The organism is Pusillimonas sp. ANT_WB101 (assembly GCF_008369125.1).
In the GTDB taxonomy this organism is placed as follows: Bacteria; Pseudomonadota; Gammaproteobacteria; order Burkholderiales; family Burkholderiaceae_B; genus Allopusillimonas.
On sequence record NZ_VOAY01000003.1, the window covers coordinates 173,014 to 288,356 of the forward strand.

The window sequence follows — 115,343 nt, forward strand, 5'->3', positions numbered from 1 at the left end:
TCCGCTATCCAGCCTCGCCGCTAAATGCGAGGCTGAACACGACAAATAGAGCGATTCTTGGTTTTACACAGGAGTTTGCTGCCGATCAGCCTACAAAAACAGCTTGTAGGCCGGGTTATCGGTTTCGTTCCAGTAGATGTAGCCCAGGCCATCAAGAAATGCCCGAAACTCTTTTTTGTCTTCGGGCGGAACCTGTATACCCACCAGAATACGACCGTAGTCGTCGCCCTGGTTGCGGTAATGGAACAGGCTGATGTTCCAGTTGGGGCTCATGTTGGAAAGAAACCTTGTGAGTGCGCCGGGACGCTCAGGAAACTCAAAACGAAACAACATTTCATGCTTGGCCAGCACCGAACGCCCCCCCACCATGTAGCGCAGGTGGGTTTTGGCCATTTCATTGCCTGTCAGGTCAAGCGTAGGAAAGCCTTTTTTCTGAAAATTGGCAGCCAGCTTATGCTGCTCGGCCTCTGAGCGTATTTGCAGGCCTACAAAAACATGTGCCTGCTCGGCTTCGGAAATGCGGTAATTAAACTCGGTAACACTGCGATCACCCACTGCCTCGCACAAGCGCAAAAAGCTGCCGCGCTGCTCAGGTATGGAGAGCGCAAACAAGGCTTCGCGCGCCTCGCCAACGTCGGCCCGCTCTGCCACAAAGCGCAGGCGGTCGAAATTCATGTTGGCACCACAGGTAATGGCAACCAGCGTTTTGCCTTTCCATTTGTGGAGCGCAGCGTAACGTTTGGCCCCGGCGAGCGCCAGCGCTCCGGCGGGCTCAAGTACGCTACGGGTATCCTGGAACACGTCTTTGATTGCGGCACAGATGGCGTCGGTATCGACCTGTACGTAGTCATCGACGTACTCGCGGGCAAGCTTGAAGGTTTCAAGCCCCACCTGCTTTACCGCCGTACCGTCTGAAAAAAGCCCAACGTCGGTAAGCGTAATACGCCTGCCGGCCTTAATGCTGCGGATCATGGCGTCTGAGTCAAAGGTTTGCACACCAATAATTTTAATGTCTGGTCGCAGTTGCTTTACATACGCCGCCACGCCGCTTATAAGGCCACCGCCGCCAATGGCAACAAAAATGGCATCAATGGGCCCTGGGTGCTGGCGCAGGATTTCCATGCCGACCGTGCCCTGCCCGGCAATGACATCAGGGTCATCAAAGGGGTGCACAAAGGTGAGTTTTTCTTTCTTTTCGATCTCTTTGGCATGCGCGGCTGAATCAGTAAAGCTGTCCCCAAACAACACTACTTCGCCACCCAGCGCACGCACAGCATCAATTTTGACCGAAGGCGTGGTAACAGGCATGACGATAACTGCCCTGCACCCCAGGCGTTTGGCTGACAGCGCAACCCCTTGAGCATGGTTGCCGGCCGATGCGGCGATAACACCACGCTTGAGGTCGGCGGCGGACAGGTTGGCCATTTTGTTATAGGCCCCGCGAAGTTTAAAGCTGAAAACGGGCTGGGTATCTTCGCGTTTCAGCAACACGGTGTTCTGGATACGGGCAGAAACCTGGCTGGCCAGATCGAGCGGAGACTCGACCGCAACGTCGTAAACCTTGGAGGTAAGTATGCGCTTTAGGTAGTCGGTAGACATGTATGAGGGGCGATGAGAACGGCGCGGAGCAAAAGCGCTCAAGAAAAAGCTCAAGTCAGACAGAATACCATTACACTAGCGCGCTATGGAAGCTTGGCTGCATGCATCAATTACCTGGCTATTGGCAACGTTCGCGTTGCCAAGTGTAGGCCTGAGCGCCATATTCTTCGTCAGCCTGATATCTGCCACGCTATTGCCGCTGGGCTCCGAGCCAGCCGTATTCGGCTACGTGAAGATTGCGCCTGATATGTTCTGGCCGGCCGTACTGGTGGCCACAGCCGGCAACACGATTGGCGGCGCGATCAGTTACGCCATGGGGCTGGGTGCCGACAAAGCCTATGAACGCTGGCGAGAAAAACACCCTTATCAGCCGCGCACCAAGGCCGGTGGGCGGTGGCATGATTACATTGGTTATTGGCTAAAACGCATGGGCCCGCCTGCACTGCTTTTCTCGTGGCTGCCTGTGGTGGGCGACCCTCTGTGCGCGGTGGCAGGCTGGTTGCGCATGCCCTTCTGGCGCAGCATGGTGTATATCGCCATCGGTAAATTTTTGCGTTATCTGGTCATGACTGCCGGGCTACTGTGGATCTTCCCGCAACAGATTTAAACCACGTTTTAGCAATGGCCAAACCTCCTGTCATCCACGGCACCAGCTATCGATGCTTAGCAACCTTGCCCGCAAGGCCACGCCTACAGCCAGATCGCAGACATTCCAATAGATTAAAAACGCAGTTCCCCGTACACTGCCTCTTTAAGGGTTCTCTTTTTTTCTCCGCTCATGAACGCCCCCCTAGCCAGCCACCTGTTAGCCGCTGACGTCTCCCAGACCGCAGCCCGCCTTCGCGAAATCCCCTACAACTATACGTCTTACTCAGATCGCGAGGTTGTTCATCGCCTGCTGGGCGAAGAATCCTGGCAACTGATTTGCCAGTTGCGCGGCGAGCGCCGCACTGGGCGCTCCGCCCTTATGCTCTTCGAGGTGCTGGGCAATATCTGGGTGGTCAGGCGCAACCCGTACTTGTTCGACGACTTGCTCAACAACCCCAAGCGGCTGCATTTGCTGGTTGAAGTGCTTGAAAACCGACTCAACGCCATTGACCAGCGTCGCAATGCCGAGGTTGCCGATCGCGACAGCAAGGTGGCACGCCTGCTGCACGCAGCACGCACCGCCGTGGCAGATTTCGAAGCCTTGTTCGAGCAAACACGTCAGCGGCGCAAACTGGCGGTGCGTGTGCTTTCGCGCATTACCCACAAAGACAACATAAAGTTTGATGGCCTGTCGCGCGTGTCACACGTTACTGATGCCACTGACTGGCGGGTCGAATACCCTTTTGTGGTGCTTACCCCCGATCACGAAAATGAAATGGCCGCACTGGTACGGGCCTGTATTGAGTTGGGGCTGACCATTATCCCGCGTGGGGGTGGCACCGGCTACACAGGCGGCGCCATTCCACTTACACCGCTTTCTGCGGTCATCAATACCGAAAAACTTGATGCCATCGGGCCGGTCGAGGCCACCACGCTGCCTGGGGTGGCGCAGCCTGTGCGCACTGTGTTGACCGGCGCAGGTGTGGTTACGCGTCGTGTCGCCGAAGCCGCCGAAGCGGCCGGTCATGTATTCGCCGTTGACCCCACCTCGGCCGACGCCTCCTGTGTGGGCGGCAACGTATCCATGAACGCGGGGGGCAAAAAAGCAGTGCTATGGGGCACGGCCCTCGACAACCTGGCCTGGTGGCGCATGGTTGACCCACAGGGCAACTGGCTTGAGGTTACCCGCCTCGACCACAATCTGGGCAAAATCCACGATGTCGACCAAGCCCGCTTCGAGCTCAAATGGTTTGATGGCGCTGCCACACCAGGTGCCGTGCTGCTGCGCCAAGAAGAGCTTAACGTCGAAGGCTCGCGCTTTCGCAAAGTAGGCTTGGGCAAAGACGTCACAGACAAATTTCTTGCGGGCCTGCCTGGGGTTCAGAAAGAAGGCTGCGACGGCCTGATCACCTCGGCGCGCTGGATTCTGCATCGCATGCCTGCCCATACGCGTACCGTCTGTATGGAGTTTTTCGGGCAGGCACGCAATGCCGTGCCATCTATTGTCGAAGTCAAAAACTACCTTGATGGCCCGGGCCGTGAACGCGGTGCCATTCTGGCCGGGCTGGAGCACCTCGACGAACGCTATCTGCGCGCCGTGGGTTATGCCACCAAAAGCAAGCGCGGCGGCTTGCCCAAAATGGTGCTTATCGGTGATATCGTGGGTGACGACGCAGACGCTGTTGCACTGGCGGCCAGTGAAGTGGTTCGTATCGCCAACTCACGCCATGGCGAGGGTTTTGTAGCGGTAAGCCCCGAGGCGCGTAAAAAATTCTGGCTTGACCGCGCACGCACGGCAGCCATCGCACGCCACACCAACGCCTTCAAAATTAACGAAGACGTCGTTATTCCGCTGGCCCGCATGGGCGAGTACACCGACGCCATTGAGCGCATCAACATCGAACTGTCCACCCGCAACAAACTGCGGTTACTCGATGAGCTGAACACGTTTCTGCAGGGTGAACTGCCTGTCGGCAAGATCACGGTCGACGACGGCGCTGACCAGGCCCACGAAGAAGCCCTTGCCGACCGAACTCGTGACGCACACGCGGCGCTGACGCAGGTGGGCCAGCGCTGGCACTGGTTACTTAACAATCTTGACCTGCCACTGGCTGACGCCCTCGATACGCTGGGTGCACTTGGCCTAACCGACACACTGCCCGCGCTGCAAGAACGCCTGTCAGGCCAGCCTGACGCCACGGTCTTCGATATTGTTCAGGATCACACCATACGGGTTTCCTGGAAAACCGAAGTGCGCGCCGAAATGGAGCGCTGCTTTGCCGGCGCCGATCACGCAGCCATTCTGGCCGAGATCCAGGCCATTCATGACCGGGTGCTAAGAAGCCGCGTTTTTATTGCCCTGCATATGCATGCCGGCGATGGCAACGTACACACCAATATCCCCGTCAACTCTGACGACTACGAGATGCTGCGCGAAGCCAATGAGGCGGTTGCCCGCATTATGCAAATCGCACGCAGTCTTGATGGCGTCATCTCGGGCGAACACGGCATAGGCCTGACCAAATATGAGTACCTGACGCAAGAAGAACTCGCCCCCTTTCAAGGCTACAAGCAGCGCATTGACCCCAATGGCCACTTTAATGCCGGCAAACTGCTGCCAGGCGCAGACTTGCGCCATGCCTGGACACCAAGCTTCAATTTGCTGGGCCACGAATCACTGATCATGCAGCGCAGTGAGATCGGTTCAATTTCGAACGCCATCAAAGACTGCCTGCGTTGCGGCAAGTGCAAGCCTGTGTGTGCAACCCACGTACCTCGTGCCAACCTGCTTTACTCGCCCCGCAACAAAATACTGGCAACCTCCTTGCTGATTGAAGGCTTTCTGTATGAAGAACAGACACGTCGCGGCATTAGCTTAAAGCACTGGGAAGAATTTGAAGACGTGGCCGACCACTGCACGGTTTGCCACAAATGCTACAACCCCTGTCCGGTCGACATTGACTTTGGCGACGTCTCGATGGAGATGCGTGCACTGCTGCGTCGAATGAATAAAAAATCATTCAACCCCGGTACCACCGCTGCCATGTTCTTCCTGAACGCCAAAGACCCACGTGTTATCAACGCCACGCGCAAAGGCATGATAGACATAGGTTACAAGGCACAGCGGATCGCTCACGACTTGCTTGCCCGCCCTGCGCGCAAACAGGCTGATCACCCGCCCGCCACCGTGGGCAAGGCGCCCATACGCGAACAGGTTATCCATTTCATCAACAAAAAAATGCCGGGTGGCCTGCCCAAACAGACCGCACGCAAACTGCTGGACATCGAAGATGCCAGCTACATACCGATTATCCGTAACCCCGCGCGCACTTCTCCCGATACCGAGGCCGTGTTTTATTTTCCTGGCTGCGGCTCTGAACGTTTATTTTCACAAGTGGGCCTGGCCACGCAGGCCATGCTCTGGCATGCCGGCGTACAAACTGTGCTGCCGCCCGGCTATCTGTGCTGTGGCTACCCGCAGCGCGGCAACGGCATGACCGACAAAGCCGAGAAGATTATTACCGACAATCGCGTGCTGTTTTCACGCATGGCCACGTCACTGAACTACCTTGACATCAAAACCATTGTCGTAAGTTGTGGTACCTGCTACGACCAGCTGGCCGGTTACGAGTTTGAAAAAATCTTTCCGGGCTGCAGATTGATCGATATCCATGAATATCTGCTCGAAAAAGGCATACAACTGCATGACGTGAAAGGCGTACGCTACATGTACCATGACCCCTGTCACTCGCCCATGAAATTGCAGGACCCCATGAAAACCGTCAAGAGCCTGGTGGGCGAAGGGGCGATCAAGACCGACCGCTGCTGCGGTGAGTCAGGCACGCTGGCGGTATCAAGGCCAGACATTTCAACGCAGGTACGCTTTCGCAAAGAAGAAGAGCTGGCCAAAAATACGGCCACGCTGCGCGAAGACGGTTATAGCGGCGAAATCAAGATGTTGACATCCTGTCCTTCGTGCCTGCAGGGTTTGTCGCGTTATGAGCAAGATACCGGCATGGACGCCGATTACATCGTGGTCGAAATGGCGCGTCACATACTGGGCGCCGACTGGTTGCCCAATTACGTGCGTGATGCCAACGAGGGCGGCATAGAGCGCGTACTGATCTAACAGCAAACGGCCAGCGGCAGGCGCATGGTGCGCCCTCGGGCAAAAAAAAAACGGTGCTGCCCATCGCGACAGCACCGGTCGGAGAAAGTTGTCGCGCATGCGCGGACGACAATCTATTGCGCCGCTTGTGGGCGACGCTGTTGGCACGACACGCAGTCAAGCCGCGTGTGCGCCCTGTTCTTCTTATTCGTCTTGGGTCGTGCAGTCGGCGCTGTCTGCCGCATCAAACTGACATACCGTATACAACGGAAGGCCTGTTTCTTTCAAGGCTTTGGATCCGCCAAGATAAGGCAGGTCGATAATGGCTGCAGCCTCAATAACATTGGCGCCGAGACGTTGCAACAGTTTGGACGCCGCCACCATGGTGCCGCCCGTCGCAATCAAATCGTCAATAAGCAGCACACGTTGCCCTGGCCGCACTGCATCAGTATGCATTTCGACCGACGCATTTCCGTACTCGAGCGTATATTCTTCAGCAACGGTACGAAACGGCAGCTTGCCTTTTTTGCGAACAGGTACAAAGCCCAAATTTAGCTCGTAAGCCAGCACCGACCCCAGGATGAAACCCCTGGCGTCCACGCCCGCCACCAGATCAAGACGGTGCCGCATGTAACGGTACACAAACAGATCGACCAGTACGCGAAAGGAACGCGGATCCTGGAGCACGGGAGTAATATCTCGGAACATGACGCCGGGCTTCGGCCAGTCGGGTACGCTACGTATGGTTTTGCGTACGTAGTCTGCAGGATCAGTATGCATTTGCTTTGCCAGAAACAGAAAAAAGCCGGAAGCCCACACTATACGCTTCCGGCATTACACGCAGTTTACCAAGTTACCAGCTACTGCGAGCATGTTTCTGCCAGCCATCTGAAGGCCACAGCCAGCATCACTCTAAATGATACGCGCACGGTATGAAAGTATTGTTTAAAATCGGTGGATGGAACCAAACCCCACGCCCGCCAAAGGCGATATTCTCGCCTCGGCCCACCGCAGTTTCGCCATTGAAATCCAGGCACTTCAAGCCCTGGATACACGCCTCAATGGCACATTTGAAGAAGCCGTCGACATGATACTGGCGTGTCAGGGGCGGGTGGTCGTCACAGGCATAGGCAAGTCTGGCCATATTGGTCGAAAAATCGCCTCCACGCTGGCCTCCACCGGAACACCGGCTTTTTTCATGCATGGCGCCGAGGCCATTCACGGCGACCTCGGCATGCTGACACGGCAAGACATCGTTTTGGCGCTTTCCTACTCAGGCGAAGCGCGTGAACTCATCACTGTGCTTACCATCACCAAACGCATGGGGGCTCGCCTTATCGCCATAACGGGTCACCCCGACTCCGAACTGGCCCGCAACGCTAACCTGCACCTTGACGCCCATGTGGCGCAAGAGGCGTGTCCACTCAACCTGGCCCCTACGGCCAGTACAACAGCCGCACTGGTTCTGGGCGATGCGCTGGCAGTGGCCTGTCTGGAAGCGCGCGGCTTCAGTCGTGAAGATTTCGCCCGCTCCCACCCTGGCGGCGCGTTGGGTCGCCGTTTGCTCACGTTTGTACGCGACGTTATGCGCAAAGGCGATGCGCTGCCCATTGTGCACGCACATACGGCCATCCCCAACGCGCTCGAAGAAATGTCGGCCAAAGGCATGGGCATGACCATCGTCGTAGACGCAGAAAGAAAACCGGTTGGTATATTCACCGACGGTGACTTGCGCCGCCTCATCGTCAGACAAGGTGACATCCGCGCGCTGACGGTTGCCGACGGCATGACGGCCCATCCCAAAACCATTCCGCCGGGTTCTCTTGCCGTCGAAGCTGCCACGCTCATGGATGCCGGGCAACTCAGCCAAATGCTCGTGGTCGATGAAGCCGGGCTATTATTGGGTGCTTTACATATGCATGACCTGCTCGCGGCCAAGGTACTTTAATGACTCTCTCTCATATTTCTCATCCCGTCGAAGCCCTGATTCTCGCCAAAGTGGCTCCTGCCGTCGTCGCCCGTGCCCGCCAGATCAAACTCATGGCGTTTGACGTAGATGGCGTTCTCACTGACGGTAGCCTCTGGTACGGTGAGCACGGCGAGCAGATAAAACGCTTCAATGCCCTGGACGGTCATGGCCTGCGGCTGCTACGTGAAAGCGGCATTACCGTTGCCCTCATCACGGGCCGCGAGGGCCCTATTGTTGACCGGCGCGCAGCCGAACTGGGTATCCCGCTGGTGCAACAGGGCGTGCGCGACAAGGCACAGGCCCTGACAGAGCTTGCACAAAGCCATGGCTGCACACTGGCCGAAACCGGGTATATGGGCGACGACATCATTGATCTGGCCGCCATGCAGCGGGCCGGGTTCGCCGCTAGCGTGCCCAATGCTCCCGCCTATATAACGCAAACAGCACACTGGGTATCGTCACTGCAAGGGGGGGCTGGTGCAGCACGCGAATGCTGCGACCTTATCCTGGCAGCACAAGGCAAGCTTGGCGTCTTTTTTACACCCAATGCGATGTCCATGAGCGGAGCCATCCAATAGCTCATGAAAGAACGCGCCCCAGCCCTGGTTGCCCTTTTTCTGCTTCTTGTCCTGGTGGCGGGTACGTGGTGGGCCGCTGACTACGCACAACGCGCCATCGCCTTCGAACCGCCACGACGGGTTACCCACGAGCCTGACGCCTGGGCCACCAATTTTTTCATGGTGCGTACCGACGAACACGGTGTGGCCATAAATCGGCTCGAAGGCGACGAGATGCACCACTTCCCTGATGATGACTCGTACGAAATTACGCATGTTCGCGCCATAGGGCAACAGCCGGGCTCACCCATTACGGTCGGCACTTCAGACACCGCCGTCATGGATGACAATGCCAACGATAAGGCAACACGCATTATCATGAAAGGCCATGCCCATATACACAGAATGCCAGATGCCGATAACCCGCCACTTGACGTTACCAGCGATCAGTTGACACTGCTTCCTGACCAGGACGTAGTCTATACAAACCTTCCGGCACTGGTTGTTCATGGCAAATCCACCATGAACGGTACCGGTATGCGCTACGATAACAAGACCCGCCAGCTTCAGGTGTTTTCTTCCACTGATGTAAAGATATCAGGCGAAGAGTCACAACCGAAGTCGTCCTCCTCCAAAGCCAATGGCACAAAATAACCATGACAATATTGCGCTCATCCACTTATTTGGCCCGCCTTGCCGGCCTCGTGCTGGCCTGCATGACGGGGCTGGCATGGGCCCAGAGCAGCACTGCCCCCGCAGTTGCCCAGCCGTCCGCCACGGCGGCGCAACCCTCCCCCGGCAAAGCCCCCGCAGCTAGCCAGTCCAATGGCAAGGTGCCCTCTGCCGCCCCGGCCGCCGCGTCGAAAGACGACGCGCAAGATCCAGACACTATTATTCTTTCCGACACACTTACCTACGATGACGTCAAGAAGCAAAGCGTCTTTACCGGCAACGTCATCATGACGCGAGGTCTCATGACCCTCACGGCCGATAAGCTGGTGCTCAACGAAGACGCCGATGGCAATCAGTTTGGCACGGCCACGGTTGCGCCAGGCAAGCTGGTCAAGATCCGCCAGGAAAACCCCGAAAAATTTGAAGTTTTAGAAGCACTCGGCCTGCGCGGCGAATACGATGGAAAAAAAGAACAAATCGAAATGATTGGTCAGGCTGTCGTAACGCGCTATGTCTGTGGCAAACCCTTTGACAACGTCAAGGGCGAACGCGTTATTTATCATCAAAAAACCGGCACCTACGAGGCATTCGGAGGGCCACAATCGGCCGCCCACGGAGGTCGTGTACGCTCAGTGGCTCAGCCAAAGACAAAAACCGACGCAGCCGTTGCTGAGTGCCAGAAAAAATCCGCCTCCACCCAATAAACGCCTGACACCTGTTGCCTATGTTTCATTCAAATGCGCCGAAATCCGGCGCCCTTCGCCCACTTAGCGCCACGCCGGGCAGTCTGCGTGCGACGGGCCTGGGCAAAACCTACGGCAAGCGCACCGTCGTACACGATGTATCACTATCGGTTGACAGCGGCGAAGTCGTAGGCCTGCTTGGCCCCAACGGGGCCGGCAAAACGACCAGCTTTTACATGATTGTGGGCATTGTGCCCACCGATACCGGTCGTATCGAGATCGACGGCACCGACATCACCAGCATGCCCATGCACAAACGTGCACGGCTAGGGCTTTCGTACCTGCCGCAAGATGCGTCGGTATTTCGCCGCCTTACCGTCGAAGAAAACATTCGTGCCGTGCTCGAGCTTCAGGTCGACGAATACGGCCACTCGCTCAGTTCTGCCAAGATCGGCGAAAACCTTGAGCTGCTGCTTGATGAGCTGCAAATCGGGCATATACGACGTAACACAGCCATTTCGCTGTCGGGCGGGGAACGTCGTCGGGTAGAGATCTCACGCGCGCTGGCAACCAACCCGCGCTTTATCTTGCTGGACGAACCCTTTGCGGGGGTAGACCCCATTGCGGTCATTGAGATCCAACGCATTGTGCACTTTCTGAAGGGCCGCAATATCGGCGTGCTGATCACCGACCACAATGTGCGTGAAACCCTGGGCATTTGTGACCGTGCTTACATTATCAGTGAAGGCAAAGTGCTTACCAATGGCCATCCCAGCGAAATCATCGACAACGAAGCCGTACGCAAAGTGTATTTAGGCAAGAATTTTCGTATGTAATTGTGTACTGCCTGGCACCACACGGCGTCAGGCTAACCGCTTACGAAAACCATGGCGCATGGGCTGGTGCATGCCCCTGCCGGCGGCGGCGCTATGGCAAATACATGTTTGAGCAAACGCATAAGTCCCATCAAAAACCTGCTCGCGCCACTTGATTTGTTTGGCATATTCTATACACTGAAATCATTACCAACGCACTACAAGGAGAACCACAAGGCAGCTTTCAGCGCATTCCGCGCACCCCTATTCCCATTGCAAGGAGAGTCTTTTATGAACCTGAGCATCACTGGTCGTCACCTCGAATTAACCCCCGCCATACGTGAATATGTACTTAACAAAATGGCAAGGGTCACGCGGCATTTCGATAATGTTATCGACACACAGGTCATACTCTCAATCGAGCGTTTAAAACATACGGCTGAAATCACGATGCGTCTGAGGGGCAAAGACATACACTGCGCCGCCACCGACGAAAACCTTTACGCCGCCATCGATCTGCTGGCCGATAAAATCGACCGCCAGGTCATCAAGTACAAGAGCAAGGTGCAAGATTACACCCAGCCTCAACCTGTAAAAAAACTAGAGATACCAGCAAGCGAATAGCTTGCGCTGCAGGCCTGCGTCCATAGCTGTCTAAGCACGGCATGAACTCAGGAGCAGACCACGTCGGGCCTCAGTCATACTTGTGATTGGGGCCTCTGTGTTTTCAGTCGCTGGTTTGCCCGCTAAGTCATCGGTAACCAGGGTCGTAACCAGGCGGCGGCTCGCAAAACCACTCAAGATGAAACCATAGGCATTTCTGGTTCAAGGCCACAATGCCAGCAGGCGCACGACTGCACCATAATGCACCGTAAGCTGTCTGAGCGTGACCCCTCGCGCTTTGTGGTACTGTATTGCGTTGGCACCCAGTTCAAATATCGGTGTTTATGGAATTAATGTCGCGTATCTTGCCGCTGTCGAATATCGTTCTCGACCTGCCGGCCACCAGCAAAAAACGGGCTTTCGAACAGGCCGGTCTGCTTTTCGAGAATAATCAGGGTATTGCCCGGACGGCTGTATTCCATAGCCTCATCTCACGTGAGCGCCTGGGGTCCACCGCACTGGGGCACCACGTCGCCGTTCCGCATGGCCGCATCAAAGATCTTAAAGAACCCTGCGCGGCGTTCATCCGTCTGGGCGATCCAGTGCGCTTTGACGCTACAGATGGTCGCATGGCCAATCTGCTGTTCATCTTGCTCGTACCCGAAACCGCAACGCAACTTCACCTTGACCTGCTGGCCGAAATCGCTCGCTTAATGTCCGACGCCCATCTACGCCAGGCACTCGCAACCGAAACCGACCCCAAAGTCATCCACAGGCTGCTCACCAGCCCTTCCTGACAAGCCGGCCATGCTTACTATCCAAGAACTCGTCAGTGACAACGCCGACAAAATCCCGTTCACCTGGATCGCGGGGCAAATGGCCGCACATCGGCTTATCCCAGACTTGGGCATGGCAGCGGCCGACCTGGTGGGTCACCTGAACCTCATCCACCCTTCACGCATACAAGTCTTCGGCCGCGAAGAGCTCTCGTATTACGAGCGCTTCGATGCCAAAAGACGTATTCATCACCTGGATGACCTGGTAACTGGCGGGGTGCCTGCCCTGTTGCTGGCCGAAAATATTCGCCCGCCAGACGACCTCATTCAGTTTTGCGATGAACAGAAAATACCCTTGCTGTCCACCTCCATTGAGGCGGCACAGCTAATCGACCTGCTGCGTATTTACCTGGGTAAACGGCTGGCGCCCCGCACCACCGTGCATGGCGTCTTCATGGACGTACTGGGCGTAGGCGTGCTGATCACGGGCGAATCAGGCCTGGGCAAAAGCGAACTCGCACTCGAGCTCATATCGCGAGGGCATGGTCTGGTGGCAGATGACGCCGTCGAACTCTCGCGCACGGCACCTAACGTCATTGAAGGGCAGTGCCCGGCATTGCTGCAAAATCTTCTCGAAGTACGCGGTTTGGGTCTGCTCGATATCCGCACCATTTTCGGAGAAACTTCAGTTCGACGTAAAATGAATCTCAAGCTGATCGTGCACCTGATCCGATCAACACCTGATGCATTCGAGCGGCTACCCGTCCAGGACCAAACCGAAGATATACTAGGCATAGGCATACGTCGAGTCATGCTGCAAGTGGCTGCGGGCCGTAACCTCGCCGTATTGGTCGAAGCGGCAGTGCGAAACACCATACTCGCACTGCGCGGCATAGATACCATGGGCGACTTTATAGAACGCCAGGCGCTTGCCATTATGGAAAACAGCCGCAACGAATAACACCTGCCTGTCAACTGACAGAGCAGCGTTACATGAAAAAGTCCGCGGGGTACCTCCTGTGCCCCGCTCACCGGAGCGCCCCTCTAACCATGTTGAAAGTTGTATTAATCACAGGTATCTCGGGCTCAGGCAAATCGGTAGCACTGCGTCTGCTCGAAGACGCAGGCTACACCTGTGTCGACAATTTGCCAGTACGCTTCCTGCTGGAATTTATTGCCAATACGCGCGACAGCGAGCTTGAACGGGTTGCCGTCGCCATCGACGTGCGTTCGCCCGGCGAGCTCGACGAATTGCCAGGTGTTATTACCAGTCTGCGTGCCATGGGCACCGAGTTTCGCGTCATTTTCCTTGATGCCAACGATCACACGCTGATCCAACGCTATTCTGAAAGCCGACGTCGGCACCCCCTTACCGATCGCCTCAGAACCGGCGAAAAATCTCCCTCACTGCAAGAATGCATAGACCGGGAGCGTGAGATGCTCGCCCCCCTACGCGAGCAGGAACACGTCATCGACACCTCAGACCTCACACCGGGGCAACTGCGTGCCTGGATACGTGATTTGGTCCAGGCAGACCGAGCACCCGTCGTGCTTACCTTTGAGTCGTTCGCGTACAAGCGCGGGGTCCCCGGCGATGCAGACCTGGTCTTTGACGTGCGCTGCCTGCCCAACCCGCACTATGACCGCGATCTGCGCCCGCTCACCGGGCGCGACGCACCTGTGGCCCAGTGGCTGGCGCAGTTTGGCAGTGTCGAAACCATGATTGAAGACATTGCAGGCTTTATACGCCGCTGGCTACCCATGTATATGCAGGACACCCGCAATTACCTTACTGTCGCCATCGGCTGTACAGGAGGAAAGCACCGCTCGGTTTACGTAACCGAACAGTTGGCCCTGCGTTTTTCTGACCACTCACCCCTGTTGATAAGGCATCGCAACCAGCCGCCGCCCGAAACCCCATGACGCTGATCCGTCCTTTTTCCGCCTTCAGCCTATCTCTGTGCCTGGCCATTTTGGCCGGGTGCGCAGGCACAGACACATCGAACAAAGGGCGGACGGTCAGCAAATCTGGAGGGGGGTACTACAAAGATGACGGCCCTAGCGATCATATTCCTGCCAATATCGCGGCCATCCCTAATGCTGTACCCAAGGTCGAAACCCACCGCCCTGCCAACTTCAGGCCTTATACCGTGCTGGGCAAGCGCTATGTGCCAGTCAGCGATGAGCGGCCCTTCAGGCAGACAGGCCATGCGTCATGGTACGGACGCAAATTTCATGGCCAGCACACCGCCACCGGCGAAAAATACGATATGTATGCCATGACGGCGGCACACCCCACCCTGCCTTTGCCCAGCTACGCACGGGTCACTCGTGTCGCCAATGGCAGGTCCGTCATTGTGCGCATCAACGACCGGGGGCCGTTTCACAGTTCACGCATTATTGACCTTTCGTATGTAGCAGCTGCAAAACTGGGCTTGATTGCACCGGGTAGCGACAAAGTCGTCATCGAAGCCATCACCAACCAGGACATTCGCCAAGGTGCTGTACCGCGCGCCACGCCTATTCCACCCGCCATGCCCTTACCCACACCAACGCTGGTTACTGACGCATCACCCACCCCAAGCCTGCGTATCCGCGAAGCGTCCGCACGCCCCCAGCTGGGTAACTCAGGCAGCCAACCACATGCGTCGACCAATGTGGCGGTGCATACTGGGACGACGGGGCAGCCCTATGCACCGGCCAGCGCCAGCACAGCCAGTGTATCCAGTACGCCAAATTCAGACCCGCTGACACAATGGCTATCTGCGCGCAATAGCGCCCTGGCCAACGCCACAGCCGATACCGTAGCGGTTACCAGTGCCGAAAGGCCCGATCACGTGGCTGCAACAGCCTCATCGACCACGGCAATAGTCTCTGTGCCCGGCACAGAACCACACGTCGGCATGGCATTACGCAATAATGCGCCGGCGACCACAAGCAAGCTGGCCAATGCCCCAGAAAATGCCAGAGATGCCACACAGCATGACAACGAGGCCAATCAACTGCTTTACCTGCAATTCGGAGCATTCAGCGCAGCCCAGTCGGCCGACCAGCTGGCAAGCAAGCTAAATGCACAGATTGCGCAGGTGGAATCACGCAACGCAACCGTGCAAGCAGGCAGCAGCCTTTATCGTGTGCGCATAGGGCCTTACCCGTCGCGTACCGCCGCCGTCAACGCGGCTGTGCGTATTCAGCAAGCGACTGGCATGACGTCGACCATGGCGTCGCGCTAACGCCCCACGCCCGGTCGTTACCCGTCTCTTTCGATGTACTTTGGGCGTAAGCACCAAAACTGCGCCAGCACTTAGTCGACACCGCCTCCGTTTTTTGTGCCCGTTGCCCTTGCGACTAAGAGCCAACGCTGCGCCCCCACTCAGTCGGCGAGGTCTTCGTTTTTGTGCCCGTTGCTCTTGCGGCTTAGCGCCAGTGCATACAACGTATCTCTGGGCAGGCCTGTAACCTTGGCGGCCACCCGGGCAGTATCCCGCAGCGAAAGGCTTTCAAGCAGCGCATCAATCAACACCACCGTCGAAGCATCCGTGTGCTCAACGGCTGCCTCAGGTGCCTGATGCACAATAAGCACAAACTCGCCCTGGCTACGATGGGCATCTTCCGCCAGCCAGCTTGCTGCATCAGCGGCCCGCACGGTATGGATTTGCTCAAACCGTTTGGTGAGCTCACGCGCAAAGGTAATATTGCGGTCAGGCCCGCAAACACTGGCGATGTCTCTGACGGCTGCTTCCAGCCGATGAGGTGACTCAAACATGACCACGGGTGCGGCAATGGCACACCAGTGTTGTAGCCATTTTTGTCGTGCAGTGGGCTTGGGGGGCATGAACCCGGCAAACACAAAGGCCGGGTTTTCATCGGTGGTAACGCCCGAGCCCATCAGAGCAGCAATAACAGCACTGGCACCCGGGATGGGCGTTACGCGATAACCCGCCTCGCGCACGGCCCTCACAATGCGTGCGCCAGGGTCGCTGACGGCAGGCGCACCCGCATCCGACACCAGCGCCACCCGCTCGCCTGCGCCCAAGCGCGTCAAAATGGCCTGTGCAGCTTCTGCTTCGTTATGGCGATGCGCGGCAACAAGCGGTGTTGACACACCCCATGCGTCTAATAAAGCACGGCTTGACCGTGTGTCTTCGGCCGCAATCACGTCACAGCGCAGCAGCGTTTGCCAGGCCCGAATAGTGAGATCACCCAGATTGCCTATAGGTGTTGCCACGACATAAAGCGTTGACGCCGGCCATTGCTGGTCGTGCATGCGCTGGGTGAGACGATTCCATGTCGATTCGGAGCCGATGTTGTCTGAGAGTTCATTCATACTATTGAAATGTAGCCTACCTGGAGTCACGGCAAGGTGACGGACGACGCAATTGTGTATCAGTTGGCGCTGGCCGCACGTCAGAAAAAGCGGCGCAAACGCCCCAAAAGCCTGGCCAGCCCGCAGCAGCGGGCAACGCCACAACGCCCGCCTGAAGAACGGGGGTACTCGCCCGCGCAAAGACGAGGCCGCCAGGCAGAAGACAGGGCACTGGCCTTGCTCGAGGCAGAGGGGCTGCGCATACTTGGGCGCAACCTGTGTTGCAAGGGTGGTGAAATCGACCTGGTTGCCGCCGACGGCAACACTCTGGTGTTCGTCGAGGTGCGACATCGCACCCATTTGCAGTTTGGCAGTGCCGCCGCCAGTGTAAACCTTCAGAAGCAGCGGCGGCTCGTACGCGCAGCGCATTATTTTCTGCCCACCCTGGCCAGACGCCATTTTGGTGGCCATATGCCTCGCTGCCGTTTTGATCTGGTTTGCGACGAACCCGGGGGTCTGACATGGTTACAGCATGTTTTCAATGAATAAGCACAAGCCCTTCTGTGCTTTCCGTTACGACTCTTAAAGCCGTTTCTAGCTGAACATGAGATAATGTCAAACATGGACATGACCTCTCATATGACTAGTCATTTCGATGACGCAATCGACACAATCAAGGCGAGCGCCACCGAACTGGCTTCGCCGCTTGCTGCGGCTGTCGACATGCTTTTTTCCGCACTTGCCAACAATGCCAAAATACTGGCTTGCGGCAACGGCGGTTCGGCGGCCGACGCACAGCACTTTATTGCCGAACTGGTAGGGCGTTTTGAGCGCGACCGTCTGCCGCTGGCAGGCATCGCACTCAATACAGACACCTCCATCCTCACGGCAGTGGGCAACGACTACGGCTTTGACAGCATCTTCGAGCGCCAGGTCACTGCCCTGGGCCAGCCTGGCGACGTGCTGCTGGCCATTTCCACCAGCGGCAACTCGCCCAATGTCATCAAGGCCATCGAAGCGGCCCATGACCGCGAAATGTCCATCGTGGCGCTTACCGGCAAAAATGGTGGCCTTATTAGCGAGCTGCTCTACGAAACTGACATTCATTTATGTGTTCCGCATGACCGCACCATGCGCATCCAGGAGGTTCATATTGTCCTGCTGCACGCGCTCTGCGACGGCATCGACGCGCTACTTCTCGGAGATATCCTCTAATGCCTGCACGCACTAACACCCAACGTCTGCTTCTTGCCAGCCTTGCCTTTGCATCCCTGGCCACCGTCTCGGGCTGCGGCCTGTTGGTGGTGGGCGGTACGGCGGTGACTACTGCTGTCGTTGCCACAGACCGACGCACAACAGGCGAGCAGGTTGAAGACCAATCCATAGAATTGAAAGTCGCTGCCGAAATGCGCCGCCTGTTCGAAGATCGTGCACGGGTTGCAGCCACGTCTTATGCAGGCCTGGTGCTGCTTACGGGTGACGTGCCAACCGAGGCTGACAAACAAAAGGCGCAAAGTGCCGCTGCGGGTGTCGAAAAGGTTAAAAAAGTCATTAACGAACTTCACGTCGGCGAACTCGCATCGCTTAGCGTGCGCTCCAACGACACCTGGATCACCTCCAAGGTACTCACTACGCTCATAAATACCAAAGAAGTCCCCAGCCGTACCATCACCGTGCAAACCGAAAGAGGTATCGTCTATCTGTTGGGCAAGGTTACTCAAGACGAGGGGCAGCGCGCTGCCATCGCCGCCTCGCGCGTCAGCGGCGTCAACAAGGTAGTAAAATTGTTTGAATACGTTGCGGCAGAAAGCCTGGCCCAGCCTCTTGCTCCTGCTACTCCGGCCCCGGCTGCCAACTCCGGCGCTTCACCTGAAGCGACATCAGAAGACGTCCAATCAATGCCAGTGCAATGAAAAAAATCCTTATAAGCCTTGTCGCGGTTGCTGCCATTGTGGCTGCTGGCCTGTGGCAGTTTCAGGGCTCGGCGCAAGCCGCACCCGACGTCACATTTACTTCGCTCAGCGGCCAAAAAATCACCATGCAAGATCTGCGCGGTAAGGTGGTGCTGGTCAAGTTCTGGGCCACCAGCTGCACTACATGCATTGCGCAAATGCCGGGCAATATTGCACGTTACAAAGAACTGTCGCCGCAAGGCTTCGACATCATTGCGGTCGCCATGCAGTATGACCCGCCCAATTACGTAAAAAACTACGCCGACACCCGCGAGCTTCCGTTTCCTGTCGTCATTGACGCCCAAGGAAAGCTCGCCAAGGCCTTTGGCGACGTAAAACTTACACCCACCGCTTTCCTCATCGACAAGCAGGGGCATATCATCAAGCGCTATCTTGGCAATTATGACGAGATAGCATTCATGAAAACCGTTAAACAGGCATTGGCCAGCTAAGCACATGACATCTTCGTCCGACCCCGGCGGTTACCCCGCCAGCGTCAAGGCAGACGTACTTTCTGAAGCACTGCCTTATATCCGCCGTTTCCATGGCAAAACTGTCGTCATCAAGTACGGCGGCAATGCCATGACCGAAGAATCACTTCAACGCAGCTTTGCACACGACGTGGTGTTGCTCAAGCTGGTAGGGCTCAACCCTGTTGTCGTCCACGGTGGCGGCCCTCAAATTAATGCCGCCCTCAAGCGTATAGGCAAAGAAGGTACGTTTGTGCAGGGCATGCGCGTCACCGATGCCGAAACCATGGAAGTGGTCGAATGGGTGCTGGGCGGCCAGGTACAGCAAGACATCGTCATGATGATCAATGAGGCCGGTGGCAAGGCCGTAGGCCTCACGGGCAAAGACGGTAGCCTTATTCAGGCCCGAAAAAAAATGATAGCTGATGCCGACAACCCCGGCCAGTGGCTCGATATTGGCTACGTTGGCGACATCACACGGGTAGAACCCGCCGTCGTCAAAGCGTTGCAAGACGACCAGTTCATACCTGTCATCTCGTCCATAGGTTACGGCGAAGACGGTCGTGCCTACAATATCAATGCCGATGTGGTTGCGGGCAAAATGGCCGAGGTGCTGGGCGCAGAAAAACTCGTCATGATGACCAACACCCCAGGGGTGCTCAATAAAAACGGCGAACTATTGCGCAGTCTTTCCGCCCAGACCATTGACGAGCTCTTCGAAGATGGCACAATTTCTGGCGGTATGCTGCCAAAAATTTCATCTGCACTCGATGCCGCCCGTAACGGCGTCAATTCGGTACATGTTGTTGATGGCCGAGTCCCACACTGTCTGCTGCTAGAGATCCTTACCGACCAGGGCGTCGGCACCATGATCAGCTCGCACTGAGCTTATGCCTACCTTACGTGTTCCACGGCGGCTGCACCGCATGCCAGCCGCCGTCGGGTCACATGCACCCATCTGGCTGTTTGACCTCGACAACACTCTGCACGACGCCTCCAAAGGCATTTTCGGTGCAATAGACGGTGCCATGTCACACACTGTGGCAGCTATGCTGGACGTCGACGCAGACACCGCCGACCGATTACGCAAAGAATACTGGAAACGCTACGGCGCCACGGTTATCGGTATGGTGCGCCATCATGATGTCAAGGCATCGGTATTTCTCGAACGTACCCATGACTTTGACGTGGCTGCACTGGTCCATTCAGAAAATGGCCTGAAGCGTAAACTGGCCTGCCTGCCCGGGCGAAAAATTCTGCTGACCAATGCGCCACTTGATTATGCCTGGCGTGTGCTTAAGGCATTGGGCATTGCACGGCATTTTGAGTGTGTATGGTCTATTGACCACATGGCGCTACAGGGCCGCCTGCGCCCCAAGCCTTCGGCCGCCCTCATGCGGCAGATTCTGGCAAAAATCGGCGCACCAGCACAACAGGTTGTGCTGGTTGAAGACACGCTACGCAATCTTCGCAGCGCACGTCAGGTAGGCATGCGTACTGTGCATGTATTTCATGCGGGCACGCCATTTTCGGCACCCTATAACGGGCGCAGTCAGTATGTTGATGTACGCGTTACGTCGGTGGGGCAGCTGCTGTCTGGCCAGGGTGGTCACCGCATACGGCGCATGATGGGTCACGTTTAAACCGCACCGTCTGCCACTGCATGGACAAGGCATCCAGGCATAACAACCGCCCGACGGCGGGTTCACCCATACCTGCAATAAGCTTGATCGCTTCGGCCGCCTGCATGCTGCCAATAATGCCTACCAACGGCCCCAGCACACCCGTAGTGGCGCAGCGCAGCTCTTGTGCACCGTCCGTTTCCGGAAACAGGCAATGGTAGCAAGGCGATTGAGGCTGGCGCGAGTCATAAACACTAACCTGCCCTGAAAACCGTATGGCTGCCCCTGACACCAGAGGCTTGCTGTGTTTGACGCAGGCACGGTTGACCGCATGGCGTGTGGCAAAGTTGTCACAGCAGTCAAGCACGAGATCAGCCTGAGCTACGGCATCCTCCATGGCCTGACCTTCAAGCCGCTCAACCAGAGGGGTTACACGCACCTCTGGGTTAATTTGTTGCAGCATGTACTGGCCCGAATCAGCCTTGGGCCAACCCAGCCGCTCTGTAGTGTGAAGAATCTGGCGTTGCAGATTACCCAGATCAACGTCATCATCATCTGCCAGCACTATTTGGCCCACACCTGCAGCGGCCAGGTAGCTGGCAGCCGGAGAGCCCAGGCCGCCGGCGCCCACGATGAGCACGCGGGCCGCCAGCAGTTTCTCTTGGCCCTCCACACCAAACTCATCGAGCAAGATGTGGCGGGCATACCGCATTAACTGCTGGTCGTTCATTGCTGCAGGGGCACCAGCCCGTCTGGCGTGATCTTAAAACGCTCTATCTGCTCACCGTTGCCGGTCATTGGCGTTTTTTTTTCAGCCGCCTGAGATTTCTTGCTGTCTTTTGCCTTGGCTTTATCAGTGGCTTTGTCAGTGGCTTTGTCAGTGGCTTTGCTGCTCTTGGCCTCGTCCGCTTTTGGTTTGTCGGCGTTGGCAACCAGACTGGGATCATTGCGCATTACAACGCGCCCTTCGAGCAGATTAATGGCCTGTTGCAGCTGGAAGTCATCACTGCCGCCGAACTCAAACATTTTGGCTTCGGCTTCAGGCGCGTCTTCGCTGGGGGTCTTGTTTTCACCCTCGGCAAAACTGGCGTTAGACAGGTGACGTTCGAGATCAACCTCACGTGGCAGGCGGAACAGATTGCCTTTTGCCGTGTCGTCGACCGTTACGTCAGGCTCAACCCCAGTGACCTGGATGGAGCGCCCCGATGGCGTGTAGTAGCGTGCTGTTGTCAGCTTAATGCCGGTATCGTCGCTGAGCGGCAGCACGCTTTGCACTGAGCCCTTGCCGAAGGTACGATTGCCAAGCACTTTGGCGCGATGGTGATCTTGCAGTGCGCCTGCAACAATTTCGGAAGCCGATGCAGAACCTACGTTGACCAGCACAACCATGGGTACCGTTTTAGCCCAGTCGGAAACCTTGGCACCCGATTTAGACGCGGCGTCGTCGAAATAGCCACGCATGTAGTCGGCAGGCTTGGCATAGTACTCTCTGTTTGATGAAGGGATACGACCTTTGGTCGACACCACCAGCACATCGGGTTTCAAGAATGCGGACGACACACCGATGGCGCTATCGAGCAGACCACCTGGATCATTACGCAGATCGAGAATAAGCCCTTTGGGCTTTTTGTCTGCGCTGAGCGTACCCAGCGCCTTGGTCAGGTCTTCGACCGTGCGTTCCTGGAATTGCGCAATGCGCACGTAGGCGATGTCATCGGCCAGCATTTTGCTGCGCACGCTGCGCACCTTGATGATGTCACGCACAATGGGCACTTCAAGCGGCTTGTCGCGACCGGCGCGCTGTATGGTGAGCACAATACGGGTATTGGGCTCGCCACGCATAAGCTTGATGGCGTCGTTAAGCGTCATGCCTTTGGTGGGCTTGCCGTCAATTTTGGTGATAACGTCGCCGGCCAGGATGCCCGCCCGTGCAGCGGGGGTATCTTCAATGGGCGAGATGACCTTGGGCATGCCATCTTCGCTGCCGATTTCTATGCCCAGCCCGCCGAAGCCACCTTGCGTAATGGCTTCCATCTCTTTAAACGCATCTTCGTCGAGGTAAGACGAATGCGGGTCGAGATCGCTGAACATGCCTTTGATGGCGTCGTTGATAAGTTGTTTATCGGTTACGGGCTCAACGTAGCTGCCTTTGATCGCGGCAAAGACGTTGGCAAACTGCTGCAGTTCTTTAAGCGGCAAAGGCCCGCCACGCTGCGCTGCGGCCGTCAAGCCAAGGCTGATCAAGACACCACCCAGCGCCCCTACCAGAACCAATCCGAATTTGCCTAACCTACGAGTGCCCATGCACGTTCCCGAAAAATTGCAAAAAATCACGCATTCTGCGTGTTAGGTAAATAGTAACGAAATTAGCGCGTTATCCAAAGCAGAGGATTCACGGGTATGCCCTTATGGCGTATTTCGAGATACAACCCCGGCTCGACCTGCCCGCCTGTTGCGCCAACGGTCGCGATATTATCACCCGCTGCCACGATATCACCCACTTTCTTCAGCAGGCTTTGGTTATAGCCATAGACGCTAAGATAGCCTGCGCCGTGATCCACAATCATGATGTTTCCAAACCCCGAGAGCCAGTTTGCATACACGACACGCCCGGCTGCAATGGCGCGCACCGAAGTACCCTCGGCAGTGCGTAACACAATGCCACGCCACAAGCCGCCTTCAGGCCGCTCGGCACCGAAGCGCCCCTGGACTTGGCCCTGGACGGGGTAAGGCAGGTTTTTGGGCAAACCCTGAAACCCACCTTGCGGCGCCAGACGTTGCGAAGACCCGACACCCGTGCCCGCTATGGTACCGCGAATTTTTGTGGGTGCCTGTTCGGCTACCTTTCGCTCGCGTTCTTGTGCCTCACGCCGGGCCGTGCGTGCCTGGGCTTCGGCCTCACGTTGACGGGCCCGCGCCTGCTCGACCTGTTGTCGCGCCTGCTCTGCCTCTTTCTGGGCTTTTTCACGCTGAGCCCGTACCTGGGCTGCGCGCGCCGCCAGCTCGGCTTCACGAGCCTGCTCACGTGCGCGCTCTATGTCTGCCAGGCGCTGCGCTTCAGCCGCGCGCCTGGCCTCTTCTTCACGACGGGCCTGCTCGGCCTTGCGTCTGGCCTCTTCAGCACGAAGTCGGGCTTCTTCAGCTTGTCGGGCAATCTCAATATCGAGATCGCCAATAAGTGACCCCAAACGCTTGTCATTTTGCGTAAGGCGCTCGGCTTGCCCGCGCTGCGCCACCAGCGTTGCCTCAATGCGCGCCAGTACCTTTTGACGCTCTGCTTTTTGTGTTTCCAGTGCCTGCTTCTCGGATACGGTTTTTTCCTGCACTGCTGCGAGTTCCTGATGGCCTTCTTGGGCCCGGGACTGCAAAACGGCGAGTTTATCGATTACCTGCGTGACAGCACGCACGGCGTTGGCCTGGGCGTCTGTAACATAGCCCAGATAACTGAGTTCACGACCTATGGCCTGGGGGTCGTTGCCAGAAAGTAAGGCCGTCCAGGGGGACAGCCCTCCGGCATACTGCGCGCGCAACTGATCAGCAAGCTCGTGTTGGCGCTGGGCCAGTTGTTTCTTGCTCTGGACGGTTTGCGCCGCAATGTCTTTAAGTTCAGCCTCGATGTCACGCTCGCGTGCAGCCAGCTCGGCCAGCCTTAGATTGATATCTGAAATGGCAGACTCTGACGCCCGCAGTTCATTGGCGGCATCACGACGGGAGGACTCCTGGCTGTCTATCTGCTTTTGCAGCGCCTCGATGCGTGTCCGCAGGTCAGCCTGCTGGCGACGTGCCTCGGCCTGCCTATCGGCCAGGCCGGGTTCCGCCGCACAAGCCAGACCAACCCACATTACTGCGATGACTGCACCGAAGCGATAGCGCATGCTTAAGCCTGAGCCTTGCCCTGGCTGGCGACGGCGGCGGTGGCAGCATCAATTTCGGCTGCATCAGCCAGATAGTAGTGACGCAAAGGCTTGAGGTTTTCGTCGAGTTCGTACACCAGTGGCTGGCCTGTGGGGATATTTAGCCCCGCGATGTCTTCGTCAGAAATAGCGTCAAGATGCTTGATAAGCGCTCTGAGGCTGTTCCCGTGCGCGGCAACAATGATTCTACGCCCAGACTTAATGGCGGGGGCAATGGAATCATTCCAGAAGGGCAACACGCGCTCCACGGTGTCTTTCAGGCACTCGGTTGCTGGCAGCCGGGCCGGGTCAACTTTGGCATACCGGCTGTCAAAACGCGGATGGCGCGGGTCGTCGATCGCCATTGCCTCTGGCGGGGTGTCGTAAGAGCGTCGCCATACCAACACTTGCTCTTCACCGAACTTTGCAGCCGTCTCGGCCTTGTTCAGGCCCTGCAGCGCACCGTAATGGCGTTCGTTAAGACGCCAACTGAGGCCTATGGGCGTATACATGGCATCCATGGCATCAAGCGAAATCCAGAGTGTGCGTATGGCACGCTTAAGCACTGAGGAAAACGCCAGATCAAATTCAAAACCTTTTTCTTTGAGCAGCTGACCAGCCTTCCAGGCCTGCTCGCGACCGGCCTCGGAAAGGTCAACATCTTTCCAGCCTGTAAAGCGGTTCTCGAGGTTCCACTGGCTCTCGCCGTGCCGCATCAAAACAAGTTTGTACATGATAAAAATTCGCCTAAAAGTTGAAATTCTCAGTCCATTTTATAATTCTCTGATTCTGCTCCGGTTTCAGGGGCATATTTGGGAACAATCGTGGACTTTTTTCTTGAACAAACCAACCTCCTTTTGGTATTTGTTGCGGTCGCAGCTGGCATCATGCTGCTTCTTCCAACCATCCTCAAGGGCAACGCCAAATCCGTAGGCGTACAACAAGCCGTACAGCTCACCAACCAAAGTCAGGGCATCTTTATCGACGTCCGCCCTCAAGAGGCCTTTAAAGCTGGCAGCATACCTCAGGCGCGTAATGTGCCCGCGGCCGACATTCAGGCTAAACTGGCTTCACTGCCCAAAGACAAGCCTATTATCATTGTTTGCGAACAGGGGCGCGACTCCACGAACGTGGCGGGCTCTCTGCGCAAGCAGGGCTATGATCAGGCAGTCAGCCTCGAAGGTGGCCTGCGCGCCTGGATGTCGGCAGGCATGCCGGTATCAAAAAAGCACTGACACATACAAACCTCACTACCCATTGCGCCCACAAGGAAGTAAATGGCCAACGTAACTATGTATAGCACCGCCGTCTGCCCATACTGCATACGCGCAGAAATGCTGCTCAAGCAGCGGGGCGTGACCGAAATTCAGAAAATCCGCATCGATATCGACCCCACGCAGCGCGATGCCATGATGCAACGCACGGGGCGTCGCACTGTGCCCCAGCTTTTTATTGGTGACACGCATGTGGGCGGCTATGATGACCTCGCTGCGCTTGACCGCGCCGGCAAGCTCGAGGCTCTGCTTGCCGGATAACGCCGCGCGCATTCTCACTAATTTATTAACATTTAAAACGGAAACACCATGGCCGAACAGCAACCCAACAGCCAGGATCAAGAAAACAACGCCCCCAGCTTCAGCCTGCAGCGTACTTACGTAAAAGACCTGTCCATAGAAATGCCCAACGCGCCACAGATCTTCCTTGAGCAGGAAGCGCCGGCCGTCGAGGTTTCTATTAATGTGTCCGGTCAGCGCCTGGCCGAAACCGTCTACGAAGCAGCGGTTACCGCCACCGTCACCACACGCATTCAAGACAAGGTGCTGTATCTTGTCGAGGCAACGCAGGCAGGCATCTTCGAAGCCGCCAACATTCCTGCAGACCAGCTCGACCCGCTCATCGGCATTGTGTGCCCCACCATGCTCTACCCTTACCTGCGTGCCACGATCGCTGACGCCATTAACCGCACTTCGTTGCCTGCCCTGCACCTCACCGAAGTCAACTTCCAGGCGCTGTACGAGCAACGCCTGGCAGAGGCCGGCCAAGCGCAAGAAGAAGAAAAAGACTCCGGGCTTTACGTGCCTCCTGGCGCTACACGTCAATAAAGGCAGCAAGGTATGAGCACCCAGGTATCGCGACCGCGCGTGGCGGTTCTTGGGGCAGGCAGCTGGGGCACCGCCCTCGCTGTCCTGGCCTGCGCCCAGGCTGACACGCTGGTGTGGGCCCGGCGCGCTCAGGTGGCTGACGCCATCAATCAGGCTCATGCCAACCCACGCTATCTTGAAGGCGTCGTCCTGCCGTCAACCTTGCAGGCCACAACTGACCTCGCACAGGCCATTGACCACGTCTGCACGCCGTCCATGCCTGCTGGCCTCATTATTCTTGGCGTTCCTGTAGTCGGCCTGGCTGACACCTGTCATGAGCTCGCTGGCCTACTCGCCTTGCGGCCTGACTGTGCGGCACATGTTGTCTGGACATGCAAAGGTTTTCAGCCAGAAAGTGGCCAACTACCGCATGAAATCGCACAAAATGCATTCGCCGCGCTGCCAGGCGTCGGCCTGGGTATTTTATCTGGTCCTTCATTCGCGCGTGAAGTAGCTCAGGGTCTGCCTGTTGCGCTCACTATTGCCACGCAAAGCGACGCCACAGCGCACGCCACCATCGCCGCATTACATGGCACCCTTGCCCGCATATACAGCAGCCACGACCTCATCGGCGTCGAAGTGGGCGGTGCCCTTAAAAACATCATGGCCATCGCCTGCGGGGTGTCTGACGGGCTGGGCCTGGGCACCAATGCTCGTGCAGCACTCATTACGCGCGGCCTGGCAGAAATTCAACGCCTAGGGCTTGCCATGGGCGGCAAGGCAGAAACGTTTTCAGGCCTTACCGGTCTGGGCGACCTGGTGCTAACGGCGACCGGGCCCCTGTCACGCAACCGGCAGGTAGGCCTGGCCATCGGCCAGGGCAAAACTCTGGAGCAGGCACTGCACGGAGGTGTTACCGCCGAAGGTGTTCGTTGTGCGCAGGCAGCACTGGCGCTAGGCCATCGCTATGGCATCGATCTGCCCATCACTGAAGCAGTCTGCCGCATTCTGTTCGAAGGCCTGGCCCCGCAACAGGCTGTCTCAGGCCTGCTCGCACGTGAAGCCAAATCTGAAATACCCCACTGATTACCCCTACACTCAAGGAACAACCATGGCTGGATCCCTTTCTTCCTTTCGTCGGCTATCCAGGCTGCTGGTGGGCGTGGCAGGTGCCAGCGCACTGATGATGTCGCTTTCGGCACATGCGGCATCGTGGCCTTCACGGCCCATTCAAATGGTCGTACCGTTTCCTCCTGGCTCTTCACCCGACGTTCTGGCGCGCGCCATCGCCGAGCCACTGTCTAAAGATCTGGGCCAGCCTGTTGTGGTTGAAAACAAGCCCGGAGCGGGCGGTAATATCGGCACCCGCTACGTCAGCCGTGCCAAGCCCGACGGCTACACTATATTGCTGACGATTAACGGGCCAATGGTGACTGCACCCGCCCTGTACAAAAAAACACTGGGCTACGACCCGCTGAAAGACCTTGCACCCATCAGCCTGATCGGCACCAGCCCCAACGTACTGGTGGTTCCCGAGGCTCTCCCAGTAAAAAATGTTAAGCAGTTCACTGCCCTGGCCAAAGAGAAGCCGGGCGCGCTCAACTATGGTACGGTGGGCCCGGGCAGCTCGTCGCATCTGGGTATGGCCATGCTTGAACACCAGGCGGGCATTCAGTTGCAGCAAATTCCTTACCAGGGTTTCCCGCAAGTGATCACCGCCATCGTGTCCGGCGATGTACAGGCCGGGTTCATGGTGCCGGGCATTGCCATGCCGCAGGTCAGCGCCGGAAAAGTCAGGGCACTTGCCGTAACCAGCCTGGAGCCCAGCGATGTGTTGCCCAACATTCCCACCATGTCGGCAGAAGGTTACCCCGGCTTTGAGTCTATATCGTGGGATGCCATGTTTGCACCTGCTGGCACGCCCGACGACATCATCACCCGGTTGAACACCTCTATTACCAAGGCGCTCGAGCGCGACGATGTGCGCCGGCAAATGGCAACGCTGTACTTCACACCCGCTGGCGGCACACCCCAAGCACTTACCAAGCTGATTATTGACGAAACAGCCCGCTGGGGCGAGGTCATAGATCGGCTGAACCTGTCGCTGGATTAAGGCCTGATCCGGCTACAAGCGCAGGCCGGCGTTTACGACCAAACCACCGCCTGAGCCAGTGCAGCGGCCAAGAACTTAATTGGCCGCTGCACTAAAACCGGCGCCTGTTGACGGACTCAAGCCTACGTCTGCCACCAGTACAAAGCCTGAGTCTGCTGCTACCCTAAGGCTTTGATCCCTCGCCGGATCAAGCCTTCACCTATTTATTCAAACCCAGTCAATAGCCTCGCGCATTGGCCTTATACATCGCATCATGACCCTCGATACGCAATCCCCGGTTGAGACCACAGGCCTGGACGCGCTGGAACAACGTCTGGCGCAAGATCTGGCATGGCTGGAGCTGCCAGCGCAGCCCTGGGTACCTCAAAAATCCGTTCATGGCCAACCCTTGCTGGACGCCGTCATTATTGGTGGCGGCATGGCTGGCCTGGCGGTTTCGGTAGCATTAACCAACATAGGCGTACGAGCGCCCATTTTTGACGGTGCACCTGAGGGCTACGAAGGCCCCTGGGCCACGACAGCCCGCATGGAAACGCTGCGCTCGCCCAAGCAGCTCACAGGGCCTGCAATGGGTTTGCCAGCCCTGACCTTTCGTGCCTGGTACGAGGCACAGTTTGGCCTGCAAGCCTGGGCAGAACTGGACAAGATCCCGCGCCTGCAATGGATGGACTACTTGCGGTGGTATCGACGCGTTATGCGCATTGATATGCACAACGAACACCAGGTGGTCAACATTACCCCGCACGCCGACTACGTGCAGCTAGACGTACAAACGCCACAAGGCAGCAGGTCTGTTTATGCACGCCGGGTCGTGCTGGCCACCGGCCGCGCCGGGCTGGGTGGGGCCAGTGTCCCCGATTTCATCCAGGGTATAGCCCGCTCACGTTGGGCGCACTCCTCGGACGACACCGATTACGCCGCACTGCGCGGCTTGCGTGTTGGCGTCGTGGGCGCTGGCGCATCGGCCATGGACAGTGCCGGCACCGCACTGGAGCACGGCGCCGGGCGTGTTGATCTGCTTATACGCCGCCCTGATCTGCCCCGCGTCAACAAAAGCAAGGGAGCCGGGCACGCTGGCTATGTACAGGGCTTTGTTGACCTGCCCGACCACTGGAAGTGGCGCCTGCGGCATTACATCAATGTTAAGCAGGTGCCACCACCACGCGCCAGTGTGTTGCGCGTATCGCGCCATGACAACGCCTATTTCCATTTTGCGTCGCCAATACTATCGGTAAAAGATAACGGCAGCACGCTAACGGTCACGACACCACACAAAAGTTTTGAGTTTGACTTTCTGGTTCTATCCACCGGCTTTCGCATCGACTGGAGCCGTCGGCCCGAGTATGCAAACATCGCTGCGCACTTACGCGTCTGGTCTGACCGCTTCGAGCCAGACGAAGGCGCAGACGATGCAGAGTTGCGCGACTCACCCGATCTTGGCACCGTGTTTGAGTTTCAGGAAAAAACCCCGGGTACCATGCCGGGTTTATCACGGGTGCATTGTTTCTGCTACCCGGCAACCCTTACTCACGGCACGGTGTCAGGCGATATCCCGGCCATCAGTGATGGCGCGCAACGACTGGCACGCGGTATGGCCAGCCTGCTGCTCAATGAAGACATCGACACACACTTTGACCTGCTGACCGCCTACGCCGACCCTGAAGTGTTCGGCGATGAATGGGTACCGGCGGGCTAACGACACCGCTTAATTTTTTTTCAGGAAGGGTTTCATGACCACGACGTCCACGCCATCCAGCCCGCCCCAGACCATTGGAGCAGACCTGATCGACACCCTGGTAGGCCTTGACCCTGCCAGTGCTCTGTATGCCACGCGGCATGCCCGGCATAAGGTCGTCAATGCCACTCAAGCCAGTCAAGTCTTGTTCTTTTCGTCGCACACCGACAGCCTGCCACGGCACGAACGCCTTTTGATTGCACTGTATGCCAGCCTGCTCTCGCGCTCACACGCCATGGCGACGTATTACAGACAGGAACTCGCTGATTCAGACGCGGCCACCGTCGTGTCCGACGCCGTTGAGGCCGACACAGTCGACTGGCTGCCGGCCTCTCGCATAAAGGCAATGCTGGTATTTACGCGAACACTTATTACCCGCCCCATCGACGGCGACAAGGCTGCTCTGACGACATTGCGCGAGGCAGGCGTTTCTACACCCGACATCGTGACGCTCGCACAACTGGTCGCCTATCTTTCCTATCAAATTCGCGTTGTTGCAGGCTTGTCAGCCATGAAAGCACTGGAGTCAGCATGACCACGATTATCAAGAAAAACGGGTTTACCAACGAAACGCTAGACTGGAAAGCATGGCTGGATGTGGTTGACCCGAATACGGCCACCGCTGAGCAGGTCAGCGTACTCGAAATGAGCCACCCCAAGGCCAAGGTTTCAGACTACTACCTGTTTCTGGTGCACCAGCCGGCCATTCTGAAACAACGGTCAGAAGCCTTCAATGCCATCATGTATGCACCTGGCGGCTTACCCAGGGCAGAACGCGAACTGGGCTCACTGGTTGTGTCGTGCATTAACGGCTGCGTTTACTGCGCATCGGTACACGCACAGCGATTCGAGCAGCTAGCCAAACGTGCCGACACCGTAGAGCAGGTTTTTGACAACCCGCGTACGGCTGGAACCAACGAGCGCGAGCAAGCCATTGTGGCGTTTTCTGTGCGAATTACCGAAGAACCCGAAAACATCGCCCCGCAAGACATCCAGGCCCTGAAAAACGTGGGCCTGGATGATGCCGAAATACTGGACCTGCTGCATGCGGATGCCATTTTTGCCTGGGCAAACCGTTTGATGCTCAATCTGGGCGAGCCAGTGTTCCCGCAAGAACAGGCTGCCGACTGAACCCAACCGTTTACTGGGGCGTGAGGCCTGCAGCCTCAACGACCCCAGCCCACTTGCTGCGGTTTTTATGCACCAAGTCGCGAAATGCGTCAGGCGACGAGACATGAACCGTATTGCCTGTACTCACAAGACGCGTGGCAACATCGGGGTTCTTCAGGGCCTGGGTGGCCGCCGCGTTGATTTTGGTTACCAACTCGGGGCTCATGCCTTTGGGACCAAAAAGCCCAAACCATATGTAGCTGTCAAAGCCATCAATGGCCTGCTCTGCAATCGTGGGCACTTCTTTGACGACATCGATGCGCTTGGCCGTCGAAACGCCTAACAAACGCACTGTGCCGGCCTTATGCTGACCCAATACCGTCTGCACCTGATTGAAAATACAGCAGGTTTCACCCTTGACCACCGACTGCAGCGCCTCAGGACCGCCCTTGTAGGGCACATGCACCATTTTCAGACCCGCCCGGGCGTTGAACTCTTCGAAGGCCAGTTGAGTACCTGTACCTATACCTGTGGATGCAAAGTAATACTTATCAGGGTTGGCCTTTACTTCGGCGATAAACTCACCAACCGTATTGACGTCGATAACCTTGGGGTTAATGGTCAGCACATTTGACACATCTACCAGGGGCGCGATGGGTGTGAAATCGTCTTCGACATCAAAGGGCAGGTCTTTGTAGATTGCCGGGTTAATACCGTGCGTTGCAGCCGTGCCCAGCAAAAGCGTGTAACCATCGGGTGCGGCGCGTGCGACTGCGGCCGATGCCAGATTGCCACCAGCACCGGGGCGGTAATCAATGACCACTGGCACACCCAGCGCCTCCTGTAAGGGCTCTTGTATGCTGCGCGCAATAACGTCCACGCCTGAACCCGCTGAGAACCCCATCATGAGGGTAATGGGGTGGTCAGGCCAGGTGGCCGCAAAGCTGGCCGTGCTTGCACACAAGGCGGCAACTGCGGTGAGCTGTTTGGCAAGCCGGGGAAGTCGGGAGAGTGTTTTGGTAGAGCCAGAGGATGAGGTAGCCATTTTTAGGTTCTTGACACAGATCAAATTGAATGAAGATGCAACATTAACAGGCGTCAGAGAAATGGGCCACGATTTACTGAACCAATACTTATAACCAGAAGGAATAACAAAACCGTGTTATCTAGATAATCTAGCTTATTCAATGCAACCAATGGAGGGCTTGGAAGCTTGGGGGCCTAGGGTGGTGCACTATGAACGATGGCCTAAGAGCCAATGGCTACGGACTACCGACTCCCAAGAAGGCCTGGTTTCGATGATGTAACAAATAAGTGTGCGTCTGGCACGGGCCACGATGCGCCCGCAGCCTCGCGCCAAACACGGTTCAGATCCCGTGATGGCTCAGGCTTCTAGTGCAAACACCTATACGGAGCCAGCGTAATCGGCCTGACGCCAGGCTTCGAACACCGTTACGGCGACGGCATTGGATAGATTGAGGCTGCGCTGCTGCGGCACCATGGGCAGGCGCAGACGCTGCTCGGGCGCAAACAGCGCAAGCTGCTCAGCCGATAAGCCCGCCGTTTCGCGACCAAACACAAACACATCGCCCGGCCGCAGCGGTGTTTCGCCCAGGCGTTGCTCTGCTTTGGTGGTGAGTGCAAAGCAGCGCTCAGACGGCACACCCAGACTGCTGAGCGCGGCTTCGAGTGACTCATGCACCTGCAGCCTTGCCCACTCGTGGTAGTCAAGCCCCGCCCGCTTGAGCTTTTTGTCGTCAAGCTCAAAGCCCAATGGCTTGACCAGGTGCAGATAGGCCCCGGTATTGGCAGCCAGTCGTATGACGTTACCAGTATTCGGCGGGATTTCAGGTGAAACCAGAACAATATGAAACATGGGTAATCCAGTTATTCTATGCGTGCAGGAGGGCGAGGCGTGCGGGCGAGCGCCAGGCCATACACGGTTGCCGCGCCAGCGCGCTTGAGCAGAGCCGCAATCGCGTGCAGCGTGCTGCCTGTGGTGATGACATCGTCAACCACGGCAATGTCGGCGTGTGGCACGCTGACCGGGCAGCAGTATAAATGCTCCACGCCGCGCATGCGCTCACGCTTGGGTAAATAAGCCTGGCGAACGCCTTCGCGGCTACGTTGCAGCAACGAAGGCTTGCATGCAAGGCCGAGATCGCGGGCCAGATAACGCGCAACTTCGGCGGCGGGGTTAAAACCACGCCGACGGATGGCGGCACGGCTAGACGGTACCGGCACCAGTATTGTAGAGCGAGGTAGTGGTGGTGCTGCAGTGCGCACGGCATCTGCCAACAGCCCCGCCAGCATGGGTGCGTCAACAAAACAGCCACGCTTGAAGCGCTGGATCAGCAGATCACCCGGGTTGTCGTAGTCGAAAGCCGCAATAACCCGATCAAAGGCTGGGCGACGCGCCTGACAGTCGGGGCAACTTCCGTCTGGGTTCAGGGCCAGCGCGCATACGGTACAGCGCGAAGTCGATGCGTCGCGCAACGAGTAAAGTACATCTGTTTCGCACTGCTGGCACAGCCCGCCACCGCGCGACGTGCACTGACACAGGCTGCATTCGGTGGGGATGCTGGAGATAATGCGCCGCCAGGCCCGGTACAAATAGGCGTCTGCAGGCAGTACGTGGTTGCTGCCTGGCTCACCAGGCATGGCGGGAGACCGGCCGGGCATAGCCCGGTCAGCAAGGCGGCGTGCGCATTCGCGCAAGACAGTAAGATGGGCCATAATAAGCGTTTTGCCAAGGCGAGCCAGCCGTTATAAGAACACATCATGTGTCAGTGGCACCATCCCTTTGTAGTCATACATGTCACTACCCCCCTCTTTACCCATCGATCCACGCCACGTCAATCTGCAGTTTAGTCGGCGCCGGCCGCTGGATGCCGCCCAGTTTCTGTACGGAGAAATCGCACAGCGCATGCTGCAGCGGCTAAGTTATATACGTCTTACACCTACCTGCGTACTCGATGCGGGGTGTGGGGCCGGGCATGCTATTGAGCCCCTGCGCGCCCGCTATCCGGGCATGGACTACACCGGCCTTGATGCCTGCGCCCCCTTGCTTGAGGTTGCACGTGAGCGGTATGAGACCAGGCCCAGCTTCTGGCAGAAACTACGCAACAAGCCCACGCTTCCCGTGCATTTTATGCAGGCAGATCTGGCCGATACCGGGCTACCCTCAGAACATACTGATCTGGTCTGGTCAAATATGGCCTTGCACTGGCATGCCGAGCCCCATCGCGTACTGGCAGAATGGCGCCGCATTCTGCGCCCGGGTGGCCTGGCCATGTATTCGTGCCTGGGCCCAGGCTCATTAATTGAACTGCGCCAGGCGGTTACTGACGCGCATGTTGACACCACGGCAATGGAATTCGTCGACATGCACGATTTTGGCGACCTCATGCTAGTAAACGGCTTTGCCGACCCCGTCATGGATCAAGAAATTATCACCCTGACGTACCGCACACCCGAAAAACTGCTAGAAGACATTAAAGCTTTGGGTGGCAACGCCAGCGCCAACCGCCGCAGGGGGCTGGCAGGGCGAAAATGGAAACAACGCCTGCTTGACGCACTAAATGCGCGGCGCAATCTGGACGGCACCATACACCTTACCCTTGAGGTCGCATATGGCCATGCTTGGCGTACCGATGCCAAATTTACGCCATTTGGCGGGGCAGACGGTTCAGCAGGGTCGAAAGGCCGAAAAGGCCCGGATGGCCCAACAGTGCGGCCACGCGACGCCGACAGCAACTAGGAAAACGGGCCGGCCGACGCGCCAACCCACCATTTTGCTGCTATTTTTCGCCCACCCACGAACCGCCGCGGCAGAACACAGACACCATAATGGTGCCTGTTGTTGCAGCCCCCGACGACAGCGCGGCGAGCGGCACACGCGCTTATGTACAGGCCATTATCGCGCTATTGATTGGTATTGCGCTTGCGCGAAGAGTCAATGCCAAGCTGCTTTAGCTTGCGATAAAGGTGTGTACGCTCAAGCCCGGTTTTTTCGGACACCCTGGTCATGCTGTGGTTTTCACGCCCCAAGTGGTATTCGAAATAAATGCGCTCGAATTCATCGCGCGCCTCGCGCAGCGGCTGGTCAAGCGGAATGCTGCCCAGCTTGGAGTTATCGACCTCAGCCACCGGTTCTGTATGACCAGCACTGATGGGCGTGGTGGTTAGCGGCTGGTTAACGCCGGTGCTACGCTGGTCAGGAATGGAAACCGTGCTCGCTGCCATGGGCGACACTACCGGGCGCGCCAGCGCACTGGAGATGGTTTTAAGCAGCTTTTGCAAGGTAATGGGCTTTTCGAGGAAGTCTACAGCGCCAATGCGCGTAGCCTCGACCGCAGTGTCAACCGTGGCATGCCCACTCATCATGACAACCGGCATGTCGAGCAAGCCTTGAGAGTTCCATTCTTTAAGCAAGCTGACCCCGTCTGTGTCGGGCATCCAGATGTCCAACAGCACAAGATCAGGACGCGATCGCAAGCGTGCTGCACGTGCCTGCGCGGCGTTCTCGGCCAGCTCTACGGTATGACCTTCGTCGTACAGAATTTCTGACAACAGCTCACGAATACCGATTTCATCATCAACAACCAGAATTCTGGCCATATGGCATCACCCTATCTATTTTTCGCATTATCGTACCCCTGCGTTTGTTCGTCCAGCGAAGAGCCTGTATCGGCAAGCCGTGTAAAGAGAATAGAGACTCGCGCCCCCCCTTCACGACGGTTTGAAATGTCGATACGCCCTCCGTGCTCCTCGACAATTTTTTTAACTATAGCAAGACCAAGGCCTGTTCCGCTTGCTTTGGTGGTTACGTAGGGCTCGAATACCCTCGTCAACACTTGCGGCGCGAACCCGGAGCCGTTGTCGGCAACGGTTAGCCGTACCGCCAGCAAGCTGGATTCATCCTCGCCTTTCGAGTGAGTTAGTGTCGTGCTTACATACACGTACGCCTCGTCAGCCGGTCGGTCTTGTGTCGCTGCGTCACGCGCATTGGCAAGCAGATTATGAATGATCTGACGCAATTGTGTCAGATCGCCCAATACCAACGGCAGCGCTTCGTCCAAATGAGGTTCAATGTGCACGCTCTGGCCGTGGTCGCGTGCCATGCCGCCCACGGGATCCCACCCATAAAGCGCCAGCACATCGGACACCAGTGCATTGAGGTCAACAGGCAGCATTTGCGCTGGCGGTGTGCGCGCATACTCGCGGAAGTCATCGACCATCTGCTTGAGTGACGCGACCTGATTAACGATGGTATTGGTAGATCGCACAAGCATGGCCCTGTCATCCTCACCAAGGCGGTCGGCTAGTTTCATGGCCAGACGTTCGGCCGAAAGCTGTATGGGCGTTAGCGGGTTTTTGATCTCATGTGCCAATCGTCTGGCAACCTCACCCCAGGCCACGGTGCGGTTGGCCGAAATAACCTCGCTGATGTCATCAAACACCACCAGGTAGCCTGTGCCACGCCCGTCTACAGTAAGGTGCGTGCCCCGTGCCAGCAGTGTGACCACATGCTTTTTGCTTTCGTTGTCGGTAGCGACATCGCGCTCAAGTTCAAATTGTTGCTGCCAAAAATGACGTTCTGAGCCTACGGCGGCATGGGCGGCAAACGCCCGACGTATAAGTTGCGATAAATCGAAGGCACCGTCAACAGTCTCAAGCGGACGCCCTTTCACCGAGCGCAAATCGACATGAAGAATATCTTGTGCTCCCTGGTTGAACAGGGTTACGCGGAAGGTTTCGTCGAACACCAGCACACCTGACGACATGTGGCTCAGGACTGATTCGAGATAAACGTTGGAGCGCTCGATTTGCTGCCGGTTGTTTTCGACCATTTGACGGGCTTCGTCGAGCTGTCGCGTCATCGCATTGAATGAACGCGTAAGCTGCCCCACCTCGTCTTTTTCGGGCGGCTCTGGCAGTGGCCTGTAGTCGCCCACGCCCACAGCCTGTGTGCCCGCTGCCAGTGTCAGCAAGGGGCGGACCAATCGGCGTGACACCGACAGGGCAACCACCATGGCCGCGAACACGGCAAGAATGAGGCCCAACGTTAGCGTAATACCGTACAGTTTGCGCAGCCCAAGCCGGGACAGCGCCAGTTCTTGATAATCGCGAAAACCTTGCTGTACCTGGTTGGCATTACGGGCGATCTGCTCGGGCACAGCCTCTATAACCTGCAGCCAGCGCGTGTCTGTCGACACCCCCAAATTGGCAACAAGCCGATCAGGCGTATCTATGGGCACGACAACACGAAGGTGCAGGCCTGTAGAAGCCGGCCCGTCGGAGTCTGCAGGTTCAGGGTTTTCGTCAGCCTCGGCAGCCGCATAACTGCCTGAAACGCGCAACTGGTTCAGTACACTGGAGGGAGGCATGTCGGGCAGCAACTGGCCATAGGCGGATGACGAAAACGCCACCAGTCGACCGTTTCCAGTAAATGCCATGGCCTCCGAAACCCCACTGCTTTCGCGCAGCTGCGTAATAACCAGTGCCATCTCGGAGTCGCTGGATTTGCCCAGACGCAGCGCCATTTCGCGGGCGCGCCCCTCGAGCTTACCCAGCTGGGCGTCAAGGGCAGCACGACCCAAATTAAGCCCCGCTTCCAGCGCTGTGTCGACGCGCACGTTAAACCACGACTCGATGGAGCGCGACATGAACTGCACCGAGAGCAGGTAAATAATTGCGCCAGGCAACACGCCGATGAGAGCAAAGTAAAGCGCAAACCGCCCGGTCAGCCGGGCACCGAACTGCCGCTTGCGAATCTGGTTGAGCAGGCGTGCGGCGAGCGCAACCACCCAAGTAACCAGCGCCACAGCCAGCACGGCATTGAGCAGGAGCAAAGTGTCGTACTGCTGCGCGTAACGCGAGGCGTTGCCGGTCGACCACACCAGCATGACCAGCAGAGCCAGCGCGCTACAGCCCGCGACAACAAGCGCAATACGCAGAGCCCAGCGCACTAGTGCTGGGGCTCGTCGACGGAGATCGAAAAGGTGAAGTTTTTCCATGGAGTGGCCAGTGACCAGGCACTACTGTTAAAGGCATCTATCTGGAACGGACGCGCCAGCATCGACGTATCCAGACGCAAGCGTATGCGGCCTTGGTATTCTTTTCCGACCTCGAGGTCAGCGGTATCGGCAACCGCCCAGCCACGGATGTGCCGCACCACCGACAGCGCGTCATCGAGCGACGATTCAGGCAGAGAGAGCTCACCCGAGCCGGCACGCCATTGCCGCGTAAGCGCGTTGTACACAATACGCCAGGTAACCTGCTCGTCGACAACCGTTTTATCAAACCACCACCAGCGTCCGGTAACGATTTTGAGATCGGCGGTGAAATAAATGGGCACGCCTCGCGCCGCCACATTGCGCAGATCGCCGGTTACGTCGAAGTCGATATCAGCATTGATATAAAGCTTGCCGTCTTCAACAACCGGCTCGACCCGCACTACATGCTCGCCCTGTTCGCCCTTTTCGCTTTGCGACGGACTATCAGCGCCTGCATAAGTCGCCACGCACAGCGTAAGCAAGACGGAAAGCAACAGTCGCAGCATCAACTAATCACCAAAAGACTAAACGGGGCCAAACCGTTATTTTTGACGAGTCAGGCCTGCTTGGCAAACAAGGCATAAAAAAAGCCGTCATGTGTAACCCCTGTGCCATCATTAAGCGGTAATAGCTGGCCAGGCGCCGACAAACGTACAGCATCGGAATGATGCTGTACGAACCAGGAGGCCTGCCGCTCGCCTTCTTCAGGAAAAATGGAACATGTGGCGTAAAGCATATGACCGCCCACCTTGACAGTGTGCCACAGAGCACTGGCAATGGTGCGCTGCAGGGCGACGGTTCGGGCGATATCGGCTTCGCGGCGCAGCCAGCGTATGTCGGGATGCCTGCGCACAACACCGGACGCGGTGCAAGGCACATCGGCCAGTACGGCATCAAACGGTGTGCCATCCCACCACGACGAAAGATCAGCGGCATCGGCGCATCGCACATCGACACGACCCTGCGCGTCCAGGCCCAGCCGCGTGAGCGTAAGCGACACCTTTTCAAGACGCTGAGCGTCGGCGTCGAGCGCCGTCATGATAACGTCGGCGCGCTCAAGCATATGGGCCGTTTTTCCGCCTGGCGCGGCGCAGGCATCAAGCACACGCATGCCCGACTGCAGCGGCAACAACCTGGCCGCCTGTTGCGCCGCCAGATCTTGTACAGACCACCACCCCTCTTCAAAGCCGGGTATGTCGTGCACCGGCTTGGGTTGCGTCAGCACCAGTGCATCATGGCCAGCATCAGCCACCCCTATGCCGGCCGCCGTGAGCGCACGCATGACGTCGCCCACCTGAGCACGGCGACGATTAACGCGCAAAACCATGGGCCCCGGAATATTCGCGGCCAATAACAAAGACTGCCATTGCGCTGGATAAGCACGGCGCAAACGCTTCACCCACCAGTGTGGGTGGTTGTACACGGCTTCGGGCTGATTTTGAATACGCTCAAGCAAGCCAGGCCGTTCACGCAAAAAAGTGCGCAACACCCCATTTAACAAGGCCTTGTAGGGCTTGAGCTGCCGTTGCCCGTCTGCCGCGGTAACCGCCTGATCAACCACCGTATGAGGCGCATAAATCGGCGTATAACGCCGTTCGGGCGCATCAGCAGCGGCCTCGTGCTGAAAGTGGACGGCGGCATCAAGCAGCGCCAGCGCCGTAAGCAGCAAGGCGTCAAACAAGGGGTTGGGTGGTGTGCGCTTGACCAGTTCAGACCGAAAAGCCCTTGCTCGCCCTAATTGCCGCATGACATGAAAAGACACGGCTTGCGCGGGCGCGCGCAGCGTGGCGGGTGTGTCAGCCAGGCTGTCCGACAACGACCGGCCGTCCAGCACCGCATGCACATTGCGGGCGCTGGCCAGGATGATGTCGGAGAGCGCGGCACTGCGAGATGAACCGGGAGAGGGGTCAGACACGGGAAACCTGAAAAAAGTAAGTGGGTCCTGCACTTTATCATTTGCAGGCACTGCAGGGCACGCGCCAAGCAACGCGTAAACCATCTTCAAGGCCGATGTTGCCAGCCCTGCACGAATACTCGGGCGGGCTGACGCTTACCACCGGCCTTCTGAAGCTCCAGCAGGCGCAACAGGCCATCAGCCGTGACGATGTCTATGCCATCAGGCCCGGCCTGCGCCACACTGCCCGGGGTCGCGTTTTTATTTGTGGCGGCCCCGGAGCAAGAGGCTGCCTCAGCAGCGGCGGCTGCTGTTCCTGCTGCCCCTACCACTCCTGCTGCCACGTCAGCAACGGGGTCTGCAGATGTGGTGGCTGATGAGGACGCACCGTGAACCAGGGGAGCATCGCATGACGCGTCTAGCGCCACAGCATTCCAAACTTTGACGGGCTCGGGGATGCCCGGCAGATGCAGCGTTGCGCCGGGCACAGGATTAAATGCCCGGACTCGCCGTGCCAATTCATGTGCGGGCTGCGAGACGTCTAGCGGCGACTCAAGCTTGCTCAGCTTGTCGGCGTACGTCACCCCCTGCTGAGGTTGTGGGACGGCCACCAATTTGCCGTGCGCCAGTGCCTGAACCGCTTCAACAATGGCCCGCGCGCCTTCGGCCGCCAGTTCATCGTGCAGTAGGGCCGCTGTGTGTTGGTCAGAGATGGGGATTTCACGCCGCAAAAGCATGTCTCCGGTGTCCAGGCCCTGATCCATTTGCATAATGGTGATGCCTGTATGCGTATCGCCCGCCTCAATAGCGCGCTGAATAGGTGCAGCCCCGCGCCAGCGCGGCAACAGGCTGGCATGAATATTGAAGCAGCCGTATGTTGGCAGCGTGAGCACCCACGACGGCAAAATAAGGCCATATGCAGCCACTACCATGAGGTCGGGGCGCGCTTCGTGCAGTGCCTGCTGTGCCAACATTGCATCGTCAGGATACTTGCCATCAAGCCGCAAACTGCGAGGCTGGCAGACAGGAATGGCTGCAGCTGTTGCCGCCTGCTTAACGGCGCTGGGCGTAAGCTTGAGGCCACGACCAGAAGGACGATCGGGTTGCGTTAATACCAGCGGTACCTCGTGGCCCGCGTCGAGCAGGGCACTGAGCGCTATCCGTGCGAATTCAGGTGTGCCTGCAAATACGATACGCATAATATAAAAACCGGTTCATGGTGATGAACCAGTCATATTACCAAGCATGGACACAGGTGTGGGCCGAAACGGCTTGCAGCCATGGCGCCACACGCCAGCGTCAGGCCTTTAAGGCCTCGCGCTCTTGCTTGCGCAGACGCGTCTTGATGCGGTTTTGTTTGAGTACGGAAAGATACTCAACAAACACTTTGCCCAAAAGATGATCGAGCTCATGCTGCACACATACGGCCAGCAGGCCGTCAGCCTCGAACTCGAAGGGCTCGCCTTTTTCGTTAAGTGCCTTGACGCGAACGCTGGCCGCACGCTCAACCTCGTCGTATATACCGGGCACCGACAGACAACCCTCTTCGTAAACCTGAACGTCGTCGCTTTTCCAGGTAATTTCAGGGTTGATGAGAACACGCAGGTCGTCGCCATTTTCAGACACATCAATGACTACCACGCGCTCGTGCACATCAACCTGGGTTGCGGCCAGGCCGACGCCAGGCGCATCGTACATGGTTTCAGCCATGTCACGCACCAGTTGGCGAATGCGGTCGTCAACCACCTCAACCGGGCGGGCAACCTTGTGCAGGCGCGCATCAGGGTAGCGAAGAACAGGAAGAATAGCCATTTAAAAGTCTCGATAATGCAGGTAATTTACGCTTATATGATAAATCAAACTTCAACTTTTGACTGGACAGTACGCAAGAAGTTCATAGTCAGCATGCTCGCTGGCGCTTGTATGTGTCACACTTAGACATACTCACACCTCAAAAAGCCATGCCTGTTCATTTGCCCATCGAAGAGCTTCGCGCCTGGATACGTCTTTCGCTTGAGCCGGGGCTTGGCCCCGTCCAAGCCAGGCAGCTACTGGCCACGGCCGGCTTGCCGCATGACGTGTATGCCCAATCGGCAGCGGCGCTATCCAAAGCCGTACCTGAGGCCATGGCCCGGCAGCTGGCAAGCAGCCCTGACGCACGTACGCTGGCCACCATAGACGCCACGCTGGCCTGGCTAGCCAAGCCGCGCCACCATATGCTGACGCTGGCCGACGCCAGTTACCCAACCAGTTTGCTCGACACCCATGACCCGCCCTTGCTGCTATATGTTAACGGCGACCCTGCCCTGCTTTCACGCCCGGCCATTGCCATTGTAGGCGCGCGCAGTGCCAGCCCCGCAGGCCAAGACAACGCCCGCGCTTTCGCCCAATTTCTGGCGGCTGAGGGCTGGTGCATTATCAGCGGTCTGGCAGAAGGCATCGATGCAGCCGCTCACGAGGGTGCTCTGCTGGCCGGCCGCGAAGGCGGTACCACGGTTGCGGTCTTGGGCACCGGCATAGACATTGTGTATCCGGCGCGCAATTTGCGTCTGGCTCACCAGATTGCCGAGCACGGCGCGTTGGTGTCTGAGTTTCCGTTGGGCACCCGAGCCATCAAACATCAGTTCCCACGACGCAACCGGCTGGTTGCCGGCATGGCCCGCGGCGTACTGGTGGTTGAAGCGGCCAGGCAAAGTGGTTCGCTGATTACCGCGCGTCTGGCCGGAGAACTAGGACGCGAGGTGTTTGCCATACCCGGGTCGATTCACTCTCCGCTATCGCGCGGTTGCCATGCCCTCATCCGCCAAGGCGCAAAGCTGGTCGAATCAGGCCGCGACATACAAGATGAACTCGGTCAGCCCGGTGGCAACACCCTGCCGCGCGATCCAGGCGCTGGCCACAACAAATCTGGCAGGCAGCCCCGCCAGCACGCAACCCCGGCCAGGGCAGCCACCCCTTCTGACTATGCACCGGCTTCAGTACCGGCCCAGGTTCTTGAAGCGCTGGGGCATGACCCCGTGCATGTAGATCTTCTGGCCACGCGCACAGGGCTTGCTCTGCCCGAACTGCAGGCAGCATTGCTAAAGCTTGAGCTGTCTGATGCCGTGGCACGCCTGCAAGATGGCCGCTACCAACGCAGGCAGCCCTGAAACGCCAACGTGCCTGTACCTGCCGCAGCAGCCTTTGTGGCCTATTGCCCAAGCCCCATGCTCAATGCCATCTCAGTCCACAGATCAAGCTGCCCCGACGACAACACCGCAGGCCAAATGCAATGCCTATGCCTTCGATTACATTGAAGTGATCTACAACCGTAACCGCCGGCATAGTCAAAAGGGTGGCGTCAGCCCCGAGGCCTTCAAACGGGCCGCAGCGTAAAGCCAGGAATGGCCAGCAGCGGCCTGCACACCCCCTTACGGCGGCCTGTACCTCACTTACGGGCTAAAATCAGCTCAGGCGGGCTCGAGACACCCGCAGCACCGCATTATTAAAGGAATACAACCATGTCATTGCCGGATAAAGTCAAAATTGTCGAGGTGTCGCCGCGCGATGGCCTGCAAAACGAAAAAAACTTCATCGACACCGCTATAAAAATTGAACTGGTAAACCGGCTTTCACAGGCAGGGTTCGCCAACGTCGAAGCTGTATCATTTGTTTCTCCCAAGTGGGTGCCGCAAATGGCTGACGGGGCCGAGGTCATGGCCGGTATACACCGCCGCCCTGGCACGATTTACTCAGCCCTAACGCCCAATATGCGCGGCCTGGAGGCAGCTTTGGCTGCTGGCGTGGATGAGGTGGTTATTTTTGGTGCCGCCAGCGAAGCGTTTTCGCAAAAAAACATTAACTGCAGCATTGAAGAATCCATCGCCCGGTTTGAGCCGGTAGCCCATGCTGCCAAAGAAGCCGGCCTGCGCTTGCGCGGCAGCATCAGCTGTGCGCTGGGCTGCCCCTACCAGGGCGAAACCCCGATCGCATCCACGGTTAATGTTGCCCGCCGCTTTCTGGCGCTGGGCTGCGACGAAATCGACGTGGCCGACACCATAGGGGTGGGCACGGCCCGCCGCGTGGGCGAAGTAATGCGTGCCGTTACCGAAGTGGTCGATGCCTCACGCGTCGCCGGTCATTTTCATGACACCTACGGGCAGGCATTGGCAAACATTTTGGCCGCCATGCAAGTTGGCATACAAATTTTTCACAGCTCAGTGGCTGGCCTTGGCGGATGCCCCTATGCCAAGGGTGCGACGGGCAACGTCGCCACCGAAGACGTGTTGTACATGCTGCACGGCATGGGCATAGAAACCGGCGTTGATCTTGACGCCGTCATCGACATTGGCCAATGGATTTCTGGTCATGTCGGCAAAAAGCCCGCCAGCCGCGCAGGCAACGCAATGGCAGCCAAAAAAGCGGCCTAATCACGTATGCATCCGCACCCGCCCGGCCCTCTTGCCGACGAACACGCCCAATTGCTTGAGCAGATTGGGCCTCTGCCTATCAAGGGCAAAGCCTGGCCCACGTGGATCAAGGCCCTGGCTGTCGCTATTATGGTGCTAATAGGTTTTCAGATTGTGTATACGGCCTCCGGCCCCATCGGGCGCAGCGTCAGCCCGATGGTGTCTGGCAGTATTATTTTGTGCTTTCTGGGCCTGGTCGTGCTTACCCGCTACATACTGGTTTCCGAAACCACAATTACCGAAACCGGCATAGAGCAATCGTGGCTGGGCCGTCGCGAAGTGGTCTGGGAAGACATTCAGTTTGCCAAATTTGTGCCGCTGCTGGCATCGAAGCGACTGATTTGCTTTACCCGCCGGGGCCGCCCGGTAAGTTTTCAGGCAGGCACGCGCGAATTGCAGACCGCCTTTGCCTATATTTCGCTGGTATACCGGCGTCGCCGCTAGGCCACGCCGGTAGCAAATAACGAAGCGCTGCGTTACCTGATGGGCAGGCCGTACATAAGCCCGCCGTCTGTCCATAAGGCATTCAGGCCACGCTGTATTTTAAGCGGGCTACCCAAGCCTACGGTTCGATCAAAGCTCTCGCCATAATTGCCAACCTGCTTGACGATGTTGTAAGCCCATTTTTCGTCAACGCCCATGTTTTTGCCAGCGCCTTCAGTAACCCCGAGCAGACGCATGATATTGGGGTTGGTGCTTTTAAGCTGCTCATCGACATTTTTGGAAGTAACGCCGTACTCTTCAGCGTTAATCATGGCATTGAGCGACCACTTTACGATATTGAGCCAGCGGTCATCGCCCTGACGCACAAATGGTCCCAGCGGTTCTTTTGAAATAATTTCGGGCAGCACCTGGTAGTCATCGGGGCTGGACATTTTTGAAATACGAATAGACGCTAGGCCAGAGGCATCGGTGGTAAAGACATCACATCGCCCGGCGGCGAACGCGCTCACCACTTCATTGAATTGCTCAATGACCACGGGCTGGTATTTGACATTATTGGCGCGCGCCCAGTCGGCCATGGTGTTTTCGTTGGAGGTGCCCGTCTGCATGCACACTGACGCACCGTCAAGCTCTTTGGCGCTCTTCACGCCCAGCGACTTGTTAACCAGAAAGCCCTGGCCGTCATAGAAGTTGACGCCGGCTGCGATGGCGCCCAGTGCGGTATCACGCTGCTGCGTTACCGTGGTGTTGCGCGTCAGCAGATCGATCTCGCCAGACTGCAGGGCCGTAAAGCGTTGCTGCGAATTAAGAGGTACGGCCTTGAACTTGGCAGCATCGCCCAGCACCGCAGCCGCCACCGCGCGACACATATCGATGTCTAGCCCCTGCCATTCGCCTTTTGCATCGGGCGCAGAGAAACCCGCAAAGCCGGTTGTTACCCCGCAATGCAGAACGCCGCGGCTTTTAACAACGTCGAGTGTGTCGGCCTGTGCCGCCTGAAAGCCAGCCAGCAGCGCGACAGCGCCCACGGCATACCTGAAATAGCGCATAACATTCCCCTTTTTTGAAAACACGAAAGTTTTCCTGAATGTTACTTCAATCGGCCCGGGCCGACAGTTTATAAGCTTATGCCACGGGCCGAAGACGCCGCGGGCACTTATTCGTAGCTTCTGACGTCGTCAATGACCTTGCCGTCGTTAGGCAGACTGCCTACTGCCACGGGCTCAATGTTGACGCGCAACTTGGTCAGTTCGCGCACCGATTCTGCCAGATGATCGAGGGTTTCAGGCTTGACGCCGTCAAGCTCGGCCTTGAGCACCATAACGTCATTACCCATGCTGCCACTGACCACCAGACGAGCCTTGAGTACTTCGGGATGGCGCTTAAGAACGCCTGCCACTTGCCCAGGATGCACGAACATACCCCGCACCTTGGTGGTCTGGTCTGCCCTACCCATCCAGCCCTTGATACGCAGGTTGGATCGCCCGCAGGGCGATGCACCCTGCAAAATGGCCGACAAATCGCCCGTGCCAAAGCGCACCAGAGGGTAATCAGGGTTGAGCGTTGTAACAACCACCTCGCCTACCTCACCGTCTGGCACTGGCTCACCCGTACCGGGCCGCACAATTTCCAGAATGATGTCTTCATTAACCACCAGCCCTTCCCGTGCTTCTGTTTCGTAGGCCATCATGCCCAGGTCCGCGCTGCCATAGGCCTGATAGCCCTCTATGCCATGCTCTGCGAACCAGGCACACAACGACGGTGGAAAAGCTTCGCCGGAAAACAGCGCGCGTTTTAACGACGGCAGCTCCACCTGCATTTGTGCAGCCTTTTCCATGATGATTTTCAGAAAGCTTGGCGTACCGGTATAGGCGGCAGGCGCCAGATCAGCAATTGCCTGGACCTGCAATTCAGTTTGCCCCACTCCGCCCGGAAAAACAGTACAGCCCAACGCATGGGCGGCGGTCTCCATCATCGACCCCGCAGGCGTGAAGTGATAAGAGAAGCAGTTATAAACCAGACCACCATGTTCAAAGCCCGCCGCATGCAATGCCCGCGCAAACCCCCAATAATCGGGGCGATGGCTTTCAGGCTCATAAATAGGGCCTGGCGAGGCAAACACGCGAGCGGCTTCGCCCCAGCCTATGGCCGAGAACCCGCCAAAAATCCGCCCTGCTTCGGGCAACTCGGCCGCGCCTGCGCCCTGCCTTGCCGCCAGCTGTGCCTGGAGCAACTCGCTCTTGCGGATAACCGGGATACGATGCAGATCAGACCGCTGTCGTATGGTCTCTGGGTCAACGCCCTGAAGTTGCTGCGCAATCGCTGGCGCACGTTTCTTGGCGCGCTGCAGTGCTGCAGGAAGGCGTTCAAACAGCAAACGCTCGCGCTCGTCCAAGGGAGCGGCTTCGCGCTCCTCAAAAAAATGTCCCATGCTCATTCCTGTCGCTAGGCTAGCCAGCGTTTGCGTCGTCGATAGAACTTGGTGTCGCGGAAACTCTTGCGTTCGCCGCTGGACACACCGAGATAGAATTCTTTTACGTCTTCATTTTCGGCCAGCTCTTTTGCTTCACCGTCCATCATTACACGGCCGTTTTCAAGGATGTAGCCGTAGTCTGAATAGCGCAGCGCAATATTTGTGTTCTGCTCGGCCAGCAGAAAGCTGACGCGCTCACGCTGGTTAAGGTCTCGCACAATTTCGAAGATTTCTTCGACAATTTGTGGGGCCAACCCCATAGAGGGTTCATCAAGCAAAATCATGTTGGGGTTAGCCATCAGCGCACGGCCAATTGCCGTCATTTGCTGTTCGCCCCCTGAGGTGTAACCGGCCTGGCTGGTTCTGCGCTGCTTTAGCCGCGGAAAATACTGATACACCTTGTCCAGCGATGCACTCAGCTCGCCCCGGCTGATTTTGCGCGTGTACGCACCGGTGTACAGGTTTTCTTCAATGGTCAAATGGCCAAAGCAATGACGCCCTTCCATCACTTGCACGACACCGCGTTTGACCAGGTCGGCAGGCGTCAGCTTATCGATGCGCTCGCCCCGATAATCGATAGTGCCCTTGGTGACATCACCCCGTTCCGCACGCAGCAAATTGGACACTGCGCGCAGTGTCGTAGTCTTGCCTGCACCATTGGCGCCCAGCAAGGCAACAATCTTGCCTTCAGGCACGCACAGCGATACGCCTTTAAGCACCAGGATAACGTGGTTGTAGATGACTTCGATCCCGTTGACGTTCAGCAGAATAGTCTGCTCCGGCGTCTCGACATTCGCATTCATGATTTGGGTTCCTGCCGTTGATTCGACCAGCCGCCGGAAAATCCCGGCGGCTGGTTCAGCGCGTCAGCCTAGCCTTCGCTTGCGCAGTCGCGTACTGTCAGCTTCTTTTCCTGAGCGTATTTGGCGCTCAGGTCTTTGATCAGCGGATCGACATATTTCTTGTCGGACTGATACCAGTCAGAAACCACGTTGAACTTCTTGCCGTCCCACTGAATAATGCGCGCCCAGTCGTCACCCATGTGGTCGGCGCATGTCGTCTTGACTGGCTGCATCAGCTTGCCAAAACCCAGTTCATCGAGACGCTCTTTGGTGAGGTTGAGGTTTTCCATGCCCCACTGCACCTGCTCAGGCGTCATGTGCTTGCCCTTGCCGTACTTCTCTTGTGCCGTGCGTATGGCTTCAACCTGCAGCATTGAGATCATGAGGCCGCGGGTGTAGGCGATGGTGCCAAAGTACTTGCCATCATCATCTGTGCCCTGACCCTTGTCGTAGACATACTTTTTCAGGTCTTCATGCACTCGGCCATGCTCGGCACTGTTGTGAATGGTGATGCCGTTATAGCCCTTGGCAACGTCACCCAGATCCTGCACGTCGTTTTCAGAACTGGCCCACCAAATCGCATACATTTTGTCGCGCGGATAGCCCACGGCCTGCGCCTCACGGATTGCCGTAGGTGTCATGATGCCAGCACTCCACAGCAGCACGTAATCAGGACGCTCTTTGCGGATCTGCAACCAGGTTGATTTTTGCTCCACACCAGGTGCGGTTACCGGATACAGCAAGAGATCAAAACCATTTTTCTCCGAACGGGCCTTCAACAAATGAATAGGCTCTTTACCATAGGGCGAGTCGTGATAAACCAGCGCAATCTTCTTGCCCTTGAGTTTGTCTTCACCCCCGACCTTCTTGGCAATGTCCTGGATCATGACGTCGGCGGCCGTCCAGTATGAGCCCAGCAAGGGAAAGTTCCACTTGAACACCGTACCGTCTGCAGACTGCGACAGACCATAGCCCATGGTGACCACAGAAACATGATCGTTAAAGGCCTTATCGGTCACGGCAAAGGTAATGCCTGTGGACTGGGTATCAAAGCTCGATGCCCCGCCATTCTTGTCTTTTAGTCTTTCGTAGCACTCAACGCCTTTGTCTGTAGCGTATGCGGTTTCGCACTCTTCGTAGACAATTTTGACGCCGTTAATACCACCGTCACGTGCGTTGACAAGCTTGAGGTAATCCATTTTGCCGTCCGCCCAAGGTATGCCCAGTGGTGCGAACGAACCTGTGCGGTAAGCGAGCAGCGGTATAAACTGCTCGTCGGCTGCGGCGGCCGGCAACGAGGCCGTGGCCAGCGTGCCACCAACGGCAAGCAGAGCTACTGCCAATTTAATAGATAGTTTCATCTCCTGGTCCTCCTGAAGGTGTCTCAATGCACCGTTTATATGTGGCCGGTCGATCCGGGATGGCCCGGCCGGGTTACTGCCTTACAGACTGCTTTAAAAAACGTAACTGAACTGCGTAATGACTGACAGGGCTGGTAGGTGATGGCCCATAAACGCCGGTTAGTGCGGAAAAGGCCAGAGTCTCAGTTTTTCTTTTCCTATGCTCCAGAGTCGGGCGAGGCCGTGCGGTTCAACAATAAGGAAGAACACAATCAATGCACCGAACACCATGTGTTCAATATGCGAAGCAGTGTCTACGCCCAGGTTAAGACCGAACAGATGCGGGACGTTGGTAAGAAACACAGGCAGCAGCACCATAAAAGCCGCTCCGAAGAAGCTGCCAACAATGGATCCCAGCCCGCCGATAATGACAATGAACAGTAACTGCAGCGAACGTGTCAGATCAAACGCCAGCGGCTCCCACGAACCCAGGTGAACGAATGCCCACAAAGCGCCCGCCACACCGATAATGAACGAACTTACGGCAAACGCGGTCAGCTTGGCATACATGGGGCGTATGCCGATAACGGAAGCCGCCACGTCCATGTCACGTATGGCCATCCACTGCCGTCCGATGGCGCCGCGCACCAGGTTCTTGGCCAGAAGTGCAAACACGACAACAAAGATCAGCACAAACATATATCGCTGTACGGGCGTCTGCACGGGCAACCCGAACGCATACAGCGCGGGAACCGACACGTTGCCTGACGAAGAATAGTTGGTGAAATAAGGAATGCGCAGAAACGCCCAGTCCATGAAAAACTGGGCTGCCAGTGTGGTCACGGCCAGGTACAGACCGCGGATGCGCAGACTGGGTACGCCGAACACGACGCCAGCCAGGGTGGCAAACACACCACCAAGCAGTATCTGCAGCACCAGCGGCATAGCCGGAATGCGTACGCCGAAGTTCCAGGCTGCATACGCACCCACGGCCATGAAGGCGCCCGACCCGATAGAGATCTGGCCGCAATACCCCACAAGAATATTCAGACCGATCGCTGCCAGCGACAGTATCAGAAAGGGAATAAGTATGGCCTGCAAGAAGTAACTGGACGCAAGCAGTGGCGTTGCAATAAATGCCAGCGCCAGCACCAGCAGCATGAACACCCTGTCCTGACGGATCGGGAAGATCTGCTGATCAGCACGGTATGTACTCTTGAATTGGCCGTTTTCACGATAAAACATAGTCTATTCCTGATCTTATGTCGTTAGACGCGGTCAATGATTTTTTCGCCAAACAAACCCTGGGGCCGGAACAACAAGAACACCAGAGCCAGCATATAAGCGAACCAGATCTCGATACCACCGCCGACAAACGGTCCAAGATAGACCTCTGACAGTTTCTCGCCCACACCAATAATCAAGCCACCGACAATCGCGCCAGGTACCGAGGTCAACCCGCCCAAAATCACCACTGGCAGGGCGCGCAAGGCGGCTGTCGACAACGTAAACTGCACACCGAACTTAGAGCCCCAGATAATACCGGCCACCAGCGCCACCAACCCGGCCACGGTCCAGACAACCACCCAGATCCTGTTAAGCGGAATACCTATTGATTGCGCCGCCTGGTGATCGTCGGCGACGGCACGCAATGCCCGGCCTGTAGACGTGTACTGAAAGAAGAAGGCCAGCGCCACCACGAGCAAAGCTGAAACTCCCGCTGCGGTCAGATCTTCGAGGCTGATAAGAATGCCGCCTTCGAACATGGACTCCAGAATGAATGCCGGGTCTTTGGGCATGCCGACATCAATGGTGTAGACGCTGCTGCCAAAAATGAGCTGACCCATGCCATCGAGAAAATAGCTTATGCCTATGGTAGCCATGAGCAAGGTGGTGGGTTCCTGGTTGACCAGAAAACGCAGTACCCAACGCTCAATGACGACGGCAATCAGCCACATGAACAGGCCACTGACCACAAACGCCAATATATTGCCCAGCAGCCCTTCCTCTATGCCCAGCCAGACGGGAATCCAGACCGAAAATCGCGCCATGCACAGTGCGGCAATGAGCACCATGGCGCCCTGCGCAAAGTTAAATACGCCTGATGCCTTGAAAATGAGTACAAAACCCAGCGCCACCAGCGAATAAAGCATGCCTGACATCAGGCCGCCAAACAGGGTTTCCAGAAAAAAAGCCATGTTCTTTTTCCTTGTTTAGTGGCCGGCGCCCAGATAGGCGCGAATGACGTCTGGGTTCTGACGAACCTGGTCGGGTATGCCGTCGCCGATCTTCTTGCCGTAATCGAGCACCACGACGCGATCGGAGATGTCCATAACCACGCCCATATCGTGCTCGATCAGCACAATGGTGGTGCCATATTCATCGTTTACATCCAGGATGAAGCGGCTCATGTCCTGCTTTTCTTCGATGTTCATACCTGCCATGGGTTCATCCAGAAGCAGGATGCGTGGCTCCATCGCCAGCGCCCGCCCCAGGTCGACCCGTTTCTGCAAGCCATAGGGCAGCCGCCCCACCGGTGTCTTGCGAAAGGCCTGGATCTCGAGAAAATCAATAATATTTTCGACGAACTCGCGATTCTTGATTTCTTCTCGTTCTGCCGAACCCAGCCTGAAAGCCTGCGCCAGCACACCGCTCTTCATGTGCAGGTTGCGACCCGTCATGATGTTATCCAGCACACTCATGCCTTTGAACAGCGCCAGATTCTGAAACGTGCGGGCAATACCCATTTCTGCCGCACGACGTGAGTTCATCTTCGCAAAACTCGCACCATCGAGCGTAATCTCGCCCTGCTGCGGCGTATATACCCCATTAATCACGTTAAGCATGGAGCTCTTACCTGCGCCGTTCGGCCCGATAATGGCGCGAATTTCATGCTCTCTTACGTCGAACGAGATGTCGGTCAACGCCTTGACGCCACCAAACGCCAGTGAAATATTGTTCAGATCGAGAATGACATCGCCGATTCGTTGATCTCGTACGTCTTGACTCATTACGCAGCCTTCCTGGTGGCATCGTGCACGGGCACTCTGGTTGCGGGCATGATTTTCAGATCAGCCGATATATGGCCAGACCTGCCATCTTCGAATTTCACTTCCGTTTCGATGTACTGGTTTGCCTTGCCTTCGAACAATGCGTCCACCAGCACGCCATATTTCTGGGCAATAAAGCCCCGGCGCACTTTGCGGGTACGGGTCAGTTCGTCATCATCAGGATCCAGTTCTTTGTGCAGAATCAGAAAACGGGCCACCTGTGAACCCGCCAGCATGGGGTCTTGCGCCAGGTCAGCATTAACCTGATCGACACAGTCACGGATAAGCTCATAGACCTCAGGCTTGGCAGCAAGATCGGTATACCCAGCGTAAGCAAGCCCACGGCGCTCTGCCCAGTTACCCACGGCCTCAAGGTCGATATTGATAAACGCACACACCTCAGTCATGCCATTACCAAATGCCACCACTTCTTTGATGTGCTGAAAAAACTTGAGCTTGTTTTCGATGTACTTGGGCGCGAACAGGCTGCCATCAGCAAGCTTGCCCACATCTTTGGCGCGGTCAATAATTTTTAGCTGCCCATCGTCATCGAGGTAACCCGCGTCACCGGTGTGATACCAACCGTCTTCGGTATACGACTCCGCGGTCGCCTCAGGGTTTTGGTAATAGCCTGAAAACAGACCAGGGCTTTTAACCTGGATCTCACCGTTGGCGGCAACTCTAATTTCCACACCTCGTACGGGTGGCCCAACAGTGTCTGAACGCACTTGGCCATTTTCCTGCACACATACAAATACCGAGGTTTCTGTAGAGCCGTACAACTGCTTCAGGTTGACGCCAATAGAGCGATAAAAGACGAACAGGTCAGGCCCTATGGCCTCGCCAGCGGTATACGCGACGCGCACGCGGCTCATGCCCAGGGCATTGCGCAGCGGTCCATACACCATCAAGTTGCCTATGCCATAAAGAAGGCGGTCCCATAGGCCAATGCCCGGGTCTTTATCGAGGATGCGTACACCTACACGTTGCGCCAGACCCATAAATACTTGAAACATCTTGCGCTTGATGGCGCTGGCATCTTCCATGCGAATCATCACATGAGTGAGCAGCTCTTCAAGCACGCGCGGTGGCGCAAAATAGTAAGTAGGGCCGATGTCATGCATGTCGATGGCGACGGTTTCAGGCGACTCAGGATGGTTAACCGTAAAGCCTGACACCAGAAACTGCGTATACGAAAACATGTTCTGGCCTATCCAGGCGGGCGGCAGATACGCCAGCACATCCTCATGATCAGTAAGCCCTTCGAGGTCCTGGATGGCCTCGGCGCGATCGATCAGCGCATGGTGCGACAACACCACCCCCTTGGGCTTGCCGGTGGTGCCTGATGTATAAAACATGGCCGCCGTATCGCTGGGGTCTATGGCTGCGATCGCTGCATCAATGTAATCGGGATGTGACGCCGCGAACTCCTGACCCAGCTCAATCAGGCGCTCGAAGGAAAACAGCTTTTCTTTATCGTAATGACGAAGTCCGCGTGGATCGTCGTATACAACATATGTTAACGAAGGGCATTGCTCTGCCACTTCCAGCATTTTGTCGACCTGCTCCTGATCTTCGACCACAGTGACACGGACTTCCGCATCCTGCAGCACGTAAAGCATTTCCTGGGCCACGGCGTCCTGATACAGAGGCACTGGTATGGCGCCCAGGCATTGAGCCGCCATCATCGACAAGTACAGACGCGGGCGATTCTCACCTACAATAGCCACGTGATGGCCGGGCTTGACATCCAGTGCTGCAAGGCCATTGGCAAGCGCTCGTACTTGCTGGGCCAGTTCGGCCCAAGTCATGGTCTGCCAGATTCCAAGATCTTTTTCACGCATGGCTGGGCGATTGCCCCGTACTCGTGCATGATGCATGACCAGCGCAGGAAATGTCTGCGGTCTGACTTGTGTGTCTTGCGTAGGCAGAGTCTGCGCCACGGTGTCTCCTCCAGCCAGTAATCCGCCCTTTTGCAGGGCTGTGGTTTTCGTTAGCCAGGCGGTTATCGTCTTGGCTTCATGTAAGTTAACGGGTTGTCGTATCCTTAACTGTCTCCAACATGACATTCACGCTTTTTCAAGGGTAAATCCCCATGCTTCTGAAAGACTGTCTGCCTGATAACGCGGCCTGGTTCAGTTTGCTTGATGCAAGCCAGCAAGACCGGGTATTGAGCGACGTCACGGTGACACGCTACCCTGCGGGAGTAATCATTGAGCGCAAAGGCGAAAAAGCCTACGCATGGATGGGTGTGCTCAGCGGCCTGGTCAAAGTGTCGGTTGGCAGCCGCGAGGGCAAGATGGCGTCGCTGACCGGGGTGCCGCCGGGCGGGTGGATAGGCGAAGGCTCGTTGTTAAAGTCGGAAGAGCGCAAGTACGATGTGGTTGCACTGCGCGACTGCGCCATCGCGCGCCTCCCTGTTGCCACCTTCAACTGGTTGCTCGACAATAGTATTCCATTTAATCGCTATTTACTGCACCAGTTAAACGAACGTGTTGGCCAATTCATTGGCAAGGCCGAATACGACCGCCTGCTTGAGGCAGATGCTCGGGTAGCCCGCTGTCTTGCAGAACTATTCAACCCGCTGCTTTACCCTGGCAAAAACATGCGGCTGGACATTACCCAGGAAGAAATCGGCTACCTGGCCCGTACCTCGCGCCAACGCACCAACCGGGCGTTGCGCACGCTCGAAGATGCCAGGCTGGTCAAAGTTGAATACGGCGCGGTTCATGTTCTGAATTTAGAGGGGCTGAAGCAATATGGCCTTTAATGGCCTTAATACAACGTGCACGCCGACTGTGCCCTACAAACCCGTTGCGACGTACTCTCCGACTGTACACGCCCCATTGCAGCGTGCGCTCTAATTGCCACACAAACCCGTTACAACGCACTCGCAGACCGTCACACAGATCCGTTACAGCGTGCTCGCCAACTGCCACACAGATCGGTTACAACCTGCTCTCTAGCTGTCATGCAGACCATCGATACGACCCTAATATGACAGCAATCAGAAAACAGGGGACGCAATAGCGCAGCTTGTCCTAAAATACTCGCAATCCCCCCTGGTGGGTAGCCAAGTGGGTCATACAGCAATTCTTCCATCTCCAACATCGCGCAAGGTCAAGTCATGACAGAACATCCGACGCACGCCATCCCTTCCTATCTGAATGCAGAGGCTCTGGGGCCGTGGGGCAGCTACCTCGAACAGGTAGAACGCGTCACCCCCTATCTCGGCAAGCTGTCCAAATGGGTCGAAACCCTGAAAAGGCCAAAGCGCTCGCTGATCGTAGACATACCCGTAGAACTCGACAACGGCACCATCGCCCACTTTGAGGGCTACCGTGTTCAGCACAATACGTCGCGCGGGCCTGGCAAAGGTGGTGTACGGTTCCATCAAGAAGTCACGCTATCCGAAGTCATGGCGCTGGCAGCATGGATGTCGGTAAAATGCGCCGCCGTCAGCCTGCCTTTCGGTGGTGCCAAAGGCGGCATACGCATCGACCCGCGCAACTATTCCCGGGGCGAACTTGAACGCATCACGCGTCGCTACACCAGCGAAATCGGCTCCATCATCGGGCCCAACAAAGACATTCCCGCCCCCGACGTCAATACCAATGCCCAAACCATGGCCTGGATGATGGACACGTACTCCATGAACGAAGGTGGCACCACCACGGGTGTGGTTACCGGAAAACCGGTATCACTGGGTGGCAGCCTGGGCCGCGTTGAGGCTACGGGGCGTGGTGTCTATGTGGTGGGCTGCGAAGCCGCACACGATGCCGGTATCGCCATAGAAGGCGCTCGCATTGTCATCCAAGGGTTTGGCAACGTAGGCGGCACAGCCGCGCGGCTGTTTTATGATGCAGGCGCTAAAGTGATCGCTATCCAGGACCACACAGGTGCCTTGCATAACGCCAATGGTCTTGATGTCCTGGCCCTGACCAAGCATGCGGAAGAAACCGGCGGTATCGCAGGCGCGCCCGATGCCGAGCAAATCAGCCCCGCTGACTTCTGGGCACTCGAAACCGAGCTGCTGATCCCGGCGGCACTTGAAAGCCAGATCAACCTCGAAAACGCCAACACCGTCCGGGCCAAAATCGTTGTTGAAGGCGCCAACGGCCCCACCACACCTGATGCCGACGACATTCTCACCAGCAAAGGCACCATCATTGTTCCCGACGTACTGGCCAACGCCGGCGGCGTTACCGTCAGCTATTTTGAATGGGTGCAAGATTTTTCCAGCTTTTTCTGGACAGAACCCGAAATCAATCACAGGCTTGAGGCCATGATGCGCACGGCGTACACGTCTGTTTCGGCCGTGGCCAAAGAACATGCGGTCAGTTTGCGCACCGCCGCGTTTATTACGGCCTGCACACGCATTCTCGAAGCTCGCGAAGTACGCGGTCTGTACCCCTGATCAACCAGCGGGGCGGTTTACGCCACCCCGCTGACGGGGGACCGAGCATATGCGTTACGTCATGCTAGTTGCGCCGGCCTGGCCGCATGCCAGCGCCGCGCAAACTAAGCGCAATCACACGCAGCACAAACACGCACCGGCCCCAAGTCGCCAACACGCCATTAAACAGCTGTTGGCCTCAGCACGGCAACAGGCAAGGCCGACAACACATCAGACAGCAACAACCTTCCATCGGCATCGACGCCAGTTAAGACTTTGCCAGCACTACCTGCCAGCACATCCGCAAACCGTGCACCTTTAAGCTGGGTGGGAGGTGTCACAGCGGTATCTTGCCACCAGGCAGGTTCTGGCATCGGCAATGCCGGCACTCTGGCCATGACAGCCTCTGCACATACGCGCGGCACAATAACCACAACACTCTGATCACGCCAGGTACGTAAAAAGGCCAGTGCATGCTCTTTGCGTGCGCCGGACACGTCAAGCGGCAAATAACCGCCCACATCAAAAAGCTCGGGCTGCTTGCGACGCAAGCCCAGCACGCGGGCAATCAGCGCCTGTTTGATGGCTCCCGTACGCCACTCAGGCAGTAGCTGCGCCAGATCAGTCGTCGCGTCCAACAATGCCAACATGGCTGAGCGCGCCGTAAAATCAACGGGACGACGGTTGTCGGGATCGACAAGACTCAAGTCCCAGCCTTCGGCCCCCTGATACAAATCAGGCACCCCGGGAACAGTAAGCCGCAAGAGGGTCTGGGCCAGGCTGTTCATGACGCCAGACGGCGCGATGCTGGCAGCAAAACGCCCAATATCGCCAATAAGAGGCCGTTCGCTGCGGTCGAGCACCAGGCTTACCAGATAGTCTTCTGCTTTTTGCTCATACCATCGGTCAGGCACCAGCCAGTCCGAACTCTGTTTGGCCTCGCGCAAGGCTTTGAGCCGCCATTGTGCCAGACGCTGCACGTAAGCAAGCAGACCCGCATGATCATCCGGGCTCAGATCAAGCGGCCATGCACCCACCATGGTCTGAAAAAGAATATAACGCTCCCCCGCCTGTAACTTGGATGTCAATGGAAATGCCAAACCCGGGCGATGCAGCCAGCTGCGACTGGCCTGTATCCAGGCAGCGGGGATTTCGCTTAGCACGGCCAGACGGGCACGCACGTCTTCACCGCGTTTGTGATCATGCGTAGCAGTCGCCAGCATACTGCGCGGCGCATGGCGCGCACGCCATACATTTGCCGAGTGGAAAGCGGACGGCGACAAGGCAATGGTATCTGGATCGGAACCCACTTCATTGCGCGAAATAAGCCTTCCATACCGATAAAACACGGTATCTTCCTGCGACTTTGCTGCCAGGGGCGGCGTCAGCTGCTGAAAGCGCTTGACGGCCTCACGCTGCGGTCCAGGCGGCATAGTATTCAGATCTATGTAGCTGCGATATACCGGTAAGGTACACAACACCCCATCAAGCATGGCAGCCGTCAGGGACGGCCCCCACGGGAGCGCCGGGCCACCGAAACGCTTGGACGCTTCAATGTTTTTCAACAGCGTACGGCGTTCGGCCACAAAGTGACGTCGCAGCAAGCGCCTGCGCACCTGCCAGACCTGCTCGGCGGCGTTGCATGGGTCTCCGGACACCTCTTGCCAGGCATGAGTAAGCGCGGTTTCACTGCAGGCATCATGCAACACCGCAGAAACCTGATCCATAAAATCGTAGCCAGTGGTGCCGTCAGCCTTCCAGCTATCCGGCAGGTGTTCATCAGCTGCCAGGATTTTTTCAACCACTAGCCACACCTGTTGATGGCGCCGCCCCTCAGGCCGGCCTGGCGTGCGCACATCAAGCGCCTCCCGCAGGCGCCGACAGTAACCGGACGGGTCAGCCAGCCCATCAACATGATCAATGCGGACACCATCAATAACACCCTCTTCATACAGCCGCAGCGTCAACGCATGCACGGCATCAAATACAGACGGTTCCTCAACACGCACGCCGATAAGGTCGTTAATTTCGAAAAAACGTCGCCAATTGATGCAGCGCGCGGCGAGACGCCAGCCTGACAAACGGTAATGCTGACGCGCCAATAGCGCTTCAAGCCGGTGGCGATTGGCAAGGGTATTGTTTTCGTAAAGTTTCAGCGTATCTTGCGGGAACTCTCCATTCTCTTCGAGCGAGCCCGGTGCAATCGGGTAACGCATGCCCTCGGCCTCGATAAAAAAGGTTTCGTCGTACTCGTCCAGAGCCAGGCGTATGCGGCCAGCAGCCAGCACGCTGCGGCAAGAGCCAGACAGAAACGGGGCGAGCACACGCCCCTGCAAGGTATGCACAGGCGGCGACCAGTCGATATCGAACCAACTGGCATAGGGGCTGTCGAGACCGTGACGCAACACGTCTGCCCACCAGACATTGTCGGGATGCGCCGCCATATGGTTAGGCACGATATCCAGAACAATTCCGATATCGAACGCGCGCGCTGACTCGGCCAGGGCACGCAGGCCGTGCTCGCCGCCAAGCGCCGGGCTTACTGCGCTGTGATCGATCACATCATAGCCATGGGTTGAACCTGGGCGCGCTGTGGAAACCGGTGACAGGTACAAATGGCTAATGCCCAGCGATGAAAAATAGCTCAGATGCTGACGAACGTCGGCAAATGTGAAGCCTGCGCTTAGTTGTAGCCTTAATGTGGCTCTGACAAGACTCATAGTTGCTCCGGCACAATGGTTGCCAGTGTGGAGCACGCTCGCAGTGTACGGTTACGCGTGTCGCACTGGCGAGGCCCCTCAAAAACCACGATTTCATCCAGGCTAGCTGCTGCTATGGCTACGTCTGCATTAGAAAGATTGCAGTACACACTCAAGACTGTGCCGTTATTCAGTTGCCAGGAAGCCTGCACTGCCATGGGGCCAAGCACCCGCGCCGACAGGCTGCAGGCACCGTCCAAATAAGGAATGATGAATGCATGGCGCACACCTAGCAATTGGCCATACAGCGTACGCCACTCCCGATTGCGCTCCACTGACAGGCCCGGAAGTGCCATGCAGGCGTCCCACGTTTTCTTGTCATTGGGGTCAGGCAAGCCAAGTGGTGCACCATCCCGATGCGTGGCGTCGGCATGCTCGCGCTGACGGCCTTCTCGTATGGCTTGTACCAACCCTTCATTCTTGAAACTGGTGAAATAAAGAAAAGGGGCCAATGCGCCGTACTCTTCGCCCATAAAAAGCAGTGGTATCTGGGGTGTCAGCAATTGCAGGGCTATTGCCGCCCTGAGCGCATCTTCATTGTGAGCACATAATGTTCGCAAGCGCTCACCCCATGGCCGGTTGCCCGTTTGATCATGGTTTTGCAGAAAGAAAACAAACGAGGTCGGCGGCAAGCCTGCCGACGGCTCGCCGCGTGGGCGGCCTGCACGAAACGGGCTGGGCTGGCCTTGGTAGTCAAACCCTTGGGCCAGACATCTAGCCAGACGGGAGGCAGGCTCGTCGGCATAATCAGCGTAATAGCTTTGCGCTTCGCCGGTAAGCATGTGGTGCAGCACATGGTGCTCATCATCATTCCATTGCGCATCGAAGCCAGCCTGCAGCAGCGACGCGGAGTTGTCATCGTTCTCAACAACCAAATGCACATGACGCCCGGGCACGATGGCGGCGATTTCGCGGCGTACGAACGCCGCCATTTCAAGCAGCCAGTCGTGGCCCTCAATTGCATGCACGGCATCAAGGCGCAGGCCATCAAAACGGTACTCTCGCAGCCAATACAGCGCGTTCTCGGCAAAAAATGCACGCACCTGGGGCTGGCGAAAATCAATGGCGGGGCCCCAGGGAGTCTGGATATCATCCCGAAAAAAGGCAGCCGCGTAGGTATGAAGAAAATTTCCTTCGGGGCCGAAATGGTTGTAGACCACATCGAGAAACACCTGTATGCCCAGGCCGTGTGCCGTATCAATCAGTTCTTTCAGTTCGCCGGGGCTGCCATACGAATTTTCTGGCGCAAAAGGCAGCACACCGTCATAACCCCAATTGCGCGCACCTGGAAAATCAGCAATTGGCATCAGTTCTATTGCGGTAACTCCAAGATCAGCAAGATCAGGCAGACGCTCTTGCAGCCCACGAAACCCGCCGAGCAAACCGACGTGCACTTCATAAAGCACGGTTTCAGACCATGGACGCCCCATCCAGCCAGCATTACGCCAGGCATAATCAGCCACATCCACGACTACGCTAGCGTCCTGCGGGTCGCCGTCCTGCAGACGAGAGGCCGGGTCAGGCACGGCAAGACCGCTGTCGAGACGAAAACTATACTTGGTGCCCGGCGCACAGTTGACGTGAACTTCGTACATGCCGGCACCCACGTCACACATGGGAATCGTCTTACCACCCGCTACCTCAAGCGCAACGCCAGACGCATCGGGAGCCCACAGCCTGAAACGCACCCGACCGTCGGCCTGAATGACCGGCCCGTGCGTGTACTCATAGCATGGCAACGTGGAAACCACGCCAGAAACATGTAGCGGTTTGCTTACTGCTCGCAATGACATAGTGCTCTGCGCCTTTCAGTTTATTTATCAGGCGACAGACGGGCCGCGGTCTGCTATCGAATCTGACCTTATGCCGTGTGAGATTCGGCGCGATGCCAATGCCGCAGCACCACTCTGCGACGATGGCACGGCAACGAGCGAAGATGAGGCCTTTCCCAACTGCCAGTTGCGAGCAGAAAAAATACCACGCCGACGTTCTGGAATGCGATCCAGAGCCACGTCAGGCCGTAAGCTCTGGTAAGCACTTAGGTAGGCAGGTGCCACCCGACTCCAGCTGAAATCAAGACGCATACCATTGGCCTGCATCGCCCGCCAGATAGCTGGCCGGTCATACAGCCCCACCGCCCGGCTTATGGCACTCATCATGTCATCTGGCCGGTCTCCGCTAAACAGCACGCCGGTCGCCGCCTGCATCGACGGCACCGCGCACTCTGGGCCGGGGTCACGTATGGTATCGACCATACCCCCGACACGCGAGCCTATCGGGATAGTGCCGTAGCGCATCGAATACAGCGGGGTGAGCCCAAACGGTTCGAACCGGCTGCCATGGAGCAAGATATCACCCCCTGCGTGCAGCAAATGTGCACGCTGCTCGTTAAAGCCTATACGCACACCACACCGCCCTGGGTATCGCTCAGCCATTTCCTGCAGCGCCCGCTCAATAGCCTTGTCGCCTTGCCCCATAAGGCAGACCTGCAGGCGCGGATGGGCATCCAGCGCCATGGGCAAAGCGTGCAGCGCTACATCTGCCATCTTTTGTGTTGTCAGACGACTGCCCATTATCAGAACAATACGCGAGCTATCCTCATCAACATCAAACACCCGCTGCAATTCAGCTTTGCAGAAAGACTTGTTTTCCATATGTCGGATTGAAAATGGTCGATTCTTCAAATATCGGTCAGCCTGAGGGTTCCACAATGCCATGTCTATGCCGTTGGGAATGGCAATGGTCTGCGACCGTCTGTGTAGTAGATCTTCCTGAAGCCCGCACCCAAAGTCAGGGGTGAGAATCTCTCTGGCATATTGATGGCTCACAACCGTGATCAGGTCCGAGCAACGTATGCCTGCCTTAAGAAAATTAATACGTCCATTGTGATCCAGACATGCTTCCTGCAGCAAGGAATCTTCGTTTATGCCTATACGTGATGCACGATCGACAGAAAAGTCTCCCTGAAAAGCAAGATTGTGCAAGGTAAGCACAGAACGAACGTCATCCACACGCAGCTGACGCATAAATAGCGGCGTCAGTGCGGCATGCCAATCATGAGCATGTACCACGTGGGGGCGCGGTACCGAAGCAATGCCGCGCGCAAGCCGCGCCGCAGCGCATGACAGTGCGGCATAACGTAAGTCGTTGTCATCAAAGCCTTCGCCATCAGGCCCAACATATAGCATATCGCGGTCATACAGGGCGTCGTTCACCAGTGCCAGCACAGGTATACCCAGCTCAGGGCAATCGCCAGACAGCAATACTGCATCACCACCCGGCAGACCACACAGTTGCGCGACTTCATGTACGCGCTCCAGTTGCTCCACCACGCCCCTGTAGGCGGGCAAGAGCAGGCGTACATCTACTCCATCCTCAGCCAACGCATAGAGCATGCCACTCACGGCATCGCCGAGACCCCCTGTTTTTGCGAGGGGGTAAGCCTCGGCACTCACAGCCAATACTTTTAGTGTCACGATTATTCTCCTGTTTAGGCATCAATAGCCACGAATGTCGCCGGATGCTATGGGTCGCCTAAGACATCACGCCTGCCCAGGTGTCTGAGCTTTTCCCCTCGGCTGCACAATTTCTGCAAAAATTACCGGTAACGTAAAAGCTGTCGAGGCAATACGTCCCTTTATGCGGGGCGACAGTTGTATACCTGGTATCAAGCAAGATTCATGCCGGGTGACGATTGAACGCACGTCGGGCAGTGCTTTAATTGTTTTCAGGAAGACGCAGATTCACCTGCGAAGGAGATGCGTGTGCGCTCCCCACTGCGATGCTTTAAGGTGGGCTCCCTCCAGCGATGCTTTCACGTGCCATGATGACTTCAGCGCACATGCCCAGCGCACTCATTACACGCAAATGAGACGGGAGTAACTGTATGAAATGCCATATCCCATGGGTGAAAGCCCTCAGGCCTGAAGTTGGGCATGCAACTTGCCTGCAGAACAGGACGCGATCAAGGCTGACATCAGGATTCGGCCGATGATCCATCGACGCGGCATTTTTTTCGGGAGGCACAGCCATGCAGGAACATTTACAGCCCAACCATAAGACGCGGCCACACGTAGACTTTTTGCAGGCACATGTGCCCGAGCCGCCGGACTCAAACCCGGAGGTTCCTCCTGAACAACCACCTCAGCCAGCCCCGGACAGGGAAGTGGACCTTCCCCCGCGAGAGGCTCCTGAGCGGATCAACGATCCGCAACCCGGCAAAATGAGATGACCTATTTAGCGGATGCCAGAGGCTTCCTGGATGTCGTCTTCGTCGCTCCCGTACTCTTCAAGACGGTTGTAAAGCGTCTTGAGGCTGATCCCGAGCATCTTGGCGGCTGTTTTCTTGACGCCGCCACACTGCTTGAGCGTTGCAAGAATGAGCTGACGGTTGGCTTCAGCCAACGAAACACCCACGGCAACCATGACATCGTTATCACGGGCTGGCGCGTATTCGCCAAGACCAAAGAAGTTGGCATCGCTTTTTATGAGTTCATCGCTAAGTATGTAGTTGCGATACACGTAATTACGCAATTCGCGGATATTTCCCGGCCACGAATAAGCCTGAATGGCCTCGATGGTTTCGGGGGCAAATCGCTTGCGGGTTTTATGCTCTTCATTGATTCGGGCCAAAAAATGCTCGGCCAGCATCACCACGTCGCCATCACGTTCGCGCAACGGAGGAAGCTCCAGCGGAAATACGCTAAGCCTGTGGTAAAGGTCTTCGCGCAGTACACCGCTGTCTACGGCCTGCTCGGGGCTGCGGTTGGTGGCCGCAACAATACGGACGTCGGCTTCGATTTCTTCGTGTGTACCCACACGCATGAAACGCCCGGTTTCGAGCACACGCAGCAACCTGACCTGAAGCTCCATCGACATTTCGGTAATTTCGTCGAGAAAGACGGTACCGCCGCGAGCGCGCTCAAAGTACCCCTTGTGCTGACGATCAGCGCCGGTAAAGCTGCCTTTCTCGTGCCCGAACAGCTCACTTTCGATCAAGTTGGGCGAGATTGCGCCACAGTTGATCGGCAAAAAGGGTTTGTCGTGCCGGGGGCTGGCCAAGTGTATGGCTTCGGCGGCCAGCTCTTTTCCGGTGCCGCTTTCGCCCACCAGCAGCACCGTCGCCTGCGTAGGCGCCACTTTTTCAATGTACGTGCGCAGCAACTGCATGGCCCGAGAGGCGCCTATCATTTTGGCGAATGCTTCGCCACTGCCTGGGGCGGGCGTGGACACAAACGACTTGAGATTGTCGAGGGTAGTACGCAAACGTCTGAGGCTGACGGGCTTGAGCAGATAATCAGCAGCACCGCAGCGCAGAGCCTCTATGGCACTGTCAACGCTGGAATGGCCTGTCATAAACACGACCTGGGTACCCACCAAATCAAGGCCCTGCCAGAACTCCATGCCATTGCCATCGGGCAAATTCATATCAAGCAAGATGACGTCTGGCTGCTGTCGCTCTATTTGTATACGGGCTTGGCGGATATCTCCGGCCATCGCAGTGGTATAGCTTTCATCGTTTGCTATCTCAGCGATCAGTTCTCTGATGGCGGTGTCGTCATCCACAATTAAGAGGTGAGCCATATTATCTTCTTGAAAAAACTTCTCCTTGGCGGAAAATACCGCTTACTTTACCTGCAAGGCTTTAAAAAATGTAAGCCTAAGCGTTCCGCCTGCTTTATTGATTGCAACACAACTACCATTACACATATCGTACGCGGTTTGCACTTTGTAATGGCAAGCCAACCTTGAAAATTGTAAGAAAAAGCGAATTCTGATACAACAATTAGCGCTTTCCCATCAAAGATAAAACATATGATCAAATCTTCTAAGATATTGGGCCGATCAGCCGCTGCATTCGACCTGGCAAGGGCGATTGTAAAAGCGGCACCCACCGACGCGAGTGTACTAATTATTGGTGAAAGTGGCACAGGCAAAGAAATCGTTGCCCGTGCACTGCATAACCGTAGCAACCGAAGCGAACAAGCTTTTGTGGCCATAAACTGCGGCGCCATCACACCGACGCTGGCCGAGAGTGAACTGTTCGGGCACGAAAAAGGCAGCTTTACCGGAGCAGCCGCTACCAGCATTGGCTGCTTTGAGCGGGCCAACAACGGCACGCTTTTTCTGGACGAAGTAACCGAAATGCCACTCGCCATGCAAGTGCTGTTGCTGCGCGTGCTGGAAAGCGGCACCTACCACCGCGTGGGCGGTTCAACACTGCAGGAAGTGAACGTGCGCATTATTGCCGCGACCAACCGAGACCCCAAAGAGGCAATTCAGGCGGGGATATTCAGGTCTGATCTTCTGTACCGGCTTGCGGTCTTTCCGATCAGGGTGCCTTCGCTGCGCGAACGTAAACCTGATATTGCTTACCTGGCACAGCGATTTCTCGACGAATTCAACCTTCAAGAAAACACGCAAAAGACGTTTTCCGCCGACGCGCTTCAAAACCTGGAGGCGTATAACTGGCCCGGCAATATACGCGAGCTCAAAAATACAGTAATGCGCGCGTTCATTATGGCAGATGACAAGCTGGTCATTGCGCCCATAAACCCTGTATTTAGCGCCACCCCTCCCGAAGTCAAACACGGCTACCTGAAGATACCTATTGGCACCCCACTGAATGACGCCCAACAAGCCATCGTTGCCGCCACCCTGGAACACTACGATGGTGACAAGCGGCGCGCTGCATTAGCACTGGGCATAAGTACCAAAACGTTGTACAACCGACTGGGCCAGCCTCACAATGCAAGCAAAGATTAAAAATCATTTCAAAATTACTTATGTTTCGATTGGCATTTCTTACACCAATCGGTAAATATATGCCTTCTTGACACCTGTTTTCATGCGTTATCCCTTGGTTTCTCTGAAATAAAAATTGGCATGATTATTGCTTGATGTACTAATAGACATCGCTTTTTGTCATTCAGAAAACACAGGAGATACAAATTGGCACAAATAAGCCATGAACTGCAGGCACGTCAGCAAACTTCGCTGACGCCGCGCCTCCAACAGTCTGTCAAGCTGCTGCAGATGTCTACGCTAGACTTCAACCGTGAAGTGCTTCAGGCATTGGCAAGCAATCCTTTTCTTGAAGAGCCCGATGAAGAGGCTACGGCTTCCGCATCCGAAGACGTAAGCGTCGACGACAGCGCGACTTCTGCCGAGTTTGACAGCGCTCACGACACAAACGGCCGAGACAACGCTGAAAACCTGGGGTCGTCAGATCAGCCAGAGATACAGCAAATCGAAGCTTCGACCGACGGCCCCACTGAGTATTCGGGGGACTACCCATCGACCAGCCGACAAAGCCATGACGGCGCCGGCAGCGATGTGGGCGAGTGGGCTCGCAGTGAGACCAGCCTGCAGGAAGCCCTGCTGGCTGACTTGACCGGCCGCGCACTCAGCGAGCGCGATCACCTTCTGGCACTCTATATAATTGAAGCCATCGACGATGATGGGTATTTAAGGGTTCCATTTGAAGAGCTCGCCGCCCCCTCTCAGTTTCAGCCTCCCGTCCAATCCCACGAATGGGAATGCGCGCTTTCGCTGGTTCAGCATTTAACAACACCTGGTATCGCTGCACGTTCTTTAACAGAATGCCTGACCTTGCAACTTGAGGCCATGCCCGACGACACAGCAGGGCGCGATGCGGCCTTGCGTATTGTTGATGGCGAGCTTGAGCGCTTGGGCAGGTGTGACTATGCGGGTCTGGCACGTTTTGCAGGATGCACAGAAGATGAGGCGCGCGAAGCCGGCATGCTCATACGGCAACTTAGCCCTCGTCCAGGCCAAAAACATACAGCTATAGACCCTTCGACCTACATTATTCCGGACGTTATCGTGCGCAAAGTCGGGCGTTTGTGGGTCGCCACCAACAACAGGGAAGCGGCACCGCAGGCCCGCCTAAACCATGCCTATGCCCAGATGTTCCGTAAAACACGCTATGACGAACGAGCGTTGATGGCACAGGCTTTGCAAGAGGCACGTTGGCTTATGCGAAGCCTGGAGCAACGTTCGCAAACCATACAACGTGTGGCCCAAGCTATTGTTGCCCGCCAGCAGACATTTTTTGACTACGGTGAGATTGCGTTGCGCCCGCTCATGCTCAGTGAAATTGCAGAAGAGCTCGGCATGCATGAATCTACCGTTTCACGGGCAACCAGCCACAAATACCTGGCATCGCCGCGAGGGGTATTTGAATTCAAGCATTTCTTTTCGCGCGAGCTATCGACGCGCTCGGGCGGCACCTGTTCAGCAGGTGCCGTGCGAGCATTAATACAGGAAATGATTGACGCAGAAAACCCAAAAGAACCACTTTCGGATGTAACCCTGGCCAGCCAACTGGCGCGCGAAGGCATTGTCGTGGCGCGTCGCACCGTGTCAAAATACCGCGCCCAGATCAAGTACCCACCGGCAGAGCTGCGTCGGGCCCCTTAAAGCGCTCTTGCTCCCGCAAGAGCCGAAGATTCAAAACGATGAAGATGGCAAAATGACGGTTGCCGATAAAAAGGAAACCGCCATGCAACGCCCCTCATTGCCCGTTATCGCCCTGATTGGTACCGGTGGCACCATTGCGGCTACGGCTGATACACGCACTCAGCTTTCGAACTACACCGTCACTGAACCCGTCAATGCGTTGCTGCACGCTGTACCGCAAATCTCTGCAGTCGCTTCCATACGAACACAGCAGGCATTTAACGTGGACAGTCGGGAAATCACCAGCACCATGCTGCTGCGTCTGGCCAGATCAGTACGTCGTACCCTGGCACAGCCCGATATCGATGGTGTGGTCATCACGCATGGCACAGACACGCTCGAAGAAACCGCGTATTTCCTTAGCCTGGTCGTGCGCAGCGAAAAACCGGTTGTGCTGGTAGGTGCCATGCGTCCGGCATCGGCCATTAGTGCCGACGGTCCACTTAATCTGCTTAATGCTGTACTCGTGGCAGCGTCACCCGGTGCACGTGGTCTGGGCGTTGTGGTAACGCTTAATGATGAAATCCATGCAGCTCGTTATGTAAGCAAGACAAATACAACGCGTGTTGATGCCTTCAGCTCAGGCCAGCAAGGCGCCCTCGGTACCATTCACAACGGTATCGTGCAGTTTGATCAGCTTCCTGTGCGCGGCTGGCCGCTGGCTGTGTCGCCTGAAGAAGGCTTTGATCTGACGGGCCTGCGGCAACTACCCCGCGTGGATATTTTGTACGACCATCAAGACGCCGGACGCCACCTTTATGAAGCATCGATCAAAGCTGGCGTACAGGGCATGGTCGTTGCCGCATGCGGTAATGGTGGGCTCACGCCCCGCGCGTCCCTCGGTTTACGTATGGCGGCAAAGCACGGCATTGTATGTGTGCGTGCCAGTCGCACCGGCTCTGGCATGGTGTCTTGCGCGCCCGATGACAGCCGCTACAACTGGGTAGCGGCCAATTCACTTAACCCGCAAAAAGCGCGTCTATTGCTTATGCTGTCACTTACTCGCACCACAGATTGCCGCACCATACAAGCGTGGTTCGATCACCGCTAAGCCGGGCGTGTCACTTAGCAAACATGCCTGGTCGCGTCGATTTACAAATATATCTGGTCGTACCGCCATACAAAGATGTCTGTTTACGCCGCTTTACAAAGTTGTCTGGTTGCACCGCTGTACAAATGTGTCTGGCCGCGTCCTGAACGGAAAACGCCTGCTCAGCCCGCCTTGTCCCAGTCGAGCGAACGCTGACTCTCAAAGCGGCGCATGCTTCCCGTATAGGGGTCTTTAAACTCGATGGCACGAGACAACAACTGCAGTGGCCTGCTGAAATCATCAGCTTGCGCATACTCGCGCAGCACAGGGTAAAACCCGTCATTACATATGGGTATGCCCAACGCACTCATGTGCACACGCAACTGGTGCTTGCGCCCGGTATGCGGGTAAAGGCGATACAGGCCCAGCGCCGAGCGATGCTCAGCCAGATCAATAAGGGTTTCGCTATTGGGTTCGCCCTCAATCTCTTCCACAACAAACTCGTCCACCTTGGCCTGCAAACGACTGCGATACACCATTGGCAGCGACAGATCAGGCCTGATGGGCGCAATGGCCTCGTACTCTTTTTGCACCGCACGCTGTTGAAAAAGACTTTGGTACGCACCACGATGCTGCGGATCAATGCAAAACATCAGCACCCCTGCCGTATCACGATCCAGCCTGTGCAGAGGGCTAAGTAGCGGCAGGTCAAGCGACTGCCGTAAACGTGTCAGCGCGGTTTCTTTCAGATGGCGTCCACCCGGTATGCTTGCAAGAAAATGGGGCTTGTCCACAACCACCAGGCAATCATCGCGATACAAAACAGGCAGATCAAAAGGGATGCTGACTTCGGCGAGCACCTCTCGGTAGTACCACAGCCAGTGCAAAGGCATGTAGGGGCTGTCGAAGTGCTGTGCGGTGCCGTCCCCATCAACGATCTCGCCGCGCGCCAGCCTGTCGAGCAACACCTGTGCCGGCATATACGGAAACCGCTGCACCAGAAAGTCACGCAACAATAGCCAAGGTCCCTTAGGCAAAAAAACCCGGCTGGGTGCCACCCCTTCGCGCACAGGCAAAGGGGGCGTAGACGCAGCCTTGTCGGGCACACTCATGCTGCGTCAGGCAACACTGGGCTGCTCGGCGCCAATACGACGACGCTGCTCGCGCCCGCCCTGCCTGAACCAAACCAGCATCAAAAGAGCCAGTGCCGGTATATATACCCAGAACTCGGAGGGCCTCGCCTGGTTAGGCACCAGCACTTGGGCAATGTCCCAACCTTGCTCCCAACCAGCCCGCCGCGCCTGGCTCCCAAACCGTACCGACGCTATTTGAGCCTGATCACCAAACGCCATGACCGTAAGCCCCGCTGCCATCAGACGTTGCTGCGCAGCGCTGTCACCCGTGGCGGAGCTGGCTTCAGGCAACAAAGGCACCGGCACTGCGACTGTTTTTTCAAGCTCGTCACCTTCAATGTTCATACCTTTGAGCACGGCAACCAGGCGGCCTTTGGCCGGCATATCAGCAACGATCTGGAGCAGCTGCGAAGCCGGCTCAGCGGTGTATTTGTCGTAAAGTTGGTTCATGAACCAGTCTGGCCTGAACAGGGCAAAGGTAACCAGCAACAGCAACGCGATTTCAATGACAGTTGCCTTGATGCGCATCCACCCCATGGTCGCCGCCGCAAAGGTCAATGACGCAATGGTTGCCCCGCTGACAACAAGAAACAGCTCCCACCAACCTGTGACGTCGATGAGCAGCAGCATGGGGTTAAAGATAAACATAAACGGCAGCACGGCAGTACGCATGGCGTATGTCACGCCCTGAATACCGGTTTTGATGGGATCTTCACCCGAGATGGCAGCCGCCGCAAACGTTGCCAGCCCAACCGGCGGCGTGATGTCCGCCATAATGCCGTAATAAAAGACAAACATGTGAACAGCAATAAGTGGGATCACCAGCCCGCTCTGCGCCCCCAACTCCACCACGACGGGCGCCATCAATGTAGCCATCAGGATGTAGTTGGCTGTGGTGGGCATGCCCAACCCCAGAATCAGGCAGACACCCGCTGTAAAAAACAGCATGGCCAGCACGCTGCCCATGGAGATGATTTCCACGAACGAGGTCATGCGCAGCCCAAGGCCTGTGAGCGTAATAGCGCCCACAATAAGCCCCGCCGTGCCGCACGCAATGGCGATACCTATCATGTTGCGCGCGCCCTCTTGCAGACCAAGAATGGCTTCCGACACCCCCTTTTTGATCGCCGGAGCAACCTGCTGTTTACGAAACCAGGCGATCAGTGGACGCTGTGTGAGCATCTGGAACAGCATGGCGACCACAGCCCAAAAGGCGGACAACCCTGCCGACAAGTTTTCAATAGCCAGACACCACACCAGAATGCCGATAGGAATCAGGTAATAAAGCCCGGCACGTACGGTAGGCCATGGCTCTGGGCGAACTGGGTTGGTAATGCTTATTTCAGTAGACAGGTCGGGATGCGACGCGGCAACGTAGAGCAGCCACACATACAGAACCAGCAGTATGCCAAGCAGAATCCAGATGGCCGCCGCACCCGCAACGGCCTGCACGCCCATACCTATCCAGTAGATCAAGCCCATCACAATAAGCGTACCGGCAATACCCATGCCCCAGCCCGCCATCTTCTGCAAGATGGTGCGAGGCTTGCCTGCGCCCATCATGGGCTGTATGCCCAACTTGAGCGCCTCAATGTGCACAATGTAAAACAGGGCAATATAAGAAATCGATGCTGGCAACAAGGCATGACGAATAACATCGGTATACGGTATGCCCACGTACTCGATCATGAGGAACGCCGCCGCCCCCATCACGGGCGGCATAATCTGGCCATTGACCGACGACGCGGTTTCAATGGCACCCGCACGAATGCCACCATAACCCGCGCGCTTCATCAGCGGGATGGTAAAAATACCGCCAGTTACCACGTTGGCCACCGACGACGCCGAAACCAGGCCATTTACTGCTGACGACACGACAGCCACTTTTGCGGGGCCGCCACGCAAATGGCCAAGCAAGGCAAACGAGACCTGCATCATGTAATTGCCGGCACCACAGCGGTCAAGCAATGACCCCAGCAACACAAAAATAAATATATAAGACACCGAGACACCCAGGGCAACGCCGTACACCCCTTCTGTCGTCAGCCACATATGGGAAACCAGCCGCTCGATGGAAGCACCGCGATGCGCCAGCGCATCGGGCAGCCACGGGCCGAGAAACACATAGGCAATAAACACCATACCCAGAATCGCCATGGGCGCACCCAGCGAACGCCGTGTTACCTCAAGCAGCAGCACCAAGCCTATGGCCGCCACCGTGATGTCCATGGTGGTTGGGATGCCCGGGCGCATGGCAAGCTCGTTGTACATGAGAAACAGGTATGAGCCGCACAACCCCGCAATAATGGCCAGCACCCAGTCATGCCATGGCATGACATCGCGTGGTGACGATTTGCGTGCTGGATAGGCCATATACCCAAGAAACATAGCAATGCCCAGATGAATTGCGCGCGCCTCAGTATCATTGAATATGCCAAAGCTGAACGTGAACGGCAGCGGCGATGCGAACCAGAGCTGAAACAGCGACCAGAGCACAGCGCCACCAAAAAGCACCGCGCCAGCAATGCCGGCGACGTCGCGTCCACCCCGGTCTACGTCAGCAACGAGTTGCTCCAGGTGAGCATTAGCCTGCTCCTGCGTCTCGGATATCGTGCTCATGAATGTTTTCCTGATGTATTGTTGGCGCTCTGGTCAGCACATTGCAGACAACAGGCGCACCATACTGATGCGGGTGTTATTGCAGCACACGGAAAATGGCGGCGTTGCCGCCAGGCGTGGCCCCAAAGCATGGCATGACAGCCCGGCCTAGAACACCGACGGGCGGCCTGCAGCCGCCCGATGGCAAAACCATTGAAATGCTTACCGGGGCGTGCCAAACGGCATTATGCCCCGAACCTCTGACCTTTACAGCAGGCCTTTTTCTTTGAAGTATTTCTCAGCACCCGGATGCAGCGGTGCCGACAGACCGTTTCCGACCATGTCTTTGGCTTCAAGGTGACCAAAGGCAGGGTGCAGCTTTTTGAAGTCTTCAAGATTGTCGAATACCGCTTTGACGACCAGGTAAACGGTTTCGTCAGGTACGTCTGACGACGTTACAAAGGTTGCCAGCACACCGTAGGTTTCGGTGTCATTTGGGTTGTTGGGGTACAGGCCAGCCGGTATGGCTACCTTGGCATAGTACGGGTAGCGATCAACCAGGGCATCCACGGCCGGGCCTGTCAGCGACACGAGCTGAGCAGCGCAAGTAGTGGTGGGATCCTGAATGTTTGCAGATGGGTGGCCTACCCCATAGAAAAAGCCATCGATCTTGCCGTCGCACAATGCCGAGCCATGCTCATCAGGACGCAACTCGGAGGCCAGCGAAAAGAAGGAGTAGTCTGCGCCACGCTCTTTCAGCAGCATATCCATGGACGCGCGCGTGCCAGAACCGGGGTTGCCGACGTTGAATCGCTTGCCTTTGAAATCATCAAAAGACTTGATATTGGCTTCTTTGCGTGCCACAACGGTAAAGGGCTCGGGATGAAGTGAGAAAACCGAACGCAGTTTCTCGAACTTTCCCGCTTCCTTGAACTGACCTTCACCGTTATAGGCGTTGTAGCCCACGTCAGACTGCACAACGCCGAGGTCAAGCTCGCCGGCCTTGATGGTGTTGACGTTGAACACCGACCCGCCGGTAGACTCGACGGAACAACGCACGCCGTGTTTGGCACGGTCTTTATTGACCAGTCGGCAGATCGCCCCGCCCGCTGCATAATACACACCCGTTACGCCGCCCGTGCCGATACTGACGAACTTTTGCTGGGCCGCTGCTGGCAATGGTGACAACATGGCGGCAAACATCGCTGCCGCCCCTGCCGTGAGTGCCAGCCGCTTATTGAGCGATGACGGAAAAAACTTACGCATAACGATCTCCCTATACTTTCTAATAAGCCGACTTATGTCAGCCAGTTGCGCCACATTTGCGCGTTTGGCCCAAATGCTTGCAAAACGTGCGGCGTGTGGCCACAAGAACAGCGATTTTCTCGCATGATGTATCCCCGACCCGTATGCTACCTCGACTATTCGCGCAAGAACAAAGGTTTACATGAGGGTTTGTACGGAGAGTGTGGTGATTCTGTTAATGACTAAACGCAGGCTGAAGGGCACACCGGGAGGCATGTGCCCTTCAGCCTGCTGCCCGACGCAAAGCCTCAGCGCGGTTTTAGTGTTTGGTCAGACAACAGCGCAACCACCTGCCAGCCTCTACCCCAAAGCGGTGTCCAGCAGCATCATTAGCACAAAGCCAATGATCAGGCCCTGAGTGGCGGCCGACTCGTGCCCCTGACGGTGTGATTCGGGAATGATTTCATGGCTGATGACAAACAGCATGGCACCTGCCGCCGCAGCAAGGCCCCAGGGCAGCATGGCTTCAGACAGGCCAACAACGACCACGCCAATAATGGCGGCAATTGGCTCAATAAGGCCAGACAGCACAGCCACACCTACTGCCAGCAAGCGGCCGTAGCCCACGCTGGTCAAGGCCAGCGCAATGACCAACCCCTCTGGAATATCTTGCGCCGATATGCCTATGGCCAGTACCCGCGCGCCCACGTCATCTGGCCCACCAAAGCCCACACCAATTGACAAGCCCTCGGGGAAATTATGCAGACAGATGGCAAATACAAACAGCCAGACACGCTTTAATTTTTGCGTACTGGCACCTTCGACCCCTTTGACGAAATGCTCATGCGGCATAACCCTGTCGAGCAAAAGCAGACCAAAGGCACCAAAAAAAATGCCCGCGCTGACGATACCGCCGGCATGCCATGGGCCCGCCCCCTGTTCGCCCGCAATGGTGAGCGCAGGCAAAATTAGCGAAAACGAACTCGCCGCCAGCATGACACCCGCACCAAAACCCAGCATGGCGTCATTGGCGCGTTGTGAAAACTTGATTGAGAGCACCACAGGGAGCGTCCCGACACTCGTAGCAACCGCCGCCACAAACCCCCAGCGCACAGCCCCCAACAGTTTGGCGTCATCGACAACCAGCCGGGCATACATATCCACAAGCACCAGCACAATCAGGATGGCAACGGACAGCACGGCAACCAGAAACTCTGGTCTGGAGGTACTTGAATTTGGCAGAGTAGACACTGTTTTATTCCACGATACGGCCTGAGGCCTGGTCGGTGTCGGGCTCAGGCACCGGCGTTACGATGAGATCGAGTCGTTCGCTTTCAAAGTCGGCATGCAGCGGCTCAACGTCAGGCATGCGCTTGTGGGCTTTTGAAGACAGCTCGCCAAACCTTGCCGCTTTCCCGTGCAGGCCTTGCTGGCCCGCAACGGCTGTTACGGTACTGTTGTACTGCCGCCGCACAGTTTCGAGCGTATCACCCAGTTTCTTCAGTCGCTCTGCCACCACCACCACTTGGTTGTAAACATCACCGGCACGATCACTAAGCGCCTGAGCTTCTTCGTTGCTGTGCGCCATCATCCACAAATTGGCAACGGTTTTTAATATGGGCATGAGTGTGGTGTGAGAGACCAGAATCACACTGGACCGGTAACCATACTCAAACAAGTCAGGGCTATGCCTGAGCGCCTCAATATACGCCGGCTCAATCGGCATGAACATCAATACAAAACTGGGGCTGCGCATGCCGACCAGATTGGTATAGTCTTTGCGCGCCAGGTCATCAATATGGTTGCGCACGGCCTTGACGTGGGCATCAAGTGCTGCCTCTCTGTCAGCCAGCTCTGTGGCGGCAACGGCACGTTCGTAGTCAACCAGCGACACCTTACTGTCGATGACCATATGCTTTTGATCGGGCAAGGTCACCACGAAATCAGGCTGACGGCTATTGCCTTCGCCATCCTTGAAACGCGGTTGGGCCTTAAAGTGCGCGTCTTTCATCAGGCCAGCAAGCTCAAGCGTGGTTTCCAGCTGGATTTCACCCCAATTGCCCGTAGTCTTCTTGTCACCCTTGAGCGCCTGGGCCAAGGTATTGGCTTCTGCGCTAATCTTTAACCCCATTTCCATGACGCGGCGCACTTCAGACCCCAGCGACGCGTTGCCTCGCACGGTTTCATCATGAACCTGGTTGACCCTGCTTTGAAAACTGTCGATCTGATCGCGCAACGGTTTAAGCATGGCATCAAGCGAGACGCGGCTATTGTGGGCAAACACCCTGCCCTTTTCTTCAAGTATCTGGCTTGCCAGGTTTTCAAACTCGGTTTTAAGCTGGGCTCGCGACTGTTCGAACCCTTTTTTCATTTCCTGAAAGCCAGCAAGTTTCTCGGTATGCACCGCCTGCAGTTCGGCCAGAGATTTTTCAAGCGTGGAAACTTGCAATGCAAGACGATTGCGGTCGAGCTCGCGGGCATCAAGATTGGCGTGGGCCTCAGCCAGCCGCTCGCGCAGGTTTTGCACGGTAGACTCGGCAGCAGCCAGTGTGCGGTCGGTATGCGCATGCAGCTGCTCATGTTCCGCCATGGTATCTCGCAACGCTTGCAGCTGGCTGCGCGCCTCGTCACGTTGCTCGGCGTGCTGTGCCGCCGTCGCGCTTGCAGCCACCTCGGCAGCGTGGACCCGAGCCAGGCGTGATCGCGCAAACATAGCGACAACCACCCCGCCTGCCACGACGCCTGCCAGTACCAGCACGAGTTCCATTACGCCAAAAGCAAGATGCTGCATGTTTTTTTGTCCATTTAACGGATAAAGCCGATCTTGCAAACTCGCAGACCGGCAGGCCTTTCATCATGATAAATTATTACCCCTGAACCAAGCATTCACGGCGCATTATTGCAGCGGCGGCCTTTTACGCCCCGCAATGCCAACGGACGATATCATGCGCAACACCATTCTACGTATGGCAGGCCTGACAGCACTGGTTGTTTCGTGCACTGTCAGCGCAGCTGGCAGCGTATGGCCGCCGCCGGGCAAGCCAGTACAAATCGCAGTACTTTCGCCAGCCGGTGGGGGCATCGACGCGCCACTTGCCAGGCTGCTCGCCCAAAAACTAACGACACACCTGAACACACCGTTTACCTTCATCGGTCACGCCCCGCCGCATACCACCTCTCAGCCCAACAAAGCCTTGCAATTGGTTTTAACCGGCGTAGGCATGCAGACAACCCGGCCAGGCATGTACAGAGCCATGCCCTTTGACCCGCGCGAACACTACATGCCTGTCAGTCTCGCGGCCCGGTTTCCCACTATCATTGCGGTTACCAAGGCATTGCCCGTAAACAACCTTGACGAGTTCACGCGCTATCTGCGCCTTAATCCGGGGGTCGTCAACGTGGCATCCAGCGGCAATGGCAGCGTTTCTCATGTGGCGAGCATGCTGTTCATGACCCTGACCGACACCAATATGGTGCCTGTTACGTTCAGCTCTGCCAGCCAGGCCACGAGCAACCTGGTTTCAGGAGAAATCCAGTCTATGTTCCATGTGGCTCCCGAAATCGCTGAGCAGGTAAAGCGGCACAAGATAAAGGCACTAGCAGTCATGGGCAACAAAAGGCTAAGCAGCTTGCCACACGTGCCCACCACCACTGAGCTGGGCCACCCAGAGCTGCAGCAGGCACTATGGCTCGGCCTTATGGCGCCCAAAGAAACGCCTGCTGAAACCATAAAGAGCGCCAATACGGCCCTCAATGAGGTGCTGGCTGACCCTGATGTCATGGCACGCATAGCTTCTATGGGTGCCATAGTCCAAGGGGGCACTCCACAAGAATTCGACAGGCGGCTAAGCACCGAGCTTGCCAAGTGGCGGGCGTTGCTTACAAACGGCTACGGCCCGCCGTCATTTCCCTAGCAACTTGGTTTGTGGTGATGCTTGCAATGGCTTTTTATGTTGCTCGCAAGGTGCGCGAGGCGTTATGTCCGCGCACCAACTGCCGTTTACTTTTTCACACCAAAACAGTTTTCAAGCCGGGGAAACTCTCCGTCGCGCACCTCATTGGCATACTGCTCCACAGCCAGACGTATCTGCGAACCAATGTCGGCAAATTGCCTGGCAAACTTGGGGATGCGGTCGCCGCTCAGGCCCAGAATGTCTTCTGTGACCAGAATCTGGCCGTCACATGCCGGCGATGCGCCAATACCAATGGTTGGAATATCAAGCGTTTCTGTAATGCGCCGCCCCAATGCCTCAGCCACACCCTCAAGAACAACCCCAAATGCGCCCGCGTGCTGATGCGCAATGGCGTCCTGCAGAATGCGTTCGGCCGACTCGTCGGTCATGCCCTGGGCCTTGAAGCCCCCCATGGTATTGACGTACTGCGGCATTAGCCCTACGTGAGCGAGCACCGGTATGCCACGTTCAACCAGAAACCGTGTCGTTTCAGCCATGGTTACGCCGCCTTCCAGCTTGACACCATCGGCGCCGCTGGCGGCCAGAATGTGCGCAGCGCTGGCAAATGCCTGCTGAGGAGATTGCTGGTAGCTACCAAACGGCATATCGGCAATAATGCAGGCATGCTCGGTAGATCGCACAACTGCGGCGGCATGGGCAGCCATTTGTTCAACCGTAAACGATAGTGTGTCTGGCAAACCGTAAGCCACCATGGCAGTCGAATCGCCGATTAGTATCATATCCAGCGCTTCGTCCAGCAAGCGCGCGAAAGGGGCGCTATACGACGTCAGGGCGGCAATTTTGCGCTCGCCCTTGTAGGCCATAAGTTGTGGCACGCTTATACGTTTTGCCTGGCGATGAACACTCATGTAGATCTCCTTTACACAGATGGCCCGACGGAGCCTGTATATATATACTACCTTGCATTGCAGCAATCGTATAACCAAAGATATTGCGGCCTGACACAGCCCCGTGTCCACCTGCCGCACTCACGTGTATCAGCAAGGAGGAAAAATGTCAGTGCATCCAAACATTATCGAATTCCATGACGGCCGCAGCGCTCCGCAACTTGGGTTCGGAACATGGCAGATCGATGACGACAAGGTCACTTCCGTAGTACAGACCGCCATCGAGGCCGGATACCGCTCCATCGACACTGCGGCCATCTACGGCAATGAAGTCGGCGTAGGCAAGGGTATATCACAGTCGGGGGTTGCACGTGATGAACTCTTCATCGCGACCAAGCTCTGGAATGATCGCCACGGCCATGACATCTCGCGAGCAGCTTTCCAGGAAAGCCTGGAAAAGCTTGGCCTTGACTATGTCGACTTGTACCTTATCCACTGGCCTGTTCCAAAAAACGACCTTTATGTACAAGCCTGGGAGGCCATGATCTCACTGCGCGATGAAGGCCTGGCCAAATCTATCGGCGTGTGCAACTTTAATATTCCGCACCTGGAGCGCCTGCTGGACGAAACGGGTGTGTTACCCGTGGTCAACCAGATCGAGTTGCACCCCAACTTTCAGCAGGCCGCTCTGCGTGAGTTTCATGCAGAACATGACATCATCACCGAGGCGTGGAGCCCATTGGGCCGAGGCAGGCTGTGGGAAGATGCCACCCTAAAGCAGATCGCAAGCAAGCATAAGCGCACTGCCGCTCAGGTTTTGCTGCGCTGGCATCTGCAGCTTGGCAATATGGTGATCCCAAAGTCAGTAACGCCCAGCCGTATTGTTGAAAACTTGCAGTGCTTCGATTTTGCTCTGGACGACCAAGATATGGCAGCCATCGCAAGCCTGGATAAGGCCGACGGGCGCAGCGGCCCCGACCCAGACCTGTTCCGTTTGCCTAAATAGCACGGTCACTACAAGGTTGGTGCAACCAGGTCGGCCCTCTTGTCTGACCTGGCTGCCTGCTGCGGCGGGCAGCAATATAGCAGTGGTCCATATAACGCTTATGCCACCAGATCAGATCTCTTACCCAACAACCCGGCGATCCGCCTCGCCGGATTAAGGCGAGGTAGCTGTCTTGCCGCTGGGTGTGGCACCACGCCGGTCTGCCACAGCGCGAGCACCACCCGTCATAAAGATAGCCAGGCCAGGCGCGCAGGCGAATACGGCAAACAGCGCCAACGCCGCGTGTTGTGTACCAGAAACGCCACCCGGGCTGGTTAAGCCGGCCGCATTGGCCACCATGCCAGCCAGGGCCGCACCCATTGCCATGGCGTAAAGCTGCAAGGTGGTAATACCTGCCGACGCAATGTTCTCCTGCCCTTTCGGAGCAGATCGAAATACCCGTGTTAACAGATTGGGCCAGCATATGCCCACCCCCAACCCAACACCGAACAGCGGAAGCATCAGTATATTGACCAGGCCCGACCCACCCTCTGACAGTACTCCAAGCGGCATCAGAACTGCCAGCAAAGCCAGCGAGAGCGCCGAAACAACCGGCCCCATTCTGATCAGCATATTGACAACCCGTGTCGACCTGCCTGAACTTACGAAGGAGCCGGCAGTCCACCCTGCAGACAGCAGGGCCATCCAGTAGTCCGCGACCAATGGCGTTTTCCCGTGAATAATTTGGAGAAAGTAGGGAATATATACTTCGGTCGTTACCCCCATGCTTAATAACGCAATGCAGGCATAAAGACTGGCCAGCGCGGTACCAGACGCATACGTGCCCCGGGGCAGCAATGGGATGGCGGCCCGTTTGTCTAATCTTGCAATCCACAGGGTCAGTAATACACCGGCAGCCACCCCGGCAGAATTCCAGGCCAGGCTTTCTGGCACGCTTGCAATCGACACCACCAACACCGACAAGGCCAGCAGCATAATGCGTCTGAAAGGTGCCTGTGCACGTTGCATCTCTGTGCGCGAACGCGGTTGCAGTTGTGTATGCACCAACACGGCAAGCAAGCCTGCTATGGGCAGCACGGCCCAGAACGCCAGCCGCCAATGCCCTGTTTGCGCAAATATACCGCCTATGGCCGGCCCGGCGAGCGTTGCTACACCCCACATGCTGGAAACCAACACCATGGCGCGCGACCACAGGCGTTCCTCAAACACCAGACGCACGGCAGAATAACTCAAGCCCAATAACAGCCCGCCTCCCAAGCCTTGCGCTGTACGCCCTGCAAGCAGCCAGGGCATGGTCGGTGCCATAGCACAAACAATAGTGCCAAGAGAAAAAGCAAAAATTGCAAAAAGAAAGGCGTGCCTGAGCCCCATGGAATCCATGGTTTTGGGCGAGAGTGCTGAGCCGATGATGGAGGCGACCACAAACAGCGTCATGTTCCATGCGTAATAGGCCAGACCGCCGATATCTTCAACCACAGACGGCAGAATCGTGGTGACGATATACACGTTTACGGCGTGTACAGCCACACCACCAGCCAGGGCGAGGGAGCGTAGGCCGTTACGGCCCTGCAGCAGCTCGCTCCAGGACGACTCATAATGCTTCAATTATTTTCTCCTGCGTGCTCGCGAATGTAGCCCGAAGATGCTGCGCGCTTGTCCGATAATGACCCGGACCCGAACCGGGGCCCACTAGTGTATGCGACGGGCAATACCCCAGCATGCAGTAACACGCCAGCTGGCAGCGATACGCCTTGAACACGCGGCAGCATGCAGCAATACGCTATGCACACGCGGCAACGCACTCAGCCCATGGCACACCACTGGCGCCAAGAAAAACAGGCCCGTAAAGCGGGCCTGTTACACCGGCGAACCGGCTACGTAAAAGCAAACCTTAGGCTCAGTAATGAGGAGGACGCTCTTCGGTGTAGGGCTCAGGCCCGTCACTGTCGGCAGCCATCTGGCCCAGACGCTTGGCAAGGCTTGTGCACAGCGCACGCAGTTCGGCAATTTGCCGTTGCTGCGCGTAAACCTGTCGATTCAGCTCGTGCACCAGGTCTTCCTGCTGCGTCAGCTTAATTTCAATTTCTATGAGACGATCCTGATCTGACACAGCACACCCAAAATAGTGAAATAAACTGCCGCCTGCAAGGGCGGCAGTACAGCATGGTCGACTGCCTACTGCAGCAGATTACGCAAGGCAAATTGCATAATACCGCCGTGTCGGTAGTACTCTGCCTCGGTCGGGGTGTCGATACGTACGACTGCATCAAAAGCCACGCTACCAGCCAGTACACGCACGGTTGCCGGGATGCCACCTTGGTTTAGCCCGGTAATGCCCGTAATGGTGAATACCTCTTCACCCGTAAGCCCCAATGTCTCGGCATTTTGTCCTTCGGGAAACTGCAGTGGCAACACACCCATACCCAGCAAGTTAGACCTGTGAATACGCTCGTACGATTCAGCAATAACCGCGCGCACGCCTAGCAATACCGTGCCTTTGGCCGCCCAATCTCGCGAAGACCCCGAGCCGTATTCTTTGCCCGCCAGAATCACCAGCGGGATGCCCGCTTCAATGTAATTGCGCGAGGCGTCAAAAATGGTCGTGACCGGACCGCCACCCTGGGTAAAGTCGCGGGTGAACCCGCCTTCGGTACCTGGAGCCAGCTGGTTGCGCAGGCGAACGTTGGCAAACGTGCCGCGTATCATCACCTCATGGTTGCCCCGCCGTGATCCATACGAGTTGAAATCTTTAGGCGCCACGCCATGCTCGGTAAGATAAGCAGCTGCAGGTGAGGTTTTGGAGATGGAACCCGCCGGGCTGATATGGTCGGTAGTTACCGAATCGCCCAGCAGGGCCAGTACGCGCGCACCTGAAATATCACCAACCGGTGCAGGGTCGCGTGGCATATCGACAAAATACGGCGGTTTACGCACGTAAGTAGACGCCTCGTCCCATTCAAAAATATTGCCTTCGGGCGTAGGCAAACCTTGCCAGCGCTCGTCACCCGCAAATACATCGGCATAGCCTTTTTTGTACATGTCAGAGGCAATGGAGTTTTCAACAACGGCGGCAACTTCGGCTGCCGAAGGCCAGATGTCTTTAAGAAAGACCGGCTTGCCGTCTTTGCCAGTGCCCAGCGGCTGCTTGAACAGGTCGATGTTCATGGTGCCGGCCAGAGCATAGGCGACGACCAGCGGCGGCGACATCAGGTAGTTCATTTTAACTTCGGCGTGAATACGGCCTTCGAAGTTACGATTGCCCGACAGCACCGACACCACAGACAGGTCATGGCCAGTAACAGCCTGGCTTACCTCGGGAATGAGCGGGCCAGAGTTGCCAATACATGTGGTACAGCCATAGCCCACCAGGTTGAAGCCCAGCGCTTCCAGATAGGGGGTAAGGCCGGCCTTGTTGTAGTAGTCTGTGACCACTCTGGACCCAGGTGCCAGACTGGTCTTGACCCAAGGCTTGCGGCTCAGGCCACGCTCAACGGCATTTTTGGCCAGTAGCGCCGCAGCAATCATGACTGTCGGGTTAGAAGTATTGGTACACGAAGTAATGGCGGCAATAACCACAGCACCATGATCAATTTTGCATGCCGTGCCATCAGCGAGCGTAATGGCAACAGGGTCGGAGATTTGCGCATCCGGACCTGTGTCGTCGCTTACATGATTGGTAGGTTCTTCGGAGCGTACCTCCCACTTGCTTTGCGAAGGAGGATCAGAGGCCGGGAAAGACTCAAACACACCCTTGTCGTAGCCCTGGGGTTTTTGCTTGGGCAAGCCTACCAGAGCAGCCAGCGCACCCCGGAAGGCCTCTTGAGACTTGGACAGGGCAATACGGTCTTGCGGCCGTTTGGGGCCAGCGATAGACGGTTGCACTGTCGACAGGTCAAGCTCAAGTGTTTCAGAATAGCTGGGCTCGTGCTCAGGGTCGTGCCACATGCCCTGCTCTTTGGCATAGGCCTCGACCAGTGCAATCTGGTCTTCGCTGCGGCCTGTGAGCCTCATGTAGTCAAGCGTAACCTGGTCTATGGGGAAAATAGAGATTGTGGAGCCATACTCGGGGCTCATATTGCCAATCGTGGCGCGGTTGGCCAGTGGCACTGCAGCAACACCCGGGCCGTAGAACTCAACAAACTTGCCCACCACGCCATGTTTGCGCAACATTTCGGTAATAGTCAGCACCAGGTCGGTGGCGGTAGACCCTTCAGGGAGCGAGCCCGTAAGTTTGAACCCCACAACACGCGGTATAAGCATGGAGATGGGCTGCCCCAGCATGCCTGCTTCGGCCTCGATGCCGCCAACACCCCAGGCCACAACGCCCAGACCGTTGACCATGGGGGTATGTGAGTCAGTGCCCACACAGGTATCTGGGTATGCGATCAACTCGCCATCGGTTTCGCGCGTGAATACGACTCTGGACAGATGCTCAAGGTTAACCTGATGGACAATGCCTGTGCCGGGAGGCACAACTTTGAAATCATCAAAGGCGCTCTGGCCCCAGCGCAAGAACTGATAACGTTCGATGTTGCGCTGGTATTCAATTTCTACGTTTTGATCAAAGGCGGAGGCGGTACCAAACGCGTCAACAATGACCGAGTGGTCGATAACCAGCTCAACAGGTGCCAACGGGTTGATGAGGGATGGATCCCCACCCAGATCTTGCATGGCCTCGCGCATGGCGGCGAGGTCGACCACAGCAGGTACGCCGGTAAAGTCTTGCAGCACAACGCGCGCAGGGGTAAAAGCAATCTCGCGATTAGGCTGTGAAGATGGATCCCATTGTGCAAGCGCACGAACATCGTCGGCAGACACCGAACCTTGGCCTTCATTGCGCAACAGGTTCTCTAACAGCACCTTAAGCCCGTATGGCAGCTTGGACACATCAAGGCCCTGATCGCGAAGCGCGTCGAGCTTGTAGATTTGATATTTTTTACCGCCGACATCCAGCGACCCTCGGGCCCCGAAACTGTTGGGATTATTCATTGCTTTTCTCCTGCGGAAATGAATCTGCCCCGTACCGCAACCGCTGGTTCAGCGAAGCGGAAACGCTTGCAGCATGAATGACAAAGCAAGGTCGGTTACCGTTCAGGGACTGTAATGCGGCACCCTAACCCTGGCACAGTACTGTGTGCTGCAGGCCCATATCGGCGCGCCGAACATGGTCATCATGTTACACGCTTTGCCGGGTGTTCTGCCAGCATGCTTGCTTTTTGCATCGCCACTCGGGCGTCATGGTTAAGCGATCGCCTGCTCACTGTAACCACTACAATCAGCCGTAGCCTCTCACCTTACGCCGATACGCTTTACCCTGCCTGTCGCACCTCGTGTCTGGCGTCATGCAGCGACACACGCAGACAAAGTACGACGTACACAGGACGCATTATTTTCAGGATTCTGTCATGAGCTTTCCCGCATTTTTCGACACCGCTCCCACCATCACGCTTCGCGATCCGCTGGCCGACCTGCTCGGCGCATCGCGCAATGGCATCATCGAATACAGCTATGGAGACATCGTAAAGCTGGCCGGCCACTCGTGTCCGACTGTGGCGGGGGCTTATCTCATGACGCGCAATGCGCTAAAAAAGCTGTATGGTGATGATCTGCCAGAACGTGGCGACATTAAGGTAGAGTTTCAGGACGACCAAACCAATGGCGTAACAGGCGTTATCGCCAATGTCATCAGCATGATCACCGGTGCCACCATTGACACAGGTTTCAAAGGCTTAGGCGGAAAATACGACCGGCGCGGTCTGCTGTTTTTCAATGTAGACATACCCGGCGAGATACGCTACACGCGGCTCGATACCGGCGCGGCCATTACCACCAGTTACCACGCAAGCATTGTGCCGCCCAGTCCCGAGCTTATGCCGGCATTACGCACGATTATTGCAGGACAAGGCGATAGCGTTCGCAATGAAGAGTTTGGCCAGGCCTGGCAGGAACGGGTTCGAAAAATACTCGAAAACGCCGACAACCCGGCACTGGTCACATACGCTTGAGCACCTGCGAATTGCGGACAAAACCGGGTGAAGCCCCTCGTCCGGCGACCGGAGTGCTTCTTACACAAGGAGCACTCATTACTATAGAAAATGAACGGCCAGGCCGAACTCCTCCAGCAGAGCGCAAGCTTGCGTTTAAAGATACATGTTCAAAACCCCATCTGCAGCGATAAAAAAACAGCGCGCTGCTGGCCCGGCGTAAAGTAGCGCTTATCACCCATCTTGCGGGCGTCAAGCACATATTCAGTCATGGCAGCATAACGTTTGCCCGTCAGATTGCGACCATCAAGCGCCACACGGTACTTTCCGTCAGGTGCCTCATAACCCATAGTGAAATTAACAACGCCATATCCCGGTGCCTTCACGCTGTTCGCCTGATCCACATACCACCCTGATGCTGTTTCTATCCCTGGCCCCGCATAAAACCCGGAGGGGTGTCGGTACAACATAGTGAGCTGCGCCATATGAGGTGGCACGCCCGGAATCGCATTGTTGCCATAGACGGCATCATCGTAAAACCGGAAACGACTCCATGTGTAGGCTAACCGCCAATCCAGATAGCCAGGCAGCCCGGTCGGGCGCCAACGCCCGTGGATACCGAGTTCAAGCCCCATATGTCGTGTCGCTCTGGCGTTGTGCGCACGCGCCGGCAGATAGGGGTTCCCGGCATCAGCCGCCAGCAAAATCTCGTCACGCACCCATGAATGATAGGCAGCCAGCTCCCAGCCCAGATCATCACTTCCTCCACGTGTGCCCAGTTCTGCCGTCGTGGCGCGCTGCGCTTTCAGCAAGCCCTCAAACGTATAGAAATTGAGGCTGTTGGGCGGCTCATAACTACGGCTCACATTGGCAAAAACCTGAGCATCGCTCGCTACATCCCACACAATTCCCAACCTGGGGCTGAGCCCCGAATAGCGTGCCGTTGCGCTACCGTCAGGAAAATAGGCAGCAGCCAGTGGCGCGACATGATTGTCAGTACGTCGCCAGACCCTGGTGGCCTGCGCCCCTACGATCAATGCCAGATCGGGCCGAGCCCAATATGTGTTCTCGGCAAAGAGCTCCAGATTGGCGCGCTTCGCGTCCAGCGTAGCCAGATTTGCGCTCAGCGGGAACGGCAGAGGGGCCAGATAGTCTGGCCACGTGGCAGCGTCATGACTACGCCCTCTGCCAAGGTTGCCGCCCCAAACAAACTGGTTATCCCGTCCGCCCGGACGACGGTTGATCTCATGGCGCCATGATACGCCGTAATCTGTCGCATCATAGTGGCTCACATAGCCCGTCCCAGGCGAGACAAACTTCGTACCTGTGTGAAAAGCGCCCAGCGACAAATGGTCATCGCCGCCAAGGTCTAGTTCATGAACATATGCGGTATGCCAGCGCGGATGCGTGCGTATGCGTGAATCGGCCACGACATAGTCTGCATTGGCTTGCGACGGATCATTCTGCAACTGCGACCGCGTAAGCGGCCCCGGCATCTCGACCTTGTAGAACTCGCGGGTCATGTGCAGACGCCCTCGCGAAGTCGGGCTGAAACGGTAGCCCACGTTTCCATAAAAACGGGATAGGGTCTGCGCGGAATGCTCGCGCGCGCCATTTGAGTGAAAGGTGCTGGCTGAGGCGTAAAAATCAAGGCCATTGTCAAAAACCTCCCCAATGGTCGCCGCACCTTTGGCGTAACCATGAGTGCCACCATCCACACGCAGGGTTACGCCTGGACGCGAATAACCTGTAGGAGATACCAGATTGATGGCACCGCCTAGCGTGGCGACCCCCAATCCCATAGCGTTGGCGCCGCGAAACACCTCCATGTAATCTGCCCCTGCCGGGTCAGCGTAAATAGAATCGCCCAAATCATCTAGCCTTCCCAGGGGCAAGCCATCACGTAAAAGCCGCAGGCCACGCACGCCTCCCGAAGAAAGACCCGAGCCGCGTATCGATACACGAGCGCTTTCTTGGCCTGAGCCACTGGGCGCGCGCACCCCTGGCACGCCCCACAGCGCATCCGAAAGACTTGTTACCGTACGCTCGCTATAGTCCTCGCCGTCGATAACCGAGACATTGCCCGGCACAGAGCGCAACGCCTCTCGTACATCGTCAACCCTGATGGCTTTCGACATACGTTCAGGCGTGATCACGATTATGTCGAGTTGTGACGCCCTCTCAGACCCCGTTTCTGCCTGCGCACCGGACACAATAAGTTGGCTGGCCACCACCCAGATGCAGAGCATGCCAAAGCCTGCAGGCCATTGCTTCATAAACATTGGAATCACTATCTTGTAATTGATAATTACCTGCACTGTGGCGTAATGCAACCGCAACGTCTGCGTGCCTGCGTCGTCGGAGTGCCCCAGCACCAGCTAAAAACCCAGAAATCTGCCGTAACAAAGTGACCAGGGACTTGTTCCTTGTTGAATCTGTTAAAGACTACTATCGCAGCATGTCGGGTTACCTGAACAAAGCCTGAATCGATGCATCGCAATCACCTTGAATTTGATGCAAAATAACACTGATTGACACATTATTACAGCAATACCCGTAAAATTGGCAATAACCCCACCTTCCGTAGGCGCAGCCATAGCCCCCACCCCTGCGCTTACAGCCGATAACAGTGACAGGAGAGGCCAAAAGCCATGATGCGGTTATTACTGACACGGCCACTGCTGTGCCTACTGCTTTGCCTCTGGGCCATCGCCCAGGCCTCAGCTGCCGGTCCGCAAGGGGTTCTGCACATCACTGACCCAAACTTCAAGCCAATAGCGCTCGAATACAACGCTTTGGTGTACGAAGATGCTTCAGCAGAAATGGGTTTTGATGACATCCGGCAGCTGCCAGTCGGGGCCAGCAAGGGCTTTGTACCCATGCAGGGCAATGCCAGCCGTGCGCGTTATTCGCGCTCGGCCTGGTGGCTCAAACTGACCCTCGTCAACAACACCAGCGAAACGCTGCCCTTGCGTTTCGCCAGCGACACGTCAAGTATTACTTATCTGGATTTCTTCCAAAGCATGACCGGCAACAGTTGGTCGCATACACATTCGGGCGAAGCTGTGCCCTTATCAGAGCAACCTCTCGGCGTTTTCCGGCGCGAGGCATTCCCAGTGGTACTGATGCCCGGCCAGCAAACCACTATTTTTGTCCGTATCCAGAGCGACAAGGCCCTAATGCTCGCACCGCGGCTTTATTCAGAAAAAAGTTTTACGGCGCATGAAGCCAGCCTGTCATTGTGGAATGGTCTACTTATAGGAGGCCTTCTGGCCCTGACCGTCGGCGCCTTGCATGTCACCGTGTTTTCACGCAGCCGGGCATTTGCCTGGCTAACAGCACTCTCGCTGGTGATCGCTCTGTACGAAATGAGCGGTCGTGGCTATTCAAAGCTGTTTCTATGGCCTGAAAGTACCGACTGGGCTGTGCGCGCCACACCTGTGTTTGGTTATGCATCGCTGGCGATGTTTCTGATTTTTGTAATGAGCGGAGCGCGATTGCTCCAGATAAAACTATCAGGCAAAGCGTGGCTCGTTGCGCTGGTAACCTTAGAATTGGGCCTGGCGGCGCTGGCGGCAACGGGCCAAGTGCATATCTCAGTGCGGCTCGGGTACTTCGTCATGGTGGCGCACGCTATCATAACCATTGTCATTGCGGTCGTGCTGATCAAGCGTTCGGCACCTGCGGGACGGATCATGCTGATGATCACTTTGTTCTTTACATTGCAAACCGCGCTTCGTTTTTCAGGAGATGCCAGCTTTCTGCCCGAATGGGTCACCGTGCTGAACATGAGAGACTCTACCAGCAATCCTGTGACTGGCCTGCTTGGTCTTTACATTAACCTGGCTTTTCTGGCCGCCTGGATCGTCATCGTCGCCAAGCAACGCCGTCGGGCCGAGCGGGCGTTGCTGGAGCACCAGACACAGGCGAAAAATCGCCTGCAGACAGAGGTGGAACGACAGACGGAAGCGTTAAACTCTGCGCTGCAATATGCCAATGAAAAAAATCAGCAGAAAACTGAGACGTTAAGCTACATAGGCCATGATCTGCGGGCGCCGCTGGCGACCATCGCCGGGTACGCCCAATTGCTGGATATCGACAAAAAGCCTTCGCAAGCGCAGTACATTCGCGCCATTGAGCGCAGCGCACAATACCAGCTCACACTGATCGACGAACTGCTCGATTACGCAAAAAATGAGCTGCACCCTCTCAATCTCAACCCCGAACCCACATCACTCACCTGCCTGCTGGAAGATGTCACCAACTATATGGCCGCGCTGAGTGCCCAGCACAACAATACTTTCGCCTGCACCGCCACCAGCCCAATTCCGGCACAGATTGTCATTGACCAGCGCAGACTTCTGCAGGTGCTGTTAAACCTGGTGTCAAACGCAGCAAAATTCACCCAGCATGGCCATATTGCCCTTAATCTGAGTGCTGTCGACAATGGGCGCAAACACTGGACCCTCACATTCTCAGTCAGCGACTCTGGAATAGGTATCGCCTCAGAGCAACAGACAACCATTTTTTCGGCATTCACCCAGGAAAGATCCAGCTACGGCGGGCTTGGGCTGGGGCTGTTCATTGCCCAACGCATTGTCGAGAACATGGGCGGGACGATATCACTGGACAGTGCCCTTGGCCTCGGAAGTACGTTCAGCTTTAGCATTAAGACGCTTGCTACCGGGGACGCCGTAGCATGGTCGCAATCCATGCCGTCCGCCGCCAACGTCATCACCAAAAACACGGCAACCACTGAGCATCTCATGTCAACGCCATTGCCACCCGCTTACGAACGCATGACGCTTGCCAAACTTGCACGCGATGGCCAGCTTACTGAAATTGAAGAGTGGCTAATGAATATGCATGCAGCGCTACCCGATTGCGCGCCTTTTTTTCATCGCATTCAGGACCTGTTGGCTACGCTCGACCTCGAGAAGATTGAGTCACTAGCACTGGCGCCAACTGCACACCAAGCTCGAAGCGAAGACGCGGTTTAACGCTTAATAGCGATAAGTGTATTGCAGTTGAACAACCTGAAGCCCAGGGTTGGGCTTTTTGATATTGGCATTGGAAAAATGCGAGAGTCGCACCCCCAGGCTGCTGGCACTGGACAGCATGACACCTGCACCAACATGACTGCCAAACTGAAGAGCAGTGCTTAACGTTTTATCAGCAAACCGCGTGCGCGAGAAGAGCGTGGGGCCACTGCCGACCTCAAGGTAAAAGCGGTCTTGCAGCGTCCAGCGCAGCATTGGAATTGCATTTAATTGCCAGACACTAGACGGCGAACGTGCGCCATCAGCATGCCAGTATGCTGCACCCATCTCACCGACCAAATCCAGCCGGCCCCAGTTTCCAGAGAACCGGTGCGTCCATACAGACGGCGACACCCATGCAAGCTCATAACGCTGATAATTGTTGTTTAAGCCGGCCCTCAGGCTCACGCTGCTGGTTTCGGCCCAAGCAGACGCCGCACAGCCAAGCACCAGCACCGCAACCGCAAGCTGCGCATAAATTATTGCTGTTTTTTTCATGATGAGTGCCTAGTGGGCGGATGACCCTGAAAGTACTGTGAACAAGGCGGCAACAAATTCTAGCAGGGATTGTGAGCAGGCTCGCGCTTCACAAAGACACTCGGGCTTCTATATGATGGGGCGTTAATTTTCACCCTAAAACTTTAAAAGAACGCCCCTCCCATTTGAATCAGGGGACATTCCGGAGCATATGCATGAATCAACGACCTCTCGATGGCATTCGTGTCGTCGAAATGGGCAGCCTGATCGCGGGCCCTTTTGCGGGCAAAACACTGGGCGACTTTGGCGCAGAAGTCATCAAAATCGAACCACCCGAGGGCGGCGACCCACTGCGCTCATGGCGCACGCCTGCAGGTGAAACCTCGATGTGGTGGCATGTGCAGGCCCGCAACAAAAAATCACTGGCGCTAGACTTACGCCAAAAAGAAGGGCAAGACATTGCACGCAGGCTCATCGTGGAAGCCGACATTCTCATCGAAAATTTTCGCCCTGGCACGCTTGAAAAGTGGGGGCTAGGCTACGAGACGTTGTCTGTGCAGAACCCTCGCCTCATCATGCTGCGCATCTCGGGCTACGGCCAGACTGGCCCCATGCGCGATCTGCCAGGATACGGCGTTGTGGCCGAAGCCATGGGCGGGTTCAGGTATATCACGGGCGAACCAGGCAAAGCGCCGGTGCGGCCAGGCATAAGCATTGGCGATTCATTATCAGCGCTGCATGGTGTTATCGGCATCATGATGGCGCTTTACCACCGTGATAACGGCTCAGGCAAGGGGCAAGTCATTGACGTAGCCTTGTATGAGTCAGTATTTAACATGATGGAAGGCGCCGTACCCGAGTATGACCGGCTAGGCATGGTGCGCGAACCCGCTGGCAGCGCCATTCAGGGTATCGCGCCCACCAACGCCTACCCTTGTGCTGATGGAAGCTATGTACTGATCGCCGGCAACGGCGATAGCATTTTCAGACGCTTGATGGCACTCATCAATCGGGATGATCTTGGCAGCGACCCCACCCTAGCCCGCAACCACGGCCGTGTGGCTGCCATGGCTCAAATCGACGAGGCCATCGCCGCCTGGAGCCGTCAGCACGCACTGGACGACGCACTTTCCTTGCTCGCAAGCGCAGGTGTGCCAGCAGGAAAAATCTACACGGTAAAAGACATTGTGGAAGACGGGCAGTACCAGGCGCGAGAGATGATCCAGAACATTACTCTTGCGGACGGCTCTGCACTCAAGGTGCCCGGGGTCGTACCAAAGCTTAGCGCCACGCCAGGAAGCTTTAGCAGCGGGGGGCCGGCGCTGGGGGAGCATACCGAGTCGGTATTGGCAGAACTGGGCTTTGACCAGAATGCCATTGAGCGTCTAAGAAGCGCTGGGGTTATCTGAACGGCTTGATGTTCGGATGAATAACTGAAGTGTGCAGGGCGTTGCTGCTGCATGCCTGGGCCAGTACCAACGCGTATCGTGTGTCGCTGCTGGATGACTGAGCCAATACCCAAGCGTGCTAGCCGCCGCTGCAGCATGCCTGGGCCAACACCGAGGCATGCTGGGCACCGCTGCTGCATACCCAGGCCATCACTGAAGCATTCTGGGCGCCGCCAACTCTGCCTGAACAATGACCCTGCATGCAGGGTGTTGGCGCTAAGAGGCAGACTGTGATGGAAAACGGCGACGCAAAGCTTCACACTGATCTGTGCGGTCAAACGCAGGAACGACCACATCATAGTCATAGTCTTCGGAGGCTGCTGGCGTTTCAGTAAAACCCACAGCAAACACATCGGCATGTCCCAGCCAACGGGGCACGCCGCTCTGCTTGAGAATATGACCATTGCCGGCCAGCAAAACAACAGGTTTGTGGCCACCCTGTGATGCCTGGCGCACGATGAAAGCCATAACTGCATCCCGCGCGATCTGGGCCTGCGCCATGCCATTTACAATTTGTTCAGGAAGCAAACCGCAATGCCCCTGCTGCACATCATGTTCCTGCACCTGCAGTAAATCAAGCGGCAACGGGGCATCTAAGCCGAGCTCGTGCGTGACCTCAGCCGAGAAAACGGAAGAAAAACCATGTTGCATAATACTGGCAGCGTCGGCGCGAGAAAGATTGGCCGCCAGAACCCGCAAGCCATGCTTTAACGCCAGATCGATCACGGGTTCGTAATAAGCCCATTCCCACCCTTTGGCGTCAGGCGCAGCTTTCTGAATTACGCACTGTGCATCGGTGCAGGTTTGCATGGCTTCATCCAGTCTCGCCTGCTGCTGCCGATCGAACTGCTCCATGGCAATAATCGGACGCCAGCCGTCTTGCATAGCCTGCTGTAAAGCCTGGGTTCGTTGACGATGCGCCTGCGCGTTGTCATGCACTTCGCCCAGCAAGACGATGTCATGTACAACAAGCTGTTTGGCCAAATTAGAAGACACGCCCTGCCGGTTAGACGCACAGGCAGCAAACAGGCCACATGCCAGAACGGCCGTGGCCAGTTTTATTACATTCGAGATTGCCATCACGCACCCAACCCATGGTCATTCACGCCGCCGCACTGGAAGCACGGGGCCGTCTGTATCGCCATTTTGTGGCTGGATTTGAGATAGCCCTTCGAAGGTCGAAGTATAGCGTGCTGTATGTTGCACAAGTCTTAAAGTGGCGCCACAACTTAGTGTTCAATAAACTGATTTTGATGCGTGGCTTCATACTGCTGCAAAGCAAGCTCTACCTGGCTGCGAGTTTTGGTACTAACAGCCATGTGAGGGGGGTTGTCCATGCCGAATTCGTTGACCTCGCCGTCCTTGAACGCGGCTTGCAACTGAGCCTGCACCTGGGCATGCGTTTCTTCTGGCCCTGGAGCACGCTGTACTGGGTAGCCAAGTTCGCCTTCGCTGATCAGGCCTTGCGACTCTGCCTGATGTAATTGCTGCACAACTTGCGCACGCGTTTCGGTGGCTGCCTGGGCGACAGTGATACCCGCCGACATGGCAACAGCAACCATCACTGCGGAAATTACGGTTTTCATACTAAAACTCCAATAAACGTAAAAAACCAAATGGCTTTTCAGGTCTTTTCCACAAACATTTATGTGTTGAGATTAGATTTAGTATGTGACAAAAGCGTTGGCCGATAAATAACGAAATCAGAATTCATTTTTCCACAAACATCAATAATCTATGGAGTATCACGAGAACACTTGCTACCATTACAATTAAATTTGATGCAAACCATGCAATCCAAGTCAACCTCTCTTGACGACATTGCCCTGTTTGTTGCGGTAGCCAGGCATAAAAGCTTTACCCACGGTGCTGACGCCCTTGATATGCCTGCGTCTACACTGTCACGTCGCATCAGCCTGCTCGAACGCGCAATCGGAGTACGTCTGCTCAAGCGCAGTACCCGCCGGGTCGAGCTCACCGAGGCCGGTGCAGTTTACTTCGAGCGCTGCCAGCATATTGTTGACGAAGCACGTATTGCCCACGAGCAACTCATAGAAGCTGTCAGCCAGCCCAAAGGTCGTTTACGCATTTCCATGCCCTCGAGCTTTGCACTTATGTTCCTACCCGCAGCAATGCTTGAGTTTACCCAGCGTTATCCCGACATTGAGTGCGAGTACGACCTGGGCATAAGACCTCTTGATCTTCTTGTCGAGCCCGTAGATATTCTCATCCGCATCGGCAATGCACCTGATTCCGGGCTTGTGGCGCACCAGATGGGTAGCATCCGTCTGGGGCTGTATGCATCAACGCAATACTTGGCCATCCACGGCTTGCCAACTACACCTGCCGAGCTTGTTCACCACGAGTGTCTGCGCACATCAACGAGCCGTGAAGACTCCCTCTGGCAGCTTTATAATGGGGAGATCATGCAAGAAGTGCAGGTCAGAGGCCGCATGGCCCTTAACAACGTCATCATGCTGTCGCGCATGGCGGGTCTGGGTGCTGGTATTGTTCCCCTGTCGCTCAATGATCTGGCGCACTTGGGCCGGGTCGAGCCACTCACACGGATACTGCCCGACTGGCAGTTCGCTCCAATTCCGCTGATGGCCTTATTTTCCTCTCGACTTATGCCGGCACGAACGCGCGCTTTCATTGATTTTCTGAGCAGCAAATTTGAAGAAGGCAGCAACTGAAAATTAGCCTTATCCTATTCGGCCAGGTCTTCCGGGTGTGCTTATCTCGACCAGGCCGGGCTCAACGGCTTCCCATCGTGGCCGCCACAAGCGCAACCCGACACGGCAGTACGTAAGCGAAGCCCGGCCACAAGGAACCTTCCGGACACATAAGCGTCTAATTTCACTATGTTTTCGGCGTTAGCACTCTATGAGCTACAGTGCTAAAATAATGTTAGGTATCTTTCAAAGGATCGTTAATATACGATGACAAACAACACGCAATCCTTAGCACTCACCAACCAACAGTTGGCAGTAGCGGTATCCAATCCAGGCGCCCTTGGCACAATCGAGGCGTATATCAGCGCTGTCAATCGTTTGCCCATGCTTACAGCGGCTGACGAGGTATCACTGGGAAAGCGGTTGCGCGACGAGTCTGACCTAGACGCAGCCCGCCAGCTTATTACCTCACACTTGCGTCTGGTGGTATCTGTAGCGCGCCAGTATCTCGGCTATGGCCTACCCCACGCTGATCTTATTCAGGAAGGCAACGTAGGTCTGATGAAGGCTGTTAAGCGCTTTGATCCAGAGCGCGGCGTACGGCTGGTTTCTTTCGCTGTACATTGGATCAAGGCCGAGATCCACGAATACATTGTGCGCAACTGGCGTCTGGTCAAAGTGGCCACCACCAAGGCCCAGCGCAAGTTGTTTTTCAACCTGCGCCGCATGCGTCCTGACGACAGCGGTCAAAGCCTTGATCCTGATCAGGTAAACGCCATCGCCCAAGAGCTCAACGTGCGTCCGCAAGATGTTGCCGAAATGGAAGTGCGCATGTCTGGCCGCGAAATGGCGCTTGACGCCCGCGAAGGCGACGACAATGATTTCGCGCCCATCTCTTATCTGTCAGACGAAGGGCAGCAAGAGCCCTCCCGGGTACTTGAGCGCCAGGCTTACGACACACTGCAAAGCGAGGGGCTAACCCACGCCATTGACGGGCTTGACGACCGCTCACGACGCATCGTGCAGGCACGCTGGCTGCAAGATGAAGGCGGAGCCACCCTCCATGACCTGGCGGCAGAATTCGGCGTTTCGGCCGAGCGCATTCGCCAAATTGAAGCCGCCGCTTTCAAAAAACTGCGTGTCGCACTGGCGTCATAATTTCATACCCGCCCCGCCCGCCGCTGGCAGGTGGGGCAACTGCTGACACAATTACATACATCTTGGTTTCTCAGGCGGGAACTTAACGTCGACGGCGACCCCTAAGCTACATGAACGCGGAATTTGCTCTCAACATGCGTGAGCACCCGTTCATCATCCGCTTCGGCTTCTCCTCTTCCCCTCCCTATTGAAGCGGATGTTTCGGGACACCACAATGGTGTCCCTTTTTTCGTCTTAAGCCACCCTGCTTCCAGTTTTCAAGCCAGCTTGATTACCCCGCAACGTCAAAAACACAAATTAGCACCCAGGCATGTCCCAGCTACCCAGTGCCACGACCAAAATCAAGTATTCTTAGTACTCCCAAGCTCTGAAGGTGTGACGAGGCGTTCATGGATGTAGGACACGTGGTATTTGGCTTGGCGGGCTTGCTCGCTCTGGTGTCATTCATGCCACCGATAGCCGGGCGTCTGCAATTACCCTATTCTGTTCTTCTGGCCATCGTTGGCTTTATTCTTGGGCTGATCATTCATGTTCATGGCTGGGCGCCCATGGTCATGTCCGACTTTCTCGATTCCCTGCAAAACTTCGAAGTCTCGTCGGAAACGTTTCTGTTTGTCTTCCTGCCCGTTCTACTGTTCGAGACGGCATTGTCCATGAACGTTCGGCGACTGCTGGACGATATTGGCCCCATTCTCATGATGGCCATCGTGGCGGTGGTGGTCTGCACTCTGGCTGTCGGATTCACCCTCAGCTATATCTCTGACTATGGACTGGTCGTCTGCCTGATGCTGGGCGCCATTGTCGCCACGACCGATCCGGCAGCCGTCGTCGGCATCTTTCGTGATGTGGGTGCACCAAAGCGGCTCACCACGTTGGTCGAGGGCGAATCGCTGTTTAATGACGCCGCGTCCATCGCACTGTACTCGGTGCTGCTTTCCGTCTTGTTTGGCGGCGAGGCGCTTTCCACCGGCAAAGTATTCAACAATTTCTTGTTCTCCTTCATCGGTGGCGGCCTCGCTGGCTTTCTCATGGGCAGGCTGGCAAGTGGGCTGTTTATCTGGCTACGCGGCTGGCCAACGGCCGAAATCACACTTACCGTCGCGCTGGCCTACCTTACCTTTTATGTGTCTGATCACTATCTTGGCGTCTCGGGGGTAGTGGCAACCGTAATCGCCGGATTGGTCGTTGGCTCAACAGGGCGCACCCGTATGTCGCCCGCCACGTTCGAGCAACTGTCCGGTGCGTGGTCACAGTTTGGTTTCTGGGCAAGTTCGCTTATTTTCGTATTTGCCGCCATGCTGATTCCCCGCATGATGGCCGACATCACCTGGGTGCAGGTAGGTTTAATCATTGTCGTGTTTGTCGTCACCCTCATCGCCAGGGCGGCCATGGTTTTTGGCATGCTGCCCTTGCTCGGCCTCACACGCTTTGGCACCCGCGTCAGCCCGTCATACCGCATCGTCATGTGGTGGGGCGGGTTGCGCGGTGCCGTCTCACTGGCTCTGGCACTGGCGGTCACTGAACAGCACAACGTACCGTATGAAGCACGCCAGTTTGTGGCTGTCGCCACCACGGGCTTCGTATTGATGACGTTGCTGATCAACGGCATTAGCTTGCGCACGCTCATCCGTCGGCTTGGCCTGGATCAACTGCCACTGTTTGAGCGACTCTTGCGCAACCAAGCTGTGGTAATCGCGCTTGATGACGTGCGCGAGCGCACCCAAGCCATTGCCGACAACGAACAAATTGGCGGCGAAGCCTGCAGCAAGATCAATGCGGTATTCGATGCGGCGCAGGCTGGTATTGATGGCGGCAGTGCGGCGCAGCTTACGCTCGACCAGAAAGTTTCAATAGGCTTGGCCATCGTCGCAGCCCGCGAAGAAGAGATGTTCTTTGACACCCTGAAGGCCCAAGTCGTAGACTGGCGCGCTGCCGAATCTTTGCTGGCACGTGCAGAGCGCCTCAGCGACGCCATTCGAGCAGGCGGTCTTAACGGCTTTCGCAGCGCCATTACGGCCGATCTACGCTATTCGACCGCATTCCGCATGGCACTTCGCGTGCACATTTTGTTTGGTTATCAGGGCTGGCTGGCCAGCGAGCTCGCCAAGCGATTCATCAACCTCATGAACAAGCGGACGGTTGCACGGTCTCTTATCCAGTTTGCTGAAAAAGAGATACAACCCTTACTCGGCCCGGAAGCAACCCAGATCATTGTCGACGCACATCATTATCGGCTGACCCAAACCGAAAAATCGTTGCAAGCCATGACTCTTCAGTACCCTGAATTTGCCCGTTGGCTACAGGAGGCCTACCTGGGGCGCATGGCGCGAGCGCTAGAGCGCCTACGCTACCGCGACATGCTGACGCAGTCTCTGATTACAGGTGAGATGTATGCCGATCTTATAAAGCAAACAAACCTTAAATGGCTGCACGTGCAGCAGCACCCCGCGTTGGATATGGCGCTGAGCACGGTAGACCTGGTCAAGCGCGTGCCCTTGTTTGAAGGGCTGGACGCCGACTCAATGAAATCGGTCTGCCGTCTGCTCAAACCTCGTCTGGCATTGCCAGACCAGGAAATCCCGATGCATCATCGCAGAGGCCACGTCATGTACATTGTTGCATCCGGCGCCGTCATTATTCACCTGCCAGACAACACAACCGTCGAACTGGGTACTGGCGAATTCTTTGGCGAAATGAGCCTGATGACGGGGCGCGACTTTACCTACAAGGCCACGTCGCTGGGCTACAGCCGTTTGCTTATGTTGCGGGAGCGCGACATCGACAAATTGATGGCCCGAGAACCTGTCTTGCGCGACGCCATTACTACAGTGGTCAATCAGCGTTTGCGCGCCTTGCAGGTATGGGAAGAGTTTGAGTCAGGCAAACGCTCACACGAGCCTTTGCCTGATCTGACAAACACAGGTACCGGACCCGATGAGCAGCGAGATGATACCGGGGAAGACGCACTACCCCGGCCCATATAAGGCCCAACAGCCTACAGAAGCTGCTTTATGTCGCTGGCAATATCATCGGCACTGGCGTTGCCAGATACCAGAACACGCGCCTCACCTTCTTTATCGAGAATATAGAACGAGGCGGCGTGGTCCATGGTGTACTGCTCAGGCGTAGGGCCCGCTGATTTGGCGTAGTACGCCTTGAACGACTTTGCTGTGCTGGCCAGCTGTTGGTGCGTGCCGCTAAGACCAATGAAACCTGGGTTAAAGGCACTGGTGTAGGCCGCCAGAATTTCAGGCGTATCACGGTCTGGGTCAACGCTGATCATAATAACCTGCACCTTATCGGCGTCATCACCCAGCAGTTCCATGGTTGCAGCCAGCTCGGCCATGGAGGTGGGGCACACATCAGGGCACTGTGTATAGCCAAAGAAGATAACTTTGACTTTGCCCTTGTAATCGGCCAAGGTGCGCTTTTGACCTGAAGCGTCTTGCATAACCATCTCTTTGCCGAGATGGGTGCCGGAAATATCAGAACCCTTGAATTCAACCTGCTTGTCGCCGCATGCGACAAGGGTTGCAGAAAGCGCCACAGCGGCCGAAAGAGCCATGATGCGGCGACGCTTGATTGAGAAAGCAAACATAAAAACTACCAAAAAACAGCTTAAATAAGGCGGATCCAGTGATCGACAAGCAGCGCACCGAACAGCAGGGCAAGGTACAAGATTGAAAACCGGAACAGCTTGCGGGACAACTCGTCAGAATACTCTTTATACAGCATCCATGAATACCTGACGAACATACCACTGAGCACAATGGCCGATGCCAGGTAAAACACGCCACTCATGCGAATAACAAAAGGCAGCAGTGTCGCCGCGAACAGTACCACGCTGTAAAGCAGGATGTGCAGGCGCGTAAACCGCTTGCCATGTGTAACGGGCAACATGGGCAGGCCCGCTTTTTCGTAGTCGTGATTGCGATACAGGGCCAGCGCCCAGAAATGAGGCGGTGTCCAGATAAAGATAATGAGTACAAGCAACCACGCCTCGGCAGGCACGGAGTTAGCCACCGTGGCCCAGCCCAGTGCAGGGGGCATGGCGCCCGACAACCCACCAATGACAATGTTTTGTGGGGTAAGCGGTTTTAACACTGCCGTATAAATAACGGCATAGCCCACAAACGTGGCAAGCGTAAGCCACATGGTCAGTGGGTTGACCAGGTGGTAAAGCACCAGCATGCCCAACCCGCCCAGCAGGCCTGACATCATGAGAACGTGCAAGGTGCTTATGGTGCCCTGCGCCGTACCACGCCGTTTGGTGCGCAACATGCGTGCGTCGACCTCGTGCTCAATAAGGCAATTAATGGCAAATGCCGCCGCTGCGAGCAGCCAGATACCCACCGTACCCGCCACCACAAGGCCCATATCTGGCAGACCGGGGCTGGCCAGAAACATGCCAATAACGGCACAGAACACCGCCAGCTGCGTGACCCGAGGTTTGGTCAGGACCAGATATTGGCGGAGTAAAGACGGGGAGTGAGCGATAGCGGTCGTCATGTTGGTATTCTATCCTTGGCGCGCGCAAGACGCACCAGTAACGTGACGCAGACAAGGGTAAGCCCTGCCGCGCCGCCATTGTGCAGCACTGCAATCAGCAGCGGCCACTGGAAAAAAATGGTGGTCAAGCCGGTCAGCAACTGCGCCGCAAGCAACGCCAGCAACAAATGCGCAGGCCCTCGCAGACCAGGGTCAGTGCGCATCTTCCAGCCAAGCAACCCCAGGTAAACAAACACCAGCAAGGCGAAATTGCGATGTACCCAGTGTATGGCTGTAAGTGCCTGTTGTGAAATCATCTCGCCCGAAGGCAGCACCCCCAGGCCACGCACCAGCGAGTAGCCGTTGCGAAAGTCCATATCAGGCACCCATTGCCCGTGGCAGGTTGGGAAGTCCATGCAGGCCAGCGCGGCATAGTTGGTACTTACCCAGCCACCCAGGGCAATCTGGATAAACAAAAGTGCCAGACCACAGATCATCCAGGGACGCCAACGCACAGCTAGCGCTGACACGGGCGCGTGTGTTTTCTCACGGGCGGCCAGCCACGTCATCAAGGCCAGCAACAACATGCCGCCCAGCAGATGTGAAGTCACGACCAGCGGCATAAGCTGATGAGTGACCGTCCATGCGCCAAATGCGCCCTGCACACACACGGCAACCAATGTAACCACCGCCAGTCTGAGAGAATGCCCCAGTTCGCGCCGATAGCGCCAGGAAAAGTAGACAATAGCGATAATGAGCATGCCCAGAATAGAACCCACATAGCGGTGAACCATTTCTATCCAGGCTTTGGAAAAACTGACCGCCCCATATGGCATTGAGCTAAGTGCCTGCTCAATGTGCGCACTGGCTCCCACGGGCGTGATCTTGCCGTAGCAACCAGGCCAGTCTGGGCAGCCCAGACCTGAATCGGTCAGGCGCACGAAAGCGCCGAACATGATCAAGTCCAGCGTCAGAAACCAGGTAAAAAAGACCAGCTTCCGATAGCGAGCTACGATGCGTCCAGTCATGCCAGGCTAACCTATACGCGAGTTTTTCAATAGCTTGCGGATATCGTCCCTGACCTCGATAGGGTCAGCATCGGCAGGAAACTGCATCATCAGGTTGCCCAGCGGGTCAATAATCCACATGGGCTGCTTGAGCGCAGCTTCTCTTTCCTGTGGCGTGGCCTTCGGTGCCAGAAAGGCGGCCAATACAGCAGGATCAGCCCTCAACATATTAGTGCCTCGATAAAACTCCAATATCTCTTCGGATACAGGTGCTTTGTCCGTGACAAACCAGACGCGTGACAGTCTTTCCACTTCTTTGCCCTGGCTGGCGTGCGAGTTACGCAAGATGAACAGCTTCTTGACGCAGGATTCGGGGCAGGCAGCGTCATCGGCACTGACAAGCAACCATTGGCCCCGCAGGCTCTGAAGATCAAACGGTTTGCCGTCCAGCGTATGCAATGGTAAGGCTTTGCTATCGGGCATGGGCCGTTGCGGCTGTATCAGTGCACCATAATTGGTATGCCCCTCGGGCCGCAGGCCCAGTGCCGGCACATAATAAGCAAGCACTGCAAACACCACGGGTGCCAGGCACATTGCAACAATCAAGTATAGAGGCCAATTTGAACGTGGGCGCTGGCGTTCAGCGCCAGAAACGGAAGGTGTGCTTGGCACAGATGTATCCTTGTGATTCATGAGTTTTTCTTACGACGCAATGCGCGCCCGGCGACTACCAGCCAGGCAATGGCTGCAATGGCGGCAAAGCCGAACCATTGCAGTGCATAGCCCCGATTCTGGTCAGAATCGAGCGATGGCGTCGGCCAATCGTAGACCAGGCTTGCGTTGACCGCCTGGTTGGATGCTGGGTCAGTTGCCTGGGCGGCCACTGCGTCTGCGGGGGCGTCAGCGTGTTGCGCCTGACTGTAGTGGGATTGAGAAGCCGGGTCATCTTCTGAGGGCCTGGCCGCGTTTGGTTGTGCAGCAGCGCCAGCGGCACGGCCTGCTGCGGTCTGCGCGAGCACAATGGGTATAAAGGTTAAACCAGTTGCTGCCGCGTAGTCATTGATTTCCAGGTTTTGCACTGCCGGCAAACTGCCCTCTTCGAGCGGTAAGGTAGACGGCAGGTGGGTTGCGTGCTTGCCCGCGCCCCACTCACCCAGATCAAACAGGCGCGGCACATGCTGCAATAGCTCACCCTGAACCATGCGCTCCCCCTGAGGCAACGCAAGCCTCTTGAGTGCGCCCTGCACGGTGCCCGACGCCGATGCCCCTGGAGGCAGGCCTGATGCGCCCTGGCCCTGTTGCGAGCCACCTGCCACCGCCAGCGCCTCTCTGGGCAACCAACCTCTCAACACCAACACAGCGGTGTCGGCAGGTTGCTGCAAGAGCAAAGGCGTAGCAACCCAATAACCCGGTTTACCTTGATAATTACGGTTCTCCAGCAGTACTGTAAGGTCTGGACGCCAAGTACCCTGCGCTGTGGCAGCACGCCAGGGCGTAAGCGCCTGTACAGGCGTGTCTGCAGCGAGTTGCAGAGGTGTGCGGCTCCGCCCCTGTTCAATGGATGCGCGGATGGAGTCGCGCTCGGCAGCCCTGTCCAGCTGCCAATTGCCCAGCGAGGTACACACAACGGCCAGCACAGCCAGCAAAATTAATGCGGCCAGCGTGCGATAAGAAAAAGAAGGACGTGCCATGTCTGCGATAATTCGGTTTTTCCCGGAGGCCAAATGCGTATCATAGTAATCTTAGCGTTCTTGGGTATTATCGGGAGCCTGTTTTCTGCCCTGTACTACCTCATGACCGACAAGGGCGGCACCAACCGCACCGTCAACGCATTAACCGTACGCATAGGCCTGTCTATTGCGCTGTTTCTGTTCGTACTGTTTGCCCACCATATGGGGTGGATCCAAAGTACCGGCTTCGTCGCGCGCTAGCGCTGCGCCAAAAAGCCCGTAACCATATGGCTCCCGCACATACTGTGCTGCAGGATCCGTGCGGCATCGCCGCACGGCGGGCCAAAAAAAGGCTGGCAACGCCAGCCTTTTCTGGTTGTGAGCGCTACCCTGCCCAGGTTAGAACCAGTATACGAACAGGTACAAGCCCAGCCAGACCACGTCAACAAAGTGCCAGTACCATGCAGCACCCTCAAACCCAAAGTGGTGCTCTGCGGTGAAGTGTCCCCTGATCAGGCGAAACAGTATCACCGTCAGAAAGGTTGCGCCCAGAATAACGTGAAAACCATGGAAACCGGTAAGCATATAAAACAGCGAACCGTAAACACCTGAATCAAAACGCAGATTTAGCGCATCGTATGCATGGTGATACTCATAGGCCTGACAGGCCACAAAGCTAAAACCAAGAATCACCGTAAGCGCCAGCCAGAAAATGGCCTTGCCACGATTGTTTCCACGCAGCGCGTGGTGCGAGATAGTTAGCGTCAGCCCCGAGGTGAGCAGCAGCGCGGTATTAATCGTGGGCAGCCAGAATGGGCCTACCGTTTTGAACTCAGGCACCACGCCAGCGGGCCCCAGGTTGGGCCAGGCACCAGAGAAATTGGGCCACAACAGCGTCTGATGGTCAAAGTTGCTGAGCATGGGCGTTGTGATTTCACGCGCATACCAAAGCGAGCCAAAAAACGCTGCAAAGAACATGACCTCAGAAAATATAAACCAAGCCATGCTCCAGCGATAAGAATGATCAACCCGTTGGCTGTTTATGCCATTTTCGGATTCACGAATGGCGTCGCCAAACCAGCCATACAGCACAACAAACAGACTGAGGATGCCCACAATGAACAGCCAGAAGCCTGGTTCGTAACTATTGATCCAGAGTGCGGCGCCCAGCAAGGTGAGCAGCAACGAAAAGCTTGCGCGTACCGGATGGACTGAATCAGCAGGCACATAGTAGTACGGTGCCTCTTTAACCTGAGCCGAGTGACTTGCACCCATGGTCTTCTCCTGCAAATTTATTAGAATAGAAAAACGCTATCAGGCCAAACTGCCAGTTAACCAACGGGCGATCATGACCAGCCCCACAACAAAAACAATGGCCGAAAGAATACCGGCGATGATCAGGTGCACCGGGTTAATCCGGGCAATGTCTTCGTCGTACCCCCTGTTCTTTCTGACACCAAAAAACCCCCAGGCCACCGCTTTCATGGTCTGAAAAAAATTAAGCCTGCGTTCGGCGAGTTTTTTGATGTCTTTGGACATTCGGCCCTAACCCCCCAGGTTCGCGCCACGCCAGAACGTCCAGCCAATCACCGCGACCACAAAGATCACCAGTACGATTGCGGTATTGCGGTTCTTGCGGCGTTGATCGGGTGTCATTACGTAACCTTATTTGACGATCGGAGGTATAACAAAAGTATGGAATGGTGCGGGTGAAGGCACAGTCCATTCGAGGCCGGTTGCGCCTTCCCATGGCTTGGCGGGCGCAGGTTCGCCCTTGCCATTCCAGGCTTTAAGCGCGAGCCACAGAAAGATCAGCTGCGAGAACCCGAAGAAGAAGGCCCCGATGGTAGCAATTTCGTTGAAGTTGGTGAACTGCGCAGCATAATCGGCATAACGTCGTGGCATACCCGCCAACCCCAGGAAGTGCATGGGAAAGAAAGTGATGTTGAACGAAATCATGCTGGACCAGAAGTGCCATTTGCCCAGTCTTTCGTCGTACATGCGGCCGGTCCATTTAGGCAGCCAGTAATAGGCCCCGGAATACATGCCAAACAGCGAGCCTGCCACCATGACGTAATGGAAGTGACCAATCACGTAATAGGTATCGTGCACAGCGATGTCGATAGGCGCAATGGCCAGGATCAGGCCGGTGAACCCACCAATGGTAAATACAAAGATAAACCCGATGGCAAACAGCATGGGGGTTTCGAAACTGAGCGACCCGCGCCACATGGTGGCTACCCAGTTAAACACCTTGACCCCGGTAGGTATGGAAATAAGCATGGTGGCGTACATGAAGTACAGCTGTCCCGTAACCGGCATGCCTGTGGCGAACATGTGGTGCGCCCAAACCAGGAAAGACAGAATAGCAATGGCCGCCGTGGCATAAACCATGGATGCGTAACCAAACAGCAGCTTGCGTGAAAACGCAGGTATCACCGACGAGACAATGCCAAAAGCCGGCAAAATCATTACGTACACTTCCGGGTGACCGAAGAACCAGAACACGTGCTGATACAGCACAGGATCACCACCTGCTGCCGCATTGAAAAAGCCGGTGCCAAAATGGCGATCAGTAAGCAGCATGGTGACCGCAGCAGCCAACACAGGCATGATAGCCAGAAGCAGGTAAGCCGTGATCAGCCAGGTCCAGCAGAACAGAGGCATTTTCATCAAGGTCATGCCCGGTGCGCGCATATTTAGCACCGTGACAATGATGTTGATGGCGCCCATGATCGAAGACGCGCCAAGAATGTGGACGGCAAAGATGTTGAAGTCCATGCCCGGCCCCATCTGTATGGACAGGGGTGCGTACATGGTCCAACCAGAAGCGTTGGCGCCGCCAGGAACAAAAAACGACACCGTAAACAGAATGGCGCCGATGGGCAACAGCCAGAAGCTGAAGTTGTTCATACGTGCAAACGCCATGTCTGAGGCGCCAATTTGCAACGGGATCATCCAGTTTGCAAAGCCCACGAACGCCGGCATGATGGCGCCGAAGATCATGATCAAACCATGCATGGTGGTGAACTGGTTAAACAGTTCAGGCTGGAAAAACTGCAACCCGGGTGCAAAAAGCTCTGTACGCAGCAATAACGCAAGTACCCCGCCCTCAAGCAGCATGCAGAAAGAAAAGATCAGGTACATGGTACCGATATCTTTGTGGTTGGTGGCAAACAGCCACCGACGCCAGCCGTGCGGCTTGTGGTCGTGATCGTCGTGCGAGTGGCTCGCTGGTACGTGATCGGCAGTGACACTGCTCATGATGTGCTCCTTCCTGTCTCACCCAGCCGCCTGATCAGGCAGCTGGGCAAATAAATTCGAATTTGTTTTACGCTTGCCTGATTCAACGCAGGGCTGTAACAGCCGAGGGTTGAACCACCGGATCTTTACCCTTGCCCTCATTACCCCACGCATGGCGTGTATAGGTGATGACGGAGGCAAGTTCGACATCGTTCAGCACATCACGAAATGCCGCCATCGCCGTACCCGGATGACCGTTGAGCTCAGTGAGAATCTGGTCTTTCTGAGGGCCCATTACGATAGGGCCACCATCAAGCGCCGGGAAGGTACCTGGAAGCCCCTTGCCATTGGCCTGATGACAGGCCACACAGTTGGCTGCGTAAACTTTTTCACCACGAGCCATCATCTGGTCTTTGGTCATGTCTTTGGTGGGGTCGTCAGCCGCTGAAGCCAGCAGTTTCTTCTGGTCTGCTGCCCATTTATCATAGTCGGCCTGTGAGACCACGTCGACCACAATGGGCATGAAGGCGTGATCTTTACCACAGAGCTCGGCGCACTGACCGCGGTAGCTGCCGACTTTGTCTGCACGAAACCATGTGTCGCGCAAAAAGCCTGGCATCGCATCTTGCTTCACGCCAAATTCGGGCACCATCCATGAGTGGATGACGTCGGTAGAGGTGAGCACGATCCGCACTTTTTTATCGACCGGCACGACCAATGGCTTGTCGACTTCCATGAGGTAAAACTCACCTTTGGGCTCTTTGTTTTCGATCTGGGCGCGTGGTGTGGCGAGATTAGACAAAAACTTGACGCCCTGTGCAGGACCATCAATGTATTCGTACCCCCACTTCCATTGGTAACCCGTTACCTTTACCGTAAGATCGGCACTGGAGGTGTCTTTCATGGCAACAACCGTGCGCGTGGCCGGCAACGCCATACCAATGACAATAAGAAACGGGATGATTGTCCAGGCGACCTCGATACCCAGGTGTTCATGAAACTTGGCCGCAACGTGCCCACGTGATTTGCGATGGTAGATGATGGAGTAAAACATTACCCCGAACACGCCAACGAAAATGATCGCACAGATGATGAGCATCATCCAGTGGATCCACATAATGTCGTGCGCTATCGGCGTAACCCCCTCATGGAGGTTTAGCTGATTGACCCGTGGCCCACCCGGCATGTCTTTTACCTGAGCTATGGCTGCGCCCCATGCGAGCAACGTCCCCATACCCAGTAACCATCTCCACTTCTTCATGCTGACCTCGAATTGCGACGTGCTTTGCGCCAAACGTTGATTTTGATCAATCGACAGATCGAAAAAAACGCAGGAGAGCACAGAATTATTGGATGGCAGGCTTACAATGTAGGAAGCTGACCCTACCTGCTCTATTTTTACTTATAGTGGCGGAATTATAACGAACTCAAGTGCCAGTGGGGCGTTTGCTACAGGTTAGGGCAACGGCCATGCGTAAAATAAGCATAATCTCCATGGTCCATACCCTACAATTGCTCAATGAACAACGCACTTTCCCACGTGCCTGACGAAGCGCTTTCATTGCGCTATCGTCAGCTTACCAGACGCATACAGCAACTGCCTCCGAGCGGTTCACGCCCTCTCACGGTCTCTGGGCGCGTAGCAGGGTGGGTGTCCCCAAAAGCCATCCGATATCTCGATGGTCTGCCTGGCATAACCATCGAACCTGAAGCCGTACACATCACCGCAGCACCGCGGCGGCGGATGCCGCTTAACGCTGTACTGGCGCACCTTGCCGAGTCCCTTAAAGATACAGGTTGCCTGCGCGGATGGCGTAACGAACTGCTAGACGTATATGGTGAAGGCCGCTGCCTGGGTGCCATTGAACGTGCCGCCGTACGGCCACTGGGCTTACTTACCAAAGCGGTGCACCTGACTGCCTGGGCACCTGACGGGCGCATGTGGATTGCACGCAGGGCAAGCAGCAAAAGCACTGATCCAAACATGTGGGACACCCTGGTTGGCGGCCTCGCTTGTACGAACGAAGACCTGAACCTATCACTGTTGCGAGAAAGCAACGAGGAAGCTGGCCTGTGCGAAGCTGACCTGGCTGACCGCGAGCCTCTACACATTATTTTACGTATGCACCGCCGTCTGCCCGAGGGCTATCAGGTCGAAGATGTACTCAACAGCGAATGCGTACTGCCAGAGTCGGTACAGCCTCACAATATAGATGGCGAAGTCAGTGAGATACGGCTGACACCGGTAAAAGATGTGTGGTCCATGATTGAAGCGGGTGAATTCACCCGCGAAGCAGAACTGGTCATACTTGACAGCCTGCTGCGCAAAAAGCAGCACGCGCCACCCCGCATCTAACCCAGTGCGCCGCAATAGCCATTTTTATGGCCAGCACTCCACGACCCGAAGGCGCAACCTCAGCCGGGGCTCGCGCCACCAGTAAGTAAGTAAGTAAGTAAGTACCGTGAGCAAACCACGGCGCAGTCAAACATGCCGCCTTCAATTAGACGAAAAAGCCGCTTCCGTTTAAGCTATACGTACCTTGGCGCAGTAAGGCTCTGCCACTTGCCGGCACGATCGAATGCGCCAATCGCCACCCCTTCAGTTATTACTCCAAGGACTCGTCATGGCATCCGACAACAACAATCCTTTCATCTTGCCAGGGCTCGGGCAAACTGGTGATATGGCTCAAAATCCTATTCTTGCAAGCATGGAAATGATGCGACAGGCGTGGCAAGGCCTTGCCGGCGCAGGCGGCATCGGCGGATCGCCCATGGCAATGCCCACCTCCCCCGAAGAGCTGGACCGACGCATTAAGGATTTGCGCGCCGTCGAAAACTGGCTGCGCATGAACCTAACCATGCTGACCAGCACCATTCAGGGCCTGGAGGTGCAGAGCGCCACACTGTCCACGCTGCAATCCTTTATGAGTACCGCAACGGGTGCGGCGCACACCCCAACCATGTCTACCAACGGCCCGTCGCCACTTGAAGTCGCACTGGGCATACGCCGCCCCGGTCAAAACCCGTCGTCAAACCAAGAGCCACCTGCGGCCACGCCCCCAGTCGCATCACAGCCAGCAGCGGCCGAAGCTGCAACGAACAGCGCTGACGCTTCCCAGCCGGGCACCGACAGCCCTTACGCAGCCCAGGCAGCTTCTGCTGCACAGGGCTGGTGGGATATGCTGCAAACGCAGTTTGACACCCTGGCAGCGGCAACGGCCGCCACACTCGAGGGCGCGCAGGCGGCAAGCCAAGAAGCTCAGGCGCAGGCCCAAGCTATGGCCGCGCCGAGCAAAGCAACCAAGTCTCCAGCCACAAAGCGCTCAACGAGCACACGCAAAACTGCTACGAAAGGCGGCACAAAGTCCACCGGTAAAACGGCACCCAAGCCCGTCGCCAAAAAAGCGACCAAGGCTGCGGCCACAAGCACTTCCAAAACAAGCGCAAAAACCAGTAGCGTTGCGTCAGGCGCGCCACAGCGCAGCACAGCCAAGAAAACCGGAACAGCTCGCGGACGTTCAAGCAAAACCTGATAAAGGTAAGCGAAGCAACCAAGCCTTGCTCAAGGCGTGCGCCCGTCGACAACAGTCAAATACTGTAACAGCGCGGGCCGCGCCAGCGGCTTGCTCATGCCTGCGGCATGTGTATTATGTAACCTTGCGGTATACGCACTGAATTTCGTCCATTACTCTCCCACTATTCACTACGCGACCACATGCTGAATATCGTCATACTCGCTGCCGGGCTCGGCAAGCGCATGCAATCAGATCTTCCCAAGGTATTGCACCCTCTGGCCGGAAAACCTATGCTGGGCCACGTTCTCGACAACGCAAAACAGCTTAACCCTGGCCGCATTATTGTTGTGGTGGGCCATGGCGCCGAGCGGGTGCAGCAAGGCTTCTCCGGGCACGAGGAGTTGGAGTTCGCCTTGCAACGCCCTCAACACGGCACCGGGCATGCCGTTCAGCAGGCCGTCCCACTGTTGCAGGAGGACGGCAACGACGACGTCACCCTCGTGCTTTATGGTGATGTTCCATTGGTACAGGCCGACACCCTGCAGCGTTTGCTGGACGCTCGGGCGGGTGGCATGGCTGTGCTCACTGAGAAACTCGATGATCCGACGGGTTACGGGCGTATCGTACGCAACGAGCAGGGCGAAGTGCAGCGCATCGTCGAACACAAAGACGCCACAGCCCAGGAACACACCATTAACGAGGTCAATACCGGCATACTGGCTGCGCCCACGGCACACCTTAAAGACTGGTTAAGCCGCATTGACAACAACAACGCCCAGGGCGAGTTTTACCTGACCGATATCGTTGGCCTGGCAGTCCAAGACAGCATACCCGTCCACGCTTCGCACCCGACTTCAGGCTGGGAAACACTGGGCGTCAACAGCCGTGTGCAACAGGCACAGCTTGAGCGCCAATGGCAGGCCGAACAGGCAAGACGGCTACTTGAGCAGGGTGTCACCCTTGCTGATCCGGCGCGCTTTGATCTGCGCGGCGAACTCATTTGCGGTCGTGACGTATTCATTGACGTAGGCTGCGTATTTGAAGGGCGGGTCGAGCTCGCCGATGGCGTGCGGATCGGGCCACACTGCGTGGTGCGCGACGCCACCCTGGGCCAAGGCACTCATGTCGAAGCGTTCAGCCATATCCAGGAAGCACAGGTTGCTGACTCAGCACGCATCGGGCCCTTTGCCCGCCTGCGCCCAGGCGCACAAATTGGTGCCGAGGCGCATGTCGGCAACTTTGTCGAAATAAAAAAAAGCACGTTGGGCAAGGGTTCCAAGGCTAACCACCTGGCGTACATTGGCGACGCCGATATCGGGTCGCAGGTCAATATCGGGGCGGGCACCATTACCTGCAACTATGACGGCGTAAACAAGTACCGCACGGTTATTGAAGACGGCGCGTTCATAGGCTCCGATACTCAACTGGTCGCACCTGTACGCGTCGGCAAAAACGCCACCATAGGCGCAGGCACCACGCTGACCAAAGACGCGCCAGCCGGCAAGCTAACTCTCTCACGTCCATTTCAGAGCACTCTGGAAGGTTGGAAACGTCCCGTCAAAAAGACCTAACGTGAGTGCCATAACGCCGGAACGCGTCACAGAGAGTTTGCACGCGCTGCCAGATGGCCTTGATCAGCCCAGACGTCGATGGGCTGTTATTACCCTGATGCTCGCGCTCACGGTTACCGTGCTCGATGCAACCATGGTTAATGTTGCGCTGCCGGCGGTGGCCAAGGCGCTGGATATTGACCGGGCAGCCGTGGTGTGGGTGGTCATTGCCTACAGCCTCGTGGTCGTCATTTCGCTACTGCCACTTTCTTCAGTGGCTGAGCGCATAGGCTTTCAGCGCATGTTTACGCTGGGCTTGGCGTTGTTCATGGTTTCGTCTCTGGCCTCGGCTGCGGCCAACTCACTGACCTGGCTAGTAGTCTCGCGCCTGTGCCAGGGGGTGAGCGCATCCATGCTTATGTGCCTATTTGGCGGGCTGGTGCGTAATATCTACCCGCTACGCCGACTGGCCATGGGCATTAGTCTTAATGCCATGATGGTTGGCCTGATGTCGGTGCTAGGCCCCACCATAGGTGCCTTCATTCTTGAAGTGGCCTCGTGGCACTGGATTTTCCTGCTCAACATACCCATCTGCATCGTGACGTTCTTCGGCATACGTTATCTGCCGGAGATTCCTCGCAACAAGACGCGTTTTGACTGGATAGGCTGTGCGCTGAGTGTTCCATTTTTCGGCCTGACAATTATCGCGCTCGACGCTATCGTCAAAGACCCGCTACGCGCCGCGATCTGTATTGTGCTGGCCGCCATTTCAGGCTGGGCCCTGCTGCGACGCTCACGCAATCAGCATGCGCCCATCGTGCCCATTGATCTGCTAAGAATCACGCCCATCGCCTATGCGGTAGGTGCATCAGGCTTTTCTTTTGCAGCACAAATGGCAGCGTTTATCGCGTTGCCCTTTTATTTCAGGCAAAGCCTGCACTATTCTTACGCAGACGTAGGCTTGCTGCTGGCCGCATGGTCAGTAGGGGTTGCAGTCATGGCTCCGGTAGCGGGCTATCTGTCAGGGCACTTTAAAGTCGCCGTGCTTTGCGGCATAGGCGCAGCCAGCATGGCACTTGGCATACTCCTCTTGTTATTGTTACCGGGCGATGCAGTGTTTTTCTGGCCCATGCTCGCCATGCTGATCGGCGGCATTGGCTTTGGTTTCTTCCAGACACCCAATAACCGTGCCATGCTGCTGGGCGCCCCCAAGCACCGCAGCGGTGCGGCAGGCGGCCTGCAAGCAACAACACGCGTATTCGGGCAAAGTGCGGGTACGGCCATGGTGGGCGTGGCATTTAGCCTAAGCTCCAGCAATAGCGTGGTGATAGGCGTTTGTGTATCCATAGCCTGCGCCCTCGCTGCCATGCTGATTAATGTAGTCAGGTATTTCAGCCCGATTCCAGACGTCGAGCTTTGAGCGCCTACAGCGCCAAGCCATCAGCACTATGCACAACCACTCTCAACAGCAGGTTGCCATGAAAATACTGCAATTAAACTTTGAACGCGGCTGGCGCGGAGGCGAGCGCCAGACACTGCTCTGCATGGACCGCATGCGCGCTCAGGGGCATGAAGTGGCGTTACTGGCACGCAAAGACGAAGCCCTCGCCATGCGTGCCCGCGAAGACGGCTTTACGGTTCATGAATTTTCAGGTGTGGCGGGCGTTAGCAACTACTTGCTGCGCCACGGCCGTTCGTTTGATATTAAGCATGCCCAGACTGCAAACATGGTCACCTGGCTCGCGGCACTCAAGCCATGGTTGGGCGGTGGCCTGGTTTTTACCCGTCGCACCGCCTTCCCTGTGTCCGCTCGCCGTGAAAGCCGAACACGCTGGAAATGGCGACGTGTCGACGCCCTGGTTGCCATCAGCGAAGCCGCTGCCGCCGAGCCACGTCGTCTGGAAATCCCAACCGCCCTCATCCGTAGCGCCATCAAAGCCAGGCCTTTTGATGAAGCCCACGCACAGCGCTTTGCCCGCGAATTTACGCTGCAAGGCCAACGCGTCCTGGCTACAGCCGCCGCCCTTACACGCGAAAAAGACCCCTTCACGCTTTTGCGAGCCGTCGCGCGCCTCAAACAGGAACGTGACGACTTTGTTTTCCTGCATCTGGGTGCTGACGGCGACGCCAAAGAAGAGTCCCTCGCGCTGCATAAAGAACTTGGCCTGGGCGACCATTATGTATTTGCGGGCTTTCAGTCTGATGTCGAAAACCTGTATCGACTGATGGATGTGTTCGTGCTGAGCTCACGCGAAGAGGCGCTGGGCTCCAGCGTGCTGGATGCCTTCTTGTATGCAGTGCCGGTCGTGGCTTCGGACGCCGGTGGGCTGCCCGAACTGCTGGCCGATGGCCGTGGCCTGCTCTGCCCCGTAGGTGACGATGCCGCACTGGCAGTGGCCATGAACAGGCTGCTGGATGACCGCAGTTTGCGTGCCGCCATCA

The 115,343-nt window shown here is 56.5% G+C and carries 99 protein-coding genes (1 of these 99 running past the window's edge); 49 read left to right on the top strand and 50 right to left on the bottom strand.

The window, feature by feature from the left end; genetic code table 11:
- Positions 1-90 precede the first annotated feature (90 nt).
- The gene (gene ilvA / locus FQ179_RS13530) at positions 91-1,641 is read right to left on the bottom strand and encodes a threonine ammonia-lyase, biosynthetic (RefSeq protein WP_255474990.1); all 1,551 of its coding nucleotides are present in this window, start codon (positions 1,639-1,641) and stop codon (positions 91-93) included.
- A gap of 43 nt (positions 1,642-1,684) precedes the next feature.
- Between ilvA and FQ179_RS13535 the strand changes: the two genes are divergently transcribed.
- Positions 1,685-2,206, top strand: coding sequence for a YqaA family protein (locus FQ179_RS13535; RefSeq protein WP_149397855.1), 522 nt, complete (start codon positions 1,685-1,687; stop codon positions 2,204-2,206).
- Between the two features lie 171 nt (positions 2,207-2,377).
- A complete protein-coding gene (locus FQ179_RS13540; protein WP_149397856.1) occupies positions 2,378-6,316 on the top strand; it encodes an FAD/FMN-binding oxidoreductase in 3,939 nt (1,312 codons plus the stop codon).
- A 183-nt stretch (positions 6,317-6,499) separates the two neighbouring features.
- On the opposite strand, the gene FQ179_RS13545 is transcribed toward FQ179_RS13540, so the two are convergent.
- The gene (locus FQ179_RS13545; RefSeq protein WP_149397857.1) at positions 6,500-7,075 is read right to left on the bottom strand and encodes an adenine phosphoribosyltransferase; all 576 of its coding nucleotides are present in this window, start codon (positions 7,073-7,075) and stop codon (positions 6,500-6,502) included.
- 178 nt (positions 7,076-7,253) lie between these two features.
- On the opposite strand from FQ179_RS13545, the gene FQ179_RS13550 reads away from it, so the two are divergent.
- From FQ179_RS13550 to FQ179_RS22935, 10 genes are all read left to right on the top strand, one after another.
- Positions 7,254-8,243 (top strand): SIS domain-containing protein, encoded by a 990-nt coding sequence (locus FQ179_RS13550; protein ID WP_149397858.1) that lies wholly within the window; start codon positions 7,254-7,256, stop codon positions 8,241-8,243.
- Positions 8,243-8,842, top strand: a complete 600-nt coding sequence (locus FQ179_RS13555; protein ID WP_149397859.1) for an HAD family hydrolase — start codon at positions 8,243-8,245, stop codon at positions 8,840-8,842. Before FQ179_RS13550 ends, FQ179_RS13555 begins: the two co-directional genes overlap by 1 nt.
- Positions 8,843-8,845: 3 nt before the next feature.
- On the top strand, positions 8,846-9,475 hold the full coding sequence (gene lptC / locus FQ179_RS13560; RefSeq protein WP_149397860.1) for an LPS export ABC transporter periplasmic protein LptC: 630 nt from the start codon (positions 8,846-8,848) through the stop codon (positions 9,473-9,475).
- Between the two features lie 2 nt (positions 9,476-9,477).
- Positions 9,478-10,197 (top strand): lipopolysaccharide transport periplasmic protein LptA, encoded by a 720-nt coding sequence (lptA, locus tag FQ179_RS13565; RefSeq protein WP_255474991.1) that lies wholly within the window; start codon positions 9,478-9,480, stop codon positions 10,195-10,197.
- A 20-nt stretch (positions 10,198-10,217) separates the two neighbouring features.
- Positions 10,218-11,012, top strand: a complete 795-nt coding sequence (gene lptB / locus FQ179_RS13570; RefSeq protein WP_149397861.1) for an LPS export ABC transporter ATP-binding protein — start codon at positions 10,218-10,220, stop codon at positions 11,010-11,012.
- Between the two features lie 270 nt (positions 11,013-11,282).
- Positions 11,283-11,615 carry a ribosome hibernation-promoting factor, HPF/YfiA family gene (gene hpf / locus FQ179_RS13575; RefSeq protein ID WP_149398332.1) on the top strand — a complete coding sequence of 111 codons (333 nt, stop codon included), beginning with the start codon at positions 11,283-11,285 and terminating at the stop codon, positions 11,613-11,615.
- 323 nt (positions 11,616-11,938) lie between these two features.
- The gene (locus tag FQ179_RS13580; protein ID WP_149397862.1) at positions 11,939-12,391 is read left to right on the top strand and encodes a PTS sugar transporter subunit IIA; all 453 of its coding nucleotides are present in this window, start codon (positions 11,939-11,941) and stop codon (positions 12,389-12,391) included.
- Between the two features lie 10 nt (positions 12,392-12,401).
- The gene (gene hprK / locus FQ179_RS13585; RefSeq protein WP_149397863.1) at positions 12,402-13,331 is read left to right on the top strand and encodes an HPr(Ser) kinase/phosphatase; all 930 of its coding nucleotides are present in this window, start codon (positions 12,402-12,404) and stop codon (positions 13,329-13,331) included.
- Between the two features lie 89 nt (positions 13,332-13,420).
- Complete coding sequence (gene rapZ / locus FQ179_RS13590) at positions 13,421-14,293, top strand: RNase adapter RapZ (protein ID WP_149397864.1); 873 nt, start codon at positions 13,421-13,423, stop codon at positions 14,291-14,293.
- The gene (locus FQ179_RS22935) at positions 14,290-15,603 is read left to right on the top strand and encodes a septal ring lytic transglycosylase RlpA family protein (RefSeq protein ID WP_370459881.1); all 1,314 of its coding nucleotides are present in this window, start codon (positions 14,290-14,292) and stop codon (positions 15,601-15,603) included. The genes rapZ and FQ179_RS22935 overlap by 4 nt, the downstream gene beginning before the upstream one ends.
- A gap of 140 nt (positions 15,604-15,743) precedes the next feature.
- Here FQ179_RS22935 and rsmI read toward each other — a convergent pair whose 3' ends face one another.
- Entirely contained in the window at positions 15,744-16,637 is an 894-nt protein-coding gene (rsmI, locus tag FQ179_RS13605) for a 16S rRNA (cytidine(1402)-2'-O)-methyltransferase (protein WP_370459886.1), read from the bottom strand.
- 96 nt (positions 16,638-16,733) lie between these two features.
- Here rsmI and FQ179_RS13610 point away from each other — a divergent pair, with 96 nt between their 5' ends.
- The 6 genes from FQ179_RS13610 (at position 16,734) to FQ179_RS13635 (ending at position 20,741) form a co-directional block, all read left to right on the top strand.
- Positions 16,734-17,225: a YraN family protein gene (locus FQ179_RS13610; protein WP_149397866.1), complete on the top strand. Its 492-nt coding sequence runs from the start codon at positions 16,734-16,736 to the stop codon at positions 17,223-17,225.
- A 72-nt stretch (positions 17,226-17,297) separates the two neighbouring features.
- Positions 17,298-17,891: a phosphoheptose isomerase gene (locus tag FQ179_RS13615; RefSeq protein WP_180117164.1), complete on the top strand. Its 594-nt coding sequence runs from the start codon at positions 17,298-17,300 to the stop codon at positions 17,889-17,891.
- Entirely contained in the window at positions 17,891-18,589 is a 699-nt protein-coding gene (locus tag FQ179_RS13620; protein ID WP_149397868.1) for a BON domain-containing protein, read from the top strand. The genes FQ179_RS13615 and FQ179_RS13620 overlap by 1 nt, the downstream gene beginning before the upstream one ends.
- Positions 18,586-19,080, top strand: a complete 495-nt coding sequence (locus FQ179_RS13625) for a peroxiredoxin (RefSeq protein ID WP_149397869.1) — start codon at positions 18,586-18,588, stop codon at positions 19,078-19,080. Before FQ179_RS13620 ends, FQ179_RS13625 begins: the two co-directional genes overlap by 4 nt.
- A gap of 4 nt (positions 19,081-19,084) precedes the next feature.
- Entirely contained in the window at positions 19,085-19,984 is a 900-nt protein-coding gene (gene argB / locus FQ179_RS13630; RefSeq protein ID WP_149397870.1) for an acetylglutamate kinase, read from the top strand.
- A 4-nt stretch (positions 19,985-19,988) separates the two neighbouring features.
- On the top strand, positions 19,989-20,741 hold the full coding sequence (locus FQ179_RS13635; protein ID WP_149397871.1) for a pyrimidine 5'-nucleotidase: 753 nt from the start codon (positions 19,989-19,991) through the stop codon (positions 20,739-20,741).
- Here FQ179_RS13635 and FQ179_RS13640 read toward each other — a convergent pair.
- The 4 genes from FQ179_RS13640 to gpmA form a co-directional block, all read right to left on the bottom strand.
- Positions 20,671-21,450 carry a molybdopterin-synthase adenylyltransferase MoeB gene (locus FQ179_RS13640; RefSeq protein ID WP_149397872.1) on the bottom strand — a complete coding sequence of 260 codons (780 nt, stop codon included), beginning with the start codon at positions 21,448-21,450 and terminating at the stop codon, positions 20,671-20,673. The two genes, FQ179_RS13635 and FQ179_RS13640, sit on opposite strands and share 71 nt — an antisense overlap.
- Positions 21,447-23,024 (bottom strand): S41 family peptidase, encoded by a 1,578-nt coding sequence (locus tag FQ179_RS13645; RefSeq protein WP_149397873.1) that lies wholly within the window; start codon positions 23,022-23,024, stop codon positions 21,447-21,449. Before FQ179_RS13645 ends, FQ179_RS13640 begins: the two co-directional genes overlap by 4 nt.
- 62 nt (positions 23,025-23,086) lie before the next feature.
- Entirely contained in the window at positions 23,087-24,595 is a 1,509-nt protein-coding gene (locus tag FQ179_RS13650) for a murein hydrolase activator EnvC (protein WP_149397874.1), read from the bottom strand.
- Between the two features lie 2 nt (positions 24,596-24,597).
- Positions 24,598-25,347 carry a 2,3-diphosphoglycerate-dependent phosphoglycerate mutase gene (gene gpmA, locus FQ179_RS13655; RefSeq protein WP_149397875.1) on the bottom strand — a complete coding sequence of 250 codons (750 nt, stop codon included), beginning with the start codon at positions 25,345-25,347 and terminating at the stop codon, positions 24,598-24,600.
- 153 nt (positions 25,348-25,500) lie between these two features.
- Here gpmA and FQ179_RS13660 point away from each other — a divergent pair, with 153 nt between their 5' ends.
- From FQ179_RS13660 to FQ179_RS13695, 8 genes are all read left to right on the top strand, one after another.
- On the top strand, positions 25,501-25,848 hold the full coding sequence (locus tag FQ179_RS13660) for a rhodanese-like domain-containing protein (protein WP_149398334.1): 348 nt from the start codon (positions 25,501-25,503) through the stop codon (positions 25,846-25,848).
- 42 nt (positions 25,849-25,890) lie between these two features.
- The gene (gene grxC, locus FQ179_RS13665) at positions 25,891-26,148 is read left to right on the top strand and encodes a glutaredoxin 3 (protein ID WP_149397876.1); all 258 of its coding nucleotides are present in this window, start codon (positions 25,891-25,893) and stop codon (positions 26,146-26,148) included.
- A 48-nt stretch (positions 26,149-26,196) separates the two neighbouring features.
- Positions 26,197-26,715 (top strand): protein-export chaperone SecB, encoded by a 519-nt coding sequence (gene secB / locus FQ179_RS13670; protein ID WP_149397877.1) that lies wholly within the window; start codon positions 26,197-26,199, stop codon positions 26,713-26,715.
- A 12-nt stretch (positions 26,716-26,727) separates the two neighbouring features.
- Positions 26,728-27,780 (top strand): NAD(P)H-dependent glycerol-3-phosphate dehydrogenase, encoded by a 1,053-nt coding sequence (locus FQ179_RS13675; RefSeq protein WP_149397878.1) that lies wholly within the window; start codon positions 26,728-26,730, stop codon positions 27,778-27,780.
- A gap of 25 nt (positions 27,781-27,805) precedes the next feature.
- Positions 27,806-28,807 (top strand): tripartite tricarboxylate transporter substrate binding protein, encoded by a 1,002-nt coding sequence (locus tag FQ179_RS13680; protein WP_149397879.1) that lies wholly within the window; start codon positions 27,806-27,808, stop codon positions 28,805-28,807.
- Positions 28,808-29,060: 253 nt separating this feature from the next.
- A complete protein-coding gene (locus FQ179_RS13685) occupies positions 29,061-30,503 on the top strand; it encodes an NAD(P)-binding domain-containing protein (protein WP_149397880.1) in 1,443 nt (480 codons plus the stop codon).
- A gap of 34 nt (positions 30,504-30,537) precedes the next feature.
- Positions 30,538-31,077 carry a CMD domain-containing protein gene (locus tag FQ179_RS13690; protein ID WP_149397881.1) on the top strand — a complete coding sequence of 180 codons (540 nt, stop codon included), beginning with the start codon at positions 30,538-30,540 and terminating at the stop codon, positions 31,075-31,077.
- Entirely contained in the window at positions 31,074-31,673 is a 600-nt protein-coding gene (locus FQ179_RS13695) for a peroxidase-related enzyme (RefSeq protein ID WP_149397882.1), read from the top strand. The genes FQ179_RS13690 and FQ179_RS13695 overlap by 4 nt, the downstream gene beginning before the upstream one ends.
- Before the next feature lie 10 nt (positions 31,674-31,683).
- On the opposite strand, the gene FQ179_RS13700 is transcribed toward FQ179_RS13695, so the two are convergent.
- From FQ179_RS13700 to FQ179_RS13710, 3 genes are all read right to left on the bottom strand, one after another.
- Positions 31,684-32,697 carry a tripartite tricarboxylate transporter substrate binding protein gene (locus FQ179_RS13700; RefSeq protein ID WP_149397883.1) on the bottom strand — a complete coding sequence of 338 codons (1,014 nt, stop codon included), beginning with the start codon at positions 32,695-32,697 and terminating at the stop codon, positions 31,684-31,686.
- A 360-nt stretch (positions 32,698-33,057) separates the two neighbouring features.
- Positions 33,058-33,528 (bottom strand): tRNA (cytidine(34)-2'-O)-methyltransferase, encoded by a 471-nt coding sequence (locus tag FQ179_RS13705; RefSeq protein ID WP_149397884.1) that lies wholly within the window; start codon positions 33,526-33,528, stop codon positions 33,058-33,060.
- A gap of 11 nt (positions 33,529-33,539) precedes the next feature.
- Positions 33,540-34,388, bottom strand: coding sequence for a ComF family protein (locus tag FQ179_RS13710; RefSeq protein ID WP_149397885.1), 849 nt, complete (start codon positions 34,386-34,388; stop codon positions 33,540-33,542).
- Positions 34,389-34,467: 79 nt separating this feature from the next.
- Here FQ179_RS13710 and FQ179_RS13715 point away from each other — a divergent pair, with 79 nt between their 5' ends.
- Entirely contained in the window at positions 34,468-35,412 is a 945-nt protein-coding gene (locus FQ179_RS13715) for a methyltransferase domain-containing protein (protein WP_149397886.1), read from the top strand.
- 164 nt (positions 35,413-35,576) lie between these two features.
- Here the strand turns inward: FQ179_RS13715 and FQ179_RS13720 are convergent, their stop codons facing one another.
- The 6 genes from FQ179_RS13720 to def all read right to left on the bottom strand — a co-directional run bounded on the left by FQ179_RS13720 (position 35,577) and on the right by def (position 42,416).
- Complete coding sequence (locus FQ179_RS13720; protein WP_149397887.1) at positions 35,577-36,272, bottom strand: response regulator; 696 nt, start codon at positions 36,270-36,272, stop codon at positions 35,577-35,579.
- An 11-nt stretch (positions 36,273-36,283) separates the two neighbouring features.
- On the bottom strand, positions 36,284-38,623 hold the full coding sequence (locus FQ179_RS13725; RefSeq protein ID WP_149398335.1) for an ATP-binding protein: 2,340 nt from the start codon (positions 38,621-38,623) through the stop codon (positions 36,284-36,286).
- A complete protein-coding gene (locus tag FQ179_RS13730) occupies positions 38,623-39,219 on the bottom strand; it encodes a DUF4390 domain-containing protein (protein ID WP_188074614.1) in 597 nt (198 codons plus the stop codon). The genes FQ179_RS13725 and FQ179_RS13730 overlap by 1 nt, the downstream gene beginning before the upstream one ends.
- A 47-nt stretch (positions 39,220-39,266) precedes the next feature.
- Positions 39,267-40,625, bottom strand: a complete 1,359-nt coding sequence (gene rsmB, locus FQ179_RS13735; protein WP_255474992.1) for a 16S rRNA (cytosine(967)-C(5))-methyltransferase RsmB — start codon at positions 40,623-40,625, stop codon at positions 39,267-39,269.
- Positions 40,626-40,711: 86 nt separating this feature from the next.
- Positions 40,712-41,803: a methionyl-tRNA formyltransferase gene (fmt, locus tag FQ179_RS13740; RefSeq protein WP_149397889.1), complete on the bottom strand. Its 1,092-nt coding sequence runs from the start codon at positions 41,801-41,803 to the stop codon at positions 40,712-40,714.
- A 100-nt stretch (positions 41,804-41,903) separates the two neighbouring features.
- The gene (gene def / locus FQ179_RS13745; RefSeq protein WP_149397890.1) at positions 41,904-42,416 is read right to left on the bottom strand and encodes a peptide deformylase; all 513 of its coding nucleotides are present in this window, start codon (positions 42,414-42,416) and stop codon (positions 41,904-41,906) included.
- A gap of 149 nt (positions 42,417-42,565) precedes the next feature.
- On the opposite strand from def, the gene dprA reads away from it, so the two are divergent.
- From dprA to FQ179_RS13760, 3 genes are all read left to right on the top strand, one after another.
- Entirely contained in the window at positions 42,566-43,753 is a 1,188-nt protein-coding gene (gene dprA / locus FQ179_RS13750; protein WP_149398337.1) for a DNA-processing protein DprA, read from the top strand.
- A 351-nt stretch (positions 43,754-44,104) separates the two neighbouring features.
- Entirely contained in the window at positions 44,105-45,013 is a 909-nt protein-coding gene (locus FQ179_RS13755) for a hydroxymethylglutaryl-CoA lyase (RefSeq protein ID WP_149397891.1), read from the top strand.
- 6 nt (positions 45,014-45,019) lie between these two features.
- Positions 45,020-45,496: a hypothetical protein gene (locus FQ179_RS13760; RefSeq protein ID WP_149397892.1), complete on the top strand. Its 477-nt coding sequence runs from the start codon at positions 45,020-45,022 to the stop codon at positions 45,494-45,496.
- 32 nt (positions 45,497-45,528) lie between these two features.
- Here FQ179_RS13760 and FQ179_RS13765 read toward each other — a convergent pair whose 3' ends face one another.
- From FQ179_RS13765 to FQ179_RS13800, 8 genes are all read right to left on the bottom strand, one after another.
- Positions 45,529-46,545 (bottom strand): amino acid ABC transporter substrate-binding protein, encoded by a 1,017-nt coding sequence (locus FQ179_RS13765; protein ID WP_149398338.1) that lies wholly within the window; start codon positions 46,543-46,545, stop codon positions 45,529-45,531.
- Positions 46,546-46,652: 107 nt separating this feature from the next.
- Positions 46,653-47,927 carry a phenylacetate--CoA ligase family protein gene (locus tag FQ179_RS13770; RefSeq protein ID WP_149397893.1) on the bottom strand — a complete coding sequence of 425 codons (1,275 nt, stop codon included), beginning with the start codon at positions 47,925-47,927 and terminating at the stop codon, positions 46,653-46,655.
- 14 nt (positions 47,928-47,941) lie between these two features.
- Positions 47,942-48,772 carry an ABC transporter ATP-binding protein gene (locus FQ179_RS13775; protein WP_149397894.1) on the bottom strand — a complete coding sequence of 277 codons (831 nt, stop codon included), beginning with the start codon at positions 48,770-48,772 and terminating at the stop codon, positions 47,942-47,944.
- Positions 48,773-48,840: 68 nt separating this feature from the next.
- Positions 48,841-50,172, bottom strand: a complete 1,332-nt coding sequence (locus FQ179_RS13780) for an ABC transporter substrate-binding protein (RefSeq protein ID WP_149397895.1) — start codon at positions 50,170-50,172, stop codon at positions 48,841-48,843.
- A gap of 159 nt (positions 50,173-50,331) precedes the next feature.
- Positions 50,332-51,396, bottom strand: coding sequence for a branched-chain amino acid ABC transporter permease (locus tag FQ179_RS13785; RefSeq protein WP_149397896.1), 1,065 nt, complete (start codon positions 51,394-51,396; stop codon positions 50,332-50,334).
- A gap of 23 nt (positions 51,397-51,419) precedes the next feature.
- Entirely contained in the window at positions 51,420-52,349 is a 930-nt protein-coding gene (locus FQ179_RS13790) for a branched-chain amino acid ABC transporter permease (RefSeq protein WP_137236256.1), read from the bottom strand.
- 15 nt (positions 52,350-52,364) lie between these two features.
- On the bottom strand, positions 52,365-53,162 hold the full coding sequence (locus FQ179_RS13795; RefSeq protein ID WP_149397897.1) for an ABC transporter ATP-binding protein: 798 nt from the start codon (positions 53,160-53,162) through the stop codon (positions 52,365-52,367).
- On the bottom strand, positions 53,162-55,144 hold the full coding sequence (locus FQ179_RS13800) for a long-chain fatty acid--CoA ligase (protein WP_370459882.1): 1,983 nt from the start codon (positions 55,142-55,144) through the stop codon (positions 53,162-53,164). The genes FQ179_RS13795 and FQ179_RS13800 overlap by 1 nt, the downstream gene beginning before the upstream one ends.
- A gap of 152 nt (positions 55,145-55,296) precedes the next feature.
- Here FQ179_RS13800 and FQ179_RS13805 point away from each other — a divergent pair, with 152 nt between their 5' ends.
- A complete protein-coding gene (locus tag FQ179_RS13805; protein ID WP_149397898.1) occupies positions 55,297-55,971 on the top strand; it encodes a Crp/Fnr family transcriptional regulator in 675 nt (224 codons plus the stop codon).
- 357 nt (positions 55,972-56,328) lie between these two features.
- Positions 56,329-57,618, top strand: coding sequence for a Glu/Leu/Phe/Val dehydrogenase (locus tag FQ179_RS13810; protein WP_149397899.1), 1,290 nt, complete (start codon positions 56,329-56,331; stop codon positions 57,616-57,618).
- A gap of 161 nt (positions 57,619-57,779) precedes the next feature.
- On the opposite strand, the gene treY is transcribed toward FQ179_RS13810, so the two are convergent.
- The 4 genes from treY to FQ179_RS13830 all read right to left on the bottom strand — a co-directional run bounded on the left by treY (position 57,780) and on the right by FQ179_RS13830 (position 65,939).
- Positions 57,780-60,317 carry a malto-oligosyltrehalose synthase gene (treY, locus tag FQ179_RS13815; RefSeq protein WP_149397900.1) on the bottom strand — a complete coding sequence of 846 codons (2,538 nt, stop codon included), beginning with the start codon at positions 60,315-60,317 and terminating at the stop codon, positions 57,780-57,782.
- Complete coding sequence (gene treZ / locus FQ179_RS13820) at positions 60,314-62,149, bottom strand: malto-oligosyltrehalose trehalohydrolase (RefSeq protein WP_149397901.1); 1,836 nt, start codon at positions 62,147-62,149, stop codon at positions 60,314-60,316. Before treZ ends, treY begins: the two co-directional genes overlap by 4 nt.
- A gap of 27 nt (positions 62,150-62,176) precedes the next feature.
- Positions 62,177-63,832, bottom strand: coding sequence for a glycogen synthase GlgA (glgA, locus tag FQ179_RS13825; protein ID WP_188074615.1), 1,656 nt, complete (start codon positions 63,830-63,832; stop codon positions 62,177-62,179).
- Positions 63,833-64,592: 760 nt separating this feature from the next.
- On the bottom strand, positions 64,593-65,939 hold the full coding sequence (locus FQ179_RS13830; protein WP_149397903.1) for a sigma-54 dependent transcriptional regulator: 1,347 nt from the start codon (positions 65,937-65,939) through the stop codon (positions 64,593-64,595).
- Between the two features lie 231 nt (positions 65,940-66,170).
- Between FQ179_RS13830 and FQ179_RS13835 the strand changes: the two genes are divergently transcribed.
- The 3 genes from FQ179_RS13835 (at position 66,171) to FQ179_RS13845 (ending at position 69,888) form a co-directional block, all read left to right on the top strand.
- A complete protein-coding gene (locus FQ179_RS13835; RefSeq protein WP_149397904.1) occupies positions 66,171-67,121 on the top strand; it encodes a sigma-54-dependent Fis family transcriptional regulator in 951 nt (316 codons plus the stop codon).
- 186 nt (positions 67,122-67,307) lie between these two features.
- Positions 67,308-68,798, top strand: a complete 1,491-nt coding sequence (locus FQ179_RS13840; RefSeq protein WP_149397905.1) for an RNA polymerase factor sigma-54 — start codon at positions 67,308-67,310, stop codon at positions 68,796-68,798.
- Between the two features lie 52 nt (positions 68,799-68,850).
- Positions 68,851-69,888: an asparaginase gene (locus FQ179_RS13845; protein ID WP_149397906.1), complete on the top strand. Its 1,038-nt coding sequence runs from the start codon at positions 68,851-68,853 to the stop codon at positions 69,886-69,888.
- A gap of 161 nt (positions 69,889-70,049) precedes the next feature.
- On the opposite strand, the gene FQ179_RS13850 is transcribed toward FQ179_RS13845, so the two are convergent.
- The 5 genes from FQ179_RS13850 to rmuC form a co-directional block, all read right to left on the bottom strand.
- Positions 70,050-70,979 (bottom strand): pseudouridine synthase, encoded by a 930-nt coding sequence (locus FQ179_RS13850; RefSeq protein WP_149397907.1) that lies wholly within the window; start codon positions 70,977-70,979, stop codon positions 70,050-70,052.
- A 6-nt stretch (positions 70,980-70,985) separates the two neighbouring features.
- Positions 70,986-73,619 carry a TRAP transporter fused permease subunit gene (locus tag FQ179_RS13855; protein ID WP_149397908.1) on the bottom strand — a complete coding sequence of 878 codons (2,634 nt, stop codon included), beginning with the start codon at positions 73,617-73,619 and terminating at the stop codon, positions 70,986-70,988.
- A 246-nt stretch (positions 73,620-73,865) separates the two neighbouring features.
- A complete protein-coding gene (locus tag FQ179_RS13860) occupies positions 73,866-74,864 on the bottom strand; it encodes a TAXI family TRAP transporter solute-binding subunit (RefSeq protein WP_149397909.1) in 999 nt (332 codons plus the stop codon).
- 339 nt (positions 74,865-75,203) lie between these two features.
- Positions 75,204-76,019 carry a ZIP family metal transporter gene (locus FQ179_RS13865; protein ID WP_255475024.1) on the bottom strand — a complete coding sequence of 272 codons (816 nt, stop codon included), beginning with the start codon at positions 76,017-76,019 and terminating at the stop codon, positions 75,204-75,206.
- A gap of 79 nt (positions 76,020-76,098) precedes the next feature.
- Positions 76,099-77,634, bottom strand: a complete 1,536-nt coding sequence (gene rmuC, locus FQ179_RS13870; RefSeq protein ID WP_255474993.1) for a DNA recombination protein RmuC — start codon at positions 77,632-77,634, stop codon at positions 76,099-76,101.
- 154 nt (positions 77,635-77,788) lie between these two features.
- Here rmuC and FQ179_RS13875 point away from each other — a divergent pair, with 154 nt between their 5' ends.
- Positions 77,789-78,757: a tripartite tricarboxylate transporter substrate binding protein gene (locus FQ179_RS13875; protein ID WP_188074616.1), complete on the top strand. Its 969-nt coding sequence runs from the start codon at positions 77,789-77,791 to the stop codon at positions 78,755-78,757.
- 86 nt (positions 78,758-78,843) lie between these two features.
- Here the strand turns inward: FQ179_RS13875 and panB are convergent, their stop codons facing one another.
- Positions 78,844-79,665 carry a 3-methyl-2-oxobutanoate hydroxymethyltransferase gene (panB, locus tag FQ179_RS13880; protein ID WP_149397911.1) on the bottom strand — a complete coding sequence of 274 codons (822 nt, stop codon included), beginning with the start codon at positions 79,663-79,665 and terminating at the stop codon, positions 78,844-78,846.
- A 145-nt stretch (positions 79,666-79,810) separates the two neighbouring features.
- Here panB and FQ179_RS13885 point away from each other — a divergent pair, with 145 nt between their 5' ends.
- On the top strand, positions 79,811-80,650 hold the full coding sequence (locus tag FQ179_RS13885) for an aldo/keto reductase (RefSeq protein WP_149397912.1): 840 nt from the start codon (positions 79,811-79,813) through the stop codon (positions 80,648-80,650).
- A gap of 153 nt (positions 80,651-80,803) precedes the next feature.
- On the opposite strand, the gene FQ179_RS13890 is transcribed toward FQ179_RS13885, so the two are convergent.
- From FQ179_RS13890 to FQ179_RS13900, 3 genes are all read right to left on the bottom strand, one after another.
- The gene (locus tag FQ179_RS13890) at positions 80,804-82,255 is read right to left on the bottom strand and encodes an MFS transporter (RefSeq protein WP_149397913.1); all 1,452 of its coding nucleotides are present in this window, start codon (positions 82,253-82,255) and stop codon (positions 80,804-80,806) included.
- 292 nt (positions 82,256-82,547) lie between these two features.
- Entirely contained in the window at positions 82,548-82,760 is a 213-nt protein-coding gene (locus FQ179_RS13895; protein ID WP_149397914.1) for a SlyX family protein, read from the bottom strand.
- Between the two features lie 65 nt (positions 82,761-82,825).
- On the bottom strand, positions 82,826-85,639 hold the full coding sequence (locus FQ179_RS13900; protein WP_149397915.1) for an aconitate hydratase: 2,814 nt from the start codon (positions 85,637-85,639) through the stop codon (positions 82,826-82,828).
- A 416-nt stretch (positions 85,640-86,055) separates the two neighbouring features.
- Between FQ179_RS13900 and FQ179_RS13905 the strand changes: the two genes are divergently transcribed.
- On the top strand, positions 86,056-86,655 hold the full coding sequence (locus FQ179_RS13905; RefSeq protein WP_149397916.1) for an FmdE family protein: 600 nt from the start codon (positions 86,056-86,058) through the stop codon (positions 86,653-86,655).
- A gap of 149 nt (positions 86,656-86,804) precedes the next feature.
- Here the strand turns inward: FQ179_RS13905 and FQ179_RS13910 are convergent, their stop codons facing one another.
- Positions 86,805-88,916: a TonB-dependent receptor domain-containing protein gene (locus FQ179_RS13910; RefSeq protein ID WP_149397917.1), complete on the bottom strand. Its 2,112-nt coding sequence runs from the start codon at positions 88,914-88,916 to the stop codon at positions 86,805-86,807.
- Positions 88,917-89,285: 369 nt separating this feature from the next.
- On the opposite strand from FQ179_RS13910, the gene FQ179_RS13915 reads away from it, so the two are divergent.
- The gene (locus tag FQ179_RS13915) at positions 89,286-91,634 is read left to right on the top strand and encodes an ATP-binding protein (protein WP_149397918.1); all 2,349 of its coding nucleotides are present in this window, start codon (positions 89,286-89,288) and stop codon (positions 91,632-91,634) included.
- 3 nt (positions 91,635-91,637) lie between these two features.
- On the opposite strand, the gene FQ179_RS13920 is transcribed toward FQ179_RS13915, so the two are convergent.
- The gene (locus FQ179_RS13920) at positions 91,638-92,171 is read right to left on the bottom strand and encodes an acyloxyacyl hydrolase (RefSeq protein WP_149397919.1); all 534 of its coding nucleotides are present in this window, start codon (positions 92,169-92,171) and stop codon (positions 91,638-91,640) included.
- A 194-nt stretch (positions 92,172-92,365) separates the two neighbouring features.
- Here FQ179_RS13920 and FQ179_RS13925 point away from each other — a divergent pair, with 194 nt between their 5' ends.
- Positions 92,366-93,559 carry a CaiB/BaiF CoA-transferase family protein gene (locus tag FQ179_RS13925; protein WP_149397920.1) on the top strand — a complete coding sequence of 398 codons (1,194 nt, stop codon included), beginning with the start codon at positions 92,366-92,368 and terminating at the stop codon, positions 93,557-93,559.
- 255 nt (positions 93,560-93,814) lie between these two features.
- On the opposite strand, the gene FQ179_RS13930 is transcribed toward FQ179_RS13925, so the two are convergent.
- Together FQ179_RS13930 and FQ179_RS13935 are read right to left on the bottom strand one after the other, a co-directional pair.
- Positions 93,815-94,678, bottom strand: coding sequence for a ChaN family lipoprotein (locus FQ179_RS13930; RefSeq protein WP_149398342.1), 864 nt, complete (start codon positions 94,676-94,678; stop codon positions 93,815-93,817).
- 149 nt (positions 94,679-94,827) lie between these two features.
- Positions 94,828-95,184 (bottom strand): DUF4148 domain-containing protein, encoded by a 357-nt coding sequence (locus FQ179_RS13935; protein ID WP_149397921.1) that lies wholly within the window; start codon positions 95,182-95,184, stop codon positions 94,828-94,830.
- Positions 95,185-95,388: 204 nt separating this feature from the next.
- On the opposite strand from FQ179_RS13935, the gene FQ179_RS13940 reads away from it, so the two are divergent.
- The 3 genes from FQ179_RS13940 to FQ179_RS13950 all read left to right on the top strand — a co-directional run bounded on the left by FQ179_RS13940 (position 95,389) and on the right by FQ179_RS13950 (position 100,412).
- Complete coding sequence (locus tag FQ179_RS13940; RefSeq protein ID WP_149397922.1) at positions 95,389-96,291, top strand: LysR family transcriptional regulator; 903 nt, start codon at positions 95,389-95,391, stop codon at positions 96,289-96,291.
- Between the two features lie 246 nt (positions 96,292-96,537).
- Complete coding sequence (gene rpoH, locus FQ179_RS13945; RefSeq protein WP_149397923.1) at positions 96,538-97,428, top strand: RNA polymerase sigma factor RpoH; 891 nt, start codon at positions 96,538-96,540, stop codon at positions 97,426-97,428.
- A gap of 389 nt (positions 97,429-97,817) precedes the next feature.
- Positions 97,818-100,412 carry a cation:proton antiporter gene (locus tag FQ179_RS13950; protein WP_149397924.1) on the top strand — a complete coding sequence of 865 codons (2,595 nt, stop codon included), beginning with the start codon at positions 97,818-97,820 and terminating at the stop codon, positions 100,410-100,412.
- 11 nt (positions 100,413-100,423) lie between these two features.
- Here the strand turns inward: FQ179_RS13950 and FQ179_RS13955 are convergent, their stop codons facing one another.
- The 5 genes from FQ179_RS13955 to FQ179_RS13975 all read right to left on the bottom strand — a co-directional run bounded on the left by FQ179_RS13955 (position 100,424) and on the right by FQ179_RS13975 (position 104,614).
- The gene (locus FQ179_RS13955) at positions 100,424-101,026 is read right to left on the bottom strand and encodes an SCO family protein (protein ID WP_149397925.1); all 603 of its coding nucleotides are present in this window, start codon (positions 101,024-101,026) and stop codon (positions 100,424-100,426) included.
- A 20-nt stretch (positions 101,027-101,046) separates the two neighbouring features.
- A complete protein-coding gene (gene cyoE / locus FQ179_RS13960; RefSeq protein WP_149397926.1) occupies positions 101,047-101,937 on the bottom strand; it encodes a heme o synthase in 891 nt (296 codons plus the stop codon).
- Positions 101,934-102,944, bottom strand: coding sequence for a heme A synthase (locus FQ179_RS13965; protein ID WP_149397927.1), 1,011 nt, complete (start codon positions 102,942-102,944; stop codon positions 101,934-101,936). Before FQ179_RS13965 ends, cyoE begins: the two co-directional genes overlap by 4 nt.
- Positions 102,945-102,950: 6 nt before the next feature.
- On the bottom strand, positions 102,951-103,517 hold the full coding sequence (locus tag FQ179_RS13970) for a hypothetical protein (RefSeq protein ID WP_255475025.1): 567 nt from the start codon (positions 103,515-103,517) through the stop codon (positions 102,951-102,953).
- A 95-nt stretch (positions 103,518-103,612) separates the two neighbouring features.
- Positions 103,613-104,614 carry an SURF1 family protein gene (locus FQ179_RS13975; protein ID WP_149397929.1) on the bottom strand — a complete coding sequence of 334 codons (1,002 nt, stop codon included), beginning with the start codon at positions 104,612-104,614 and terminating at the stop codon, positions 103,613-103,615.
- A gap of 33 nt (positions 104,615-104,647) precedes the next feature.
- Between FQ179_RS13975 and FQ179_RS13980 the strand changes: the two genes are divergently transcribed.
- Entirely contained in the window at positions 104,648-104,854 is a 207-nt protein-coding gene (locus FQ179_RS13980; RefSeq protein ID WP_149397930.1) for a twin transmembrane helix small protein, read from the top strand.
- Positions 104,855-104,992: 138 nt separating this feature from the next.
- On the opposite strand, the gene FQ179_RS13985 is transcribed toward FQ179_RS13980, so the two are convergent.
- From FQ179_RS13985 to coxB, 4 genes are all read right to left on the bottom strand, one after another.
- Positions 104,993-105,868, bottom strand: a complete 876-nt coding sequence (locus tag FQ179_RS13985) for a cytochrome c oxidase subunit 3 (RefSeq protein ID WP_149397931.1) — start codon at positions 105,866-105,868, stop codon at positions 104,993-104,995.
- A 39-nt stretch (positions 105,869-105,907) separates the two neighbouring features.
- A complete protein-coding gene (locus FQ179_RS13990; RefSeq protein ID WP_149397932.1) occupies positions 105,908-106,132 on the bottom strand; it encodes a DUF2970 domain-containing protein in 225 nt (74 codons plus the stop codon).
- 126 nt (positions 106,133-106,258) lie between these two features.
- A complete protein-coding gene (ctaD, locus tag FQ179_RS13995) occupies positions 106,259-107,857 on the bottom strand; it encodes a cytochrome c oxidase subunit I (protein WP_149397933.1) in 1,599 nt (532 codons plus the stop codon).
- An 82-nt stretch (positions 107,858-107,939) separates the two neighbouring features.
- The gene (coxB, locus tag FQ179_RS14000) at positions 107,940-109,097 is read right to left on the bottom strand and encodes a cytochrome c oxidase subunit II (RefSeq protein ID WP_149397934.1); all 1,158 of its coding nucleotides are present in this window, start codon (positions 109,095-109,097) and stop codon (positions 107,940-107,942) included.
- A 258-nt stretch (positions 109,098-109,355) separates the two neighbouring features.
- Between coxB and FQ179_RS14005 the strand changes: the two genes are divergently transcribed.
- From FQ179_RS14005 to FQ179_RS14025, 5 genes are all read left to right on the top strand, one after another.
- The gene (locus FQ179_RS14005; protein WP_149397935.1) at positions 109,356-110,192 is read left to right on the top strand and encodes an NUDIX hydrolase family protein; all 837 of its coding nucleotides are present in this window, start codon (positions 109,356-109,358) and stop codon (positions 110,190-110,192) included.
- Between the two features lie 268 nt (positions 110,193-110,460).
- A complete protein-coding gene (locus FQ179_RS14010) occupies positions 110,461-111,369 on the top strand; it encodes a PhaM family polyhydroxyalkanoate granule multifunctional regulatory protein (protein ID WP_188074617.1) in 909 nt (302 codons plus the stop codon).
- A 182-nt stretch (positions 111,370-111,551) separates the two neighbouring features.
- Entirely contained in the window at positions 111,552-112,922 is a 1,371-nt protein-coding gene (gene glmU / locus FQ179_RS14015; RefSeq protein WP_149397936.1) for a bifunctional UDP-N-acetylglucosamine diphosphorylase/glucosamine-1-phosphate N-acetyltransferase GlmU, read from the top strand.
- 1 nt (position 112,923) lies between these two features.
- Positions 112,924-114,321, top strand: a complete 1,398-nt coding sequence (locus tag FQ179_RS14020; protein WP_255474994.1) for an MFS transporter — start codon at positions 112,924-112,926, stop codon at positions 114,319-114,321.
- Positions 114,322-114,379: 58 nt separating this feature from the next.
- Positions 114,380-115,343 carry the 5' portion of a glycosyltransferase family 4 protein gene (locus FQ179_RS14025; protein ID WP_149397937.1) on the top strand. Its footprint extends 98 nt past the window's final position, so only the first 964 of its 1,062 coding nucleotides appear in the window; the start codon lies at positions 114,380-114,382; its stop codon lies off the right edge, out of view.

What these genes read in the sequence shown, in the direction of transcription:
- grxC (WP_149397876.1), top strand. Translation starts at nt 25,891, where the DNA reads ATGGCCAACGTAACTATGTATAGCACCGCCGTCTGCCCATACTGCATA.
- argB (WP_149397870.1), top strand. Translation starts at nt 19,085, where the DNA reads ATGACATCTTCGTCCGACCCCGGCGGTTACCCCGCCAGCGTCAAGGCA.
- glmU (WP_149397936.1), top strand. Translation starts at nt 111,552, where the DNA reads ATGCTGAATATCGTCATACTCGCTGCCGGGCTCGGCAAGCGCATGCAA.
- panB (WP_149397911.1), bottom strand. Translation starts at nt 79,665, where the DNA reads ATGAGTGTTCATCGCCAGGCAAAACGTATAAGCGTGCCACAACTTATG.
- FQ179_RS13680 (WP_149397879.1), top strand. Translation starts at nt 27,806, where the DNA reads ATGGCTGGATCCCTTTCTTCCTTTCGTCGGCTATCCAGGCTGCTGGTG.
- rmuC (WP_255474993.1), bottom strand. Translation starts at nt 77,634, where the DNA reads ATGCAGCATCTTGCTTTTGGCGTAATGGAACTCGTGCTGGTACTGGCA.
- FQ179_RS13775 (WP_149397894.1), bottom strand. Translation starts at nt 48,772, where the DNA reads ATGAATGCGAATGTCGAGACGCCGGAGCAGACTATTCTGCTGAACGTC.
- lptB (WP_149397861.1), top strand. Translation starts at nt 10,218, where the DNA reads ATGTTTCATTCAAATGCGCCGAAATCCGGCGCCCTTCGCCCACTTAGC.
- lptA (WP_255474991.1), top strand. Translation starts at nt 9,478, where the DNA reads ATGACAATATTGCGCTCATCCACTTATTTGGCCCGCCTTGCCGGCCTC.
- FQ179_RS13845 (WP_149397906.1), top strand. Translation starts at nt 68,851, where the DNA reads ATGACGGTTGCCGATAAAAAGGAAACCGCCATGCAACGCCCCTCATTG.
- dprA (WP_149398337.1), top strand. Translation starts at nt 42,566, where the DNA reads ATGCCTGTTCATTTGCCCATCGAAGAGCTTCGCGCCTGGATACGTCTT.
- FQ179_RS13925 (WP_149397920.1), top strand. Translation starts at nt 92,366, where the DNA reads ATGAATCAACGACCTCTCGATGGCATTCGTGTCGTCGAAATGGGCAGC.
- FQ179_RS13900 (WP_149397915.1), bottom strand. Translation starts at nt 85,639, where the DNA reads ATGAATAATCCCAACAGTTTCGGGGCCCGAGGGTCGCTGGATGTCGGC.
- FQ179_RS13930 (WP_149398342.1), bottom strand. Translation starts at nt 94,678, where the DNA reads ATGGCAATCTCGAATGTAATAAAACTGGCCACGGCCGTTCTGGCATGT.
- FQ179_RS13975 (WP_149397929.1), bottom strand. Translation starts at nt 104,614, where the DNA reads ATGGCACGTCCTTCTTTTTCTTATCGCACGCTGGCCGCATTAATTTTG.
- FQ179_RS13905 (WP_149397916.1), top strand. Translation starts at nt 86,056, where the DNA reads ATGAGCTTTCCCGCATTTTTCGACACCGCTCCCACCATCACGCTTCGC.
- hpf (WP_149398332.1), top strand. Translation starts at nt 11,283, where the DNA reads ATGAACCTGAGCATCACTGGTCGTCACCTCGAATTAACCCCCGCCATA.
- FQ179_RS13850 (WP_149397907.1), bottom strand. Translation starts at nt 70,979, where the DNA reads ATGAGTGTGCCCGACAAGGCTGCGTCTACGCCCCCTTTGCCTGTGCGC.
- FQ179_RS13615 (WP_180117164.1), top strand. Translation starts at nt 17,298, where the DNA reads ATGGACATGACCTCTCATATGACTAGTCATTTCGATGACGCAATCGAC.
- FQ179_RS22935 (WP_370459881.1), top strand. Translation starts at nt 14,290, where the DNA reads ATGACGCTGATCCGTCCTTTTTCCGCCTTCAGCCTATCTCTGTGCCTG.
- FQ179_RS13885 (WP_149397912.1), top strand. Translation starts at nt 79,811, where the DNA reads ATGTCAGTGCATCCAAACATTATCGAATTCCATGACGGCCGCAGCGCT.
- FQ179_RS13935 (WP_149397921.1), bottom strand. Translation starts at nt 95,184, where the DNA reads ATGAAAACCGTAATTTCCGCAGTGATGGTTGCTGTTGCCATGTCGGCG.
- FQ179_RS13780 (WP_149397895.1), bottom strand. Translation starts at nt 50,172, where the DNA reads ATGAAACTATCTATTAAATTGGCAGTAGCTCTGCTTGCCGTTGGTGGC.
- FQ179_RS13835 (WP_149397904.1), top strand. Translation starts at nt 66,171, where the DNA reads ATGATCAAATCTTCTAAGATATTGGGCCGATCAGCCGCTGCATTCGAC.
- FQ179_RS13580 (WP_149397862.1), top strand. Translation starts at nt 11,939, where the DNA reads ATGGAATTAATGTCGCGTATCTTGCCGCTGTCGAATATCGTTCTCGAC.
- FQ179_RS13695 (WP_149397882.1), top strand. Translation starts at nt 31,074, where the DNA reads ATGACCACGATTATCAAGAAAAACGGGTTTACCAACGAAACGCTAGAC.
- fmt (WP_149397889.1), bottom strand. Translation starts at nt 41,803, where the DNA reads ATGCGTATCGTATTTGCAGGCACACCTGAATTCGCACGGATAGCGCTC.
- hprK (WP_149397863.1), top strand. Translation starts at nt 12,402, where the DNA reads ATGCTTACTATCCAAGAACTCGTCAGTGACAACGCCGACAAAATCCCG.
- FQ179_RS13805 (WP_149397898.1), top strand. Translation starts at nt 55,297, where the DNA reads ATGCTTCTGAAAGACTGTCTGCCTGATAACGCGGCCTGGTTCAGTTTG.
- FQ179_RS13785 (WP_149397896.1), bottom strand. Translation starts at nt 51,396, where the DNA reads ATGTTTTATCGTGAAAACGGCCAATTCAAGAGTACATACCGTGCTGAT.
- rapZ (WP_149397864.1), top strand. Translation starts at nt 13,421, where the DNA reads ATGTTGAAAGTTGTATTAATCACAGGTATCTCGGGCTCAGGCAAATCG.
- coxB (WP_149397934.1), bottom strand. Translation starts at nt 109,097, where the DNA reads ATGAAGAAGTGGAGATGGTTACTGGGTATGGGGACGTTGCTCGCATGG.
- treY (WP_149397900.1), bottom strand. Translation starts at nt 60,317, where the DNA reads ATGAGTCTTGTCAGAGCCACATTAAGGCTACAACTAAGCGCAGGCTTC.
- ctaD (WP_149397933.1), bottom strand. Translation starts at nt 107,857, where the DNA reads ATGAGCAGTGTCACTGCCGATCACGTACCAGCGAGCCACTCGCACGAC.
- FQ179_RS13675 (WP_149397878.1), top strand. Translation starts at nt 26,728, where the DNA reads ATGAGCACCCAGGTATCGCGACCGCGCGTGGCGGTTCTTGGGGCAGGC.
- FQ179_RS13985 (WP_149397931.1), bottom strand. Translation starts at nt 105,868, where the DNA reads ATGGGTGCAAGTCACTCGGCTCAGGTTAAAGAGGCACCGTACTACTAT.
- FQ179_RS13555 (WP_149397859.1), top strand. Translation starts at nt 8,243, where the DNA reads ATGACTCTCTCTCATATTTCTCATCCCGTCGAAGCCCTGATTCTCGCC.
- FQ179_RS13970 (WP_255475025.1), bottom strand. Translation starts at nt 103,517, where the DNA reads ATGTGCCTGGCACCCGTGGTGTTTGCAGTGCTTGCTTATTATGTGCCG.
- FQ179_RS13795 (WP_149397897.1), bottom strand. Translation starts at nt 53,162, where the DNA reads ATGAGTCAAGACGTACGAGATCAACGAATCGGCGATGTCATTCTCGAT.
- FQ179_RS13855 (WP_149397908.1), bottom strand. Translation starts at nt 73,619, where the DNA reads ATGAGCACGATATCCGAGACGCAGGAGCAGGCTAATGCTCACCTGGAG.
- secB (WP_149397877.1), top strand. Translation starts at nt 26,197, where the DNA reads ATGGCCGAACAGCAACCCAACAGCCAGGATCAAGAAAACAACGCCCCC.
- FQ179_RS13685 (WP_149397880.1), top strand. Translation starts at nt 29,061, where the DNA reads ATGACCCTCGATACGCAATCCCCGGTTGAGACCACAGGCCTGGACGCG.
- FQ179_RS13690 (WP_149397881.1), top strand. Translation starts at nt 30,538, where the DNA reads ATGACCACGACGTCCACGCCATCCAGCCCGCCCCAGACCATTGGAGCA.
- FQ179_RS13950 (WP_149397924.1), top strand. Translation starts at nt 97,818, where the DNA reads ATGGATGTAGGACACGTGGTATTTGGCTTGGCGGGCTTGCTCGCTCTG.
- FQ179_RS13710 (WP_149397885.1), bottom strand. Translation starts at nt 34,388, where the DNA reads ATGGCCCATCTTACTGTCTTGCGCGAATGCGCACGCCGCCTTGCTGAC.
- FQ179_RS13910 (WP_149397917.1), bottom strand. Translation starts at nt 88,916, where the DNA reads ATGTTTATGAAGCAATGGCCTGCAGGCTTTGGCATGCTCTGCATCTGG.
- FQ179_RS13635 (WP_149397871.1), top strand. Translation starts at nt 19,989, where the DNA reads ATGCCTACCTTACGTGTTCCACGGCGGCTGCACCGCATGCCAGCCGCC.
- rsmI (WP_370459886.1), bottom strand. Translation starts at nt 16,637, where the DNA reads ATGCACGACCAGCAATGGCCGGCGTCAACGCTTTATGTCGTGGCAACA.
- FQ179_RS13810 (WP_149397899.1), top strand. Translation starts at nt 56,329, where the DNA reads ATGACAGAACATCCGACGCACGCCATCCCTTCCTATCTGAATGCAGAG.
- FQ179_RS14010 (WP_188074617.1), top strand. Translation starts at nt 110,461, where the DNA reads ATGGCATCCGACAACAACAATCCTTTCATCTTGCCAGGGCTCGGGCAA.
- FQ179_RS13760 (WP_149397892.1), top strand. Translation starts at nt 45,020, where the DNA reads ATGCATCCGCACCCGCCCGGCCCTCTTGCCGACGAACACGCCCAATTG.
- FQ179_RS13940 (WP_149397922.1), top strand. Translation starts at nt 95,389, where the DNA reads ATGCAATCCAAGTCAACCTCTCTTGACGACATTGCCCTGTTTGTTGCG.
- FQ179_RS13830 (WP_149397903.1), bottom strand. Translation starts at nt 65,939, where the DNA reads ATGGCTCACCTCTTAATTGTGGATGACGACACCGCCATCAGAGAACTG.
- lptC (WP_149397860.1), top strand. Translation starts at nt 8,846, where the DNA reads ATGAAAGAACGCGCCCCAGCCCTGGTTGCCCTTTTTCTGCTTCTTGTC.
- FQ179_RS13660 (WP_149398334.1), top strand. Translation starts at nt 25,501, where the DNA reads ATGCTGCTTCTTCCAACCATCCTCAAGGGCAACGCCAAATCCGTAGGC.
- FQ179_RS13955 (WP_149397925.1), bottom strand. Translation starts at nt 101,026, where the DNA reads ATGTTTGCTTTCTCAATCAAGCGTCGCCGCATCATGGCTCTTTCGGCC.
- FQ179_RS13765 (WP_149398338.1), bottom strand. Translation starts at nt 46,545, where the DNA reads ATGCGCTATTTCAGGTATGCCGTGGGCGCTGTCGCGCTGCTGGCTGGC.
- FQ179_RS13715 (WP_149397886.1), top strand. Translation starts at nt 34,468, where the DNA reads ATGTCACTACCCCCCTCTTTACCCATCGATCCACGCCACGTCAATCTG.
- FQ179_RS13790 (WP_137236256.1), bottom strand. Translation starts at nt 52,349, where the DNA reads ATGGCTTTTTTTCTGGAAACCCTGTTTGGCGGCCTGATGTCAGGCATG.
- FQ179_RS13535 (WP_149397855.1), top strand. Translation starts at nt 1,685, where the DNA reads ATGGAAGCTTGGCTGCATGCATCAATTACCTGGCTATTGGCAACGTTC.
- FQ179_RS13550 (WP_149397858.1), top strand. Translation starts at nt 7,254, where the DNA reads ATGGAACCAAACCCCACGCCCGCCAAAGGCGATATTCTCGCCTCGGCC.
- FQ179_RS13860 (WP_149397909.1), bottom strand. Translation starts at nt 74,864, where the DNA reads ATGCGTAAGTTTTTTCCGTCATCGCTCAATAAGCGGCTGGCACTCACG.
- FQ179_RS13915 (WP_149397918.1), top strand. Translation starts at nt 89,286, where the DNA reads ATGATGCGGTTATTACTGACACGGCCACTGCTGTGCCTACTGCTTTGC.
- FQ179_RS13755 (WP_149397891.1), top strand. Translation starts at nt 44,105, where the DNA reads ATGTCATTGCCGGATAAAGTCAAAATTGTCGAGGTGTCGCCGCGCGAT.
- FQ179_RS13980 (WP_149397930.1), top strand. Translation starts at nt 104,648, where the DNA reads ATGCGTATCATAGTAATCTTAGCGTTCTTGGGTATTATCGGGAGCCTG.
- FQ179_RS13700 (WP_149397883.1), bottom strand. Translation starts at nt 32,697, where the DNA reads ATGGCTACCTCATCCTCTGGCTCTACCAAAACACTCTCCCGACTTCCC.
- FQ179_RS13705 (WP_149397884.1), bottom strand. Translation starts at nt 33,528, where the DNA reads ATGTTTCATATTGTTCTGGTTTCACCTGAAATCCCGCCGAATACTGGT.
- FQ179_RS14005 (WP_149397935.1), top strand. Translation starts at nt 109,356, where the DNA reads ATGAACAACGCACTTTCCCACGTGCCTGACGAAGCGCTTTCATTGCGC.
- FQ179_RS13990 (WP_149397932.1), bottom strand. Translation starts at nt 106,132, where the DNA reads ATGTCCAAAGACATCAAAAAACTCGCCGAACGCAGGCTTAATTTTTTT.
- cyoE (WP_149397926.1), bottom strand. Translation starts at nt 101,937, where the DNA reads ATGACGACCGCTATCGCTCACTCCCCGTCTTTACTCCGCCAATATCTG.
- FQ179_RS13770 (WP_149397893.1), bottom strand. Translation starts at nt 47,927, where the DNA reads ATGGGACATTTTTTTGAGGAGCGCGAAGCCGCTCCCTTGGACGAGCGC.
- FQ179_RS13920 (WP_149397919.1), bottom strand. Translation starts at nt 92,171, where the DNA reads ATGAAAAAAACAGCAATAATTTATGCGCAGCTTGCGGTTGCGGTGCTG.
- FQ179_RS13620 (WP_149397868.1), top strand. Translation starts at nt 17,891, where the DNA reads ATGCCTGCACGCACTAACACCCAACGTCTGCTTCTTGCCAGCCTTGCC.
- FQ179_RS13720 (WP_149397887.1), bottom strand. Translation starts at nt 36,272, where the DNA reads ATGGCCAGAATTCTGGTTGTTGATGATGAAATCGGTATTCGTGAGCTG.
- FQ179_RS13545 (WP_149397857.1), bottom strand. Translation starts at nt 7,075, where the DNA reads ATGCATACTGATCCTGCAGACTACGTACGCAAAACCATACGTAGCGTA.
- FQ179_RS13540 (WP_149397856.1), top strand. Translation starts at nt 2,378, where the DNA reads ATGAACGCCCCCCTAGCCAGCCACCTGTTAGCCGCTGACGTCTCCCAG.
- FQ179_RS13875 (WP_188074616.1), top strand. Translation starts at nt 77,789, where the DNA reads ATGCGCAACACCATTCTACGTATGGCAGGCCTGACAGCACTGGTTGTT.
- FQ179_RS13625 (WP_149397869.1), top strand. Translation starts at nt 18,586, where the DNA reads ATGAAAAAAATCCTTATAAGCCTTGTCGCGGTTGCTGCCATTGTGGCT.
- FQ179_RS13645 (WP_149397873.1), bottom strand. Translation starts at nt 23,024, where the DNA reads ATGGGCACTCGTAGGTTAGGCAAATTCGGATTGGTTCTGGTAGGGGCG.
- FQ179_RS13650 (WP_149397874.1), bottom strand. Translation starts at nt 24,595, where the DNA reads ATGCGCTATCGCTTCGGTGCAGTCATCGCAGTAATGTGGGTTGGTCTG.
- gpmA (WP_149397875.1), bottom strand. Translation starts at nt 25,347, where the DNA reads ATGTACAAACTTGTTTTGATGCGGCACGGCGAGAGCCAGTGGAACCTC.
- FQ179_RS13640 (WP_149397872.1), bottom strand. Translation starts at nt 21,450, where the DNA reads ATGAACGACCAGCAGTTAATGCGGTATGCCCGCCACATCTTGCTCGAT.
- treZ (WP_149397901.1), bottom strand. Translation starts at nt 62,149, where the DNA reads ATGTCATTGCGAGCAGTAAGCAAACCGCTACATGTTTCTGGCGTGGTT.
- def (WP_149397890.1), bottom strand. Translation starts at nt 42,416, where the DNA reads ATGGCTATTCTTCCTGTTCTTCGCTACCCTGATGCGCGCCTGCACAAG.
- rpoH (WP_149397923.1), top strand. Translation starts at nt 96,538, where the DNA reads ATGACAAACAACACGCAATCCTTAGCACTCACCAACCAACAGTTGGCA.
- FQ179_RS13965 (WP_149397927.1), bottom strand. Translation starts at nt 102,944, where the DNA reads ATGACTGGACGCATCGTAGCTCGCTATCGGAAGCTGGTCTTTTTTACC.